At 64.3% G+C, this 112471-nt stretch carries 113 protein-coding genes, 1 tRNA gene and 2 pseudogenes (1 of these 116 cut by a window edge); 59 read left to right on the forward strand and 57 right to left on the reverse strand.

The genetic code is table 11. From position 1 onward, the window contains the following. Positions 1-115: 115 nt before the first annotated feature. The 4 genes and pseudogenes from ACP7DD_RS16260 to ACP7DD_RS16275 form a co-directional block, all read left to right on the forward strand. A pseudogene (locus ACP7DD_RS16260) lies at positions 116-397 on the forward strand (nitrite reductase (NAD(P)H)); the annotation flags it as partial. 9 nt (positions 398-406) lie between these two features. Next, entirely contained in the window at positions 407-754 is a 348-nt protein-coding gene (nirD, locus tag ACP7DD_RS16265; protein ID WP_426175846.1) for a nitrite reductase small subunit NirD, read from the forward strand. Continuing rightward, a complete protein-coding gene (locus ACP7DD_RS16270; protein ID WP_426175847.1) occupies positions 751-1974 on the forward strand; it encodes an NAD(P)/FAD-dependent oxidoreductase in 1224 nt (407 codons plus the stop codon). Before nirD ends, ACP7DD_RS16270 begins: the two co-directional genes overlap by 4 nt. Before the next feature lie 13 nt (positions 1975-1987). Next, the gene (locus ACP7DD_RS16275) at positions 1988-4693 is read left to right on the forward strand and encodes a molybdopterin-dependent oxidoreductase (RefSeq protein ID WP_426175848.1); all 2706 of its coding nucleotides are present in this window, start codon (positions 1988-1990) and stop codon (positions 4691-4693) included. A 171-nt stretch (positions 4694-4864) separates the two neighbouring features. Here the strand turns inward: ACP7DD_RS16275 and ACP7DD_RS16280 are convergent, their stop codons facing one another. Then, positions 4865-5908 carry a DUF5694 domain-containing protein gene (locus tag ACP7DD_RS16280; protein WP_426175849.1) on the reverse strand — a complete coding sequence of 348 codons (1044 nt, stop codon included), beginning with the start codon at positions 5906-5908 and terminating at the stop codon, positions 4865-4867. A gap of 176 nt (positions 5909-6084) precedes the next feature. On the opposite strand from ACP7DD_RS16280, the gene ACP7DD_RS16285 reads away from it, so the two are divergent. After that, on the forward strand, positions 6085-6978 hold the full coding sequence (locus ACP7DD_RS16285) for a PhzF family phenazine biosynthesis protein (RefSeq protein WP_426175850.1): 894 nt from the start codon (positions 6085-6087) through the stop codon (positions 6976-6978). Between the two features lie 16 nt (positions 6979-6994). Next, a pseudogene (locus ACP7DD_RS16290) lies at positions 6995-7075 on the forward strand (PEP-CTERM sorting domain-containing protein); the annotation flags it as partial. 191 nt (positions 7076-7266) lie between these two features. Here ACP7DD_RS16290 and fliE read toward each other — a convergent pair. Continuing rightward, the gene (gene fliE, locus ACP7DD_RS16295; RefSeq protein ID WP_426175851.1) at positions 7267-7614 is read right to left on the reverse strand and encodes a flagellar hook-basal body complex protein FliE; all 348 of its coding nucleotides are present in this window, start codon (positions 7612-7614) and stop codon (positions 7267-7269) included. A 233-nt stretch (positions 7615-7847) separates the two neighbouring features. Between fliE and fliF the strand changes: the two genes are divergently transcribed. From fliF to fliR, 13 genes are all read left to right on the forward strand, one after another. Next, positions 7848-9518, forward strand: coding sequence for a flagellar basal-body MS-ring/collar protein FliF (fliF, locus tag ACP7DD_RS16300; RefSeq protein ID WP_426175852.1), 1671 nt, complete (start codon positions 7848-7850; stop codon positions 9516-9518). Then, a complete protein-coding gene (fliG, locus tag ACP7DD_RS16305; RefSeq protein ID WP_426175853.1) occupies positions 9511-10506 on the forward strand; it encodes a flagellar motor switch protein FliG in 996 nt (331 codons plus the stop codon). Before fliF ends, fliG begins: the two co-directional genes overlap by 8 nt. 13 nt (positions 10507-10519) lie before the next feature. Continuing rightward, a complete protein-coding gene (locus tag ACP7DD_RS16310; protein ID WP_426175854.1) occupies positions 10520-11167 on the forward strand; it encodes a flagellar assembly protein FliH in 648 nt (215 codons plus the stop codon). Then, on the forward strand, positions 11152-12567 hold the full coding sequence (gene fliI / locus ACP7DD_RS16315) for a flagellar protein export ATPase FliI (protein ID WP_426175957.1): 1416 nt from the start codon (positions 11152-11154) through the stop codon (positions 12565-12567). Before ACP7DD_RS16310 ends, fliI begins: the two co-directional genes overlap by 16 nt. Before the next feature lie 35 nt (positions 12568-12602). Beyond that, positions 12603-13043 (forward strand): flagellar export protein FliJ, encoded by a 441-nt coding sequence (fliJ, locus tag ACP7DD_RS16320; protein ID WP_426175855.1) that lies wholly within the window; start codon positions 12603-12605, stop codon positions 13041-13043. Positions 13044-13074: 31 nt separating this feature from the next. Further along, a complete protein-coding gene (locus tag ACP7DD_RS16325) occupies positions 13075-14505 on the forward strand; it encodes a flagellar hook-length control protein FliK (protein ID WP_426175856.1) in 1431 nt (476 codons plus the stop codon). Between the two features lie 323 nt (positions 14506-14828). Continuing rightward, positions 14829-15314 (forward strand): flagellar basal body-associated protein FliL, encoded by a 486-nt coding sequence (gene fliL, locus ACP7DD_RS16330; protein ID WP_426175857.1) that lies wholly within the window; start codon positions 14829-14831, stop codon positions 15312-15314. 6 nt (positions 15315-15320) lie between these two features. After that, a complete protein-coding gene (gene fliM / locus ACP7DD_RS16335) occupies positions 15321-16301 on the forward strand; it encodes a flagellar motor switch protein FliM (protein ID WP_426175858.1) in 981 nt (326 codons plus the stop codon). A gap of 23 nt (positions 16302-16324) precedes the next feature. Further along, positions 16325-16741 carry a flagellar motor switch protein FliN gene (gene fliN, locus ACP7DD_RS16340; protein ID WP_426175859.1) on the forward strand — a complete coding sequence of 139 codons (417 nt, stop codon included), beginning with the start codon at positions 16325-16327 and terminating at the stop codon, positions 16739-16741. Further along, positions 16741-17304 carry a flagellar biosynthetic protein FliO gene (fliO, locus tag ACP7DD_RS16345; protein WP_426175860.1) on the forward strand — a complete coding sequence of 188 codons (564 nt, stop codon included), beginning with the start codon at positions 16741-16743 and terminating at the stop codon, positions 17302-17304. The genes fliN and fliO overlap by 1 nt, the downstream gene beginning before the upstream one ends. Further along, on the forward strand, positions 17294-18043 hold the full coding sequence (gene fliP / locus ACP7DD_RS16350; RefSeq protein ID WP_426175861.1) for a flagellar type III secretion system pore protein FliP: 750 nt from the start codon (positions 17294-17296) through the stop codon (positions 18041-18043). The genes fliO and fliP overlap by 11 nt, the downstream gene beginning before the upstream one ends. 8 nt (positions 18044-18051) lie before the next feature. Next, positions 18052-18321 carry a flagellar biosynthesis protein FliQ gene (gene fliQ, locus ACP7DD_RS16355; RefSeq protein ID WP_426175862.1) on the forward strand — a complete coding sequence of 90 codons (270 nt, stop codon included), beginning with the start codon at positions 18052-18054 and terminating at the stop codon, positions 18319-18321. Between the two features lie 22 nt (positions 18322-18343). After that, complete coding sequence (gene fliR / locus ACP7DD_RS16360; protein ID WP_426175863.1) at positions 18344-19162, forward strand: flagellar biosynthetic protein FliR; 819 nt, start codon at positions 18344-18346, stop codon at positions 19160-19162. 71 nt (positions 19163-19233) lie between these two features. On the opposite strand, the gene flgL is transcribed toward fliR, so the two are convergent. The 11 genes from flgL to flgB all read right to left on the reverse strand — a co-directional run bounded on the left by flgL (position 19234) and on the right by flgB (position 30218). After that, positions 19234-20514: a flagellar hook-associated protein FlgL gene (flgL, locus tag ACP7DD_RS16365; protein WP_426175864.1), complete on the reverse strand. Its 1281-nt coding sequence runs from the start codon at positions 20512-20514 to the stop codon at positions 19234-19236. 12 nt (positions 20515-20526) lie between these two features. Further along, a complete protein-coding gene (flgK, locus tag ACP7DD_RS16370) occupies positions 20527-22512 on the reverse strand; it encodes a flagellar hook-associated protein FlgK (protein WP_426175865.1) in 1986 nt (661 codons plus the stop codon). Positions 22513-22601: 89 nt separating this feature from the next. Next, positions 22602-23591 (reverse strand): flagellar assembly peptidoglycan hydrolase FlgJ, encoded by a 990-nt coding sequence (flgJ, locus tag ACP7DD_RS16375; RefSeq protein WP_426175866.1) that lies wholly within the window; start codon positions 23589-23591, stop codon positions 22602-22604. 9 nt (positions 23592-23600) lie between these two features. Next, a complete protein-coding gene (locus ACP7DD_RS16380) occupies positions 23601-24698 on the reverse strand; it encodes a flagellar basal body P-ring protein FlgI (protein WP_426175867.1) in 1098 nt (365 codons plus the stop codon). Between the two features lie 11 nt (positions 24699-24709). Continuing rightward, on the reverse strand, positions 24710-25354 hold the full coding sequence (locus ACP7DD_RS16385; protein WP_426175868.1) for a flagellar basal body L-ring protein FlgH: 645 nt from the start codon (positions 25352-25354) through the stop codon (positions 24710-24712). Then, positions 25351-26133, reverse strand: coding sequence for a flagellar basal-body rod protein FlgG (flgG, locus tag ACP7DD_RS16390; RefSeq protein ID WP_426175869.1), 783 nt, complete (start codon positions 26131-26133; stop codon positions 25351-25353). The genes ACP7DD_RS16385 and flgG overlap by 4 nt, the downstream gene beginning before the upstream one ends. A 65-nt stretch (positions 26134-26198) precedes the next feature. Beyond that, entirely contained in the window at positions 26199-26939 is a 741-nt protein-coding gene (locus ACP7DD_RS16395) for a flagellar basal body rod protein FlgF (protein ID WP_426175870.1), read from the reverse strand. Between the two features lie 133 nt (positions 26940-27072). Beyond that, entirely contained in the window at positions 27073-28623 is a 1551-nt protein-coding gene (locus ACP7DD_RS16400) for a flagellar hook protein FlgE (RefSeq protein WP_426175871.1), read from the reverse strand. 38 nt (positions 28624-28661) lie between these two features. Beyond that, positions 28662-29375, reverse strand: coding sequence for a flagellar hook assembly protein FlgD (locus ACP7DD_RS16405; protein ID WP_426175872.1), 714 nt, complete (start codon positions 29373-29375; stop codon positions 28662-28664). A gap of 16 nt (positions 29376-29391) precedes the next feature. Then, on the reverse strand, positions 29392-29793 hold the full coding sequence (gene flgC, locus ACP7DD_RS16410; RefSeq protein ID WP_426175873.1) for a flagellar basal body rod protein FlgC: 402 nt from the start codon (positions 29791-29793) through the stop codon (positions 29392-29394). A gap of 2 nt (positions 29794-29795) precedes the next feature. Next, positions 29796-30218: a flagellar basal body rod protein FlgB gene (gene flgB / locus ACP7DD_RS16415; protein ID WP_426175874.1), complete on the reverse strand. Its 423-nt coding sequence runs from the start codon at positions 30216-30218 to the stop codon at positions 29796-29798. A 182-nt stretch (positions 30219-30400) separates the two neighbouring features. Between flgB and flgA the strand changes: the two genes are divergently transcribed. The 4 genes from flgA to ACP7DD_RS16435 all read left to right on the forward strand — a co-directional run bounded on the left by flgA (position 30401) and on the right by ACP7DD_RS16435 (position 33274). Beyond that, positions 30401-31096 (forward strand): flagellar basal body P-ring formation chaperone FlgA, encoded by a 696-nt coding sequence (flgA, locus tag ACP7DD_RS16420; RefSeq protein ID WP_426175875.1) that lies wholly within the window; start codon positions 30401-30403, stop codon positions 31094-31096. Positions 31097-31203: 107 nt separating this feature from the next. Beyond that, on the forward strand, positions 31204-31506 hold the full coding sequence (gene flgM / locus ACP7DD_RS16425; RefSeq protein WP_426175876.1) for a flagellar biosynthesis anti-sigma factor FlgM: 303 nt from the start codon (positions 31204-31206) through the stop codon (positions 31504-31506). A 6-nt stretch (positions 31507-31512) separates the two neighbouring features. Then, positions 31513-31980: a flagella synthesis protein FlgN gene (locus tag ACP7DD_RS16430; protein ID WP_426175877.1), complete on the forward strand. Its 468-nt coding sequence runs from the start codon at positions 31513-31515 to the stop codon at positions 31978-31980. A 211-nt stretch (positions 31981-32191) separates the two neighbouring features. Continuing rightward, entirely contained in the window at positions 32192-33274 is a 1083-nt protein-coding gene (locus ACP7DD_RS16435; protein ID WP_426175878.1) for a M35 family metallo-endopeptidase, read from the forward strand. On the opposite strand, the gene ACP7DD_RS16440 is transcribed toward ACP7DD_RS16435, so the two are convergent. The 13 genes from ACP7DD_RS16440 to ACP7DD_RS16500 form a co-directional block, all read right to left on the reverse strand. Beyond that, positions 33275-33778: a hypothetical protein gene (locus ACP7DD_RS16440; protein ID WP_426175879.1), complete on the reverse strand. Its 504-nt coding sequence runs from the start codon at positions 33776-33778 to the stop codon at positions 33275-33277. It abuts the gene before it with no gap. Between the two features lie 155 nt (positions 33779-33933). After that, positions 33934-34686, reverse strand: a complete 753-nt coding sequence (gene motD / locus ACP7DD_RS16445) for a flagellar motor protein MotD (RefSeq protein WP_426175880.1) — start codon at positions 34684-34686, stop codon at positions 33934-33936. 9 nt (positions 34687-34695) lie between these two features. Further along, positions 34696-35442, reverse strand: a complete 747-nt coding sequence (locus ACP7DD_RS16450) for a flagellar motor protein (RefSeq protein ID WP_426175881.1) — start codon at positions 35440-35442, stop codon at positions 34696-34698. Next, a complete protein-coding gene (locus ACP7DD_RS16455; protein WP_426175882.1) occupies positions 35424-36152 on the reverse strand; it encodes an RNA polymerase sigma factor FliA in 729 nt (242 codons plus the stop codon). The genes ACP7DD_RS16450 and ACP7DD_RS16455 overlap by 19 nt, the downstream gene beginning before the upstream one ends. A gap of 15 nt (positions 36153-36167) precedes the next feature. Then, a complete protein-coding gene (locus ACP7DD_RS16460; protein WP_099791063.1) occupies positions 36168-37004 on the reverse strand; it encodes a MinD/ParA family ATP-binding protein in 837 nt (278 codons plus the stop codon). Further along, on the reverse strand, positions 36997-38298 hold the full coding sequence (flhF, locus tag ACP7DD_RS16465; protein ID WP_426175883.1) for a flagellar biosynthesis protein FlhF: 1302 nt from the start codon (positions 38296-38298) through the stop codon (positions 36997-36999). The genes ACP7DD_RS16460 and flhF overlap by 8 nt, the downstream gene beginning before the upstream one ends. 160 nt (positions 38299-38458) lie before the next feature. Beyond that, entirely contained in the window at positions 38459-38632 is a 174-nt protein-coding gene (locus ACP7DD_RS16470; protein ID WP_426175884.1) for an OmpA family protein, read from the reverse strand. A 43-nt stretch (positions 38633-38675) separates the two neighbouring features. Beyond that, positions 38676-38900 (reverse strand): hypothetical protein, encoded by a 225-nt coding sequence (locus tag ACP7DD_RS16475; RefSeq protein WP_426175885.1) that lies wholly within the window; start codon positions 38898-38900, stop codon positions 38676-38678. Positions 38901-38937: 37 nt separating this feature from the next. Next, positions 38938-39768 (reverse strand): DUF4384 domain-containing protein, encoded by an 831-nt coding sequence (locus ACP7DD_RS16480; protein ID WP_426175886.1) that lies wholly within the window; start codon positions 39766-39768, stop codon positions 38938-38940. A 221-nt stretch (positions 39769-39989) separates the two neighbouring features. After that, a complete protein-coding gene (gene flhA, locus ACP7DD_RS16485; protein ID WP_426175887.1) occupies positions 39990-42104 on the reverse strand; it encodes a flagellar biosynthesis protein FlhA in 2115 nt (704 codons plus the stop codon). Beyond that, entirely contained in the window at positions 42101-43279 is a 1179-nt protein-coding gene (gene flhB, locus ACP7DD_RS16490; protein ID WP_426175888.1) for a flagellar biosynthesis protein FlhB, read from the reverse strand. The genes flhA and flhB overlap by 4 nt, the downstream gene beginning before the upstream one ends. 134 nt (positions 43280-43413) lie before the next feature. Then, positions 43414-44412 (reverse strand): fumarylacetoacetate hydrolase family protein, encoded by a 999-nt coding sequence (locus ACP7DD_RS16495; RefSeq protein WP_426175889.1) that lies wholly within the window; start codon positions 44410-44412, stop codon positions 43414-43416. After that, positions 44409-45119, reverse strand: a complete 711-nt coding sequence (locus ACP7DD_RS16500) for a pseudouridine synthase (protein ID WP_426175890.1) — start codon at positions 45117-45119, stop codon at positions 44409-44411. Before ACP7DD_RS16500 ends, ACP7DD_RS16495 begins: the two co-directional genes overlap by 4 nt. 245 nt (positions 45120-45364) lie before the next feature. Between ACP7DD_RS16500 and ACP7DD_RS16505 the strand changes: the two genes are divergently transcribed. After that, positions 45365-45727, forward strand: a complete 363-nt coding sequence (locus tag ACP7DD_RS16505) for a hypothetical protein (RefSeq protein ID WP_426175891.1) — start codon at positions 45365-45367, stop codon at positions 45725-45727. 227 nt (positions 45728-45954) lie between these two features. Here the strand turns inward: ACP7DD_RS16505 and ACP7DD_RS16510 are convergent, their stop codons facing one another. From ACP7DD_RS16510 to ACP7DD_RS16525, 4 genes are read right to left on the reverse strand one after another with little or no spacing between them, the layout of a single operon-like run. Continuing rightward, positions 45955-46911 (reverse strand): S49 family peptidase, encoded by a 957-nt coding sequence (locus ACP7DD_RS16510; protein WP_426175958.1) that lies wholly within the window; start codon positions 46909-46911, stop codon positions 45955-45957. A gap of 60 nt (positions 46912-46971) precedes the next feature. Then, positions 46972-47361, reverse strand: a complete 390-nt coding sequence (locus tag ACP7DD_RS16515) for a Rieske (2Fe-2S) protein (RefSeq protein ID WP_426175892.1) — start codon at positions 47359-47361, stop codon at positions 46972-46974. Further along, positions 47358-48017, reverse strand: a complete 660-nt coding sequence (locus ACP7DD_RS16520; RefSeq protein ID WP_426175893.1) for an HAD-IA family hydrolase — start codon at positions 48015-48017, stop codon at positions 47358-47360. The genes ACP7DD_RS16515 and ACP7DD_RS16520 overlap by 4 nt, the downstream gene beginning before the upstream one ends. Positions 48018-48074: 57 nt before the next feature. Then, a complete protein-coding gene (locus ACP7DD_RS16525; protein WP_426175894.1) occupies positions 48075-49067 on the reverse strand; it encodes an RluA family pseudouridine synthase in 993 nt (330 codons plus the stop codon). A 678-nt stretch (positions 49068-49745) separates the two neighbouring features. Here ACP7DD_RS16525 and ACP7DD_RS16530 point away from each other — a divergent pair. The 4 genes from ACP7DD_RS16530 (at position 49746) to glp (ending at position 57212) form a co-directional block, all read left to right on the forward strand. Further along, a complete protein-coding gene (locus tag ACP7DD_RS16530) occupies positions 49746-52754 on the forward strand; it encodes an Rne/Rng family ribonuclease (protein ID WP_426175895.1) in 3009 nt (1002 codons plus the stop codon). 131 nt (positions 52755-52885) lie between these two features. Then, a complete protein-coding gene (gene chrA, locus ACP7DD_RS16535; protein ID WP_426175896.1) occupies positions 52886-54223 on the forward strand; it encodes a chromate efflux transporter in 1338 nt (445 codons plus the stop codon). Then, entirely contained in the window at positions 54216-55325 is a 1110-nt protein-coding gene (gene moaA, locus ACP7DD_RS16540) for a GTP 3',8-cyclase MoaA (RefSeq protein WP_426175897.1), read from the forward strand. The genes chrA and moaA overlap by 8 nt, the downstream gene beginning before the upstream one ends. Positions 55326-55331: 6 nt before the next feature. Next, the gene (gene glp / locus ACP7DD_RS16545; RefSeq protein WP_426175898.1) at positions 55332-57212 is read left to right on the forward strand and encodes a gephyrin-like molybdotransferase Glp; all 1881 of its coding nucleotides are present in this window, start codon (positions 55332-55334) and stop codon (positions 57210-57212) included. Between the two features lie 42 nt (positions 57213-57254). On the opposite strand, the gene ACP7DD_RS16550 is transcribed toward glp, so the two are convergent. From ACP7DD_RS16550 to ACP7DD_RS16575, 6 genes are all read right to left on the reverse strand, one after another. After that, positions 57255-59252 (reverse strand): acyl CoA:acetate/3-ketoacid CoA transferase, encoded by a 1998-nt coding sequence (locus ACP7DD_RS16550; RefSeq protein ID WP_426175899.1) that lies wholly within the window; start codon positions 59250-59252, stop codon positions 57255-57257. Positions 59253-59269: 17 nt separating this feature from the next. After that, a complete protein-coding gene (locus ACP7DD_RS16555; protein ID WP_426175900.1) occupies positions 59270-60592 on the reverse strand; it encodes a DNA recombination protein RmuC in 1323 nt (440 codons plus the stop codon). Then, on the reverse strand, positions 60592-60990 hold the full coding sequence (locus ACP7DD_RS16560) for a group II truncated hemoglobin (RefSeq protein ID WP_426175901.1): 399 nt from the start codon (positions 60988-60990) through the stop codon (positions 60592-60594). The genes ACP7DD_RS16555 and ACP7DD_RS16560 overlap by 1 nt, the downstream gene beginning before the upstream one ends. A 38-nt stretch (positions 60991-61028) precedes the next feature. Beyond that, on the reverse strand, positions 61029-63551 hold the full coding sequence (locus ACP7DD_RS16565; RefSeq protein WP_426175902.1) for an ABC transporter permease: 2523 nt from the start codon (positions 63549-63551) through the stop codon (positions 61029-61031). 6 nt (positions 63552-63557) lie between these two features. Next, positions 63558-64571: an adenosine deaminase gene (locus ACP7DD_RS16570; RefSeq protein ID WP_426175903.1), complete on the reverse strand. Its 1014-nt coding sequence runs from the start codon at positions 64569-64571 to the stop codon at positions 63558-63560. Positions 64572-64885: 314 nt separating this feature from the next. Continuing rightward, positions 64886-65140, reverse strand: coding sequence for a hypothetical protein (locus tag ACP7DD_RS16575; protein ID WP_426175904.1), 255 nt, complete (start codon positions 65138-65140; stop codon positions 64886-64888). 4 nt (positions 65141-65144) lie between these two features. Here ACP7DD_RS16575 and ACP7DD_RS16580 point away from each other — a divergent pair, with 4 nt between their 5' ends. The 14 genes from ACP7DD_RS16580 (at position 65145) to ACP7DD_RS16645 (ending at position 81873) form a co-directional block, all read left to right on the forward strand. Then, positions 65145-67067 (forward strand): PrkA family serine protein kinase, encoded by a 1923-nt coding sequence (locus tag ACP7DD_RS16580; protein WP_426175905.1) that lies wholly within the window; start codon positions 65145-65147, stop codon positions 67065-67067. A gap of 71 nt (positions 67068-67138) precedes the next feature. Continuing rightward, the gene (locus ACP7DD_RS16585) at positions 67139-68407 is read left to right on the forward strand and encodes a YeaH/YhbH family protein (protein ID WP_426175906.1); all 1269 of its coding nucleotides are present in this window, start codon (positions 67139-67141) and stop codon (positions 68405-68407) included. A gap of 26 nt (positions 68408-68433) precedes the next feature. Then, positions 68434-69960: a SpoVR family protein gene (locus ACP7DD_RS16590; RefSeq protein ID WP_426175907.1), complete on the forward strand. Its 1527-nt coding sequence runs from the start codon at positions 68434-68436 to the stop codon at positions 69958-69960. A 532-nt stretch (positions 69961-70492) separates the two neighbouring features. Next, positions 70493-71155, forward strand: coding sequence for an energy transducer TonB (locus ACP7DD_RS16595; RefSeq protein WP_426175908.1), 663 nt, complete (start codon positions 70493-70495; stop codon positions 71153-71155). 86 nt (positions 71156-71241) lie between these two features. Then, the gene (locus ACP7DD_RS16600) at positions 71242-72174 is read left to right on the forward strand and encodes a MotA/TolQ/ExbB proton channel family protein (RefSeq protein ID WP_426175909.1); all 933 of its coding nucleotides are present in this window, start codon (positions 71242-71244) and stop codon (positions 72172-72174) included. Between the two features lie 3 nt (positions 72175-72177). After that, positions 72178-72606, forward strand: a complete 429-nt coding sequence (locus ACP7DD_RS16605) for an ExbD/TolR family protein (RefSeq protein ID WP_426175910.1) — start codon at positions 72178-72180, stop codon at positions 72604-72606. 68 nt (positions 72607-72674) lie between these two features. Then, positions 72675-73109: an ExbD/TolR family protein gene (locus tag ACP7DD_RS16610; RefSeq protein WP_426175911.1), complete on the forward strand. Its 435-nt coding sequence runs from the start codon at positions 72675-72677 to the stop codon at positions 73107-73109. Between the two features lie 70 nt (positions 73110-73179). Continuing rightward, a complete protein-coding gene (locus tag ACP7DD_RS16615) occupies positions 73180-74400 on the forward strand; it encodes a tetratricopeptide repeat protein (RefSeq protein WP_426175912.1) in 1221 nt (406 codons plus the stop codon). Between the two features lie 151 nt (positions 74401-74551). Continuing rightward, entirely contained in the window at positions 74552-75523 is a 972-nt protein-coding gene (locus tag ACP7DD_RS16620; RefSeq protein ID WP_426175913.1) for a bifunctional riboflavin kinase/FAD synthetase, read from the forward strand. Positions 75524-75587: 64 nt separating this feature from the next. Then, entirely contained in the window at positions 75588-78470 is a 2883-nt protein-coding gene (ileS, locus tag ACP7DD_RS16625; protein WP_426175914.1) for an isoleucine--tRNA ligase, read from the forward strand. Positions 78471-78499: 29 nt separating this feature from the next. Continuing rightward, the gene (lspA, locus tag ACP7DD_RS16630; protein ID WP_426175915.1) at positions 78500-79018 is read left to right on the forward strand and encodes a signal peptidase II; all 519 of its coding nucleotides are present in this window, start codon (positions 78500-78502) and stop codon (positions 79016-79018) included. 49 nt (positions 79019-79067) lie between these two features. Beyond that, a complete protein-coding gene (gene coaBC, locus ACP7DD_RS16635) occupies positions 79068-80285 on the forward strand; it encodes a bifunctional phosphopantothenoylcysteine decarboxylase/phosphopantothenate--cysteine ligase CoaBC (RefSeq protein WP_426175959.1) in 1218 nt (405 codons plus the stop codon). Positions 80286-80310: 25 nt separating this feature from the next. After that, entirely contained in the window at positions 80311-80769 is a 459-nt protein-coding gene (gene dut / locus ACP7DD_RS16640) for a dUTP diphosphatase (protein WP_426175916.1), read from the forward strand. 15 nt (positions 80770-80784) lie between these two features. Continuing rightward, positions 80785-81873, forward strand: coding sequence for a M48 family metalloprotease (locus tag ACP7DD_RS16645; RefSeq protein ID WP_426175917.1), 1089 nt, complete (start codon positions 80785-80787; stop codon positions 81871-81873). A gap of 53 nt (positions 81874-81926) precedes the next feature. On the opposite strand, the gene ACP7DD_RS16650 is transcribed toward ACP7DD_RS16645, so the two are convergent. Continuing rightward, positions 81927-82064: a hypothetical protein gene (locus ACP7DD_RS16650; RefSeq protein ID WP_426175918.1), complete on the reverse strand. Its 138-nt coding sequence runs from the start codon at positions 82062-82064 to the stop codon at positions 81927-81929. 44 nt (positions 82065-82108) lie between these two features. On the opposite strand from ACP7DD_RS16650, the gene ACP7DD_RS16655 reads away from it, so the two are divergent. The 5 genes from ACP7DD_RS16655 to ACP7DD_RS16675 all read left to right on the forward strand — a co-directional run bounded on the left by ACP7DD_RS16655 (position 82109) and on the right by ACP7DD_RS16675 (position 86095). Continuing rightward, positions 82109-83119 carry an XdhC family protein gene (locus ACP7DD_RS16655; protein ID WP_426175919.1) on the forward strand — a complete coding sequence of 337 codons (1011 nt, stop codon included), beginning with the start codon at positions 82109-82111 and terminating at the stop codon, positions 83117-83119. A gap of 91 nt (positions 83120-83210) precedes the next feature. Continuing rightward, positions 83211-84098: a DMT family transporter gene (locus tag ACP7DD_RS16660; protein ID WP_426175920.1), complete on the forward strand. Its 888-nt coding sequence runs from the start codon at positions 83211-83213 to the stop codon at positions 84096-84098. 1 nt (position 84099) lies between these two features. Beyond that, positions 84100-84978, forward strand: a complete 879-nt coding sequence (locus tag ACP7DD_RS16665) for a DNA-3-methyladenine glycosylase family protein (RefSeq protein ID WP_426175921.1) — start codon at positions 84100-84102, stop codon at positions 84976-84978. A 92-nt stretch (positions 84979-85070) separates the two neighbouring features. Beyond that, positions 85071-85562: a hypothetical protein gene (locus ACP7DD_RS16670; RefSeq protein ID WP_426175922.1), complete on the forward strand. Its 492-nt coding sequence runs from the start codon at positions 85071-85073 to the stop codon at positions 85560-85562. Next, positions 85547-86095, forward strand: a complete 549-nt coding sequence (locus ACP7DD_RS16675; protein ID WP_426175923.1) for a hypothetical protein — start codon at positions 85547-85549, stop codon at positions 86093-86095. Before ACP7DD_RS16670 ends, ACP7DD_RS16675 begins: the two co-directional genes overlap by 16 nt. Here the strand turns inward: ACP7DD_RS16675 and ACP7DD_RS16680 are convergent, their stop codons facing one another. Next, positions 86096-86509, reverse strand: coding sequence for a T6SS immunity protein Tdi1 domain-containing protein (locus tag ACP7DD_RS16680; protein ID WP_426175924.1), 414 nt, complete (start codon positions 86507-86509; stop codon positions 86096-86098). Between the two features lie 194 nt (positions 86510-86703). Beyond that, a tRNA-Met gene (locus tag ACP7DD_RS16685) sits at positions 86704-86780 on the reverse strand. A gap of 166 nt (positions 86781-86946) precedes the next feature. Between ACP7DD_RS16685 and ACP7DD_RS16690 the strand changes: the two genes are divergently transcribed. From ACP7DD_RS16690 to ACP7DD_RS16710, 5 genes are all read left to right on the forward strand, one after another. Beyond that, a complete protein-coding gene (locus tag ACP7DD_RS16690) occupies positions 86947-87528 on the forward strand; it encodes an NUDIX hydrolase (protein WP_426175925.1) in 582 nt (193 codons plus the stop codon). A 2-nt stretch (positions 87529-87530) separates the two neighbouring features. Beyond that, complete coding sequence (aat, locus tag ACP7DD_RS16695) at positions 87531-88259, forward strand: leucyl/phenylalanyl-tRNA--protein transferase (RefSeq protein WP_426175926.1); 729 nt, start codon at positions 87531-87533, stop codon at positions 88257-88259. 101 nt (positions 88260-88360) lie between these two features. Then, entirely contained in the window at positions 88361-89092 is a 732-nt protein-coding gene (locus ACP7DD_RS16700) for an arginyltransferase (protein WP_426175927.1), read from the forward strand. 30 nt (positions 89093-89122) lie between these two features. Continuing rightward, a complete protein-coding gene (locus ACP7DD_RS16705; RefSeq protein ID WP_426175928.1) occupies positions 89123-90160 on the forward strand; it encodes a quinone-dependent dihydroorotate dehydrogenase in 1038 nt (345 codons plus the stop codon). A gap of 11 nt (positions 90161-90171) precedes the next feature. Continuing rightward, entirely contained in the window at positions 90172-91218 is a 1047-nt protein-coding gene (locus ACP7DD_RS16710) for an aldo/keto reductase (protein ID WP_426175929.1), read from the forward strand. A gap of 15 nt (positions 91219-91233) precedes the next feature. Here ACP7DD_RS16710 and ACP7DD_RS16715 read toward each other — a convergent pair whose 3' ends face one another. From ACP7DD_RS16715 to ACP7DD_RS16750, 8 genes are all read right to left on the reverse strand, one after another. Then, complete coding sequence (locus ACP7DD_RS16715; protein ID WP_426175930.1) at positions 91234-92169, reverse strand: CysB family HTH-type transcriptional regulator; 936 nt, start codon at positions 92167-92169, stop codon at positions 91234-91236. Then, positions 92166-93239, reverse strand: coding sequence for a sulfate/molybdate ABC transporter ATP-binding protein (locus tag ACP7DD_RS16720; protein WP_426175931.1), 1074 nt, complete (start codon positions 93237-93239; stop codon positions 92166-92168). Before ACP7DD_RS16720 ends, ACP7DD_RS16715 begins: the two co-directional genes overlap by 4 nt. Then, the gene (gene cysW / locus ACP7DD_RS16725; protein ID WP_426175932.1) at positions 93236-94165 is read right to left on the reverse strand and encodes a sulfate ABC transporter permease subunit CysW; all 930 of its coding nucleotides are present in this window, start codon (positions 94163-94165) and stop codon (positions 93236-93238) included. Before cysW ends, ACP7DD_RS16720 begins: the two co-directional genes overlap by 4 nt. Then, complete coding sequence (gene cysT, locus ACP7DD_RS16730; RefSeq protein WP_426175933.1) at positions 94162-95016, reverse strand: sulfate ABC transporter permease subunit CysT; 855 nt, start codon at positions 95014-95016, stop codon at positions 94162-94164. Before cysT ends, cysW begins: the two co-directional genes overlap by 4 nt. A 109-nt stretch (positions 95017-95125) precedes the next feature. After that, positions 95126-95899: a sulfite exporter TauE/SafE family protein gene (locus tag ACP7DD_RS16735; RefSeq protein WP_426175934.1), complete on the reverse strand. Its 774-nt coding sequence runs from the start codon at positions 95897-95899 to the stop codon at positions 95126-95128. 153 nt (positions 95900-96052) lie between these two features. Further along, positions 96053-96691, reverse strand: coding sequence for a peroxiredoxin (locus ACP7DD_RS16740; protein WP_426175935.1), 639 nt, complete (start codon positions 96689-96691; stop codon positions 96053-96055). Positions 96692-96733: 42 nt separating this feature from the next. After that, on the reverse strand, positions 96734-97297 hold the full coding sequence (locus ACP7DD_RS16745; protein ID WP_426175936.1) for an RBBP9/YdeN family alpha/beta hydrolase: 564 nt from the start codon (positions 97295-97297) through the stop codon (positions 96734-96736). An 87-nt stretch (positions 97298-97384) separates the two neighbouring features. Next, positions 97385-97792: a diacylglycerol kinase gene (locus ACP7DD_RS16750; RefSeq protein ID WP_426175937.1), complete on the reverse strand. Its 408-nt coding sequence runs from the start codon at positions 97790-97792 to the stop codon at positions 97385-97387. A gap of 117 nt (positions 97793-97909) precedes the next feature. On the opposite strand from ACP7DD_RS16750, the gene ACP7DD_RS16755 reads away from it, so the two are divergent. Continuing rightward, complete coding sequence (locus ACP7DD_RS16755; protein ID WP_426175938.1) at positions 97910-98683, forward strand: IclR family transcriptional regulator; 774 nt, start codon at positions 97910-97912, stop codon at positions 98681-98683. A gap of 3 nt (positions 98684-98686) precedes the next feature. On the opposite strand, the gene ACP7DD_RS16760 is transcribed toward ACP7DD_RS16755, so the two are convergent. The 3 genes from ACP7DD_RS16760 to ACP7DD_RS16770 form a co-directional block, all read right to left on the reverse strand. Then, on the reverse strand, positions 98687-99733 hold the full coding sequence (locus ACP7DD_RS16760) for a serine hydrolase (protein WP_426175939.1): 1047 nt from the start codon (positions 99731-99733) through the stop codon (positions 98687-98689). Between the two features lie 152 nt (positions 99734-99885). Beyond that, the gene (locus ACP7DD_RS16765) at positions 99886-100581 is read right to left on the reverse strand and encodes a nitroreductase (RefSeq protein WP_426175940.1); all 696 of its coding nucleotides are present in this window, start codon (positions 100579-100581) and stop codon (positions 99886-99888) included. A gap of 10 nt (positions 100582-100591) precedes the next feature. Then, positions 100592-101497, reverse strand: a complete 906-nt coding sequence (locus tag ACP7DD_RS16770) for a DMT family transporter (protein WP_426175941.1) — start codon at positions 101495-101497, stop codon at positions 100592-100594. Positions 101498-101846: 349 nt separating this feature from the next. Here ACP7DD_RS16770 and phaP point away from each other — a divergent pair, with 349 nt between their 5' ends. Continuing rightward, positions 101847-102404, forward strand: coding sequence for a TIGR01841 family phasin (phaP, locus tag ACP7DD_RS16775; RefSeq protein WP_426175960.1), 558 nt, complete (start codon positions 101847-101849; stop codon positions 102402-102404). Between the two features lie 177 nt (positions 102405-102581). On the opposite strand, the gene ACP7DD_RS16780 is transcribed toward phaP, so the two are convergent. The 6 genes from ACP7DD_RS16780 to ACP7DD_RS16805 form a co-directional block, all read right to left on the reverse strand. Then, positions 102582-103304, reverse strand: a complete 723-nt coding sequence (locus ACP7DD_RS16780) for an ABC transporter ATP-binding protein (RefSeq protein WP_426175942.1) — start codon at positions 103302-103304, stop codon at positions 102582-102584. Further along, a complete protein-coding gene (locus tag ACP7DD_RS16785; protein ID WP_426175943.1) occupies positions 103301-104074 on the reverse strand; it encodes an ABC transporter ATP-binding protein in 774 nt (257 codons plus the stop codon). Before ACP7DD_RS16785 ends, ACP7DD_RS16780 begins: the two co-directional genes overlap by 4 nt. Positions 104075-104097: 23 nt before the next feature. Then, complete coding sequence (locus tag ACP7DD_RS16790) at positions 104098-105306, reverse strand: ABC transporter permease subunit (RefSeq protein WP_426175944.1); 1209 nt, start codon at positions 105304-105306, stop codon at positions 104098-104100. Between the two features lie 17 nt (positions 105307-105323). Next, complete coding sequence (locus tag ACP7DD_RS16795) at positions 105324-106253, reverse strand: branched-chain amino acid ABC transporter permease (protein ID WP_426175945.1); 930 nt, start codon at positions 106251-106253, stop codon at positions 105324-105326. Positions 106254-106461: 208 nt separating this feature from the next. Beyond that, positions 106462-107409, reverse strand: coding sequence for a 4-hydroxy-3-methylbut-2-enyl diphosphate reductase (gene ispH, locus ACP7DD_RS16800; RefSeq protein ID WP_426175946.1), 948 nt, complete (start codon positions 107407-107409; stop codon positions 106462-106464). Positions 107410-107422: 13 nt separating this feature from the next. Next, positions 107423-107878 carry an FKBP-type peptidyl-prolyl cis-trans isomerase gene (locus tag ACP7DD_RS16805; RefSeq protein ID WP_426175947.1) on the reverse strand — a complete coding sequence of 152 codons (456 nt, stop codon included), beginning with the start codon at positions 107876-107878 and terminating at the stop codon, positions 107423-107425. A 146-nt stretch (positions 107879-108024) separates the two neighbouring features. Here ACP7DD_RS16805 and radC point away from each other — a divergent pair, with 146 nt between their 5' ends. The 3 genes from radC (at position 108025) to rpmG (ending at position 109258) form a co-directional block, all read left to right on the forward strand. Further along, a complete protein-coding gene (gene radC / locus ACP7DD_RS16810) occupies positions 108025-108699 on the forward strand; it encodes a RadC family protein (protein WP_426175948.1) in 675 nt (224 codons plus the stop codon). Between the two features lie 141 nt (positions 108700-108840). Continuing rightward, positions 108841-109077 (forward strand): 50S ribosomal protein L28, encoded by a 237-nt coding sequence (rpmB, locus tag ACP7DD_RS16815; RefSeq protein ID WP_099792380.1) that lies wholly within the window; start codon positions 108841-108843, stop codon positions 109075-109077. 10 nt (positions 109078-109087) lie between these two features. Then, complete coding sequence (rpmG, locus tag ACP7DD_RS16820) at positions 109088-109258, forward strand: 50S ribosomal protein L33 (RefSeq protein ID WP_197422130.1); 171 nt, start codon at positions 109088-109090, stop codon at positions 109256-109258. A 69-nt stretch (positions 109259-109327) separates the two neighbouring features. Here the strand turns inward: rpmG and ACP7DD_RS16825 are convergent, their stop codons facing one another. Then, the gene (locus tag ACP7DD_RS16825; protein ID WP_426175949.1) at positions 109328-111730 is read right to left on the reverse strand and encodes a penicillin acylase family protein; all 2403 of its coding nucleotides are present in this window, start codon (positions 111728-111730) and stop codon (positions 109328-109330) included. 48 nt (positions 111731-111778) lie between these two features. On the opposite strand from ACP7DD_RS16825, the gene ACP7DD_RS16830 reads away from it, so the two are divergent. Both ACP7DD_RS16830 and ACP7DD_RS16835 read left to right on the forward strand, forming a co-directional pair. After that, positions 111779-111904 (forward strand): hypothetical protein, encoded by a 126-nt coding sequence (locus ACP7DD_RS16830; protein ID WP_426175950.1) that lies wholly within the window; start codon positions 111779-111781, stop codon positions 111902-111904. A 20-nt stretch (positions 111905-111924) separates the two neighbouring features. Continuing rightward, positions 111925-112471, forward strand: the start of a protein-coding gene (locus tag ACP7DD_RS16835; protein WP_426175951.1) for a DUF418 domain-containing protein. It continues 1154 nt past the right edge of the window; only the first 547 of its 1701 coding nucleotides appear in the window; its start codon is at positions 111925-111927; the stop codon falls past the right edge of the window.

Raw genomic sequence — 112471 nt, forward strand, 5'->3', positions numbered from 1 at the left:
GGGGTAGAATTCATATCGGGCAAGGTGGTGTTCGTGTTGTAAATTGTGTTTCTCGATAACTCACATTTTATCAATCACTTACGGCATTCTTGCCCTTTTTTATGCAAAATTCAGGCTAGAAGGTGGCCTCGATTATTTGCGCGCCGTCGTCGTGAACGATTCGCTCGGTTTGGCTGTCGAACTTGAGGCGGACATGCAGCGCGTCGTCGACACCTACACCTGCGAATGGAAGGCTGCCATCGAAGACCCGGAAACGCGCAAGCGCTTCCGCCACTTCGTCAACAGCGAGCAGGCCGACCAGAACGTGGTGTTCATGTCCGAGCGCGGCCAGATTCGTCCGGCCACGATCGAAGAGCGCCAGCGCAAGACGATCCCGATCATCGCCCTCACCGCCTAGGAGAACCACATGAACCGCGACCTTCAAACAGATAACTGGACCGCCGTCTGCGCGCTCGACGACATCGTGCCCAACACCGGCGTGTGCGCGCTGTTCAACGGCGAGCAGGTAGCCGTGTTCCACGTCGACGACGGCGCCTCGCACGTCTACGCGATCGGCAATTACGACGCCAACTCCGGCGCCTCGGTGATCTCGCGCGGCCTGGTCGGCAACCTGGGCGAACGAATCGTCGTCGCCTCGCCCATCTACAAGCACCACTTCGACCTGCGCACCGGCGAATGCATCGAGGCGCCCGAGCATTCGGTCGGCAGCTTCCACGCCCGTATCGCCGAAGGAAAGGTCTGGGTCGGCGCATGAACGCGCCGCGGCAGTCGCTGGTCGTGATTGGCAACGGCATGGCCGGCATGCGCACGGTCGAAGAACTGCTCAAGCTCTCGCCCGAGCTGTACGACATCACCGTATTCGGCGCCGAGCCGCACGGTAATTACAACCGCATCCTGCTCTCGCCCGTGCTGGCCGGCGACAAGAACATCGACGACATCATGCTGCACACCCGCCAGTGGTATGCCGACAATGGCATTACGCTGCATGCGGGCGACCCGGTGGTCCACATAGACCGGCGCCGGCGCATGGTTCGCTCCAAATCCGGCCGCGAACTCTGGTACGACCGCCTGCTGTTGGCCACCGGTTCCACGCCCTTTATCGTCCCGGTGCCTGGCCACAAGCTGGCCGGCGTGATCGGTTTCAGGGACATCTGCGACGTCGACACGATGCTCGAAGCCGCGCGTAGCGGCGGCCGCGCGGTCGTCATCGGCGGCGGCCTGCTCGGCCTCGAAGCGGCCAATGGCCTGCTGCGCCGCGGCATGCACGTTACCGTCGTCCACGTCACCGACAGCCTGATGAACCAGCAGCTCGACAAGCCGGCGTCGCTGCTGCTGAAAAACGCGCTCGAACTCAAAGGGCTGCATTTCATGCTCGACGCGCACACCGCCGAAATCATCGGCGGCAAGCGCGTCAGCGCCGTGCGCTTCAAGGACGGCAGCGAGATCGCCGCCGACCTGGTCGTGATGGCGGCCGGCGTGCGCCCCAACATCGCGCTGGCGCAGAAAGCGGGCCTGCACTGCGAGCGCGCCATCGTCGTCGACGACACCCTGCAAACGTACGACCCGCGCATCTACGCGGTAGGCGAATGCGTGCAGCACCGCAGCAGCACGTTTGGACTGGTGGCGCCCATCTGGGACCAGGCCAAAGTCTGCGGCGCGCACCTGGCGCGCAGCGGCCATCGCCGCTACGTGCAGAGCGCCACGCCGACCAAGCTCAAAGTGACCGGCGTCGACCTCTATTCAGTGGGCGACTTCATCGGCGCCGAAGGCACCGAGGACCTCGTGCTGCGCGATCCACGGCGCGGCATCTACAAGCGGCTGGTCCTGAACGGCAACCGCATCGCCGGCGCGGTGCTGTACGGCGACGTGCAGGACGGCCCGTGGTATTTCGGCCTCATTCAGGACCGCACCGACATCTCCTCCATGCGCAACCGACTGCTGTTTGGCGAAGCGCTGTGCGCGCGAGCCGCCTGACGAGGAACCTATCGTGAATCTCTCCCCCATTCCGCTGGCAATCCGCACTGCCTGTCCGTATTGCGGCGTCGGCTGCGGCGTGTTGGCTACCCCGGTCGGCGACGGCGCCGTCATCATCGCCGGCGACGAGGCTCACCCGGCCAATCGCGGCCGCCTGTGCGTCAAGGGCTCGGCGCTGGGCGACACCCTTAGCCTCGACGGCCGCCTGCTGCACCCTGGCGTGCGCGAAGACGGCGTGCTGCGCCAGGTATCGTGGGACGCCGCGCTCGACAAGGTCGCCGGCGGCTTTCGCGACATCATCGCCGAACACGGCCCCGACGCGGTCGCGCTATACGTCTCCGGGCAGCTGCTGACCGAAGACTACTACGTCGCCAACAAGCTAATGAAAGGCTACATCGGCAGCGCCAACATCGACACCAATTCGCGCCTGTGCATGTCGTCCGCTGTGGCCGGCCACAAGCGCGCTTTCGGCGAAGACCTGGTGCCTGGCTGCTACGACGACTTCGAGCAGGCCGACATGGTGGTTCTGGTCGGTTCCAACACCGCCTGGTGCCACCCGATCCTGTTCCAGCGCATCTCCGCGATCAAGGAAGCGCGCCCCGATTTCAAGGTCGTCGTCATCGACCCGCGCCGTACCGCCACCTGCGAACTGGCCGACCTGCACCTGCCGGTCAAGCCCGGCACCGATGTATGGCTGTTCAATGGCCTGCTCAGCTACCTGGCCCGCAACGGCTCGGTCGACGCCGGCTTTGTCGCCGCCCACACGAGCGGCTTCAATGGCGCCCTCGAAGTGGCGGAACACGACTGCGCCGATCCATTGGCGGTGGCCAAGGCCTGCCGTGTCGAACCGGAAGCGCTGCTCGACTTCTACCGCTCGTTCGCCACCACCGCGAAAGTAGTCACCGCCTTCTCGCAAGGCGTCAACCAGTCGTCCGCCGGCACCGACAAGGTCAACGCCATCATCAACTGCCACCTGCTGACCGGCCGTATCGGCAAACCTGGCATGGGACCGTTTTCGCTGACTGGCCAGCCCAATGCGATGGGCGGACGTGAAGTCGGCGGCCTGTCGAACATGCTGGCGGCCCACATGGAGCTCGACAACCCGCTGCACCGCGAGACGGTGCAGGGCTTCTGGAAGTCGCCGCACATCGCCAGCAAGGCTGGCCTGAAAGCGGTCGACCTGTTCCGCGACATCGAGGCGGGCAAGGTCAAGGCCGTGTGGATCATCGCCACCAACCCGCTGGTCAGCCTGCCGGACGCCAACCAGGTGCAGCGCGCGCTGGAAAAATGCGAGCTGGTGGTGGTGAGCGACATCGTCGCCGGCACTGACACCAACGCCTTTGCCGACGTGCTGCTGCCGGCATTGGGCTGGGGCGAAAAAGACGGCACCGTGACCAATTCCGAACGCTGCATCTCGCGCCAGCGCCCGTTCCTGCCGGCGCCCGGCGAAGCGCGCGCCGACTGGAAGGCGCTGTGCCAGGTCGCGCAGCGCATGGGATTCGACGGTTTCGATTTCGACGGCCCGCGCCAGATTTTCGACGAGCACGCTCACCTGAGCGCATATCGCAATACGCCTGCCGACGCGCCACGCGCCTTCGCCATCGGCGGTTTGAAAGGCTTGAACCCGCGCCAGTACGACGACCTCAAACCGGTGCAGTGGCCGGTGGCACCAAATGGCGCCGGCACCGCGCGTCTGTTTGAAGACGGCCGCTTCGCCCATCGCGACGGCAAGGCGCGCTTCATCGCCACCGCCACCCGCGCGCCGGTGCACATGCCGGACACCGAGTTCCCGCTGGTGCTCAACACCGGGCGCGTGCGCGACCAGTGGCACACCATGACGCGCACCGGCAAGGCGGCGCGGCTGTCGGGCCACGTGGCCGAATCGTTCATCGACATGCATCCGCAAGACGCGCTCAAGTTCGGCGTACGCGAAGGCGAACTGGCGCGCGTGTCGAGCCAATGGGGCGCGATGGTCGCGCGCGTGCAGCACGGCGGCGGCATCGCCCGCGGCGGCGTTTTTATTCCGATCCACTGGAACGGCCAGACCGCGTCCGACGCGCGCGTTGGCACGGTCGTCAATCCCGCCGTCGACCCGATCTCGGGAGAGCCCGAATTCAAGCACACGCCGGTGACGATCGAACGGTTCGGCGTTTCGTGGCACGGTTTTATCCTGAGCCGCAGCGACCTGCCGCTCGATGGCGTGGCGCACTGGACACGCATCCAGGGCCAGCAATTCACGCGCTACGAGATGGCCGGGCGCGGCGCCATGGCCGACCATGGCGCCTGGGCGCGCGCGCTGCTCGGCGTGGCCGATGCGGACGCCGACTGGCTCGACTACGAGGACCGCAGCGGCGCCGTCTACCGCGCCGTTCACCTGGTCAACGAGCGCATCGAACAGTGCGTTTTCATTACGCCGCGGCCGGATCTTCCCTCGCGCGCCTGGCTGGCGAGCCTGTTCGCCAAGGACGAACTGTCGCGGCTGGATCGCGTGGGATTGTTAAGTGGGCAGGCAGCCGAAAAGGGAGTCGACGTCGGGCCGACGGTGTGCTCCTGCTTCGGCGTCGGCCGCAACACCATCTGCGACGCGATCCGCGCCAACGGCCTGACGTCGACGGCGGCAATCACCGCCTGCGTCAAAGCAGGCGGCAATTGCGGCTCGTGCGTCCCCGAGCTGAAGCAGCTGCTCACCGAAACGCTCGCCGCCGAGACTGCGGCATGACTCGGATGCCGTTTGCATAAAAACCGTTTTTCCCGCGCAGGCGGGAATCTCTAGCATCTCGGTTCATAGGTGGTATCGATTCCCGTCTGCGCGGGAACGACGTTTTGAAGTTATGTCTTAGCCTCCTGTTAGCGGCGATTCCGCGCGGGGTGTCAGACCTGACACCAGCTTTTAGCGCAACAGGGCCGCTACATCTGCCAGGCGCACATCGTGCATCTGATGCAGGTAGGCGTCGAAGTAAGCCTTGTGCGACGCGCCGACCACCACCAGCAAGCGGCTGCCCGGCCGCGCCGTCAGCACGTCGCGAATGTTCGCCACCATGCGCAGATTGCGCGTCTCCCAGTAGCCGACATAGCCGCGACCGAAGCGCTGCGGCGACGGCTCATTGAGCGCCGCGCCGAAATCGCTGTCGAACACCAGCCGGCCCACGCCAGGCCCGTTATGTGCGCGGTACATCGCCAGCACATCGTCGGGCGTGCCAAGCCGTTTGTTCAGCTCCTCATATGCGCGCATGCGCTTTTCCGTCGCCGGGTTGCCCCATGCTTTCATCAGTGCTTCGCCATACGCTTTTCGATCTGTCGCGATCGAGTCGGCGGTGTGATCGTCCATCGCATAGACGCGCTCGTGGCCCAGCCGTGCCGCCAGCCTTGCGGCGATCTGGTAGCTCTCGTCACGCTTGACTTCCAGCGCGCGCAGCAGCTCGACCAGCGTCGCATCGAGGCCGTCGCCGGCTTGCCGTTCGCTTTCCGGCAGCCGCAGCCACTGGACGACGGCCGACGCCCGTTCACCGCCGGCGAGGAACACGGCCGCCAGGCGTCTGCGCTGGGACGCGCTTGGTGCCGCCGGCCACGTGGCAAGCAGTTGCTCCGCTTGCGCCGCGGCCGCCGGGACATCGAGCCCGGTGGCGGCATGCGCCGGCGCCGGGTCCCAACAGTAGGAGCCGATCGAGTCCTTATAGCGATGCGGAAAACGGCGCAGGAAATCGCACTGCATCCCGGACAGCGCTTCGATCGCGATCGCCCGCGGCTGCCAACTCGCCAGCCGATCGTTCAGCAGCTGCAGGTTGGCGACGTCGAGGGAGGCCGGCAGTTGCGAAAGGTGCGGCGTGGCTAGCACCAGTACCTCATTCGGAGTCCCCGCCGCCGGGCCTTTCAGCGTGCTGGGATTGAAATCCGGCTGGTAACCCTGCGCGGCGGCCAAGCCGGAAAGCGCCATCGAGACAAGCAAGCAAGATAATCGCGGCACTCAGTTTCTCCCTCAAAGTTGACCATTGTTATTTGAATAGTTGCATGAGCGCCGAAAAAAGTCACTTCAAGATGGATGCATACGCCCGCTCGCTTGCGCTATATTGTTAATAGAAATCTATCCAACATTTACCCCAAGGCCAGTCGATGCACAATCTCCCGTTCAAACAAGTCGATGTGTTTACCGCCGTCCCTTTCAAGGGCAATCCGCTGGCCGTGGTGCTCAAGGCCGACGGACTCACCGGCGAGCAAATGCAGCAAATCGCCAACTGGACCAACTTGTCGGAGACCGCGTTTGTGCTGCCGGCCAGTTCTTCCGCTGCCGACTACCGGGTGCGCATCTTCACGCCCGCGTCCGAATTACCTTTCGCCGGTCACCCGACGATCGGCACGGCGCATGCGCTGCTCGAAGCTGGCTTCATCGAAGCGCGCGATGGCGCGCTGGTGCAGGAATGCGCGAAAGGGCTGATACCACTGCGCGTGGAATTCGATGCCGCGGGCGGCCGCTGGATTTCATTCGAACTCCCAACGCCGGAATTGACGGCGCTGACCGAAGCAGAAACGGGCGATCTGGAAGCGAACCTCGGCTGCACCGTATCGCGCGAGGCACCGCCGCAGCTGGTCGATGTCGGCGCCCGCTGGATCGTGGCGCAGCTGGCCGATGCGCAAGCGGTGCTGGCCTGCCGGCCCGATTTCGCGCGTCTGAAAATCCAGGACACCAAGGCGCGCGCGACCGGCGTGATCATTTTCGGCGCGCACGCGCCCGGCACGGCGGCGACGGTGGAAGTGCGCGCGTTCGCGCCAGCGAGCGAAATCGACGAGGATCCGGTGTGCGGCAGCGGCAACGGCTGCATGGCAGCTTTTATCCGCGCAACCGGCCAGACTGCGCGATTCGGCCAGCGCTTCGTCGCTTCTCAGGGGATGGTGGTTGGCCGCGCGGGATTGATTCGCATCGCCATCGACACCGACCGGATTGAAGTTGGCGGCATGTCCGTAAGCTGCATCGATGGCAATCTGCGGTCTCCTCAAGGTCTGGAATAGAGTTTAGCTCGTTCCCGAGCCAGGCACGTTCGCCTTGCTGGGCGCTGCATTTGCCAGCCTCGCATGGCAGCGGCGACGCCGCACCGCCGAGGCATGAGCGCCTGACGGCAATCCTTGAGAGGAAACGGGTTCGATGCCGTTTTAACACATTGCCAACAACTACAACGGGGTCAGACCTAGGTCTGACCCCGTTGGTACTTTCGGCACGTTCGCCTCGCTGGACGCTGCATTTGCCGGCCTCGCATGGCAGCGGCGACGCAAACTGGGTCTGCCCCCCGGTTTTGGAAGTTATACCTGCATATTCATCATCTCGTGGTAGGCCGACACCATCTTGTTGCGTACCTGGACTGTCGCCTGAAAGCCGATGCTGGCCTTCTGCATCGAGATCATCACGTCCGACAGGCTGACCGAGTCGTCACCCATGGCGAACTTGTTGCCCATTTCTTCGGACTTGATCTGCGCGCTGCTGACCTGCTCGAGCGACGACTTCAGCGCGTCGGAGAAGTTGACCTTCGCCGCTGGCGTCTCGCCGATGCCAACCGGGGCGACCGGCGCGCCGCTCGGCTTGGTCGCCGCCGCCTTGAGTTGGGCCATCATCGCTTCGATGCGCCCACTGTCGATTCCGCCTACATTCATTGCTGCCTCCTGTTATGCCGGCCCGCGCGCAGGTACAATGTGCGTACAAGCGGACTCAGGCTGTCACAATAGCACCGCGTGCACACGAGTTCCCGTGGAGCAAGGCCGCAAACCACGCTCTGTTTCAGCGATTGACGGCGGTGCTGGAGCACCATAATTGTGGTTAAGCCCCATTCCTTGTTCAAGGCGCGGGAACAATTCACACATTGGGCGTGTCGCTCTCGGAACTCAACATGGCAGCAGCAGCGGAAAACCTGGTCCTCGATCCACCCGGGCAACAGACGTTCCTCCAGACTTCGTTTGGACGCAACATCGTGCTCGGCGTCGGTGCGGCGGTCGTGCTGGCAGTCATGGCGGCGGTGTGGATGTGGAGCCAGCAGCCGGAATACCGTGTCCTGTTTGCCAACTTCACCGACCGCGACGGCGGCGCCATCACCGCCTCGCTCGACCAGATGGCGGTCAAGTACAAATTCTCCGAAGGCGGCGCCGCGATCCTGGTGCCGGCCAGCCAGGTCCACGACATCCGCCTCAAGCTCGCCGCGCAAGGCCTGCCGAAAGGCGGCAACGTCGGCTTCGAGCTGATGGAAAACCAGAAGCTGGGCGTGTCGCAATTCCTCGAACAGGTCAACTACCAGCGCTCGCTCGAAGGCGAACTGGCGCGCTCGATCCAGTCGCTGGCCGCCGTCAGCGCCGCGCGCGTTCACCTGGCGCTGCCGAAACCGACCGTGTTCGTGCGCGACCAGCAAAAGCCCACCGCCTCCGTGCTGCTCAACCTGCAAACCGGCCGCGTCATTGACGCCGCCCAGGTCAGCGCAATCGTCCACCTGGTCGCCTCCAGCGTGCCGGAACTGCCGCCGTCGAACGTCACCGTCGTTGACCAGGCCGGCAACCTGCTGTCGGACACCTCCAAGCCGGCCGGCGCCAAGAACCTCGACCCGAACCAGCTCAAATATGTCATGCAGATCCAGCAGGGCATCGTCAAGCAGGTCGAGTCGCTGATCGTGCCGCTGGTCGGCCAGGGCAACGTGCGCGCCGAGGCGACCGCCGACGTCGACTTCGCGCAAGTCGATACCGCCGCCGAAATCTACAAGCCGAATTCGCCGCCGGCAGCTTCCGCCATCCGCAGCCAGCAGTCGTCCGAAGCTGCCACGCCAGGCGCCTCCGCCGGCGGCGTGCCGGGCGCGCTGTCGAACCAGCCGCCGGGCGTGGCCACCGCACCGATCACCGCCGGCGCTGCCGCCCCCGGCGCGCCTGCACCAGGCGCTGGCCCCAGCCGCAAGGACAGCACCACCAACTACGAAGTCGATAAAACCGTGCGCTTCGAGCAGCGCCCGATGGGCGGCGTCAAGCGCCTGTCGGTCGGCGTGGTGGTGAACTACCGCCGCATCGTCGACGCCAAGACCGGCAAGGTCACCATCAAGGCGCTCACCACCGCCGAAGTGGCGCAGATCAATGACCTGGTCAAGGAAGCGATGGGCTTCTCGAAGGAGCGCGGCGACACCCTCAACGTCACCAACGCGCCATTCGACGGCGTCGACAAGCCGGTCGCGCCGGCCGAGGCGCTGGCCTGGTGGCGCGACCCGGAGATACAGGAGATGGGTCGCCAGGCGCTGAAGTATCTCGCCGCCGGCCTGCTGCTGCTGTTCCTGTATTTCCGCCTGCTGCGCCCGATGCTGCGCCCCGTGATGCGCAAGTTCGACCAGATTACCGACCTGCCGCCGGCGCCCGTCAAGCCGAGCGTGGACGAGGTCGAAAAAGAAGCCGAGCGCGCCGAGCACGATACGGTTGCAGGGCAGCAGGTCGCCGGCTACCGCGAAAATTTAAACATGGCGAAGAAGCTGGCCCACGACGATCCGCGGGTGGTGGCCAACGTCGTCAAGGCATGGGTAGGCGCAAATGAATGATAACGGCATCCAGAAGGCTGCCATCCTGATGCTCGCCATCGGCGAGACCGAAGCGGCCGAAGTGATGCGCTTCCTCGGCCCGCGCGAAGTGCTCAAACTCGGCGCGGCGATGGCGACGATGAAGAGCGTGCAGCACGAACAGGTGGTGACCGTGCTCGACGCGTTCCGCCAGCAGACCGAACTCAATTCGACCGTCGGCCTCGATTCGGACGAATACATCCGCCAGGTCTTGACGAAGGCGCTCGGCGACGACAAGGCGTCGGTGCTGCTGTCGCGTATCTTGGGCGGCAAGGATGCTTCCGGCATCGAGAGCCTGAAGTGGATGGACGCGTCGTCCGTGTCGGAGCTGATCCGCAACGAGCACCCGCAGATCATCGCCACCATCCTGGTCCACCTCGAGCGCGACCAGGCCTGCGAAATCCTCGGCAATTTCACCGACCGCCTGCGCAACGACGTGGTGCTGCGCATCGCCACGCTGGACGGCGTGCAGCCGGCCGCGCTGCGCGAACTGAACGACGTACTCACCAAGCTATTGTCGGGTAACGAGAACATCAAGAAGTCGTCGCTCGGCGGCGTGCGCGCAGCGGCCGAAATCCTGAACTTCATGAGCGGCGAGCAGGAAGGCTCGGTCATGGACAACATCAAGAACTACGACAACGACATGGCGCAGAAGATCATGGACGAGATGTTCGTGTTCGATAACATCATCGACATCGATGACCGCGGCATCCAGCTACTGCTGCGCGAAGTGCAGTCGGAGATGCTGATCATCGCGCTCAAAGGCGCCTCGCAGGACCTGCGCGAGAAGATCTTCCGCAACATGAGCCAGCGCGCCGGCGAGATGATGCGCGAGGACCTCGAATCGAAAGGCCCGGTGCGCCTGTCCGAAGTCGAAGCGCAGCAAAAGCAGATCCTGCAGATCGTGCGCCGCCTGGCCGACGAAGGCCAGATCGTATTAGGCGGAAAAGGTGAGGATTCGTTTGTCTGATACGCCGAAAGAGATGCAAACCGCTTACCAGCGCTGGGAAATGAACTCGTTCGGCGACGACCGTCCGAGCGTGGTGGCCAAGCGCCCTGCCGCCGCCGCGCCGGTCGAACCGCTCATGCTGCTGCCGTCCGAAGAGGAACTGGCCGCCATCCGCGAGCAGGCGCGCGCCGCCGGCCATGAAGAAGGCCAGGGCGCAGGCTACGCCGACGGCCTGGCGATCGGGCGCTCGGAAGCGGCGCGCGAACTCGAACACCTGCAGGCGATCGCGCTCGAATTCAGCGGCGCGCTGGCCGCCGCAGACGAGACCATCGCCGCCGATGTGCTGGACCTGGCGCTGCACCTGGCCAAGGGCATGCTGCGCAGCGCGCTGGAGATCAAGCCCGAGCTGGTGATCCCGGTGGTGCGCGAGGCGATCGAATACCTGCCGGTGGTGCAGCAACCGGCGGTGCTGATGCTCAATCCCGCCGACATGCCGATCGTGCGCGAAGCGATCGGCGAAGAACTCGACAAGGGCGGCTGGCGCGTGGTGCAGGACGCCAGCATCGCGCGCGGCGGCTGCAAGGTCGATACCGCCACCAACCAGATCGACGCCCAGCTGGCCACGCGCTGGGAACGCATGACGCACGCGCTGGGCAAAGACCTCGACTGGCTCGGCGCGTGAACGTGCCGCCGCCAGACCGCCACACCGCGCGCTGGAAGTCCTACCTGCGCGACTGCGATTCGCTGCTCGATTTTGTCGAACCGATGCAGGTGTCGGGCCGCGTCACCCGCGTCGCCGGCCTGGTGATGGAATGCGTCGGCCTGCGCCTGGCCGTCGGCAGCGCCTGCACCATCCCGATGGCCAACGGCATCCGCGTCGAGGCCGAAGTAGTCGGCTTCGACGGCGACCGCCTGTTCCTGATGCCGCAAAGCGATGTCGAGGGCATCGTGCCCGGCTCGCGCGTGTTCCCGATCGAGGCCTCGGTGCCGAAACCGGGCAGCGTGGCCCATCCGCGCCGCCGGCCGAGCGACCGCGCGCGCCACCTGCCGGTCGGCGACGCCCTGCTCGGGCGCGTCGTCGACGGCGCCGGCCGCCCGCTCGACGGCCTCGGTCCCCTCGGCGCCCAGCACATGGCGCCGATCAGCGCACGCCCGGTCAATCCGCTCGACCGCGCGCCCATTACCGAAACGCTCGACGTCGGCGTGCGGGCGATCAATTCGATGCTCACCGTCGGCCGCGGTCAGCGCCTAGGACTGTTCGCCGGCACCGGCGTCGGCAAGTCGGTGCTGCTCGGGATGATCGCGCGCTACACCACCGCCGACGTCATCGTCGTCGGCCTGATCGGCGAACGAGGCCGCGAGGTCAAGGAATTCATCGAACAGATCCTGGGGCCAGTCGGGCGCGCGCGATCGGCCGTAGTGGCGGCGCCCGCCGACAGCCCGCCGCTGATGCGCCTGCAGGGCGCCGCCTACGCCACCGCGATCGCCGAGCACTTTCGCGACGAGGGCAAGAACGTCCTGCTGATCATGGATTCGCTGACCCGCTACGCGATGGCGCAGCGCGAGATCGCGCTGGCGATCGGCGAGCCGCCGGCCACCAAAGGCTATCCGCCGTCGGTGTTTGCCAAGCTGCCGGTGCTGGTCGAACGGGCCGGCAATGGCCTGGAAGGCGGCGGCTCGATCACCGCCTTCTACACCGTACTGTCGGAAGGCGACGACCAGCAGGATCCGATCGCCGACGCTGCGCGCGGTATTCTGGACGGTCACATCGTGCTTGACCGCCACCTGGCCGAAGCGGGCCACTACCCGGCGATCGACATCGAGCAGTCGATCAGCCGCGCCATGCACGGCATTACGTCGACGCCGCACCAGCACGCGGCGCGGCGCCTCAAGCAGCTGTATTCGCGCTACCAGCGCTCGCGCGACCTGATCAGCGTGGGCGCGTACGCGCCCGGCAGCGACCCGGTGCTCGACCAGGCCATCGCGCTGCACGACAAGATCGAGGCCTTCCTGTGCCAGGAGATACCTGACAAGGTCGACATGCAGCAGAGCTTGACCCAACTTACCGCTCTGTTCGAGTGATGGCGGCGGCGCCAGGCCGACTATAATCTTTCATTATGGCAAGCCTCTCTGCACTCGACACCCTGATCGACCTGGCCCAGCGCGACTGCGATGCGGCGGCCAAGCGGCTCGGTGCGGCGCTGAAGGCGGCCGAGGAGTGCGAAGCGAAGCTGACGATGCTGCTTGGCTACCGCGACGATTATGCGATGCGGCTCGACGCGGCCCAGGTGGCCGGCATCACGCCGATGGCGTACCGCAATTTTGTCGCCTTCCTCGACAAGCTCGACAACGCCATCAATGGCCAGCGCGAAGTGACCAAGCATGCGCACCACAAGAGCGCGGTGGAGAAGACCCGCTGGCAGGCGAGCGAGCGCAAGCGGCTGTCGTACCGCACGCTGTCCGAACGCGCCGCCGCCGAAACGCTGCGCATCGAGAACAAGCGTGACCAGAAGCAGGTGGACGAATTCGCGGCTCGCAAGGCCTTTTACAAACGCTGACCCGATAGACAGCAAACGAAACCCAACGACCATGCACACTCCTACCCTGCCCCAGATTACCGCCGCCGCGCCACGCGCGAACGTCAATGCCAACGCCAATGCGTCCGGCGACGGCGCCCAATTTAGCCAGGCGCTGTCGCGCGAGATCGAGCAGCGCAAGCCGAGCCCGAACCCGGCCGCCGCGCCGGTCAAGCCGCAGGCCGCCGCCAAGCCGCAGCAGGCATCGCCGGCGCAGCAGGCATCGCCGGCGCAGCAGGCATCGCCGGCGCAGCAGGCCGAACGCCAGCCGGCCGCCGCGCCGGCCAAATCGGCTGACGGCAAAGGCGCCGCGGCAAGCGGCGACGCCGCCACCGACGAGGCCAGCAACGACGCCGCCGACGCGGCCGCGGTCAGTCCGGTGGCCGACATGCTCGCGCTGGTCGCCGCTTTCAACCAGCCGGCTGTGGTTGCCGCCGCACCGGTCACCGATCCGCTGGCGGCAGCTGCCGCTGTCGCCGCGTTGAAGAAGGCGCCCGAGCCGATCGAGTATTCGGCCCAGCCGGTCAAGCCGGGCCCCACTGCGGTGAGCGAAACGCTCGACGGCGCGACGCTGCCTGCCGCGCCGCCGGCCGCCGATGGCAAGACGCTGTCGTTCAAGGACGTCGCCGCGGCGGTCGACGGCGCCGCGCGCATGATGGATGCACCGGCGCCCGAGCCGCTCAAGGTCGACCTGGCGCCGCCGCGCAGCATAGTCGGCGCCGACGCGACGGCTGTCGCCGACAAGCCCCCCGCCGGTTTGACCACGCCGGCCGCGGTTGCCGCGCCGGCCAGCCCGGCCGACGGCGATGCCGCGCCGGTGATGACGAAAGCCGAACCGGCGCTGGCGCCGACGATGGTGAAAGTCGACGCAGCGGCGCCGCGTGCGCGCGAAGGCGCGGCCGACATCACCGCCATCAAGGAGCCGGCCGCAGTGGCGGCAGCGCCGGTCAGCGCGCCGGTGCAGCAGGCGTCGCTGGTGATGGCGCACGGCGTCCATGCCAACCCGGGCGAGCGCATCGCGGCGCGGGTCGGTACGCCCGGCTGGGATAACCAGGTCGCCCAGAAGATCGTCTGGATGGTGGCCGGCAAGGAGCAAAGCGCCACGCTGACCCTGAACCCGCCCGACATGGGACCGATGCAGGTGGTGCTGAGCGTGACGAACGACCAGGCGACCGTATCGTTTACCGCGGCGCAGCCGGAGGTGCGGCAGGCGCTGGAAAACGCGATGCCGAAGCTGCGCGAGATGATGAGCGAGAACGGCATTTCGCTGGGCAATGCGTCGGTCAACGAAGGCGCGCAGGATCAGCGCCAGGCGCAGCAGGGTGACAAGTCGCGCGGCCAGGGCGGCGGCAACCGCTTCGGCGGCGGTGGCGACGTCGCCGGCCCGGCCGAGGCGCCACGCGCTGCCCGCAGCGGCGCCGGCCTGGTCGATACGTTCGCATAAACGCCCGCGCTCAGCACCGTCACACTACGCACCGTCATCCTCGCGAATGCGCGGAGTCATTTCTGCCAGCGTCAGGAATGACGGTTTTTAGGTTAGCGCAATTATCCGGATATTCGTGCGCGATAAAGCCGCATTGGCTTATCGACATCCATTCCCGCGCGGTTCGTTTTTAGTTTCGCATCGATGTCCCCAGCAAGCCACGAGTTGGAAGTGGTTATTCCTTCTTTTCCACGCATCCGATCGCCCGGTTAATCCCGATAATGACATAATGACGGCGACGATCCACTTACAGCACCCGGAGTATCTTGAAAGCGAATGACAAAATGAAGGCTGATCCAAAAGCAGATCCAGCGTCGGCGCCGAATGGCTCGAAGAAGAAAATGCTTATCATGATTATCATCGCCGTTCTGGTCGTGGGTATCGGCGCCGGTGCGGCCTGGTACTTCATGCAAGACAAACCGGCGGGCGCCGCCCACAAGGTGGTCAAGGCCGAGCCGCCCGAATACGTGCCGATCGAATCGTTTACCGTCAACCTGCAGCCTGAAACGGGCGAACAGTTTTTGCAGATCGCATTCACGCTGCAAGTGCAGAACCAGAAAGAAGGCGAAGCGATCAAGGCCAACATGGCTAAAGTACGCAGCCGCGTGCTGCTGCTGCTGTCGGGCAAAAAAGCGTCCGAAATTTCGACCGTCGAAGGCAAGCAATTGCTGGCCAAGGAAATCGTCGCCGCGGTCAAGCAGCCGTTCGTCGACAAGGGCGAGCCGCAGCAAGTGAGCGACGTGCTGTTTACCGCCTTCATCATTCAGTAATGAACCATGGCCGATAATTTTCTCTCCCAGGAAGAAGTTGATGCCCTCCTCAAGGGCGTCAACGGCGATCAGGATGACGCTGCCGCGCCGGAAGAGAGTACTGGCGTTCGCACCTATAACCTGGCGACGCAGGAACGCATCGTGCGCGGCCGCATGCCGACGCTCGAGATCATCAACGAGCGTTTCGCGCGCTTGTTGCGCGTCGGCCTGTTCAACTTCCTGCGCCGCAGCGCCGAAGTGTCGGTCGGCTCGGTGCGGGTATCGAAGTACAGCGAATTCATCCGCAACCTGGTGGTGCCGACCAACCTGAACCTGGTCCACATGAAGCCGCTGCGCGGCACCGCCCTGATGGTGTTCGATCCGGGCCTGGTGTTCCTGCTGGTCGACAACCTGTTCGGTGGCGACGGCCGGTTCCACACCCGCGTCGAGGGCCGCGACTTTACCCAGACCGAGCAGCGCATCATCCTGCGCATCCTCGATATCGTGTTCGAGGCCTATACCAAGTCATGGGAGCCGGTCTTCCCGGTCGAGTTCGAATACATCCGTTCCGAAATGAACACCCAGTTCGCCAACATCGCGACGCCGAACGAAGTGGTGGTGTCGTCGACCTTCACCGTCGAGCTCGGCTCGGTGTCGGGCCAGATCCACTTCTGCATGCCGTATTCGATGATCGAGCCGATCCGCGATGCGCTCACGTCGAGCCTGCAGGGCGAGGCGCTGGAAGTGGACAAGCGCTGGATCCGCCTGATGACGCAGCAGATCCAGATCGCCGAAGTCGAGCTGATCGCCACGCTGGGAACCGGCCGCGCCTCGTTCGACGACATATTGAACATGAAAGTGGGCGACATCATTCCCCTCAACGTGCCGGAGACGATCCAGGCCACGGTCGACGGCGTGCCGGTGATGGACTGCACCTACGGCGTGCTCAACGGACAGTACGCGCTGAAGGTCGAGAAACTGCTGGCCAATTCCGATTCCACTAAATAGAAGCAGCACCACAGGAGAGCACGATGTCCGATAATCAAGACGACCAGAGCATGGATGACGACTGGGGCGCCGCCATTGCCGAGCAGGCCAAGGCGGAAGCCGAAGCGTTGCAGAACCAGGCCGCCAGCGCCGCCGTGTTCAAGGACTTCTCGAACAAGGGCACGAAGAGCGAAACGCCGAACGACATCGACTTCATCCTCGATATCCCGGTCCAGCTGACGGTCGAACTTGGCCGCACGAAGATCGCCATCAAGAACCTGCTGCAGCTGGCGCAAGGTTCCGTGGTCGAACTCGACGGCCTGGCCGGCGAGCCGATGGACGTGCTGGTCAACGGCTGCCTGATCGCCCAGGGCGAGGTGGTGGTCGTCAACGACAAGTTCGGTATCCGCCTGACCGACATCATCACGCCGTCCGAGCGGATCAGAAAACTGAATAAATAATGGTCCGCTTCCTTCTCGCCGTCGCCGTCGCAGCAACATTTGCGGCCGGCACGGCGCAGGCCGGCCAGGCCCAGGCGGTCCAACCGCCGCCGGCCGCCGTCCCCGCCCCTGCCGCCACCGCCACCCCGCCCGTCCCCGCCGAGCAAAGCATTGCCACCGGTCCCGGGCGCCCGGTCGTGGTGCAGCCGATGACGTCCGCGCCGGCTGCCGGCAGCCTGATCCAGACCATCCTGGCGCTGTGCGCCGTGCTCGGCCTGCTCGCGGTTCTGGCCTGGTTCATGAAGCGCTACGGCCCGAAGGCCGTCGCCGGGTCGGCCCACGTGCGCCTGGTCGGCGCCCTCAACCTTGGCGGGCGCGAGCGCATCATGGTGGTCGAAGTGGGCGACCAGTGGATCGTGGTGGGCGCCTCGCCCGGCCGCGTCAATGCGCTGGCGACCATGCCGCGCGAGGCCGACGCCGATGCCGGCACCGCCTCGAATGCAAGCTTGCACCCGCACCAGCCACCGGCTTCCAGTTTTGCCGAGTGGCTCAAACAGACGATCGACAAACGTAATGCGAAATAAGAAACTCCTGCTGGCGGCACTCGCCCTCCCCGCGCTCGCCGTGCCCGCCATCGCGTTCGCCGCGCCCGGCATTCCTGCGTTTACCAGCGTGCCCGCCGCCGGCGGAGGCACCGCCTATTCGCTGCCGGTGCAAACGCTGCTGTTGATGACGGCGCTGTCGTTCCTGCCGGCAGCGCTGTTAATGATGACCAGCTTTACCCGCATCATCATCGTGCTGTCGCTGCTGCGCCAGGCGCTCGGCACCCAGTCGGCGCCGCCGAACCAGGTGATGGTCGGGCTGGCGCTGTTCCTGACGCTGTTCGTCATGGGCCCGGTGTTCGACAAGATTTACACCGATGCCTATTTGCCGCTGCAGGAAAACAAGATCCAGATGGGCGAGGCGATGGACAAGGGCGTCGCGCCACTGAAGGCGTTCATGACCAAGCAGACTCGGCAGTCAGACCTGGCCTTGTTCGTCAAGATTTCGCGCTCGCCGGCGCTGCAGGGCCCGGAAGACATCCCGCTGCGGATCCTGATCCCGGCATTCGTCACCAGCGAACTGAAGACCGCGTTCCAGATCGGCTTCGCCATTTTCATCCCATTCCTGATCATCGACATGGTGGTCGCCTCGGTGCTGATGTCGATGGGTATGATGATGATGTCGCCCGCGGTCATTTCACTGCCGTTCAAGCTGATGCTGTTTGTGCTGGTCGACGGCTGGCAGCTTCTGCTCGGCTCGCTGTCTCAGAGTTTTTACTAGGGCAAGAGATGACTCCAGAAACCGTCATGACGATGGGCCGCAACGCGATGGAAGTGACGTTGATGGTGGCCGCGCCGATGCTGCTGGTGGCGCTGATCGTCGGCCTGATCGTCAGCATTTTCCAGGCCGCCACGCAGATCAACGAAGCGACGCTGTCGTTCATCCCGAAACTGGTCGGCATTTTTGTCGCATTGGTGATCGCCGGGCCATGGATGCTGGCCGTCATGCTCGACTACATGCGCCAGGTATTTACCAGCATCCCCGGCCTGATCGGCTAGGCGCGCGGCGCCTTCTTTTACCATGCTGACGCTTACCAGCGGCGAGATGAACACGTGGATCGCGGCCCTGATGTGGCCGCTCACGCGCATTCTCGGACTGATCGCCGCCTCGCCCCTGTTCGGCAACAGCAGCGTGCCCCAATCGATCAAGATTTCCCTCGGCGTGCTGCTGGCGGTGATCATCGCGCCGGCGATTCCGGCGTTGCCGGCGGTCGACCCGATGTCGATGGCGGGCTTCCTGATCCTGCTGCAAGAGTTGCTGATCGGGCTGGCGATGGGCTTTGTCATGCGCATCGTGTTCGCCGCCATCGAGATGGCCGGCGAAGTGTCGAGCCTGACGATGGGCCTCGGCTTTGCCACCTTCTTCGACCCGATGTCGAAGGGCCGCTCGTCGGCGGTGAGCCAGTTCCTGGCGCTGATCGCCACCATGGCTTTCGTGGCCGTCAACGCGCACCTGGTACTGCTGGAGGCGCTGGCGGAAAGTTTTATCAGCATGCCGGTGTCGGCCACGCCGATGGCGGCCGGCGCGCCGCTCGAGCTTGCGCGCTGGGGTGCGCGCATCTTCAGCGCCGGCCTGCAGCTGTCGTTGCCGATCGTCGCCGCGCTGCTGATCACCAACGTCGCGCTCGGCATCCTGACGCGCGCCGCGCCGCAGCTCAACATCTTCGGCATCGGCTTTCCGGTGTCGCTCGGCGTTGGGCTGCTGGTGATCAGCATGTCGCTGCCCTACCTGAGCACGCCGATCCTGAACCTGTTCAACCAGGGCATCGAAGCGGCGCGCAGCCTGCCGCGCGCCGGCGCCGCGCGCACGCCGCCGCAGCAACAGCCGCCGCCATCGTAGCGACGGTTTTGAAGCTGGCGGGAATCGATGCGGAAACGGCGGCGCGCATTGCGCGCGCCGCCCATGCGGCCTTAGCCGATGTAATTGAACAGCGACAAGCCCGAGATGGTCTTGAAGGTTTTCTGCGCCGCTTCGAGCGACGATTGCTGCTGCGAAAATTGCGTGATCGCCTTCAGCACGTCGAGCCCTTCCAGGTCCTGCAAGGTTGCCGCGTACTGGATGTCGGCGTCGTCGCCGGCCAAGTCGAGGGTGTCGAATTCCTTCATGCGCGAACCGACCGACGAGCGCACCGTCAGCACGTTGTCGAGCGCGGTGCTGAGGTTGCCGTTCGCTTCGGCCAGGCCAGCCGTCATCGCCTTCTTTTCGGTGTCGGTGCTGGCCGGCGCGCGCAGCGTCTCGATCATCTTGCTCAGCGTCTGGAACAGCGACTGCCGCTCGCTCGGCTTGACGCTGAACTTGTCGGTGTCGGCCGGCGCGCCGGTGACGTCGAACTTCATGCCGCCAACGACGATCGGCTGGCCGCTGGTGTACGGCATCGACGCCACCGCCGGCGCCGGCGGCACCGTCACGCCCATGGTCGCGTCGGTGATCACATAGCTGATCTGCTCAGCGATGGCCGGGCTGCCGGGTATGCCAGGTCCTGCAATGACTTCCGCCACGGCAGGCACGACCGTGAAATCGATGCTGTAGGTGTGGCCCGTCAGCTGACGCGCGTCGGCAACGGTGCCGGCCGAAATGACGGCGCCGCCGGTGTTGGTGGTGGCCGCGCCGGTGACGAAGTTGCCGTTGCCGGTTGGCAGATTGGTAAATACCGAGCTGCCCGAGTCGCCGATCGCCACCTTGCGCGACGAGGCGATCTGCAGCTGGGCCTGGCCCTGGTCGCCGAGGTAGTCGACGCCTTGCGCCGTCTTGACGAAAGGAACCGTGCTCGACTGGAAGCCGGAGAACACGTAGCCGCCATTGCCGTCGGAGCTATTGGCCAGCGACATCAGGTCTTCCAGCCGGCCTTGCAGTTCGTTGGCATAGGTGGCGCGGTCGCTGTTGTTGTTGATGCCGTTGGCGGCCGCCACCGCGATCACCTGGACGTCCTGGATCAGCTGTTGCACGCCGGTCAGCGCCACTTCTTCCTGCGACAGCGCGGAGCGGGCGTTCTGCCGGTTCGTGGCGTACTGGGCATTGATCGATTGCGATTGCGTCACTTCCAGCGCGCGGGCGGCGGCGATCGGGTCGTCCGCCGCGCTGAGCATGCGCTTGTTGCTCGACAACTGCTGCTGCGTGCGCGCCAGCTGGCTCTGCAGGCTGCTGAGCTGGTTGGTCGACGTCGTGTACATCATATTGGTGCTGATACGCATGGTCATCCTTGATTATCGTCCGAGCGACAGCAGCGTGTCGAACAGGGTGCTGGCAATCTGCATCACCTTGCCGGCGGCCTGGTATGCCTGTTGGTATTTCAGCAAATTGGCCGCTTCCTCGTCGAGGTTGACGCCCGACACGCTCTGCTGCACCGCGTTCGCGCGCGCCAGCATCGATTCGCTGGCCAGGCCGTTGACCTGCACTTCGCGCGCCTTGTTGCCGACCGAACTGACCAGCTGGGCGAAGCCGGCCTGGTAGGTCGCCGTATTCTTGTCGAGCAGCGGCTTGCTGGCCAGCTCGCCCATCAGCACCATGTTGCGGTTGTCGCCGACGCCGCCGCTGTTGCGCTTGACGGTGAACTGGTCGCCGTCGACCGGCAAGCCGCGCAGCGACATCGTCACGCCGCCGAACTCGTAGCTGGCGCCGGCGACGAACGGGATCACCGGCGCGGTGCCGGCGGTGTACGGCGTGGTGACGCCGGCAACGGTCACTTTGACGATCTGGCCGGCGGTAAAGCCGCTCAGCTCATTGGTGGCGGCCTCATACTTGATCGTGGCCGGCGCAAACGCCGGGTTCGGCGGCAGGAAGTTGGCGTTGACGCTGCCTTCGCTGACGACCGCGTTGCCCTTGTTGCCCGTCACCGGTCCGATGATCACCGGCGACGCCGCGGCGATGTCGCCGACCTGGCGCGGCACCACGGTGAACTGGGCGGCGCCGTTGATGGTCGGGCGCACCAGGAAGGCGTCGCCGGCGACTTGCTTGCCGCTGATGCTGAAATTGATGCCGTCGATCGACGCCGCCTGCGGACCGGGCTGGGTGTAGGCCGGCAAGGTTGTCAGCTTGCGGTCGGACAGCCGGGTGACGGTAAACCCGGCCGCCGTTTCGTTGTATTCGACCTTGTAGTCGCTGGTGGTCAGCAGGCTAGGGTCGCTTACCTGCGCCGTCACCTTGGTCGGATCGAGCGGATCGGCCGGCGCGCGGTTCATGTTGACGCTGACAACTGCCGGCGCCACCGTGAACAGGTCGCCGCCGAGGTTGCCGGCGCTGTCCTGGCCCATGCGGTGCTGGGCATTGAAGCTCATGGCCATGGCGATGGCGACGCGGCCGATCGCGTTTTGCGCCTGGTCGAGCGTCGTCGAACGGAAATCGAGCACGCCGCCCAGTTCGCCGCCGGTCAGCGACGACGCCGTCAGCGGCGTGACCGTCTTGCCGGTGACGTAGCCCACTTCGAGCCGTGCCGGGTCGCCCGCGGCCGGCACCACCGCCAGTTCGTACGTTTTGTTGCCCACGACGAGCGGCTGGCCGCCGCCGATCGACACCGTAACCGAGCCGTTGTCACCTGGCATCGCGGTCGCTTTGACCTGCTTGTTCAGGTCGAGCACGATCTGGTCGCGCTGGTCGAGCAAGTCGTTCGGCGCGTGGCCGGTCGACGTCGTCAGCGTGCTGATCTGCTCGTTGAGGCCGGCAATCTGGCTGGCATAAGAATTGATCAGCGTGATGTTGGACGTGATCTCGCTGTTGACGCCGGCGCGCAGTTCTTCGAGCTGGCCGTTGAGGCCCTGAAAGCGCGACGCCAGTCCTTCGGCGCTCGACAGGAAATTCTGGCGCGACGGCGTCGACGCCGCGCCCGCGCTCAGCGCCTGCACCGACTTGAAGAAATCCTGCAGCGCCGGCGACAGGCCCGAGCTGGTGTTCGACAAGATGTTGTCGACCTGGGTGATCTGGGCGTTATAGGACGCCAGCGCGCTGGTGGTGCTTTGTGCGTTGCGTACCTGGACGTTGAGAAACTCGTCCGAGTAGCGCTTGATGTCGGCCACCTGGGTGCCGCTGCCGACGAAGCCATAGCCGGAGTCCTGCGCCGCCGTGGTCGTTTGCACGGTCTGCTGGCGGCTGTAGCCGGGCACATGGGCGTTGGCGATGTTGTGGCCGGTCGTCGCCAGGCCTGCCTGCGCCGCAAACAACCCGGTCTTGCCGATATTGAGGAGATTTCCAGCCATAATCGATTCGATTCGTTTGTATTCGTTACCCTACTCTACGGCAGATTTGCGGAAAACTTGACTTGCCGGAAAGACAAGCCGGGTTTTGGCTAGCCGACCAGCGAGTGCGTGATGATGCGGCTGAGCTTGGCAGCGTACAACGGATCGGTGGCGTAGCCGGCCTTTTGCAGGCCGCGCGCGAAGCTGGTGGCGTCGCCGGCGCTGGCCATGACCTGCTCGTAGCGCGGGTTCTTGCTGATCAGCCCGGCGTAATCCTTGAAGCCGTCCGCGTACGTGTCGTAGGCGCGGAACTTCTCGACTCGCGTCTGCGGCACGCCGTCGACATACTCGGTCGTGACCGCGGTGGCAACCTTGCCTTTCCAGCCAGGGCCGGCCTTGATGCCGAACAGGTTGTGGCTGGCGCTGCCGTCGGCGTTCTTGATTTCGCGCTTGCCCCAGCCCGACTCGAGCGCCGCCTGGCCGAGCATGAACTTGGCCGGGATGCCGGTGCTGCGGCTCGCTTCTTCGGCGTGGGCGCCAAGCTTGTCCTGGAACGAGCGGATGTGCGGCGCCTGCGGCCGGCCCGACGCCGTCAGCGCCGCCGGTCCGGCCGCGGCTGATGCGTTGTTGGCGGCGCCGTGATTGAACCCGGCCGGCGCGACCGCCGGCAGGCGCGACGGCGCCAGTAGCGCGCCGGGCGTTTTGAGCAGCCCTTCTGCCGCCATCGGCGCCGGCATCGCGGCCGGCGTCGGCACGTTCTGGTCGCCGCCGATGGCCAGCGCCTGCGCGTTGGTCGCCTGCGCCGTCAACTGGCGGATCAGCACGTCGGCCAGGCCAACGCCGCGCTTGGCCATGTTCTGGCTCATCTGCTGGTCCAGCATCGACGTAAACATCTTTGTCTGCTGGTTGTCGAGCATGCCTTCCTGCGGCGTGGCGTCGCGCATGCTCTTCATCATCATGTTGATGAACATCGCCTCGAACTGGGTGGCGGCGCCCTTCAGCGCTTCGGGCGAGCCGGCCTTGGCCGACTGTTTCAGTTCGCCCAGGCCCTTGGTATCGAGCGCCAGTCTGGACGTCAGGTCGTTGGATGAAGGGATCATGGCGCCGCCCTAGATGATCTCGAGCTCGGCGCGCAGCGAACCGGCCGCCTTCAGCGCCTGCAGGATCGACAGCAGATCTTGCGGCGAAGCGCCGATCGCATTCATCGCCTTGACCACTTCGGCCAGCGAGGCGCCGCCCTTGACCATGACGACCTTGCCCGGATCCTTCTTCACTTCAATCTGGGTGTTCTGGGTGACCACGGTCTTGCCGCGGCTGCCAGGGGCCGGCTGGCTCACCTGCGGCTCGGGACTGATCGTCACCGACAGGTTGCCATGCGAAATGGCGCAGCTCTCGAGCGTCACCGCCTGGTTCATCACGACCGAACCGGTGCGCGCGTTCATGATGACCTTGGCGTTGGCGGTGGCCGGGCTCACTTCGAGCGACTCGAGGATGCCGAGAAAGGCGACGCGCTGGTCGGACGACGACGGCGAGCGCACGCGAATGACGCGCCCGTCCAGCGCGGTGGCGATGTCCGGGCCGAAATGGTTGTTGATCGCTTCGACGACCCGGCTGGCGGTCATGAAGTCGGTGCTGTTGAGTTCGAGGCGGACCTGGTTGTCGGCGCCGAGGCTGTTGGCAACGGCGCGCTCGACGGTGGCGCCGCCGGAAATCTTGCCCACCGCGAGGTGATTGACCTGCACCACGGCGCCGCCGGCGGCAGCGCCGACGCCGCCGACGAGCACGTTACCCTGGGCCATCGCGTAGACTTGCTGGTCGGCGCCGTGCAGCGGCGTCATCACCAGGGTGCCGCCGCGCAGGCTCTTGGCGTTGCCGATCGACGACACCGTGATGTCGATCGTCTGGCCCGGCTGGGCAAACGCCGGCAGCGACGCGGTGACCATCACGGCGGCGACGTTTTTGAGCTGCAACGTGGTGCCCGCTGGCAGGTTGACGCCTTTTTGCTGCAGCATCGCCATGATCGACTGCACCGTGAACGGCGTTTGCGTGGTCTGGTCGCCGGTGCCATCTAACCCGACGACGATGCCGTAGCCGGACAACTGGTTCTGGCGCACGCCGGCGATGCTGGCGAGGTCTTTCAGGCGTTCGGCGTGGGCGGCCGGCGCCGCCAGCAACGCGGCGCACAGCAAGGTGACGGAAAATCGCATTATCGTTCCCATCAGAAAGGCAGCAGCGACTGGAAGAAGCGCGACACCATCGCCGTCATTTCCGCGCGGTCGATCTGGCTGTTGGTGCGGTACTCGATGCGCGCGTCGGCCACCTGGGTCGACGCCACCGTGTTGCCCGATTGAATACTGTCCGGGCTGACCATGCCGGAGAATCGGATGAACTCGACGCCCTTGTTGAGCGCGATCTGCTTCTCGCCGGCGACGATCAGGTTGCCGTTCGACAGCACCTCCGTCACCGTCACGCCGATGACGCCGGAAAACGTGTTGGTGGCGCTCTGGTTGTCGCCGTCGGCGAACTTGTTGACGGCATTGGCCGCCACGTTGGCGCCGAACCGGCCCTGGGCGATGCCGGGCGTGCTGAAGCTGACCGAGCCGGACTTGCTGCCGGAACTGGCGCCGGCCTTCATCGCGTTGGTCCGCTCGGTGATGCTGATGGTAAGCATGTCGCCGATGTGGCGGGCGCGGCGGTCCTCGAACATCGGCTTGTACGCCGCCGCCTGGTAGATCGCGCCATTGCTGGCCAGCGCCGGCTCCGGCAGCATCGGGCGCACGCTGGTGGGACGCTGCACGATCGAGGTCGGGGTGGCCGAGCAGCCGGCCAGCGCCAGCAGCGCGAGAATGATGAGAGGTTTCATAACTGGGACAGCTTTTGCAGCATCTGGTCGGACGTGGTGATCGCCTTGCTGTTGATCTCGTAGGCGCGCTGGGTCTGGATCATGCTGACCATTTCCTCGACCACGTTGACGTTCGAGGTCTCGACATAGCCCTGCATCAGCACGCCGGCGCCGTTGGTGCCTGGCGTGTTGGTGTTGGCGGTACCGGAGGCGCCCGTCTCGACGTACAGGTTCTCGCCCTTCGACTCCAGCCCGGCCGGGTTGACGAACGTGGCCAGCTGCAAGCTGCCGACCTGCGTCGGCGTATTGGTCCCGGGAGTGGTCACCGACACCACGCCATCGCGACCGATCGTGATCGACTGCGCGTTGGGCGGAATGGTGATGGCCGGCTGCACCACGTAGCCCGACGAAGTCACCAGCTGGCCATTGGCGTCGGTCTGGAACGAGCCGTCGCGGGTGTATGCCGGGGTGCCATCGGGCAGCAGCACGGACAGGAAGCCGGCGCCGTTGATCATCACGTCGCGCGAATTGCCGGTGCTCTGGGGGTTGCCCTGGGTGAAGATGCGCTCGGTGGCGACGGCGCGCACGCCAGTGCCGATCTGCAGGCCCGACGGCAGGTTGGTCTGCTGCGACGACTGCGCGCCCGGCTGGCGTATGTTTTGGTACAACAAGTCCTCGAACACGGCGCGCGAACGCTTGAAGCCGTTGGTGCTGACGTTGGCCAGGTTATTGGTGATGACGTCCAGGTTGGTCTGCTGTGCTTCCAGGCCAGTCTTGGCGATAAATAGGGAACGGATCATTTGTGTCTCCAGTAACGTGGCAGACGAACACCGCCATGCACACGTTAATTATGCCTTGGAGAAACTCAACTCAAAGCGAGGATCTGGGTAGCTTTCGCCGCGTTATTCTCGGCGTTCTTCATCAGCGACATTTGGGTGTCGAACGAACGGGCCAGCGCGATCATGTTGACCATCATGTCGACCGGGCTGACGTTGCTGCCTTCGAGCGCGCCCCCGGCCACCACCACCTGCGGATCGGCCGGCGCGACGGCGCCGTCGCGCAGCCGGAACAGGCCGTCGTCGCCGCGCACCAGGTCGGCCTCTTTCGGGTTGACCAGCTTCAGGCGTCCCAGCACGGCCGCCGCGCCCGGCGTGGCGCCGGCCGCCACCGTTGAGACGGTGCCGTCGCCGCCGATCGACACCATCACTTCCGGCGGCACCGTGATCGGGCCGCCGTCGCCGGCGATGTTAAAGCCGCCGGCGCTTTGCAGCACGCCGTTCGCGTTGGTCTGCAAGGCGCCGTTGCGGGTGTACGCTTCGGTGCCGTCGGGCATCTGCACGGCCAGCCAGCCTTTGCCGCGCACCGCCACGTCGAGGTCGCGTCCGGTCATCTGGATCGCGCCGCTGTCGAAATTGGCGCCGGCGGTCGAGTTGACCACGAAGGCGCGCGTCGGCAAGCCTTCGGATTCGACCTGCACCGCGCGAAACGCATCGATCTGCGCGCGGAAACCGGTGGTGCTGACGTTGGCCAGGTTGTGCGCCGTCGTCGCCTGCTGCTCCAGGATGTGCTTGGCGCCGCTGGCGGCCGTGTAGATTAAACGATCCATCTGCTACCTCTTGTATAAGAACCGGTGTCAGGTCTGACATTCGGACACGCTCCCAACCGTAGCAAGGTCGCACGGCCGTGTTCGTGTTGAATGTCAGACCTGACACCAGCGTTTGACCTCGCCTGCGGCGCGCTTAGCGCAGGTTCACCAGCGTCTGCAGCACCGAGTCCTGGGTCTTGATGGTCTGCGCATTGGCCTGGTAGACGCGCTGCGCGGTGATCATGTTGACCAGCTCGGCCGTCAGGTCGACGTTCGAGTTCTCCACCGCCGACGACTGCAGCACGCCCAGGCTGCCCGAGGCCGGCGCGCCAACCAGCGGCACGCCCGAATTCGACGTCTCCGCCCAGGCGTTGTTGCCCAATGGCGACAGGCCGTTCGGGTTGGCGAAGTTGGCCAGCACGATCTGGCCGAGCGCCTGCGACTGGCCGTTGCTGTACTGGCCAAGGATGGTGCCGTCGGCGCTGGCGGCAAAGCGCTGCAGGTTGCCGGCGGTGTAGCCGTCCTGGGTCGATTTCTTTTCGCTCGTCGCCGAGCCGTACTGGCTGGTGCCGACGAAGCCGAGGCTGACCGCCAGCGTGTTGCTCGCGCCGGTCGGCGGGAAGATCGGCAACGTCACCGTCAGCGGCAGCGTCTGCGGCGGCGTCAGCGCCATCATCAGCGCGTTCGACAACGCGCCGTTGCCGTCGAAAAGGAGGCGGCCGACCGGCACCGGCGGCACCGATACCGCGTCGGCGATGTCGCCGTCGACCAGGTCCGGCGTGTTGCCGACCGTATTGCCCGAACTGGTGGCGGCAGCGCCGATGGCGCTCTGCTGCGCGGCGGTCGCGCCGGCGGCGGCAGCGGCTGCCACTACCAGCTTTTTCGCTTCGGTCGCGTAATCGGCCAGCGCGGTGGCGGTCGCCGTCGGATTTGGCGGCACCGCGGTCGAGGCGGTTGTCCAGGCAGCGCGCGCGTTGTTGACATCGGTAAATGATGCACCGGTGCCTTGGGCGGCGGCTGCCACTTTCAGGTTGGTGATTTCGGTGCCGTCGTTGGCGACATACACGTTCCAGTTGCCCGGGCCGGTCTTGACGTAGAACGTCGACATCACGTGCGAGTTGCCCAGCGTATCGTAGACATCGATCGGGGTCTGGTGGTTGTAGCTGCTGCGGTCCTTGGCGTTGAACGGCGTCGTCAGCGGCGTCGCGCTGCCCGAGTCGAGGTTCATGACGGTGTCGACGCGGGTGGTGGCCACCGGCTTCAGGTCGGCCGTGTTGATCTGCAGCGGCACGGGCGAGCCGGCCAGCAGGCCGCCGGTCGCGCTGGCGCCGTAGCCGGTCAGTTTCGCGCCCTGGGCGTTGACCATGTAGCCGTCTTTATCGAGCGAGAACTGGCCATTGCGCGAGTATTGCGTGGCGCCGGCGACGGTGGTGCGGAAGAAGCCGGCGCCGTTGATGGCGATGTCGAGCGGGTTGGCCGATGACTCGACGTTACCTTGGGTAAATTGCTGGGCGATCTGCGACACCTTGGTGCCGATGCCGGCCTGGTTGCCGCCGGCGCCGTTGAGCGAATTGGCGTAGACGTCGGCGAACTGCGCCTGCGAGCCCTTGAAGCCGACGGTGCTGGCGTTGGCGATGTTGTTGCCGATGACGTCGAGCGATTTTGCCGCGCCGTTCAAGCCGCTAAGTCCCTGTTGGAAAGACATGGTGTTCTCCTGGTAAAAGTTATTTTAAACGGCCGGGCTTACAGGATCTGCCTGATATCGGCCATCGACACGACGCCCCTGGTGGGCAGGTTCAGTTGGACGCCATCCTTGGCGCTGGTGGTAACGCTGGCGACGCTGTCGAACGACAGCGCCTTCGCATCTTTGAGGATGTCTTCGCCGCGGGTGGCGACGACACGGATCAGGTATTTGCCGTCCTTCAAGGTCACCGGCAAGCCGTCGGCGCCGACCCTGGTCGCATCGACCACGCCGTCCCACGCCAGCGGGACGGTGCCCGCTTTCTGGGCGCCGAGGTCGATCGTCTGCACATCCTTGCCGGTGCTCGGGTCGGTGATGATCAGCTTGACGCTGTCGGCGTCGCTGCCGACGTCGACACCCATGATGCCCTTGCCGGTTTGCAGTCGGACATAGTCGCCTTCGACCAGCACGCCGTGGCCGATCATATTGGCCGCCTGCAGCGATTCGGACGCCTGGTAGCTCGACTTGAGCGACTCGAGCGTCGTGTTCAATTTATTGACGCCGGTCACGGTCGACAGCTGCGCCAGCTGGCTGGTCAGCTGCGCGTTGTCGAGCGGATTCATCGGGTCCTGGTTCTTCAGCTGGGTGACGAGCAAGGTCAGGAACTTGTTGGTGTCGGCTTCGACGCTGCCTTCGGCGGCGGTGGCCTTCTTCGGGTTGACCGCGTTGAGCAGGTCTTGCGAGACAAACGGGGGAGGTGCAGTGACGGTTGCCATAAAAGCCTAGTGTGGGTTATTGACCGAGAGTCAACGTCTTGAGCAGCAACGTCTTGGCCGCATTCATCGTTTCGACGTTGGTCTGGTACGAGCGCGACGCCGACAGCATGTTGACCATCTCGTCGACCACGTTCACGTTCGGCATCGCCACGTAGCCCTTGTCGTCGGCCATCGGGTGTTTCGGGTCGTACACCTGCTTGAGCGGGCTCGGATCGTCGACCACCTGCGCCACCTTCACCGCGGTGCCGCCGGCTTCGAGCGGGACCGCCTCGAACACGACCTGCTTGGCGCGGTAGGCCTGGCCGCTGGCGCTGGTGGCGCTGTCGGCATTGGCCAGGTTCGAGGCGACGGTGTTGAGCCGCTGCGCCTGGGCGCTCATGGCCGAACCGGACACGTTAAAGATATTAAATAGCGACATGATTACTGGCCTCCCTGGATCGCCGCCATCATGCTGCGGATTTGGTGGTTGATCATGGTGATGCCCGCTTCGTAGCGCACCGCGTTGTCGGCGAACTGGTTGCGCTCGACATCCATGTCGACCGTGTTGCCGTCGACGGCGCCCTGCACCACGCCGCGGTATTTCAGCGCCGTGCCGTCGGGCAGCATGTCGCCGGTCTTGCCGGCGCCGCCGATGTGGCTCGCCGACATCGCCGCCATCACGCCCGCCGGCGCCGCGGTGCGCGCCATCACGCCCTGCAGCGCGCTGGCAAAGTCGATGTCGCGTGCCTTGTACTTAGGCGTGTCGGCGTTCGCGATGTTCGATGCGAGCACTTGCTGGCGCTGCGAGCGCAGGCTCAGCGCGGCTTCGTTGAAACGCAGGTAGTCGTCGAGTTTGCCAATCATGTCAGCTCCAGGTGGGTCAAAGCGCCAGGCTGGCGGCAATGATCTTGTTATGACAGGATCGATCATACGGCGGCGCACAAGGACTCAATCGAAGGAGGAAGATGGGCAAAGCGCGGCTATTCGATGTTTCACCTGGGAATCATGCGATCTACCATGGCATCACTCGAACAGGCAGTCCCTCCATGAAATCGACCTTCTTTACCGCTCTCCTCCTCGCTTCCTCGCTGGCCTTCGGGCAGCAGGCGGCCGGCCCGCGCCAGGACCTGGCGGCGCTGCGCGCCGTCGCCGAGCAGTTCCTGCAGGCGCAAAGCGCCGGCATGCCCGGCCAGGTGCAGGTCGAGGTCGGCGCCGTCGATCCGCGCATGAGCCTGGCCGCGTGCCCGGCGCCGCAGGCCTTCCAGCAGCCCGGCGCGCGGGCGTGGGGCAAAACAACGGTCGGCGTGCGCTGCGCGGCCCCGACTGCGTGGACGGTGTATATTCAAGCCAAGGTGGCCGTGCGGGGCGACTACGTCGCCGCCGCCGTGCCGCTGGCGCAGGGCCAGCCGATCACGCAGTCGCAACTGGTCGTCATCAGCGGCGACCTGGCGGCGCTGCCGGCCGGCGTGGTGACCGACATGGCGCAGGCGATCGGGCGCAGCACGACGATGTCGCTGCCGTCGGGCGCGCCGCTGCGGCTCGATGCGCTGCGCAGCAAACCGGCGGTGCAGAGCGGCCAGCAGGTGCGCGTGGTATCGAGCGGCGCCGGTTTCAAGGTGTCGACCGAGGCGCGCGCGATCGGCAATGCCGGCGAAGGCCAAGTGGTGCAGGTACGCACCGCGGCCGGCGCCATCCTCAGTGGCGTGGCGCAAGCGGGAGGCCTGGTCGAGGTGGTTTTTTGAACGTTCGTTTCGGAAAATCCATTGATATGCACTAAAGTTTGGGACGGCATCGCCGTTACTTACGCATATCCCGGAGTTTGATGCTCTGGTCAGAGAAGGAAGATGCTGTGAAAATTAACGATACATTAAAGACAAGCCCTGGACTGCCGGCGGCGACTACGCCGGCAGCCGGATCCAAAGGCGCCGAACGTGCCGCCGGCACCAGTGCGGCGCCGAGCGACAACGTGCGCCTGTCTTCGCAGGGCCAGGCCCTGGCTGCCGCGGCCGGCGCCAGCGCCGTGTTCGACACCAAGAAAGTCGAACGCATCAAGCTGGCAATTGCCGACGGCCAGTTCCAGGTCAATTCAGAAAAAGTGGCGGACGGCTTGCTGGAAACAGTGCGCGACCTGCTGCATTCCCGCAAACGATAAAACACCATGCACAGCCCGACGACCACCCTGTCCGACGAACAACACCTGATCGCTTCGCTGATCGAGTTGATGAAACAGGAACAACAGTTCCTGGTCAAGGCGGACACTGACGGGCTCGACCAGATCACCCCGCAAAAAGCCGAGTTGGTGCAGCAAGCCGCGCGGCTTTCGACCGCCCGCCACGAGGCGCTCGGGGCCGCCGGCGTTGCCGCCAGCGAAGCCGGCATGGAAGTCTGGCTGGCGAACAGCAGCGATGCCGCTGCCCGCGCCGCATGGATCGCCTTGCTCGACCTGGCGCGCGAAGCGAAAGAACTGAACCGCGTCAACGGCATGCTCGTCAACAAGCAGATGACCAACACCCAGATGGTGATCAACGCGATGCGCACGCCGGCCGGCGGCAGCGACGCCGGCGTCTACGGCCCCAGCGGCCAGGCCGGCGCCGGCGGACCGTCGCGCCGCTTCGTCGTCGGCTGACCGGGTCTGACCCGCCGTCGGGGTCAGACCCGGGTGTAAAGCCCGCACCATCCACACCGGGGTCCGACCCCGACACCGGGTCAGCCCCCAACCGACCCCACCCTGCTGCAACACCGTTGCGTTTTCACGCGTCCGCTCCAGATAAATTTTACTTCTCCGCAGCGATCCGTAATCATCAACTGATGAGTTTGTCACACCTACGGAGACCAGCATGAAATCCATCTTCAGGGCATCCATCGCGGCATTCACGCTGGTCGTTTGCGCCAGCGCGCAGGCGGCGTCGAACGGCATCGCGGTCAGCATCAGCACGGAAAAATCGTCGCTCGGCAAGTCCGACGACGTCGTCGTCACGGTCACGCTGACCAACACCGCGGCGAGCCCGCAGGCGGTGCTGAAGTGGCATACACCGTTCGGCGGCGAGATCGAAGAGCCGCTGTTCGATATCCGGCGCGACGGCGCCAAGGTGCCCTACCTCGGCGCGCGCTACAAGCGCCCCGCCCCCACCGCGGCCGATTATTACGTGCTCGCGCCCGGCGCGTCGCGCAGCGCCCGCGTCGAACTGTCGAGCCTGTACGAGATGAGCGTGACCGGCGACTACACGATCCGCTACGCCACCGAGTCGCTGACCCTGTTCGATCCGCATGTCAACGGCCGCGGCACCGTGGCGCAGCGATTCGGCGAACTGAAGTCACAGCCACTGACGTTGTTCATCGACGCCCGCTTGCCGCGCGGCGCCGCCGGCGAACCGGCGCCGGCGCCCGACGCGGCGCGCGGCAGCGGCGCCAGTTTGTCGTTTGCCAAATGCAGCGCCTCGCAGCAGAGCGCGCTGACGACGGCGGTGACGGCCGGGCGCGCGATGGCCGACGACGGCGAGCGCTACCTGATGGCGCGCAAGCTGCTCGGGCCGCGCTACACCAACTGGTTCGGCGCCAGCGACCCGGCGCGCCTGTCCACGGTGCGCGGCAACTACGCGGCCATCAAGGATGCGCTCGCCACGAGGCCGGTGACGGTCGATTGCAGCTGCAACAAACCGTATTTCGCCTACGTGTATCCGACCAAGCCGTATGTGATTCATGTGTGCCGCGCATTCTGGACCGCGCCGATGACCGGCATCGACTCGAAAGGCGGCACCCTGGTGCACGAGATGAGCCACTTTAACGTTGTCGCCGGCACCGACGACTGGGTGTATGGGCAGGAAGGCGCGGCCGGCCTGGCCATCGGCGACCCGGCCAGGGCCGTCAACAACGCCGACTCGCACGAGTATTTCGGCGAGAACACGCCGGCGCTGGAGTAATTACTGCTTGCCGACGTGGGCGAACATGACGGAATCGGGCTCGACAGGCGTAGTCTGGTCGAGCTTTTTCAGGTCGGCGACGTAGTGGCCGTTGTAGTTGAGCTGATAGGCGCGGCGGCCCGGCAAGAAGGCGTAGGCATCGGTGATGTCGATCAGGTTGTGATGGCGCGTGTGCGGCTTGACCGCCAGGAAGTCTTCCTTGCCGAGCGGGCCGCGCTTGACCATCGGGCCGATGTAGTTGACCGGGTCGCCGTTGGAACTGTCGCGCACCTCGAAGTAGTTGCCGAACAATTCCTTCTCGGAGGCGACCGAGCGCGGCACGTAGATGGTGTGCTCGCTCTGGTTGTCGATCGTCAGGCGCACCAGCACCTTGCCTTCGCGCGATTCGACCTTGACCATTTCGTGGACCATGTTCCTCACCCCGTCCTTCGCCGCCGCGCTGCCGGCCAACACCAACGCCGCGCCCAGCAGTACCGTGTTTGCCACCCTCGTTGCCAGACCCATTATTACTCCTTCGCTGAATATGGCGGGATTTTGCGCCGGCCTCTTTGCGCTGCCAAGCCCAGTTGCGCATGGTTACAATCGCGCCGCCGCAACGCTGGTGTCAGGTCTGACATTCGGACAAATGTCCGAATGTCAGACCTGACACCAGCACTTTACTAACGAGTGGGGATTTCGGTGGTGGTGTCAGGCAACGCCGACAGGATCGTCACGGCCACGCGCCGGTTGCGGGCGCGGCCGTCCGGATCGGTATTGGCGGCCACCGGAATGTTGGCGCCGTGGCCAATGACGGTCATGCGCGCTTCCGGCACGCCGGCCTCGGCAAACAGGCGCACCACGCTGCTTGCGCGCGAAGCCGACAGTTCCCAGTTCGACGGAAACAGCGGGCTGCGGATCGGCGCGTTGTCGGTGTGGCCTTCGACCTGCAGCGCATGCGGATCGTTCTTCAGCAATACCGCCAGCGCCAGCAGCGCTTCCTTCGAGCTGGCATTGAGCGTCGCGTCGCCCGAATCGAACAGCACGCTGGCATTGATTTCGACGCTGACGCCGCGGCTGTTCTGCGTCACCCGCACCTTGCCCTCCTTGACCAACGGCGCCAGGGTCGACGTCAGGTCGCGCGCCAGCAAGGTCAGCCGTTCTCGCTCGCGCCGCATCGCTTCGGCGCGCCGTCGGCCGGCCAGGTTCGGCAGCGAAATGGACGGCTGGATTTCGTCGACCATTTTCGGCGCCACCCGCTTGCCGCCGAAGGCGTCGCCGAGCGCGTCGGAAAACACCCGGTACTTGCCCTCGTTGACCACCGAGATGGCGTACATGACGACGAAAAACGCGAACAGCAAGGTGATGAAGTCGGCGTACGAAATGAGCCAGCGTTCGTGGCTTTCGGTTTCTTCGTCGAATTTCTTGCGCGCCATGACGTTCGGCTACGGGCGCGACATCAGGCTGGCCACGCGCTCGTCGATGACGCGCGAATGGTCGCCGCTGGCGATGTCGTAAAACACGTCGGTGAGGATCTCGTACTGGGTCACCGTTTCGGCGACGATGCTTTTGAGCTTGTTGGCCACCGGATAAAAGAACAGGTTGGCCAGGCCGACGCCGTACACGGTCGACACGAACGCGACGGCAATGCCGGCGCCCAGCTTGGACGGGTCGGTCAGGTTTTCCATCACGTGGATCAGGCCGAGCACGGCGCCGAGGATGCCGATGGTGGGCGAATAGCCGGCCGCAGCTTCCCAGATCTTGACCGCCTGGCGCTGGCCGAATTCATACGCCGTCACTTCCGTCTCGAGCAGCCCGCGCAGTTTTTCCGGATGGATGCCGTCGATCATCAGGCGCAGGCCTTTCTGGACGAACTTGTCGGTCGAGTCGAGCATGTGCTGCTCGAGCGACAGCAAACCGTCGCGCCGCGCGTGCAGGCTCCACAGCGCGATGTCGCGCGCCAGCTTGCCGCGCTGGCTCGGCGGCGGACGAAACACCCAGCGCAGCATGCGCATGCCGCGGGTAAATGTCGGCGCCTCGGTCTGCAGCAGCACCGCACCAAAGGTGCCGATGACGACGATGGCGAACGCGGCCGGCTGCACCAGCGAGGCGAGCTTGCCGCCGTCGAGGCCGTGCCCGATGAATAGCCCCGCCAGCGCGAGGGCTATGCCAATTACGCTGGCCCAGTCCACGCCTGCTCCCGTAATGCCGCACGCAACCGCGCCACCGCCTGCGTGTGCAGCTGCGACACGCGCGATTCAGACACACCCATGACGGCGCCGATTTCCTTCAGGTTCATTTCTTCCTCGTAGTACAGGCCCATCAGCATCTTTTCGCGCGGCGGCAAGTTGTCGATCGCATCGACCACCGCCTGGCGGAAGTCGCCGTCGAGCAGGCTGCGCAATGGATCGGCATCGTCGACCGCATAGCGATCGAGGAAGTTGTCGTTGCCTTCGTTATCGTGGAAATCTTCGTAGTACAACAGCTGATGGCCGCCGCCGTCGCCGAGCATGTCCTGGTATTCCGACAGCGACAGCTTGAGCAGCTTGGCCACTTCCGATTCGGTCGGCGGATGGCCGAGCTTTTGCTGCAGCGAACTCATCGCCGCTTCGATCTTGCGCATGTTTTGCCGCATCGAGCGCGGCAACCAGTCGCTGTTGCGCAGCTCGTCGAGCATGGCGCCGCGGATACGCAGCACCGCGTAGGTCTCGAACTGGGCGCCGTGCGTCTCTTCATAGCGGCCGATGGCATCTAACAGGCCGATCATGCCGGCCTGGATCAGGTCGTCCACTTCCACGCTCGGCGGCAGCTTGGCCTTCATGTGGTGGGCGAGACGCTTCACCAGCGGCATATGATCCGTCAGCAGCTGATTCTTGTCCGCTTTCCCTTTGACCGTGTACATGGTTAAACTTTGTTATCAAGAGCCAAAACGGGTGTTTCCCCCTGTCCGACCGAGCTGAGGCATTCCAGACAGGGCAAAACGCCCTGCCAGGCGGCGAAACGCAACCGAGGCGCCCGCCAGCGGAAACGCATCGACGACGGCGCGCCCGAGACGCGCGGCGCGTTGCAGATATTCGTCGGCCGGAACCGAACCCATCGAGATGAGCTGGACCGCGAGATACCGACTTGCCGCGGAACACATATTATCGTATACCACCTTTGCCTCGATTTCGGAAGCGCCCGTCACCAGGATGCCGAACGGGCGACGCCCCAGCTGCTGCGACAGCCGCTTGATCAGGCTGTAGGCGGCGGTGATCGAGGCGGCCGACGTCGACACCTGCACGACGATTTCCGAACTGTCCATGATCGGCACCGGAAAGCTGTCGTCGTCGGAAAATTCGCCGTCGACGATGACGATGCCGGTCTGCTTGACCAGCACGTCGAAGCTCTTGGCCAGGCGGCGCAGCTCGTCGGGGCCGGGACGCTGGGCGCCCTGGCCGCGTTTCAGGCTGGCCACGCCGAACCCTTGCGGCACCTGGTGGATCACTTCGTTGAGGCCACATTCCTGGCGCGCCACCTGCAGCAAGGACACGCCGCGGTCGACGCCGAGGCGCTGGGCGACGCCGTACTCATGCAGGCAGGCATCGACGATCAGCACGTCGTTGCCGGCACGCGCCAGCGATGCGCCGAGGTTGACCAGCATCGCGCCCTTGTCATCCTGGGCGGTGGCGGAAAGAAAGGTGACGATGCGCGGCTTGGGGCCGGCGAGCATCCGGCGCAAGCCTTCGGCCTGGTCAAAATCGAAATTAGCCAAGCGACACCCCGCGCAGGCTGCGATCGTTGGCGGCATTGCCGGCCTGGGCCATCAGCAGCGGCAGTTCGTTGTCGGCGTACTGGGTGGCGGCGTTCTCGCGCGTCAGGCGGAAGGCGCGGTCGACCAGCATGGCGCGGTCGGCCAGGTGCAGGTCTTCCGGCACGCGCTGGCCGTTCGAGATGTAAAACAGGCGCAGCTTCTGGCGGATCACGACGTCGAGCACGTTGCCGATCGAGGCCGCTTCATCCATCTTCGTCATGATGCAGCCGGCCAGGCCGCTGCCGTGATAGGCGCGCACCACTTCGTTGAGCGTTTCGTTGGTGCTCGTCGCGTTCAGGCACAGCAGGCGTTTGACGTCGGCGCCGGACTCGCTGAGCATGGCGACCTGTTCGGTGACCATCTGGTCGCGCTGCGACACGCCGACCGTGTCGATCAGCACCGTGTGCTTGTTGCGCAGCTCTTTCAGGGCGATGCGCAGGTCCGCTTCGTCCTTCACCGAGTGCACCATCACGCCGAGGATCTTGCCGTAGATGCGCAGTTGTTCGTGGCCGCCGATACGATAGGCGTCGGTGGTGATCAAGGCCAGCTTTTCCGGGCCGTGGCGCATCACGCAGCGCGCCGCCAGCTTGGCCGTGCTGGTGGTCTTGCCGACGCCGGTCGGGCCGACCAGGGCGAACACACCGCCCTTTTCGAGCACTTCGTCTTCGTCCGTCATGCTCGTCAGGTTACGGCACAGCACCGTCTTAATCCAGCGCATGCTCTCGGCCGCATCTTTGCCGGACGGCATCTTCTCGATCAGGTAGCGCGCCAGCGTGGCGGAAAAGCCGGCCGCCAGCATTTCGCGCAGCACGCCCGCTTTTTCCGGCTCGCGCTGCTGGGTGGTGCCCCAAGAGATGGCGGCAAGCTGGGTTTCCATCAGGCCGCGCATGGCGCGAATTTCGCTCATCATGCCCGACATTTCGGCGGCGGCGGTGTCTTTGGCGTGGGCGATGGCGGCCGACATCATCGAGCTCATCTGGGCCATGTCGACGCTGTCGGGCTGCGGCTGCGGCGCGCGGCGGTTGGCGTAGCCCTCGGGCGGCGCGCTGTGTTGCAGCGTGGGCTCAGGCTGGGCCATCTCGGTGCCGTGCGCCGGCGCCGAGATCGACGCGACGTCGTCGTTGGCCAGCGCGAGAATTTCGACGACGCCATCGACTGGGCGGTTCGACAGGATGACGGCATCGGGACCGAGGGCGTCACGCACTTTGCGCAAGGCTTCACGCGAGGTGGCGGCGGTAAATTTTTTGACATTCATCGATGAAGCTCCTGGGTACCTGCGCTGCTCACATGAGCGACTGCAGCTTCTCACAGTTACAAGTATCGACGATGCCGCACGGAAACCATCTGGCGAAAAGGTGGGTGAATGGGCCGCTATTCCCGCGCGCCGGGGCCGAGCGCGGCGACCATGGCGCGGATCATTCGGTCAGGGTGACGATCCGCACGCGCCGGTTTTCGGCGGCGGCCGGGTGTTCCTTGTTGAGCTGCTCGGTGTCGCCCTTGCCGAGCGCGACCAACCGGGCCGGGGCGACGCGCAGCTGGCCGACCAGGTGCTCGCGCACCGCCTGCGCGCGTTGCTGCGACAGCTGCATGTTGCGCTCGCCGGTGCCGCGCGCATCGGCATGCCCTTCGATGTTAAAACGGAACCGCTGGCCGGTTTCGCCGCCACTTTAGCCGGCCGTGCCGCGCCGGCGTCAGCGCGTCGAGAAATGCCTGCGCTGTCGCGTCGTTTTTCAGCACGTCATGCGTCTGCGCCGCCGACGGCGCACCCATCATCAGCAGCGCGCAGGCGATGCACGCCACGCCCAACTTTCCAGCAATGCCTGACATATGACCTCCAAGAAAGAACAGCATAAACAACGCGACAACTATCTGGCCGCGACCTCTTCGATGCGCATCAGCGTGGCGCCGTAGCCGGCATCGCATCCGGCCCCGCTCGCGCAGGTCGGCGTGCCGGCCAGCACCGGCGTGGCGGCCGGCACGCCGCCCAAACCCGGCGTGCCTGCGCGGAATCGAAGCGCGGCATGGTTTCCCCGCTGCTCAGCCCGGCGGCAGCGAAGTCGCGCGGCGCGCGCGAGACCATGACGAGCACGTGATTGACGCCCGGCGGGCCGGCGGCGCCAATCTGCCAGCTCTTGCGCGGCAAGTTCACCGTGGCGTCGGCGGCGATGCGGTCGTCGCGGTCGATCGCGTTCGGCAGCAGCAGTTGCATCTCCTCGCTGCCGGTGCCGACGAAGAACACGTACAGGTAGCCCGCTTCGCTCGATGTGATGCGGAACTGCATCAGGTCCTTGCCGATGACGATGCGTTCCTTCTGGGCCAGGGTGTTCACCGAGATCAGCGGGTCGCGGTGGCGGACGATGTCGTCGAGACCGGCAAGCGCGGTGAACGGCCCGCACGCGGCGGCAGCCGCTGGCAGCGGCGCCGGCGGCCGGCAACAGTGCCCCGGCGGCGGCGGCCCGGACAGCTCCGCGGCCGGCGCGCGCGGGCCCGATGGCCGCGACGGCGCCGGCGCCGCACGCGTCGGCGCCGTCGCTTCGCCGGCGGCCGGCCGCATGACGGTGGCGTCGTCCTCGTGCTCGAGTGCAAACAGGCGCGCGCGCAAGGCTGCCACATCCTGCGGGCGGTGTTCCGGCCGCACGGCCAGGCCGGCCTCGATCGCCGCGAGGAAGGCGGCCGAGTAGCGCCCGCGCGCGCTGGTCGACAGCGGCACCAGCTCGTCGCTCATCATGCGGCCAGCAGGCGGGGCGAAGTGTGCATGGACATTCCTTGTGAAGCGGCGCAGCCGAGGTAATGCAGTTTGGTAAATTTATGATACCTATATCGTTGACGGCTGGCGAACGATTATTGGTGATTCGTTGTATGTATGGCCTGCTGACTTGGGGTTTGAAACGCCGTTCATGCAGCACGGGTCTGGGCGGTTTTTTTGGCTCAGACCCTGCTGGAAAATTACCCCGGCGCACCCACCAGGCTGGTCACGCGGATCGTCTTCGTCTCCGGGATCTCGCTATGCGACAGCACCTTCAGCTGCGGCAGCGCGCGCCGCAGGAAGCGCGACAGCAGCGCCCGCAGCGGCCCCGGCACCAGCAGTACCGGCGTCAGCCCCATCTGCTCCTGTAGCGCCGCGGCCTGGCCGGCCTGCTGCGCGATCGTGTCGGCCAGCCCAGGCTCGATGCCGGAACCGTCGCCGCCCGCCCCCATCGCCTGCATCAGCAAGCGCTCGAGCCGGTTGTCGAGCGTCATCACCGACAGCTCGGTAGCGCCAGGGAACAGCTGCTGCACGATCGCCCGGCCCAGCGCGATGCGCACCAGCGCCGTCAGGTCGTTCGGATCCTGCGTGTGCATCGCATGCTCGGACAAGGTCTCGATCACCGAATGCATGTCGCGGATGTGCACCCCTTCGATCAGCAAGTTCTGCAGCACCTTCTGCAAGGTCGACAGCGACACCACCTTCGGCACCAGGTCTTCCACCAGCTTCGGCGACTCCTTGGCAATATGGTCGAGCAGCGCCTGCACTTCGGCGCGGCCGAGCAGCTCGGAAGCGTGCGTGGTGATCAGGTGGTTCAGGTGGGTCGCCACCACCGTGCCGGCGTCGACCACGGTGTAGCCCATGCCTTGCGCTTCGTCGCGCAGGCTGGCGTCGATCCAGGTGGCGGGCAGCCCGAACGCCGGGTCGGTTGTTTCCAGCCCCGGCAAGGTGCCGCTGGCCATGCCCGGATTGATCGCCAGGAATTGCCCGTTGAGCGCTTCGCCGCTGCCCACTTCGACACCCTTGAGGGTGATGCGGTAAGCCGATGGCTTGAGCTCGAGGTTGTCGCGGATGTGCACCGGCGGCGCCAGGAAGCCGACTTCCTGCGCGAACTTCTTGCGGATGCCCTTGATGCGCTTGAGCAGCTCGCCGCCTTGCGCCTTGTCCACCAGCGGAATCAGACGGTAGCCCACTTCCAGCCCCAGCGTGTCGACCGGCATGATGTCTTGCCAGCTGACCTCTTCCTGCTCGGCGGCGGCAGCCTGAGGCGCCGCGCCCGCACTGCCCGGTCCGCCGGCGGCCTCTTCCACTTCCGCTGGCTGCTTCAGGCGCTTGCTGGCCAGGTAAGCGATGCCGGCGAGCGAGCCGGCCAGCAGCAGGAACACCAGGTTCGGCATGCCCGGGATCAAGCCCATGCCGCCGATGATGCCGGCGGTAATGTACAGCACTTGCGGCTTGGCGAACAACTGGCCCACCAGCTGGGTGCCGATGTCCTGGTCGCTGGCCACGCGCGAGACGACGATACCGGCCGCGGTCGAAATGATCAGCGACGGGATCTGCGCCACCAGGCCGTCACCGATGGCCAGCAAGGTGTACGTCTTGGCGGCGGCGGCGAAACCCATGTCGTGCTGCAGCATGCCGACCAGCAGGCCGCCGACGATGTTGATGACGGTAACCATGATGCCGGCCACCGCGTCGCCGCGCACATATTTGCTGGCGCCGTCCATCGCGCCGTAGAACTCGGCTTCCTGGCCCACTTCGCTGCGGCGGCGGCGCGCCTCGTCTTCGCCGATCAGGCCGGCGTTGAGGTCGGCGTCGATCGCCATCTGCTTGCCCGGCATCGCGTCGAGCGCGAAACGGGCGCCCACCTCGGCGATACGGCCGGCACCCTTGGTGACGACGGTAAAGTTAATAATGGTCAAAATGATAAACACGACGATACCGACCGTGTAATTGCCGCCGATCAGGAAATGACCGAACGCTTCGATCACCTTGCCGGCCGCCGCGCCGCCGGTATGGCCTTCGGTCAGCACGATACGGGTCGAGGCAACGTTGAGCGACAGGCGCAGCATCGTCGACACCAGCAAGATGGTCGGGAAAGCCATGAAGTCGAGCGGCTTGACCGTGTACAGGCTGGTCAGCAGCACAATGACCGACAGCGCGATGTTAAAGCTGAAGAACACGTCGAGAATGAACGCCGGCAGCGGCAGCACCATCATCGCCAACAGCAAGATGATGATCATTGGCGCCGCCAGCGCGGAGCCGCCCTTGCCGCTCAGTCCGCTCAGCCAGGATGGGACAGTGATGCCGTTCATGGTGTTGCTCCGTTATTCGATGCAGGCTTTTTTTGCGATGCGGGGTTAAGCGGGTCCATTTCGGGCGGCACCGGCAGTTTGGTCGGACGGTCCGGATACTTGCCGCCGCCTTTGTTAAATGCGCGCAGCTGGAACACGTACGCCAGCACTTCGGCCACCGCCGAATACAGCGCCTCGGGAATCTCGTCGCCGATCTCGGTGTGCTTGTGCAGCGCACGGGCCAGCGCCGGCGCTTCCAGCAGCGCGACCTTGTTTTCCGTGGCCAGTTCGCGGATTTTCGCCGCCACTTCGTCGGCGCCCTTGGCAACGACCATCGGCGCGCCGCCGTGGCCGTCGGCATACTTGAGCGCGACGGCATAGTGGGTCGGGTTGGTGACGACCACGTCGGCGGTCGGCACCGCCGCCATCATGCGGCGCTGCGACATCTGGCGCTGCATCTGGCGAACCTTTGCCTTCATCTGCGGATTGCCGTCCGACTCCTTCGATTCCTGGATCACTTCCTGGCGCGTCATCTTCAGCTTGTTGGCGTAATGCCAGACCTGGTAGGGACCGTCGATCGCGGCGACAAAACCGAGGCCGCCGACGATGAACAGGAACGCCCAGGTCAGCAAGTTGATCAGGTGCGCGCTGCCGGCGCTGACCGATTCGACCGCCAGGCCCATGACGGCGTCCTTCTGGCTCATCACGACGAGGTAGGCGACGCTGCCGACGACGACCGTCTTGGCGACCGCCTTCAGCAATTCGACCAGCGCGTTGGTCGAGACCATGTTGCCCAGGCCCTTGATGGGGTTGAGCTTGCCGAAATTCGGCATCAACGATTTGGAGCTGAACAGCCAGCCGCCGACCAGCAGCGGCGAGGCCAGCGCGACGACCATGACGGCGACCGCCAGCGGCAGGCAGGCCATCATCACCGACACGATGTCGACACCGACGCGGCGGATCAGCACATCGGCATTGAAAATTTGTTCGCGGTCGAGCGCCAGGCCCGACACCATGATCGCGTTCAGGCTGCGCACGACGCCGTCGCCGGTCATCCACAGGCCGGCGCCGGCGGTCATCAATACTGTAAAAGTTGCAACTTCGCGCGATCGGGGCACGTCGCCTTCTTCACGGGCCTGCTCCAACCGCTTGCTTGACGCCGGTTCGGTCTTTTCTGCGTCGCTGTCTTCTGCCATGTCCACTCCGGTAACGCCCTGGCTGCATTGAAACGCGCGGCAACAGGAACGACAGCGGACATTATCGGCGGTATTGCTCTGGGGCTATCTTTGGAGCAGGCGTGCAAAGCCGTGCTTACAATCGGCTTATTCGGCTAGCGCAGCTTCGTCGCCTCGGCCTGCTTGACGCTCTGGGCAATGGCGCCGAACACTGATTTTCCGGCACCGTCGAGCATTTCGATCTTGATCGTATCGCCAAACAGCATGAACGGCGTCGACGCGACGCCATCCTCGATCATCTCCAGGCAGCGTTTTTCGGCGATGCAGGAATAGCCGCGGCCGGCGTCCTTGTTCGACACGGTGCCGGAGCCGACGATGGTGCCGGCGCGCGCATTGCGCGTCTTGCACAAGTGAGCGATCAATTGCGGAAAATTAAACACCATGTCGGCGCCGGCGTGCGGCTGGCCGACCAGCTTGCCGTTCCACGTCGAGCGCAGCGGCAGGTGAATCTTGCCCCCAAGCCAGGCGTCGCCCAGTTCGTCCGGCGTGACCGCCACCGGCGAAAAGCTGGTCGCCGGTTTTGACTGCACGAACCCGAAGCCCTTGGCCAGTTCTGCCGCAATGAGGTTGCGTAGCGACACATCGTTGGCCAGCATCAGCAGCCGAATCTGCTGGAGCGCCTGGTCCGGCGTCGAGCCCATCGGCACGTCGCCGGTGACGACGGCAACCTCGGCTTCGAAATCGATGCCCCACTCTTCCTGCGCGAGCACGATGTCGTCGTGCGGGCCGAGGAAGTCGTCGCTGCCGCCCTGGTACATCAGCGGATCTTCCCAGAACGACTCCGGCATCTCGGCCTTGCGCGCCTTGCGCACCAGTTCGACGTGGTTCACGTACGCCGAACCGTCGACCCACTGGAAGGCGCGCGGCAGCGGCGCCATGCACCTGGCCGGGTCGAAGTCGAAGCTGCGCTGGCCGCGCCCGCCGTTTAGCTGCGCGTACAGCTGGTTCAGTTGCGGCGCGATGAAGGCCCAGTCGTCGAGCGCCGCCTGCAGCGTCGGCGCGATGCCGTCGGCCAGGTGGGCGTGCTTCAGGTCGCGCGCGACAACCACCAGCTGGCCGTCGCGGGTGCCGTCGTTGAGGGTGGCGAGCTTCATGCCAGCCGGTCCAGCTGAGCCTGGTCGAGAAAGCACCACTCTGCTTCGGCCAGGCCGAGCGAGTCGAGCGTCAGGCTGCCGATGGCCGAGCGGTGCAGCGCCAGGCAATGGTTGTCGGCCGCGGCCAGCATGCGCTTGACCTGGTGGTACTTGCCTTGCTCGAGCACGATTTCGAGCTGGTGCTCACCGCGCCGGGTGCACGTCAATGCCTTCAGCGGCGCGGGCTCGTCGTGCAGCTTGACGCCGTCGAGCAATTTGTCCACCAGTTGCTGGGTGACCGGCTCTTGCGTGGTGGCCTGGTAAATCTTCGGCACATGGCGCTTCGGCGACGACTGTGCATGGATAAAGGGGCCATCGTCTGACATCAGCAGCATGCCGGTCGTGTCATGGTCGAGCCGGCCGACGGGCTGGACTTCGCGCCAGGTAAATTGTTCGGGAAGCAAGGTCAGCACGCCGGGGTGGTGGCTGGGCTTGCGTGAACACTCGAAATTGGCCGGCTTGTGCAGGGCAATATAGACGTGTTCGCGATAGGTCCATTCTTCGCCAAAGACCGTCAATACCGCGTCATTAGTGTCGAAGGTGGTTTTATAGTGGGTGTGCGGCGCGCCATTCACGCTCACTTCGCCATCTTCGATCAGGGCGCGGCAGTACTTGCGCGTGCCGAAACCTTGCGATTGCAGCATGCGGTCCAGGGATAATTTGCTCATGGGCGAGACTTTACCAGAACCGCGGCAGCGCCGACAGCACCGCCAATGCCGCCAATGCCGCCGGCATCGTACAGAAATTGCCACCCGGACATTTGACTCCTGGCGAACGACACCTTTGACAAAGATCAAGTGTTTCGGTTCCCCCGTTGGTACAGTGAAACCTCGTTAGGAATCGGCCTAACGGCTCCTACGAAATCCTTACCTCATCGGTAGGATAAACGAACCTTCAACAACAAGAGGACAACATGACCATCGACAACCACCGCGGCCCTAACGACCACGAGTTTCCAGGATCACAGGCCCAGGCCCATTGCCTGCTCGCCGTCGAAGAATGCGCTCGATACGAGGCCCAACTGGCAATTGCGCGGTGGATCAGTGACAGCGCCGGTGTGCCGGCCAAGGCCGAGGCGCCGGCGCCGGCCCTCGGCCGTGCGGTCTGGCTCGCCCACGCCCAGAAGAACTTCCAGCAGTGGCTTCGATGCGGTGGGTTCTCGCAATACGAGGTGGCGCCATCGGACATTTCCGAACTTTACGTCGGAACCTACTTCCCAGCCGGCAAGCCGCCCGCGATCCCGGGCCTGTTTCGCACCGACAGCTGCGTTGATTGAATCGACACGCACAATTGGAAACGGCGGCATTGCGCCGCCGTTTCCAAGTCCCGAGAAGGAGACTGTTCCGAGAAAATTTAATTCTCTCCATACCGCATGAACATGCGGTCAGTAGTCCGGTTCGAATATATGAAAACTACGTGAACTTTTATATCAGCCCCTTTGAATGAACTACGGCTTCAATATAGGACAAACCTGTCAACTTACAAGGAGAAAATTAACTATCCTCAGCGTACCGCCGGCGTTGCCCCGCGATACAGCGACTTGACCGCGCCGGCGCCGACCGAGGCACCAAATTTCTTCAGCACCCGTTCCGGCAAGCCTTCGTGCGCCGTGTAGTCGACGATGTCATCGACCTTGACGATTTCGCGCGCCACACTGTCGACGCTGCCGTAGCCATCGGCCAGCCCCATCTCGACGGCGCGGGCGCCGCTCCAGAACAGGCCGGAGAACATGTCCGGTGTTTCCTTCAGGCGCTTGCCGCGCCCTGCCCGCACCACGCCGATGAATTGCTGGTGAATTTCGTTCAACATTGCCTGGGCATGCGCCTTGTGCTTGTCCGACTGCGGGCTGAACGGATCCATGAACCCCTTGTTCTCGCCGGCCGTCAGCAGGCGCCGCTCGACGCCGGCCTTTTCCATCGTGCCGGTGAAGCCGAAGCCGTCCATCAGCACGCCGATCGAGCCGACGATGCTGGCCTTGTTGACGAAAATCTTGTCGGCGGCCGCCGCGATGTAATACCCGCCGGACGCGCAGATTTCATCGACCACCACGTACACCGGCTTGGCCGGGTAGCCTTTTCGCAGGCGCAGGATCTCATCGACGATCATGCCGGCCTGGACTGGACTGCCGCCCGGGCTGTTAATGCGCAGCACCACGGCGACCGAGCCGACGTCGCGGAATGCCTTGTTCAGTGACGGAATGACCGAGTTGGCCGAACCGCTGCCTTCGGCCTCGATGTTGCCGTCGATCTCGATCAGCGCCGTATGCTTGCCCAGCGCTTCGATATCCGAGCCGGTGCTGAAGTCGAAATAGGCCCACAAGGAGAAGAAGATCGCCCCCAATACGAGCAGTTTGAAGAAGATGCTCCAGCGGCGCGCCGTCCGCTGTTCCCTGACGGTGGCAAACAGGAGCTTTTCCAGCGTATCGCGTTCCCAGTTGGGGTGGTTGGCCGGGCCGGCCATCACGGCCTTGTCGGTCGGGGTGCTGCTGATGTTATCGGTCATAGATCGTGGTTATCGGATTTAGATGGAGACTGGTGGCGCCTTGACGAGCTCGTCTGGGTGCCAGTAAATCTTGTCGTGCTCTTCGTGCACGGCAATCGGGCGCAACCGGCCGCCTTTGCAGGGACCGCCTGCGCACTGTCCGGTTCGCGGGACGTAGATTGCCCCGTGGGTCGAGCACATCAGGTACAGGCCGCTCGACTCGAAGAATTCGCCCTTATTCCAGTCGAGCTCGATCGGCACGTGGGCGCAGCGGTTCAGGTAGCCGTACACCTTGCCGTCGTAGCGCACCACGAAGCCGGTGCCGTCGTCGCCGAACGCACTGACGGCAAAGCGCACACCGTGCCCGCCTTCGACCACGGCGTCGGCGTCGCACACCAGCAGTGCGGATGCGGCCGGCTCACTCATCATGCATTCTCGCCCAGCCATTGGTGCAGCTGTGCCACCGTCTGGGCCGAGTACAGCGGCTGGCAAGCTTGCAGCTGGTCGACCGGGTGCGCGCCGTACTCGACTGCCACGGCGCCGGTGCCGGCGTTGTTCGCCATCAGTAGGTCGTGCGTCGTGTCGCCGATCATCACGGTGCGCTTCAGGTCCTGGCCCAGTTCGCGCGTCAGCTCCTGCAGCATGGCCGGATGCGGCTTCGAGAACGTCTCGTCGGCGCAGCGGGTGGCGTCGAACAGCGACAGCAGGCCGACCGCATTGAGCGCCCGGTTCAGGCCGACGCGGCTCTTGCCGGTCGCCACCGCCAGGAAATAGCCTTCCTGTGATAATTCGCTCAACATGGCGCTAACGCCGTCGAACACCACCAGTTCAGGGTCCTTCATCAGGAAATGGTAGCGATAGCGCTCGACCATCTTCGGATACCAGATGGGATCGATATTCGGCATCACCGCCTGCATCGCCTCGTGCAGGCCGAGGCCGATGACGTGCGACGCCTCTTCATCGCGCGGGATTGGCAAACCGAGCTCTCGCGCGGCCGACTGGATACTCTTGACGATGGTCGATGTGCTGTCCATCAGCGTGCCGTCCCAATCAAATACGATCAGGTCAAATTGCTTTCGTGCCATGTGTTCCGGCTGGCTTGTGGCCGCCGGCTCCTTCCAGGGGTAAGTGTTGTCGCGAGATTATCGCACTGCAATATTCTGCGGTTTCCCCAAGCTTACCAAGAAACGGTCGCATTCTGCCGGTAACGGGGCATTTATCGTCACCTGCTTGCCGCTGTCGGGATGGATGAAGGTGATCTGATGGGCATGCAGGAACATGCGCTTGAGGGCGCCGCGCGTCTGGTCGGCCTTCAGCAGCACCCGGTTAAGCGCGAAATCGCCGTATTTATCGTCTCCCAGGATCGGAAAGCCCGACGAAGCGAGATGAACGCGGATCTGGTGGGTGCGCCCGGTTTTCAGTTCCGCTTCCAGCAGGGCGACATGCTCCCACTTGCGCAATAATGTGAACACGGTATGCGACTCCATGCCCCCGGCCTGCACGCAGACCCGCCGCTCGCCTTCGGCGGTGGTGTATTTATGCAGCGGCAGCTTGATGTGCTGGCGCGCGTTCTTCCAGTCGCCGCCCACCGCGGTCAGGTAGCGCTTGTCGGTCACGCCGTCGCGCATCTGTTCGTGCAGGTTGGTCAGCGCCGAGCGTTTTTTCGCCAGCATCAGCACGCCCGACGTTTCGCGGTCGAGCCGGTGCACCAGTTCGAGGAACTTGGCGTCCGGGCGCGACGCGCGCAACTGTTCGATGACGCCGTACGACACGCCCGAGCCGCCATGTACCGCGGTGCCGCACGGCTTGTCGATCACCAGCAAGTGGGCATCCTCGAACAGGATGGTAAATTCGGCGCCCGGAACGATTGCCGTTGATTTTTCGGCCACCCGTACCGGCGGGATCCGTACCACATCGCCATTTACCAGCCGGTACAGCTGATCGATGCGGCCTTTATTGACGCGCACTTCGCCGGAACGCAAAATACGGTATATGTGACTCTTGGGGACGCCCTTGCACACGCGCAGCAGGTAGTTGTCGATGCGCTGGCCGGCTTCTTCTTCGGTAATTGTTACGAACTGGGCTTGCAGCGGTGTCGGTGATGAAGGGGGAACACTCTCGGTTTGCATCTTCATTTGCTCTGTCTTCCCAGAAATTCTCTCTAAGTCCTTCATTTTGAATATATAATCGACAGGCGGCGGTCAAACCTCTGCTGGTGTAAGAATTAAAACGATATTTTACACAGGGGCGTGTCCATCGGCCTCGCCAAATTGCAAATTCGATGGAAAAACGTGTACGCACATCCCTGCGCGAATCAAGGTTGCACCGTTGTTGTAATCGGATTGCACGCAGGGCTGCAAGATTGGATAGTTTGGAATTGTAAGGATAAGTACCGGCAAGCTGTCTATTTTGCCAGCTCGCCGGTTGATGGCGTCGATAACGCTTGTCGTTTTCGCCCGACCCGATGTAAGCCTCATCCCGAAGGCTTGAGAATAATGGCGGATCCATTCGCCGGTGGTTCGAAGTCTTGGTATGTTCGCTGGCTACGGTTTGGCTCGTTGATCTGCTCACCGCCTGGCTGTCCCTGTGCCCCGGTTCGACCGGCAGCAAACAGGAAAGTTGCAGGTGATGCGTGCACTCGGCATGTCGATCGACCCCACCGCGCCCCGTTGCGGCCGCAACGCCAGTCGTTGCTGCGCCGTGCATGAAGGCATACCCACCCTCCAACTCTCCGTTCCCGCGTACATCCGATGTACATAAGCCGCGCTGACAAGGTGGCCTGGATCGGCCTTCGGGTCGTGGAGTCAATAAAAATGAAACGTATGTTGTTTAACGCTACGCAGCAGGAAGAGCTGCGCGTAGCCATTGTCGACGGTCAGAAGCTGATCGACATCGATATCGAGTCGGCCGGCCGCGAACAGCGCAAGTCGAACATCTATAAAGGTGTCATCACCCGCATTGAGCCCTCCCTCGAAGCTTGCTTCGTCAGCTATGGCGAAGACCGCCACGGCTTCCTCCCCTTCAAAGAAGTTGCGCGCACCTACTTCCGCGAAGGCGTCGACGTCCGTACCGCTTCGGTCAAGGAAGCGCTGCGCGAAGGCCAGGAAATCATGGTCCAGGTCGAAAAGGAAGAGCGCGGCAACAAGGGCGCGGCGCTGACCTCGTTCGTCTCGCTGGCCGGCCGCTACCTCGTGCTGATGCCGAACAATCCGCGCGGCGGCGGCGTATCGCGCCGTGTCGAAGGCGAAGAGCGCCAGGAACTGCGCGAAACGATGGACAAGCTGGACCTGCCGCAAGGCATGTCGGTGATTGCCCGCACCGCCGGCATCGGCCGCAACGTCGAAGAACTGCAGTGGGACCTGAACTACCTGATGCAACTGTGGCGCGCGATCGAAGGGGCCGGCAAGCAAGGCAACGGCGCTTTCCTGATCTACCAGGAATCGTCGCTCGTCATCCGCGCCATCCGCGACTACTTCCAGCCCGACATCGGCGAGATCCTGATCGACACCGACGACATCTACGAGCAGGCGCATCAGTTCATGAGCCACGTGATGCCCGACATGGTGCACCGCGTCAAGCGCTACAGCGACGACGTGCCGCTGTTCTCGCGTTTCCAGATCGAACACCAGATTGAGACCGCGTACTCGCGCACGGTGCCGTTGCCGTCCGGCGGCGCCATCGTCATCGACCACACCGAAGCGCTCGTGTCGGTCGACGTCAACTCGGCGCGCGCCACGCGCGGCTCCGACATCGAGACCACCGCGTTCAACACCAACTGCGAAGCGGCCGAAGAAGTGGCCCGCCAGTTGCGCCTGCGCGACCTCGGCGGCCTGATCGTCATCGACTTCATCGACATGGAAGTGGCGAAAAACCAGCGCGAGGTGGAAACGCGCCTGAAAGACGCGCTGCACCACGACCGCGCGCGTGTCCAGATGGGCAAGATTTCCCGTTTCGGCCTGATGGAACTGTCGCGCCAGCGCCTGCGTCCGTCACTGTCCGAAGGCAGCCACGTGACGTGCCCGCGCTGCTCCGGCACCGGCCACATCCGCGATACCGAATCGTCCGCACTGCAAGTGCTGCGCATCATCCAGGAAGAGGCGATGAAGGAAAATTCGGCCACCATCCACGTCCAGGTGCCGGTCGATGTTGCCGCGTTCCTGCTCAACGAAAAGCGTGGCGAAGTGCTCAAGATCGAGAACCGCCACCGCATCGGCGTGATCCTGATCCCGAACAAGCACCTCGACACGCCGCACTACAAGCTCGAGCGCATCAAGCACGACGATCCGCGCCTCGAAGACAGCCAGGCCAGCTACACCCTGGCCGAGCAGGCCGACACCGACATGGCTTACAGCAAGCGCCAGAAGGAAGAAGCCAAGCCGCGCCAGGAAGCCGTCGTCAAGACGATCACCCCGGCCCAGCCTGCGCCGATGGTCGACCGCAGCGAGCCGGTCAAGCCGGTCATCGTGGCGCCGGTGCCGGTCGCGCCGGTCGAGGAAAGCTTCCTCGACAAGATCATCAACTTCTTCATGGGCAAGAAGGCGACGCCAGTTGCCGCGCCGGCGCCAGTTGCCGCGCCAGCCAAGCCGGCTGCTGCTGCCGACCGTGGCGGCGACCGTAATGGTCGTGGCCCGCGCGGCCGCAGCCGTGGCGGCAAGCAAGGTGGCCGCGAAGAGCGCGAACCTGGCGCCAAGGCCGGCGTTGCCGACGAGACCGTGAAAGCAGCCGACGCCGAAACCCGCGCCGCCCGCCCGCCGCGTCCGCCACGTCCACCGCGTGAAGCGCGCGAGCCGCGCGAGCAGGCCGAAGCGCAAGTGCCGGCAGTGCCGCGCGCCGAACGTGGCGAGCGTCCTGAACGTGCCGAGCGCACCCCGCGCCCTGCCCGCGAGCGCGCCGACTACCGCGCTGTCGTTGCCGAATCGAAGGCCGACGATGTTGTCGTCACCGAAGCAGTGATGGCGTCGTCGATTTCGGTCACCACGCTCGGCCCGGACGGCGAGCACAACGTTACCGAGCAAGTGGTCAAGACCATCACGACCATCGGCCCGAACGGCGAAGAGATCGAAGTCGAAGCCGGCGACGAGCCGCGCCGCCGTCGCCGCCGCGGTGGCCGCAACCGTAACCGCCGCGAGCGCGAGCTCGGTGAAGGTGGCGAGAACGAAGCAGGCGACAACGAAGGCGAAGCAGCGCCGTCGACGACGGTGGCGTTCACCCCGGTAGCTGACCAGGAAGCTGGCGCGGCTGAGCCGGTACCGGCGTCGGAATACGTCATGGTCGAGCCTGTCGAAGCAGCCCCGGCGCCAGCGCCGGTCGCAGTGCAGCCGGAGCCGGTCGTCGCTGAAGCACCAGTCGTCGCCGAAGCGCCAGCTGCGCCTGCAGTGATGCCGGAAACCATGTTCACGCCGGATACCCCGGTGGAAGCACCAGTTGCCGCTGAGCCAGTCGCAGCCGTTGTCGACGTCGAGCGCGTCGTCGCCGAGCCGGTGGCTGTTCAGACAGCGCCGGAAGCTGTTGAAGAGCCAGTCGCGGTCGTCGAAGAGGCGCCAGCGCCGGTTGCCGTTTCAGCGCCGGTCGAAGTAGCAGCGGCGGTGCCGGTACCCGTGCAAGCGATGGCGCCAGCGCCAGTGCAAGCACCGGTTGCCGACCTGAAAGAGTTGCTCGGTTCCGCCGGTTTGACCTTGGCTGCCACCGATCCTGAGAAGCTGCGTGCAGCGCAGGAAGCGGCCGCCAGCGCGGCGCCGCCGGTACGTGTTCCGCGTGAACGCAAGCCGCTGCCACCGCAAGTGGACGAGCCGCTGATCCAGATCGACACCAGCCGCCAGTAATAGGCCGGTAGTCGATAAGAAGGGAAGCCGCGTGCTTCCCTTTTTTTACGTCCGGGCTATTCGATCCAATGGGATCCCCGCGAAAGCGAAGATCCCATTCCGCAGCACCGCACAGTCGTTACAATACCGGCATGATCCCACCCCACGATATCCGCCCCGCCCCCGTCACCTTGCGCGAAGCCTTCTGGTATTGGCTCAAGCTTGGCTTCATCAGTTTTGGCGGCCCGGCCGGCCAGATCGCCCTGATGCATTCCGAACTGGTCGAACGGCGCCGCTGGATTTCCGAGCAGCGCTTCCTGCACGCCCTCAATTACTGCATGCTGCTGCCCGGCCCCGAAGCGACCCAGCTTGCCGTCTACATCGGCTGGCTGATGCACAAAACGCGCGGCGGCATCATTGCCGGCGCGCTGTTCGTGCTGCCCTCATTGCTGATCCTCATCGTGCTGTCCTGGATTTACATGGCATATGGAAACCTGCCGGCGGTGGCCGGCGTCCTGTATGGCATCAAGCCGGCGGTGGTTGCCATCGTGCTCGCCGCTGCCTGGCGCATCGGCAGCCGCACATTGAAAAACCAGGTGCTGATGGCGGTCGCCGTCGCCGCCTTCCTCGCCATCGCCGTCTTCAGCGCGCCGTTCCCGCTGATCGTGCTGGGCGCCGCCGCGATCGGCGTGGCCGGCGGCAGGTGGTGGCCGGCCTGGTTCCAGGTCGGCGGCCAGCGCGCGCATAACGCCAAGGCCTCGTACGGCGTCGCGCTGATCGACGACGACACGCCGACGCCGGCGCACGCCGCCTTCGCCTGGCCGCGCCTGGCGCAGGTCGCGCTGATTGGCCTGGGCATCGGCGTTTGCGCCTGGCTGCTGCTGGCCGCGCGCTACGGCGTCGCCGGCACGCTTGCCCAGATGGGCTGGTTTTTCACCAAGGCGGCCCTGATGACCTTCGGCGGCGCGTACGCCGTGCTGCCCTACGTCTACCAGGGCGGCGTCGAGCACTACCACTGGCTCACCGCCGCCCAGATGATCGACGGCCTGGCGCTGGGCGAAACCACGCCCGGCCCTCTGATCATGATCGTCGCCTTCGTCGGCTTCGTCGGCGCCTGGAGCGGCGCCCTGTTCGGCGACTCCGCCCTGCTCGCGGCCGGCGTCGCCGGCGCCTCGGTCGCCGCGCTGTTTACGTTCCTGCCGTCGTTCATCTTCATCCTGGCCGGCGGCCCGCTGGTCGAATCGACCCGCGGCGACGTCCGCATGACGGCGCCGCTGACCGCCATCTCGGCGGCGGTGGTCGGCGTCATCGTCAGCCTCGCCGTGTTCTTCGGCCAGCATGTGTTTTTCGCCGCCGGCCGCCTCGATCCGGTAGCCGTCGCCATCAGCGCCGTCGCCTGCATCGCCCTGTTTCGCTACCAGGTCGGCGCCATCAAATTGATCTTCGCCTGTGCGCTCGCGGGCCTCGTGCTATCGTATTGGCATGGCTGAAAAAATCATCATGCTCGGCGACGAGCGCCGGCCCCAGATGGCCGTCCCCGCCGTCCTCGAAGCGCCCACCGGCCGCGTGGACGACGCCCTCGCGCGGCCATTGCACGACCTGCGCATCTCGGTCACCGACCGCTGCAATTTTCGCTGTGTCTACTGCATGCCGAAGGAAGTGTTCGACAAGGACTACGCCTACCTGCCGCAAACTGCCCTGCTGTCGTTCGAGGAAATCACCCGCGTCGCCACCATCTTCGTCGCCCATGGCGTCGAAAAGATCCGCCTGACCGGCGGCGAACCGCTGCTGCGCAAGAACCTCGAACGCCTGGTCGGCATGCTCGCCGCCATCCGCACGCCGAGCGGGCGCACGCTCGACCTCACGCTCACCACCAACGGCGCGCTGCTGGCCAAAAAAGCGCAGTCGCTCAAGGACGCTGGCCTGAACCGCGTCACCGTCTCGCTCGATTCGCTCGACGACGCCACCTTCAAGCGCATGAACGACGTCGACTTCGCGGTCGCCGACGTGTTGCACGGCATCGACGTCGCCCACCAGGTTGGCCTCGGCCCCATCAAGATCAACATGGTCGTCAAGGGCGGCATGAACGACCAGGAAATCGTGCCGATGGCGCGCCACTTCAAGGACACGCCGTACATCTTGCGCTTCATCGAATACATGGACGTTGGCGCCTCCAACGGCTGGAACATGAGCGAAGTGATTCCTTCGACCGAAGTGGTGCGCCGCATTTCTGCGCAGATGCCGCTGGCGCCGGTCGGCGCCAACTACGCCGGCGAGACTGCCGCGCGCTGGCGCTATGTCGATGGCGGCGGCGAAGTGGGCATGATTTCCAGCGTCACCCAGTCGTTCTGCAAGGACTGCACCCGCGCGCGCCTGTCGACCGAGGGGCAACTCTACACCTGCCTGTTCGCCACCCGCGGCCACGACCTGCGCGGCCTGCTGCGCGGCGGCCGCAGCGATGCCGAGGTTTCCGCCGCCGTCGCCCAGTTGTGGCGTGCGCGCACCGACCGCTATTCCGACACCCGCACCATCAACACCAGCGGCATCGAGCGCGGCCCAAGGCGGGTCGAAATGTCCTACATCGGCGGATAATCAAGCATGCAGAAAAATGAACAGATCAGCGCACTGATCCTGGCGGGCGGGCGCGGCTCGCGCATGGGCCACGTCGACAAGGGCCTGCAGCCGTTCCACGGCGCCACCATGGTCGCTCACGTGCTCGAGCGGCTGGCGCCGCAGGTGGGTGCAATCGCCATCAACGCCAACCAGAACCTGGGCAGGTATGAAGCATTCGGCGTGCCGGTGTGGCCTGATGAAACGACCGGCTTTGCCGGACCGCTGGCCGGACTCGAAGCGGGCATGCGCCACTGCGCCACGCCGTACATGGTCACCGCGCCGTGCGACTCGCCGTTCTTGCCGCGCGACCTGGCCGCGCGCCTGTTCCACGCGCTGCAGTCGCAACGCGCCGACGTCGCCCTGGCGGTGACGCAGGAAGGCGGCATGCGAAAGCAGCCGCACCCGGTTTTCTGCCTGGTCAAGACGCGCCTGCTGCCGGTGCTCTCAAGCTACCTGGCCGAGGGCGGGCGCAAGATGGACGGCTGGTACGCCGACCTGAAAGTGGCCGAAGTGCTGTTCGACGACAGCGACGCCTTCCGCAACATCAACACGCTCGACGAACTGCACAGCCTTGATACGTCGCGCGCGCCGAAGCGACTGCTCGATGTCACCAGCTGCCTGTCCGGCTACGACCCTGACGCGCTGCCGGTGCGCGACGCCCAGCGCATCATCCGCGAATTCGTCTCCCCCATCGCCTCGATCGAAAAGGTCGCCCTGCGCGCCGCGCTCGACCGCGTGCTGGCCGCGGACATCACCTCGCCGATCAGCGTGCCGGCGCACGACAACTCGGCGATGGACGGCTTTGCGCTGCGCGGCGCCGACCTGCGCGCCGAGGGCACGACCACGCTGAAGGTCATCGACACCGTCTACGCCGGCCGTCCGTCCGGCGCGACGCCGGCCCCTGGCGAGTGCGTGCGCATCATGACGGGCGGCGTCATGCCGGCCGGCTGCGACAGCGTCGTCCCGCAGGAGTTCGTGGCCCGTATCGGCGAGGCCGACATCACGATCGACGCCGGCGTCATTCGGGTCGGCGACAATCGCCGCTTCGCCGGCGAGGACCTGATGGCCGGCAACCCCGCGCTCAGGAAAGGCAAGATCATCCGCCCGGCCGACCTCGGCCTGCTCGCGTCGCTGGGCATCGCCGAAGTGCCGGTGCAGCGGCGCCTGCGCGTCGCGTTCTTCTCGACCGGTGACGAACTGCGTTCGATCGGCGAGCCGCTCGACGCCGGCTGCGTCTACGACAGCAACCGCTACACCTTGTACGGCATGCTTGCCCGGCTTGGCTGCGACATCATCGACATGGGCGTCGTCAAGGACGACCCGCAGGCGCTGGAAGAGGCGCTGCGCAACGCCTGCGAAAACACCGACGCCATCGTCACCTCCGGCGGTGTCTCGGTCGGCGCGGCCGACTACACGCGCGACATCATGGCCAGACTTGGCGACGTCACGTTCTGGAAGATCGGCATGCGCCCGGGGCGCCCGCTCGCCTTCGGCAAGATCAACTCGAACGGCCACAGCGCCTTCCTGTTTGGCCTGCCCGGCAATCCGGTGGCGGTGATGGTGTCGTTCTACTTTTTCGCCCGCGCCGCGCTGCTGACCATGATGGGCGCCGACGCGCCGCTGCCGCTGCTGAAAGTAAAATCGACCGGCGCCATCCGCAAGAAGCCAGGCCGCACCGAATACCAGCGCGGCATCCTGGCCCACGATGCCAACGGCGAGCAGCAGGTCAGCATCACCGGCTCGCAGGGCTCCGGCATTTTGCGCTCGATGTCGGAAGCGAACTGCATGGTGGTGCTGCACGACGAGCAAGGCAACGTCGCCGCCGGCGACCTGGTCGACGTCCTGCTCTTCGAAGGCCTGGTGTAACCGTACCCGCAACCTCAGCCCGCGAACTAAAAACCGGGTCGGCTATTCGTCGTCCGCCAGTTTCGACAACGCTTCGGCCGGACTCGCATACAGCGCCGGCTCTTTGTTACTGCGCGTGAAAGCGGCGCCCACATACGCGCGCATGAAGGTGCTGTGCGTGTAGCGCGTCACGCGGCTGTAAAAGCGCTCCGTCAGCGCGTTGACCATCTCCACATACGCATCGAGCAGGTCCGGCGCGATCGTGAAGTTGTCGTAGTTGACGATGGCGGGAACCTTGCGCCCGACCGGCGCCAGGCGCGCCGCCACCAGAACGCTGACGGCGTCGATGTCGGCCATCGACGATACTTCGAATCCTTCGAAATTGACGAAGAACAGGCGCTTTTGCGCATCGTACGTGAGGCGCTGTTCGAGCGGCTGCGCCAGCATCGGCGTGCGCCAGCCCATCGCCGCGGGGGCAAAGATGCGCGCGTCCATCAGCTTCAGGTCTGCACTGATCGCCGGCACAAAACCCATGTGGGCCAGGATGTCGCGCTGCAGGTCGACGCCGGGCGCGATCTCGATCAGCTCCAGGCCGCTGTCGACCAGCTTGAACACGCAGCGCTCGGTCACGTACAGCGCCGTCTGACCGCGCTCGAGCGCGTACTTGCCCGAGTAGGTGCGGTGCTCGACCTCGTCGATGAACTTGCGCGACGCGCCCTCTTCGACGATCTGCAGCTTGCCGCCACGGATGGCGATCTTCAGCCCGCCGGCCGTGAAGGTACCGACGAACACCACCTTCTTGGCATTCTGGCTGATGTTGATAAAGCCGCCGGCGCCGGCCAGCCTGCTGCCGAATTTGCTGACGTTCAGGTTGCCGCAGCGGTCCGCCTGCGCCAGGCCAAGGCAGGCGACATCGAGCCCGCCGCCATCGTAGAAGTCGAACTGGTACGGCTGGTCGATGATCGCGTCGGCATTCGTGGCGGCGCCAAAATTGAGGCCGCCGGCGGGAATGCCGCCGATGACGCCCGGCTCCGCCGTCAGCGTGATCAGGTCGAGCAGCTTCTCTTCGGCCGCCACGCTGGCCACGCCTTCCGGCATGCCGATGCCGAGGTTGACGACGTCGTTCGGCCGCAGCTCCATCAGCGCGCGCCGCGCGATCACCTTGCGCTCGCACAGCGGCATCGGCGCGATCGACGACAGCGGCACCCGCAGTTCGCTGGCAAACGCCGCGCTGTACGGCTCGGCGAAGGTCTGCATGTGGTATTCGGGCTTTTCGGCCACCACCACGCAGTCGACCAGGATGCCGGGGATCTTGACCTCGCGCGGATTGAGGCTGCCGTTTTCGGCGATCCGCTCGACCTGCACGATGACGATGCCGCCCGAATTGTGCGCCGCCATCGCGATGGCAAGCGCTTCGAGCGTCAGCGCTTCCTTCTCCATCGTCACGTTGCCGTTGGCGTCGGCGGTGGTGCCGCGGATGATGCCGACCTGGATCGGCAGCGCCTTGTAGAACAGGCACTCCTTGCCGCCCACCGTCATCACTTCGACCAGGTCCTCGTGGGTGCTGGCGTTGATCTTGCCGCCACCGAAACGCGGATCGACGAAGGTGCCCAGGCCCACGTGCGTCAGCAGTCCCGGCTTGCCGGCCGCGGTATCGCGAAACAGCTGGCTGATGACGCCTTGCGGCAGGTTGTACGCCTCGATCTGGTTCGTCATCGCCAGCGTCTGGAGCTTGGGCACCAGGCTCCAGTGCCCGCCAATGACGCGCTTGACCAGCCCCGCGTGCGCCAGGTGGTTCAGGCCGCGGTCACGGCCGTCGCCCTGCCCGGCCGCATACACCAAGGTCAGGTCGCGCGGATGGCGCTGCCCGCCTTCGCCCGCCAGGAACGTCTGTTCCAGCGCCACCGCGATGTTCTCGGCAAAGCCGATGCCGACGAAGCCGCCGGTGGCAACCGTATCCCCATCGTGGATCAGGCTTACCGCATCGAGAGCGCTGACGATCTTGGTGCGGTTCGCCGAACCGATGGCGTGCGCCGGCAGCGCCGGGGTACGTGGTGGCATGGTGTCTCCGATGACGGTTATCCGCCGGGGCTGTCCAACTCCGCATGGTCGATGTCGGGTCCCAGCATCAGTTGCGCCTCTTCGCTCGGCAACGCTTCCACCGATTTTAACTTGCGCGCCATCTGGCGGCTACGCACTTCGGCGCTTTCGATGTTCTTGGCGGCCCGCTCCAGGGTCAGGCGGGTCTGGCTGAGCACATCGCCGAACTTGCCGAACTCGGTCTTGACCGCGCCCAGCACCTGCCACACCTCGGACGAACGCTTCTCCAGCGCCAGCGTGCGAAAGCCCATCTGCAGGCTGCTGAGGATGGCCGCCAGGGTCGACGGCCCGGCGATGCTGACGCGCAGCGTACGCTGCAGGTCGTCGGCCAGGCCGGGACGCCGCATCACCTCCGCATACAGCCCTTCAGTCGGCAGGAACAGGATGGCGAAATCGGTCGTCAGCGGCGGCGACAGGTATTTTTCGCAGATGGTTTTGGCTTCGCCGCGCACCGCGCGCTCGAGGTCGCGGCCGAACTGCTGCACGCCGTCGGCATCGGCGCGGTCGGCAGCTTCGACCAGGCGCTCGTACTGCTCCTTCGGGAACTTGGCGTCGATCGGCAGCCACACCGGCGCGCCGCCATCGACGCTGCCGGGCAGCTTGATGGCAAATTCCACCCGCGCGCCGGTGCCGGGAATGGTTTCGACGTTCTTTGCATACTGGTCTGCGGTGAGCACCTGCTCGAGCAGCATCTCGAGCTGCACTTCGCCCCAGGTGCCGCGCGTCTTCACATTCGTCAGCACCCGTTTCAGGTCGCCCACGCCGATGGCCAGCTGCTGCATTTCGCCCAGGCCCTGGTGGACCTTCTCGAGCCTTTCCGACACCACCCGGAACGATTCGGTCAGCCGCGTCTCGAGCGTGGCGTGCAGCTTTTCGTCGACGGTCTTGCGCATCTCTTCCAGGCGCGCCGCGTTGTCAAGTTGCAGGTCCTTGATCTTCGCCTCCAGCGTCTCGCGCACTTCCAGCATGCGCTGCGCGTTCGACTCGGTCAGCGCGGAAATGCTTCGGCTAAGTGTGTCGGCCAGGCGCTTGAGCGTGACTGCCTGTTCTTCGCGCCCGCTGGCGCCCTGCGTGTGGATCTGCTGGCGCATGCCGTCAAGCTGCTGCACGCTGCCGGCGTGATTGTGGGCCATGCTGACGGCCAGCTCCTGCCGTGTCGCCTGAAGGCCGGCCTGCAGCGCGCGTTCGAGCCGCTCGAACTGGGCGTCGTGGTTGCCGCGTCCGCGCATCAACAGCACCAGCAGCAGCACGATGGCCACTGCCGCCAGCAGCGCGAGGATGATGAATTCTGTCTGCGTCATCAGTCGGCCTTGTTCCGCATCCAGTCGGCGGTCTGGTAGAACGACTCCATCAGCCGCAGGCGCAGCGCCTCGTCGATGCCGACGTCTTCCATCGCCCACGCCATCGCGCGCAGCCACTGATCGCGCTCGCTGCTGCCGATCGCAAACGGCAGGTGGCGCGCGCGCAGCCGCGGGTGGCCGTGGCGTTCGACGAACAGGTCGGGGCCGCCCATCCAGCCGGACAGGAACATGAACAGCTTGTCGCGCGAGCCGTCCATCGGCGTCGGGTGCAGCGCGCGGATGCCGGCGAACTCGGGCTCGAGCTCCATCAGGTCGTAGAAGCGGTCGACCAGCTCGCGCAGACGCTGTTGGCCGCCGATGGTGTCATACAAAGTGGGGGATTGGGTCATGCCCGCCATGATAACGCACGGCCGGCTCGTCATGCCCCACTAGCGCATCAGCCCTGGCGCAGCGTCTGCAGCGGCGGCTGTTTGAGCACATTGCGCAGTCCCAGCCAGCCGCCGGCAATCGCGCACGCCACGCCGACCGCAACGCCGGCCATCCACACCACCGGGCTGAAGGTCCACTCGAACTTGAACTGGTACGTCGCCAGCGCCCAGCCCAGCGCCGCGGCGCCGCTCGCCGCCAGCAGACCGGACAAGCCGCCCACCAGCGAGAACTCGATCCACTGCGCCTGCGACAGCTGCCGGCGCGTCGCGCCCAATGCGCGCAGCAGGCCCGATTCGCGCGTGCGCTCGTCCTGCGATCCCATCAGCGCGGCATACAGCACCAGCACGCCCGAGGCCAGCGTAAACAGGAACAGGAATTCGACCGCCGTCACCACCTGGTCGAGCACCTCCTGCAGCTGCGAGATGATGCCGCTGACATCGATCACGGTCAGGTTCGGAAATTCGCGCGTCAGCGCGTTGGTCAGGCCAGTGCCGGACGGCGGCAGGTGAAATGCCGTCATCAGCGTCTGCGGCGTTTCCTTCATCGCCTGCGGATTGATGATGACGAAGAAGTTGGCGCGCATCGAACCCCATTCGAGCTTGCGCAGGCTCGTCACCCGCGCATTCACGATCTGGCCGGCGATATCGAAACGCATGGTGTCGCCAAGCTTGATGCGCAGCGTCTTGGCGATGCCCTGCTCGACCGACGCTTCGGCCATGCCGGGTTTATCCTCGTACCACTTGCCGGCGATGATCTGGTTCGATGTCTGCATCTGCTTCATGCTCGACAGGTTGAATTCGCGGTCGGCCAGCCGGCGCGCGTCGTCCGCCTGATACGTCGTGGCGGTGATCGGCTGGTCGTTGACCGCCGTCAGGCGCCCGCGGATCATGGGGTACAGCACCGCGTCCTTGACGCCAGCGGCCACCAGCTTCTGTTCGACCTGCTCGCGCTGGTCCGGCATGATGTTGATGATGAATCGGTTCGGCGCATCGGCCGGCGTGGCGCTGCGCCAGGCGCCCATCAGGTCGCCGCGTACCACTGTCAGCAGTAGCAGCGCCATCAGGCCAAGCGCCAGCGACACCACCTGCACGATGGTCGCTCCCGGCCGGCGCTGCAGCGCGCTGACGGCAAAGCGCCAGCTCTGGTGGTCGAACGCGCCGCGCAGCCGGCGCAGCGACAGCAGGCCAAGCCAGCCGGCCAGCGCGAACAGGCCGAAGCCGGCAAGGAACCCGACCGCCGTCAGCAGCGCCAGCCTGGTGTCGCCGGCCTGCCACAGCAACAGCGCGACAAACGCGGCAACGCCGAAGCCGTAGGTGGCCAGCGCCATCGCCTGCGGCGCCGCCTGCTCGCGGCGGATCACGCGGTTGTGCGGCACATTGCGCAGCTGGAGCACCGGCGGCAGCGCGAAGCCGACCAGCAGCAGCATGCCGGTGGCGATGCCCTGCAGCGCCGGCAGCAGCGACACCGGCGGCAGGTCGGTGCTGATGAATCTTCCAATCAGCTCGAGCAGTACGTAGTGGGCGCCGAAGCCGACCAGCACGCCGAGCACGCTGCCGGCCAGGCCGACCAGCACGAACTCGATCAGGTACAGCGCGCTCACTTCATTCTGCGACAGGCCCAGGCAGCGCAGCATGGCGCAGGCGTCCAGGTGGCGCAGCATGAAGCGGCGCGCCGCCATCGCCACGGCCACCGCCGCCAGCATCGCCGACAGCAGGCCGACCAGCGACAGGAAGCGGTCGGCCCGGTCCAGCGTGGCGCGCATTTCGGGACGGCCGTTTTCCAGCGATTCGATCCGCACGCCCTTGGCGCCCGCTTCGGCGATGCGCGCCTTGAGCCACTGCTCGTACTGCGCCACCGGCGCAAAATCGTTCGACGACGGCGACGCCACCTGCATCCGGTAGGTCACGCGCGAACCGTTGTCGACCAGGCCGGTGGCGGCCAGGTCTGCCATGGACAGCATGACGCGCGGCGCGAAATTGGCGAACGACGGACCGCGGTCCGGTTCGGCGGCGATGATCTGGACGATGGTGAAGCTCTTGTCGCCGACCTTGATGGCGCCGCCGACCGACGTCTTCAAGGCCGTCAGCACGTTGGCGTCGACCCACACGGTGCCGGGCGCCGGCGTGGCGTCGGTCTTGACGCCCTTGACGTCGCCCGCGTCGCGCGTCACTTTCACCTGCCCGCGCAGCGGATAGCCCTGGCTGACCGCCTTGATCGACGCCAGCTGCGCCAGCGACTGCTCGCCCTCGCCTGCCTGCGCCATGCTGGGGAAGGTGACGGTGTCAGCCAGCACCAGGCCGCGCCGCTGCGCCTCGGCGCGCCATTCCGCGCGCACCGGCTGGTCGCCATTGACCAGCAGGTCGGCGCCGAGCAACTGGTGCGCGTCGCGATTCAGGCTTGAGCGCATGCGGTCGATGAAAAAGCCCACCGCCGACAGCGAGGCGACGGCGATGATCAGCGCCACCAGCAGGAAGCGCAGTTCTCCGGCGCGCCAGTCGCGCGCGGTCATCCGGAACGATTGAGTCAGCATGACTTCTTACACCTTATCATTGGCAAAACAGGCATCGAGTTCGTCGATGAAGGCGCGCTTGGCTTCCGGCTCGAGGAACGAGGCGGTGAAGCTGTTGCGCGCCAGCTGGTGCGCGTGCGCCGCGGTCAGCGGCAGCGCGTCGAACGCGGCAAGGAAATTGGCATTCATGTAGCCGCCGAAGTAGGCCGGGTCGTCCGAGTTGACCGTCGCGGCCAGCCCCGCATCGAGCAGCGCCAGCAAATTGTGCTCGCCCATGTCGCCGAACACGCGCAGCTTGATGTTCGACAGCGGGCACACCGTCAGCGCGATCTGCTCGCGCGCCAGGCGCGCCGTCAGCAGCGGATCCTCGAGGCAGCGCACGCCGTGGTCGATTCGCTCGACATTGAGCAGGTCGAGCGCGGTCTCGATGTAGGCCGGCGGGCCCTCCTCGCCGGCGTGGGCAACCAGGTGCAGGCCGAGCTGGCGGCAGCGCTCGAACACGCGGGTAAATTTCTCCGGCGGGTGGCCCACTTCCGACGAGTCGAGGCCGACGCCGATGATCTTGTCGCGATACGGCAGCGCCTCTTCCAGCGTGGCGAGGGCGTCGTCCTCGCTCAGGTGGCGCAGGAAGCACATGATCAGGGTGGCGCTGATCGGGCCGTCCTGGCAGGCGCGCCAGATGCCGTCGACCACGGTCTGGAACGGCACCCCGCGCGCCATGTGCGTCTGCGGGTCGAAAAAGATCTCGGCATGGCGCACGTTGTCCTGCGCCGCGCGGCGCAGGTAGGCCATCGTCATGTCATAGAAATCCCGCTCCTTGAGCAAGACGCTGGCGCCGGCGTAATAAATATCGAGAAAAGACTGCAAATTATCGAATGCATAAGCTTTGCGCAGACTGTCGACTGATTCATGAGCCAGTTTGACCCCGTTTCTTTGAGCCAACTCAAAGATTAGCTCAGGTTCGAGTGACCCTTCGATGTGTATGTGCAATTCTGCCTTAGGCATTCGCTGCAAAAGAATTCGCAACTGATCATTGGGCATTTTGCTCTCCAGGAATTTGATTCGTTACGCGTTGGCAGACAGTGTAGCGCAAGGAGCCGGAAGGGTTCGCCGAGGGTCAGATTCATTGCGGAAAGTTTGTCACATATAGCCGTTTTTCGCGCGCCACTGTTCGGCCAGCTGACGCAAGATCGATGTAAGAATTTTCGACCCGATGCTGTTCAGTTAACTGTCGCGATCAGGCTTGCCAGGAGGCCAATAAACTTGCCCGGATGAGGCTGCAATAAGACACAAAAAGCACCGCTCAACTCGATCTTTCATCATACATATCAATGGCTTACGGGAGTTTCAATCGTTCACACGACATTGCTTTGACTTCCGCTTGCATTAAGCACATAATAAATTTCATAGGCGTAAGAAGACGTTGCCACGACGCGAAAATCACCGGAAAAATCCGGGTAAAAATTAAGATATCGACAGTCGTTTTTTGTTTCAGATGTTTGGATCAGGAAACGCTCCTGGCGATTAAAAAGAGGAGAACGCCAGACCAGGGCCGGGACAGCAATTCTGCCGGCGACAGTGACAATGCTTACATGCACATTAAAGGACATTCAAATGACCATTTTTGACAACTACGCAGCTCGTTATGAGCGTACCCGGGAAGAGGAATTTTCCCTTTCTGAGTATTTGGCACTGTGCAAGAAAGATCACCTGACGTACGCCACGGCGCCGGAGCGTATGCTGGCGGCGATCGGCGAGCCGACGCTTGTCGACACCCGCAACGACACGCGGCTGTCGCGCATTTTCGCCAACAAGGTCATCAAGTTGTATCCCGCGTTCAAGGATTTCTACGGCACCGAGGAAGTCATCGAGCAGGTGGTGTCGTACTTCCGCCATGCCGCCCAGGGGCTGGAAGAGCGCAAGCAGATTCTCTACCTGCTCGGGCCGGTCGGCGGCGGCAAGTCGTCGATCGCCGAAAAACTCAAGTCGCTGATGGAGCAGGTGCCGTTCTATTGCCTGAAGGGCTCGCCCGTCAACGAATCGCCGCTCGGCCTGTTCAACGAAGACGAAGACGGCGTCATCCTCGAAGAGGACTACGGCATCCCGCGCCGCTACCTGCGCACCATTCCGAGCCCCTGGGCGGTGAAGCGCCTGCACGAATTTAACGGCGACATCAACAAGTTCCGCGTCGTCAAGCGCTATCCGTCCATGCTCAAGCAGATCGCCATCTCCAAGACCGAGCCCGGCGACGAGAATAACCAGGACATCTCCTCGCTGGTCGGCAAGGTCGACATCCGCAAGCTGGAAGACTATGCGCAGGACGATCCGGACGCCTACAGCTACTCGGGCGGCCTGTGCCTCGGCAATCAGGGCCTGATGGAATTTGTCGAGATGTTCAAGGCGCCGATCAAGGTGCTGCACCCGCTGCTGACGGCCACCCAGGAAGGCAACTACAAGGGCACCGAAGGCTTCGGCGCGATTCCGTTCGACGGCATCGTGCTGGCCCACTCCAACGAGTCGGAGTGGAAAACCTTCCGCAACAACCGCAACAACGAGGCTTTCCTCGACCGTATCTATATAGTCAAGGTGCCGTATTGCCTGCGCGTGACGGACGAGATCAAGATCTACGACAAGCTGATCCGCAACTCGTCGCTCGAGCAGGCCCCGTGCGCGCCGGGCACGATGAAGATGATGGCGCAGTTCGCGATCCTGTCGCGCCTGAAGGACCCGGAAAACTCTAGCATCTTCAGCAAGATGCTGGTGTACGACGGCGAGAACCTGAAGGACACCGATCCGAAGGCCAAGTCGATGCACGAATACGTCGACTATGCCGGCGTCGACGAAGGCATGAATGGCTTGTCGACCCGTTTCGCCTTCAAGATCCTGTCGAAGGTCTTTAACTTCGACAACACGGAAGTGGCGGCCAACCCGGTGCACCTGCTATATGTACTCGAGCAGCAGATCGAGCGCGAGCAGTTCGCGCCCGAAACCGAGCAGCGCTACATGTCGTATATCAAGGAACACCTGGCGCAGCGCTACGTCGACTTCATCGGCAAGGAAATCCAGACCGCCTACCTGGAAAGCTATTCGGAATACGGCCAGAACATTTTCGACCGCTACGTCACGTTCGCCGACTTCTGGATCCAGGACCAGGAGTTCCGCGATCCGGACACCGGCGAATCGTTCGACCGCGACTCGCTCAACAGCGAACTGGAAAAGATCGAGAAGCCGGCCGGCATCTCCAACCCGAAAGATTTCCGCAACGAGATCGTCAACTTCGGATTGCGCGCGCGCGCCACCAACGGCGGCAAGAACCCGGCCTGGACGAGCTACGAGAAATTCCGTACCGTCATCGAGAAGAAGATGTTCTCGAACACCGAGGAACTGCTCCCGGTCATCTCGTTCAACGCCAAGGCGTCGGCCGAGGACGCCAACAAGCACGCCGACTTTGTCGCGCGCATGGTGGAAAAAGGCTACACCGCGAAACAAGTTCGCCTACTGTGTGAGTGGTATCTGCGTGTGCGGAAGTCTTCTTAGCGGCGGCGTATTAAGATAGAGGGGCCGGCACTTTCGGCCGGCCCGCCGCGATTCTGAGCAGGAGACACGTTTTGACTTATCTCATCGACCGACGCTTGCAGGGCAAGAACAAGTCAGCGATCAACCGAGAGCGTTTCCTGCGGCGTTACAAAAGCCAGATCAAGGACGCTGTCGGCCGTGCGATCAAGGGTCGCTCGATTACTGACATCGAAAATGGCGAGAAGGTATCGATTCCCGTCAAGGATGTCAACGAGCCGAATTTCGGCCACGCCCACGGTGGCGTCTGGGAAACCGTCAACCCGGGCAACAAGGAGTACCAGAAGGGCGACCAGTTCAACCGCCCCCGCGGCGGCGGCGGTTCCGGCCGCGGCAAGGCAGGCAATAGCGACCAGACCAACGAGGATGACTTCATCTTCGAGCTGTCGCGCGAAGAATTCATGAACTACTTCTTCGAAGACCTGGAACTGCCGAACATGGTCAAGACGCAGCTGACCCAGACGACCGAGTTCAAGAACCAGCGCGCCGGCTACAACATGTCCGGTACGCCATCGAACATCCACGTGCTGCGCTCGCTGCGCGGCGCGCTCGGCCGGCGCATCGCCGTCGGCGGCTCGTCGCGCAAGCAGCTCACCGTCGCCGAACACGAACTGGTCAAGCTGCTCGAGGAAGGCGTGGCGCTGGACGACCCGCGCGTGGTCGAACTGAAACGCCTGGTGCACCATTTGCACACCAAGCTGATCGCCATCCCGTTCATCGATCCGTTCGACCTGCGCTACAGCAACCGCATCAAGGTGCCGAAGCCATCGACCCAGGCGGTGATGTTTTGCATCATGGACGTGTCCGGCTCGATGGACGAAAGCCGCAAGGACACCGCCAAGCGCTTTTTCATCTTGCTGTACCTGTTCCTCAAGCGCGCCTACGACAAGATCGAGGTCGTCTTCATCCGTCACCACACGGCCGCCGCCGAGGTCGACGAAAACGAATTTTTCCATTCGCGCGAGTCGGGCGGCACGGTCGTGTCGTCGGCACTGCACCTGCTGCAGAAAATTATCGGCGAGCGCTACGGCAGCGGCGAGTGGAACAGCTACGTCGCGCAGGCGTCCGACGGCGACAACTGGGACAACGACTCGGTGCTGTGCAAGCAGCTCCTCATCAACACGATCATGCCGGCCGTGCAGTACTACACCTATGTCGAAATTACCGACGGCCCGCAGCAGAATCTGTGGGAGCAATACGCCGAAGTGGGCGACCACCATCCCAACTTCGCGATGCAGAAAATCGTCACGCCGGCCGACATCTATCCGGTGTTCCGCGAGCTTTTCAAAAAGCAGCCGAAATGAGTTGATTCGAGCACAGTGAGCACACCATGCCAAGAGATCCGAAAAACCCGCGCGCCCTGCCCGAACAGTCGGAGTGGACCTTCGACCTGATCGAGCAGGCACACGAAGAAATCCGCCGCGTCGCCAAGAATTTTGGCCTCGACACCTACCCGAACCAGCTCGAGATCATCACTGCCGAGCAAATGATGGATGCCTACACCTCGGTGGGCATGCCGGTCTCGTATAACCACTGGTCGTTCGGCAAGCATTTCCTGTCGACTGAAAAGAGCTACAAGCGCGGCCAGATGGGCCTGGCCTACGAGATCGTCATCAACTCGAATCCCTGCATCGCCTATCTGATGGAAGAGAACAGCCTGACAATGCAGGCGCTGGTGATCGCGCATGCGGCGTACGGCCACAACTCTTTCTTCAAGGGCAACTACCTGTTCCGCACCTGGACCGATGCCGACGCGATCGTCGATTACATGGTGTTCGCCAAGAACTACATCGCCGAGTGCGAGCAGCGCCACGGCATCGACGCCGTCGAAATGATCCTCGACTCGTGCCACGCGCTGCAAAACTATGGTGTCGACCGCTACAAGCGGCCGGCCAAGCTGTCGCTGGCGCAAGAGACCGCGCGCCAGAAGGAGCGCGAGGATTACGCCCAGTCTCAGGTCAATGCGCTGTGGCGCACGGTGCCGCGCAAGGACGAGCAGGAAGCGGACGCGCCGGTGCCGCGCTTCCCGCCCGAGCCCGAGGAAAACCTGCTGTACTTCATCGAGAAGTACGCACCCTTGCTGGAGCCGTGGCAGCGCGAGATGGTGCGCATCACGCGCAAGATCTCGCAGTATTTCTATCCGCAGCGCCAGACCCAGGTCATGAACGAGGGGTGGGCGACGTTCTGGCACTACACCATCTTGCAGGAGCTGTACAAGGAAGGCATCGTTGGCGACGGCTTCATGATGGAGTTTTTGCAAAGCCATACCAACGTGGTGTTCCAGCCGTCGGCCACCAGCCAGTATTACAGCGGCATCAATCCGTATGCGCTGGGGTTCGCGATGATGACCGACATCCGCCGCATCTGCGAAGACCCGACGCCGGAAGACCGCGAATGGTTCCCCGGCATTGCCGGCAGCGACTGGCGCAAGACGCTCGACTTTGCCATGCGCAATTTCAAGGACGAGAGCTTCATCGCGCAGTACCTGTCGCCCAAGCTGATCCGCGATTTCCACTTCTTCGCCGTGCTCGACGACGACCGCAAGGAGAAGCTGACCATTTCGGCAATTCACGACGAACGGGGCTACCGCTACGTGCGCCAGCAGCTGGCCGAACAGTACAACCTGGGCAACCGTGAACCGAACATCCAGGTCTGGCAAGTAAATACACGCGACGACCGTGCGCTGACCTTGCGCCACACGCAGTTCCAGCGCCGCCCGCTGAACCAGCAGGCACAGGAAGTGCTCAAGCATGTCGCCCGCCTGTGGGGCTTCGACGTGCGTCTAGAGACGGTTGACCCCCAGGGCAACATCGTCAGCAGCCTCGAATGCCGGCGCGAAAAACGCTCGCGCAACTGACCTCCCCCCCCCACCGGCGCCTGTACTATATATACAGCCAACTATATATAGTGCCGGCGCGGTCATAGCAAGTCTGCGACCTCCCATCACCTCCCGCTATACCCGACGCACCGCCACGGCGCGCCAGGACCATTTTCAACAGTACGCCACCGGTTGGCAAAACTGTCTATAGTTAGCATAATCGCCATGACCCCGCCATACGCAATTCGCCGTATTGGATGCCCGGCGGTCGATTGTTCTGGGGCATGGCCCTTCAAATGCGGGATGTTCCGCGTGCGTCAAAGTGACCCCGCAGGCAGTGGTTATTCTATCTATCAATTTTACCAACAGTGCAGCGTTTTTTTGGTGCGAAACAGAGCAGGCCAGCGCCATTTTTAGGTGCAAATTTGGCGTAGTTTGACCAATTAAAAAACTCTGTGCTAAAAAGAATTCGTAGGTATAATTCGCCGATGTCCCGGATGCGACCGTAGTATCTGTCGTGTTTTGTGGGTTTAAGTAGCAACAAAAAGAGTTGGTATTGGAGAAAGCAGGCATGAATTTTTCGCATGATAAGCAGCCCGGGAAGAATTTCACTGGGATCGCCATTGTTCTCGTCTTGCACTTGATCGTCGCCTATGGGATCGTCACCGGTCTCGGCAAGCGTATGGTCACGAAAATGGCTGAAGCAGTGGAGACCAAGATTATCGAGGAGCAGGCACCTCCTCCCCCGAAGGAAATTCCACCACCGCCTCCTCCGCCGGAAATGAAGGCTCCACCGCCACCGTTCATTCCGCCAGTCGAGGTCAATGTGCAGCAGCCTCCCCCGGTGCAAAGCGCGATTGCTGTGTCGTCCACGGCGAAGCCAGTATCGAATGAACTGGCCAAGCCTGCGCCTCCGGCTCCGCCTGCACCTGCAGCGGCCACCAATCCAAACCCTGTGCGCATTGCAGCAGTGGCCGATTTCAACACTTGCGCTAAACCAGAGTGGCCGAAAGCCTCCTTGCGCAATGAAGAGACCGGTACCGTCACGCTGCAGTTCCTGGTGGGCGAAGACGGCCGCGTTGCTGACTCGAAGATTCTGAAGTCGAGCGGCTTCCGTGACCTGGATAAAGCAGCCGTTGCTGGTATCAGCAAGTGCCGCTTCAAGCCTGGCTCGGTCGACGGCAAACCAGAAAAAGCGTGGATGCAAATGCAATATGTCTGGACGCTGGAATAACTCGGGGCAGCATCAACGTCCCAACTTGTGATTTTTCGTTGTCAATATGTTCAGCGAACTGATTATTTTATATATTTGGAGGAAGCATGTTTAAGAATACCCGTTTGTCCGCTGTCCTGGCGGCTGTCCTGTTCTCGGTAACCGCAGCAGCTGCGCTGGTGTCGGCACCAGCTTTCGCTGACGCGCCAAAAGCCGCGGATACCGCCGCCGCACCAGCGGCCACCGCGCCAGCAGCAGACCCTGCCGCAGCTCCAGCTGCCGCCGCCGCGCCAGCCGATGCCGCAGCGCCAGCACCAGTGGCTGCCGGCGGCAAGGAAGAAGTTGAAAACCCATTCGGCCCAATGGCAGTGTGGAACGGTGGTTTCGTGCCACGTGCAACCATCATCATCCTGTCGCTGATGTCGATGGGTTCGTGGTACATCATCATCACCAAGCTGATCGACCAGGCCAAGATCATGAAGCAGTCGAAAGAGACTTCGGCTAAATTCTGGAAGGCATCGTCGATCGCAGCTGGTTCGGCCGCTCTGAAAGAAGGCAGCCCATTCCGCTTCATCGCTGAAACCGGCACCAAGGCTACCCAGCATCACGACGGCGCCCTGCTTGAGCAGATCGACCTGTCGACCTGGGTGACGATGTCGATCCAGCGCGCTGTTGAAAAAGTTCAGTCGCGTCTGCAAGATGGCCTGTCGTTCCTGGCAACCGTCGGTTCGACCTCGCCGTTTATCGGTCTGTTCGGTACGGTTTGGGGTATCTACGGCGCGCTGACCAACATCGGCATGACCGGTAACGCATCGATCGACAAGGTTGCAGGTCCAGTCGGCGAAGCACTGATCATGACCGCGTTTGGTCTGTTCGTTGCAGTTCCAGCAGTTCTCGGTTACAACTGGCTCGTGCGTCGTAACAAGAGCGCAATGGAAGACGTCCGCTCGTTTAGCGCCGACGTCCACTCGGTCCTGATTTCCGGCGCGATGTCGACCAGCGAAGCTGGCCGCCTGGCCGGTGCCAAAAAGATTGGATAAATTATGTCGATGAGTGTCGGCTCCGATGACGGAGATGAAGATGCAGTCATGTCAGAAATCAACACGACGCCGCTCGTCGACATCATGTTGGTTCTGCTGATCATCTTCCTGATTACCAGCCCGGTTGTATTGAAGTTGCAGAAGATTTCTCTGCCAAACGAGGTCAACCAGGTTGTCAAGACCAAGCCGGAAGACGTCAATATCGTGGTCAACAAGGACGGCGATATGTACTGGAACCAGAAGCGGCTCGCGAACACGGACGAACTGTTCGAGTTTTTGAAAAAAGAGTCGGTCAAGCTGCCTCAGCCGGAAGTACACGTTCGTGGCGATCAGGGAACGCGCTACGAGTTCATCGGCAAAGTGGTTTACACGGCACAACGTGCTGGGGTCCAGAAGGTCGGTTTCATTACCGAACCGCCTGACAAGGGCTAACACCCTCCCCGCCGGTGCCGGCAGCTGGGCGCGAGCGGGGGACACCCAACATTTGAAAAGGACACACCATGAGTATGAGCATCGGCTCAGGCTCCGGCAGCAAGAATGCTGATCCGGAACCAATGATGGAAATGAACATGACACCCTTGATCGACGTGATGTTGGTCTTGATTATCATGTTGATTATTACGATTCCGAAGCAGAACCATTCGGTCAATCTGAATATGCCGGTCGGTAATCCTCCGCCGCCAACGAAGGACCCGGTCGTCATCACGATCGACGTCGACTTCGATGGCACGATCTTGTGGGACAACGTCGCGGTGCCTGATCGCGCGACCCTGGAGCAGAAGATGTCCAGCGTCTCGGCCCAGGCAGACCAGCCAGAGGTGCACCTGCGCCCTAACAAGCTGGTTGAGTACAAGCACGTTGCCGGCGTCATGGCAACGGCGCAGCGTCTCGGGGTAACCAAGATCGGCATGGTTGGTAACGAACAGTTCCAGTAATCGTTTTAGTTTGACGAACACGGCAGGTATCCCCTGCCGTTTCTCTATTTGAATGAAAGAATTCCAGACAATGTCCAAAATCCGTCTCGCACACCTCGGTCTCGTCATGGCCGCTCTCGGCTTCACCGCAGCAACCCCGGTTCTCGGCTTGTCCACCGCGTACGCGGCCGAAACCATGCGTCCGGAAATAGGCATCCCGCTACAGGCAGCGCAAGCGCTGATGAAGCAAGGTAAGAACCGCGAAGCGCTGGCCAAGTTGAACGAAGCCGAACGCGCCAACGGCAAGACCGCCAATGAAGACTACCTGATCGAGCGCGTGCGCGCCGCCGCCGCCTCGGCCGCGGGCGACAACGATGCCGCCGCCAAGTCGTTCGAGGCGCTGATCGCCTCCGGCAAGCTGTCGGCCGGCGAGCGCGAGAAATTCACCGAAGGCCTGGTCGGCATCCACATGCGTGCGCGCGATTTTGGCAAGGCCAACGCCACCATCAACCGGCTGCTGAAAGACAAGAACGATCCGAAGCTGCGCGCCTACCTGGTGCAGAATTACTACAGCATGGGCAACTACGCCCAGGCCGAATCGGAACTGAAGCAAATGGGCACGCTGAACGAAGATCAGCTCGGCCTGCTGGCGAACATCTACCTGAAAAAGGGCGACAAGGTCGGCTACGTCAACACGATCGAGAAGCTGGCCGCGTCCTATCCGAAGGCATCGTACTGGACCGACCTGCTCAATCGCGTCACCGGCACCCCGACCTTCTCGAACCGCCTGACGGTCGACGTCTACCGCCTCAAGCTGGCCAACAACCTGCTGAAAAAGCCAAGCGAACTGGTCGAAATGGCGCAGTTGCTGATCCAGGCCAAGGCCCCGGCCGAGGCGATCAAGGTCATCGACAAGGGCTACAAGGCCGGCATCCTCGGCGTCGGCGCCGAAGCGGAGCGCCACCAGCGCCTGAAGGCACTGGCCGAGAAGACCCTGGCTGACAACAACAAGAACCAGGCGGTCGACGAAGCGGCGCTGGTCAAGGCCAAGGACAACGAAGGCCTGTTGGCAATGGGCTACGGCCTGGTGCAAGCCGGTCAGGCCGACAAGGGCCTGGCAATGATGACGGCAGCCATCAAGGCCGGCGGCCTGCGCAATCCGGAAGACGCCAAGCTGCGCCTGGGCGAGGCATACGCTACCGCCGGCAAGAAACAGCAAGCGATCACCACCCTCAAGACGGTCGGCGGCAAGGACGGTACTGCCGAGCTGGCACGCTACTGGATCATGGCCATCAACCATCCGATGGCCTGATCGCCCTCGCGGCTGTCCCCTTGAAAAGCGCTGCCCGCCCCCGCGGGTGGCGCTTTTTTGCTTTGTTGCCATCGAACATGCCCCGGCCACAGTGTGCAAGCCGCAACTTGACCGTATAATCGCTATTTCGCACGCTTTACGATACCCAACCATGAAGGTATTCCGGGGAATCCCCAACGACAGGGCGCGCGCGCCCTGCGCCCTCACGATCGGCAACTTTGACGGTGTCCACCTCGGCCACCAGGCATTGTTGGCGCGCGTGCGCGCCGCCGCCTCCGCGCTCGAGCTCGAAGCGGCGGTAATGACGTTCGAGCCCCACCCGCGCGAATTTTTCGCCGCCCGCGCCGGCGACCTGTCGCGCGCGCCGAGCCGCATCGCCAACCTGCGCGACAAGCTCGAGTCGCTCGCCGACGCCGGCATCGACCGCGTCATCGTCGAACACTTCAACGCCCACTTCGCTGCCATGGCGCCGGAAGAATTCACCAGCCGCGTGCTCGTCGAGGGCCTGCACGTCAAGTGGCTGATGGTCGGCGACGACTTCTGCTACGGCGCCCGGCGCGCCGGCACCGTCGCCATGCTGATCGAAGAAGGCAAGCGCCTCGGCTTTCACGTCGAGACGCTGCAAACGGTGATGCATGGCGAGCAGCGCATCTCGTCGTCGGCGGTGCGCGCGGCGCTGGCAGCGGGCGACTTCGACCAGGCGCGCGCCCTGCTCGGCCACACCTACGCCATCTCCGGCCACGTCATCCATGGCCAGAAGCTTGGCCGCACGCTCGGTTTTCCGACCCTGAACCTGCGCGTGGCGCACCGCCCGGCGCTGTCGGGCATCTTCGTCGTGCGCGTGCACGGCCTCGGGCCGCAGCCGCTGCCGGCGGTGGCCAGCATCGGCGTGCGTCCGACCGTCGACGACAGCGGCCGCGTGCTGCTCGAGGTGCACCTGTTCGACTTCGCCGCGTCCTGCTACGGCAAACTGGTGCGCGTCGAGTTCCTCGAGAAAATCCGCGACGAAGAAAAATACGACGACCTCGCGACCCTCACCGCGGCCATCGAGCACGACGCCAGCCACGCACGCGGCTACTTTGCCCAGCGCCCAAGCGCCCTGACCGCCACCGATCGAATTTGAAGCGGATCTTGCCCCGCCCTCGCCGGCGCCGACATCCAGCCCAACATCACCCTTGAAGAAGAACATGTCCGATACCAGCAAACCAGCAGCGCCGAAACAATCCAGGAAAGCCGACAGCAAGTACCCGGTCAACATGACCGATACGCCGTTCCCGATGCGCGGCGACCTCGCCAAGCGCGAGCCGGGCTGGGTCCAGCAATGGCAGGACAAGAAAGTCTACGAGCGCGTGCGCCGCGCCGCCGCCGGCCGCCCGAAATTCATCCTGCACGACGGCCCGCCGTACGCCAACGGCGATATCCACCTCGGCCACGCGGTCAACAAGATCTTGAAGGACATGGTCGTCAAGGCGCGCACTTTGGCCGGCTTCGACGCGCCGTACGTGCCGGGCTGGGACTGCCACGGCATGCCGATCGAGATCCAGATCGAAAAACTGTACGGTAAAAACCTGCCGACGGCCGAAGTCCTGGCCAAGGCGCGCGCGTATGCGCTCGAGCAGGTTGACCGCCAGCGCGCCGGCTTCATCCGCCTGGGCGTGCTGGGCGAATGGGACAATCCTTACCTGACGATGGCGTTCGAGAACGAAGCGAACGAACTGCGCGCGCTCGGCACGCTGCTGGAAAAAGGCTATGTGTACCGCGGCCTCAAACCGGTCAACTGGTGCTTCGATTGCGGCTCGGCGCTGGCCGAAGCGGAAGTCGAATACCAGGACAAGCGCGACCCGGCAATCGACGTCGGCTTCGCCTTTGCCGAGCATGACAAGCTGGCCGCCGCCTTCGGCCTGGCCGCGCTGCCGCCAAGCGACGGCTTCATCGTCATCTGGACCACCACGCCGTGGACCATCCCGTCGAACCAGGCGCTCAACGTCAACGGCGAGATCACCTACGCGCTGGTGCAAACCGAACGCGCCGGCAAGCCATTGCTGCTGATCCTGGCCGCTGATCTGGTCGAATCGTGCCTGCAGCGCTACAAGCTCGGTGGCACGGTGATCGCCACCGCGCCCGGCGCCGCGCTGGAGGGCATCAGCTTCAGGCACCCGCTGCACGCCCAGGACGCGTTCTACGACCGCCTGTCGCCCATGTACCTGGCCGACTACGTCACCACCGACAGCGGCACCGGCGTGGTCCACTCGGCGCCGGCCTACGGCCTCGACGACTTCATTTCGTGCAAGGCGCACGGCATGCAGGACGACCAGATCCTGACCCCGGTAATGGGCGACGGCCGCTTCGCGTCGACGTTGCCGCTGTTCGGCGGCCTGACCATCTGGGAAGCGTCCAAGCCGATCTGCGCCGCGCTGACCGAGGCGGGCGCGCTGTTCGAGTTGAAGATGTTCGACCACAGCTACATGCACTGCTGGCGCCACAAGACGCCGATCGTCTACCGCGCCACCTCGCAGTGGTTCGCCGGCATGGACACCACGCCGAAGGACGGCGGCCCGACCCTGCGCGAAACGGCGCTGAAAGCGATCGGCGAGACCGCCTTCTTCCCCGACTGGGGCCAGGCGCGCCTGCACGGCATGATCGCGAACCGGCCCGACTGGACGCTGTCGCGCCAGCGCCAGTGGGGCGTTCCGATGGCCTTCTTCCTGCACAAGGAAACCGGCCAGCTGCACCCGCGCACGCCCGAACTGATCGAGCAGGTCGCCAAGCTGTTCGAACAGCGCGGCATCGACGCCTGGCTGACGATCGAGCCGAAAGACCTGCTCGGCGACGACGCCGACATGTACGTCAAGAACCGCGACACGCTCGACGTCTGGTTCGACTCCGGCGCCACCCACCAGACCGTGCTGCGCGGCTCGCACAGGGAGCAGCTGGCCTTCCCCGCCGACCTGTACCTGGAAGGCTCGGACCAGCACCGCGGCTGGTTCCACTCGTCGCTGCTGACGTCGGCCATGCTCAACGGGCGCGCGCCGTACAAGGCGCTGCTCACGCACGGCTTCACGGTCGATGCCGAAGGCAAGAAGATGTCGAAGTCGCTCGGTAACACGCTGGCGCCGCAGAAGATCTCCGACACCTTGGGGGCCGACATCCTGCGCCTGTGGGTCGCCTCGACCGACTACACGGGCGAACTGGCGATCTCGGAAGAGATCCTCAAGCGCGTCACCGAATCGTACCGCCGTATCCGCAATACGCTGCGCTTCCTGCTGGCCAACACGTCCGACTTCGATCCGACGGCACACGCCGTGCCGGGCGCACAACTGCTGGAAATCGACCGCTACGCGATCGCCAGCATGGCCGCGCTGCAGAGAGAAATCCTGGCCCATTACGAGCGCTTCGAATTCCAGCCGGTGATCGCCCGCCTGCAGAACTACTGCTCGGAAGACCTGGGCGGCTTCTACCTCGACATCCTGAAGGACCGCCTGTACACCACCGCGGTCGGCTCGCATGCGCGCCGCTCGGCCCAGACCGCGCTGTGGCACATCGCGCAAAGCCTGCTGCGCGTAATGGCGCCGACGCTGTCGTTCACCGCCGAGGAAGCGTGGGCTGTGTTCGCCGGCGCCGACGCGTACGCCGCCAGCGACGAAACCATCTTCACCCAGACCTACTGGGAGCTGCCGGTGATGCTTGACGCCGATGCGTTGCTGGAGAAGTACACCGCCTTGCGCGAAGTGCGCGCCGACGTCACCAAGCAGCTCGAAGAGCTGCGTGCATCGGGCGCGATCGGTTCGTCGCTGCAGGCCGAGCTGACCATCAAGGCCGCGCCGGCGAAGTACAAGCTGCTCGCCAGCCTGGACGACGACCTGCGCTTCGTCTTCATCACCTCGCAGGCGAAAGTCGTTGCGGCCGCGGAAGCGGACCAAGCGATCGAAGTGACCGCGTCGCTGGCGCCGAAGTGCGAGCGCTGCTGGCACTACCGCCCCGACGTCGGCAGCCACGCCGAGCACGCGGGCCTGTGCAGCCGCTGCGTGAGCAACCTGTTTGGCGGCGGCGAACGACGCGCTTTCGCTTAAGCTGGCCCACACTATCCTGACTGAGAACCATGGCAACTAAAAAAACAACAACCTTCTCCACCCGTCCGAAGAACGGCGCCAGCCTGATGCCGTGGCTCGGCATCGCCGCCATCGTCGTGCTGTGCGACCAGCTGTCGAAGATCGCCATCTCCAAGCTGTTCGTGTTCGGCGAAGAGAAGGTGATCACGTCGTTCTTCAACCTGGTGCTGGCGTATAACCGCGGCGCCGCCTTCAGCTTCCTGTCCAACGAGAGCGGCTGGCAGCGCTACTTCTTCACCGCCATCGGCGTGGTCGCGGTGGCGTTCATCATCCACCAGCTGCGCCGCCACGGCACCCAGCGCCTGTACTGCTGGGCGCTGTCGCTGATCATGGGCGGCGCCATCGGCAACGTCATCGACCGCCTGCTGTACGGCCATGTCATCGATTTCCTCGATTTCCATTTCCGCGGCGTTGGCCACTTCCCGGCGTTTAACATCGCCGACAGTGCGATCTGTCTCGGCGCCGCGCTGTTCATCTACGACGAACTGCGCCGCGTTAACAAGAACTAGCAAGAACTAGCAAGAACTAGCAAGAACTGACCAGGGAGCTTGCATGACGATGGATTTGAAGGGCAAGAAGATCGTCCTCGGCCTGTCCGGCGGGGTGGCCTGCTACAAGGCGGCCGACCTGTGCCGCCAGCTGATCAAGGAAGGCGCGGTCGTCCAGGTCGTGATGACGGAAGCTGCCACCCATTTCATCGGCAGCGTGACAATGCAGGCGCTGTCGGGCAACCCGGTGCACACCGACCAGTGGGATGCGCGCATCGCCAACAACATGGCGCACATCGACCTCACGCGCGGCGCCGACGCCATCCTGATCGCACCCTGCTCGGCGGACTTCATCCGCAAGCTGGCGCACGGCGCCAGCGACGACCTGCTGTCGACCTTGTGCCTGGCGCGCCCGCGCGACGTGCCGCTGCATATCGCGCCGGCCATGAATGTCGAGATGTGGGACAACCCGGCCACGCGCCGCAACGTCGCCCAGCTGCGCGCCGACGGCCTGTGCATCTTCGGTCCGGCCGCCGGCGACCAGGCGTGCGGCGAGACCGGCTTTGGCCGCATGCTCGAACCGGACGAACTGCTCGAAGAACTGGTCGCCTCGTTCCAGCCGAAGGTGCTGGCCGGGCGCCGCGTCCTGATCACCGCCGGCCCGACGTTCGAAGCGATCGATCCGGTGCGCGGCATTACCAACCTGTCGTCCGGTAAGATGGGTTACGCTGTGGCGCGCGCGGCGCGCGAAGCCGGCGCCGACGTGGTGCTGGTGTCCGGCCCGACCACGCTGCCCACGCCGCACGGCGTGCGCCGCGAGAACGTGCAAAGCGCGCAGCAGATGCATGACGCCGTGATGGCCGCCGTCGGTGGCCAGCACGTCTTCATCGGCGTCGCCGCGGTGGCCGACTGGCGCGTCACCAACGCCAGCGAACAGAAAATGAAAAAGCACGACGGCGGCGCGCCGCAGCTCGAATTCGCGCAGAACGCCGACATCCTGGCGTCGGTCGCCGCCACCACATCTATTTCCGGATGGCCATACTGCGTCGGCTTCGCCGCCGAATCGGAGAACCTGCTTGAATTTGGCGCAATCAAGCGCGAGAAAAAGGGGATTCCTCTGTTGGTCGGCAATATCGGCCCCCAGACTTTCGGTCAGGATGACAACACAGTAATCCTGTTCGACGAAAGCGGCCACACCGTGCTGCCGCGCGCCGACAAGCTCACGCTGGCGCGCCAGCTCATTTCCGAGATCGCCAAGCGGATCGACCAGCGCTCCCTGCTGACGTAACAGACAAACGTAACCACAAGGCTCCATGAAGACCATCGACATCAAGATTCTCGACCCGCGCATGAAGGAGCAGCTGCCTTCCTACGCCACCCCTGGCAGCGCCGGCCTTGACCTGCGCGCCTGCATCGACGAGGCCATCACGATCGAGGCCGGCGCCACGGTGCTGATTCCGACCGGCCTGGCGATCCACGTCGCCGATCCCGGCTACTGCGCGATGATCCTGCCGCGCAGCGGCATGGGCCACAAGAACGGCATCGTGCTCGGCAATCTGGTAGGCTTGATCGACTCCGACTATCAGGGCCAGTTGATGGTCTCGACCTGGAACCGCGGGCAGCAGGCCTTTACGCTGAACCCGTTGGAACGGCTGGCGCAGCTCATTATCGTGCCGGTCATGCAGGTTGCATTCAACGTCGTCGACGAATTCGACTCGGGCACAGAAAGCCAACGCGGTGCTGGCGGTTTCGGTAGCACCGGCAAACAATAATAAGTGAGGAAATCTATGAAGCGCATCGTTGGACTTCGCACCGCCCTGCCGGCCCTGGCGCTGGCCTTGCTGGTCTCGGGCTGCACCACTCCTCCACGCATGCTGCAAGGCCCGGTTCCGCCGGCGCCGCAGGTGCAGCCGGAAGAAGTCGTGCCGCGGCTGACGCCGCGCATGGCCGCCGCCGCCGAAGCGCTGACCCGCATGGCCGCCCTGCAGGACCGCCTGTACCGCGTCGCCGCGCCGCTGTTGATCAACAACGCGGAACTGTGCAAGGACAAGGCGCGCAGCCTGCTCGGCTTCACCGCCAAGAACCGCCACTCGTACCCGGGCGAATACAACGAGGCGGCGCACGTCGCCTTCGGCATGGACGAACACTTGCAGGTCACGGGCGTGCTGGCCGGTAGCGGCGCCGCGCAAGCGGGCCTGCGCCGCGGCGACCGCCTGATGACCGCCGGCGCCAAGCCGCTGCCAAGCGGCGCGAATGCGTCCACCCTGGCCGGCGGCGTCTTCGGTCCGCTGCTGGCGGCCAATCCGAGCCTGCCGATGGGCGTCGAACGCGATGGCAGGGACAAGAACCTGACGATCCCGGTCACCCGCGCCTGCGGCTTCGGCATCGAACTGGGAAATGCCGACAACATCAACTCGTATGCCGACGGCAGCCGCGTGATGGTCACGCGCGGCATGATCGGCTTCGCGCAAAACGACGACGAACTGGCCTACTTGCTGGCCAAGGGCATGGCGCACAACATGCTCGGCCACGCGGCGGCGCAGCGCAATACCGGCACCATCAACAGCATCGTCGACAACCTCGCCGCGGTGAAGCCCGATACGTCGATGCTGATCGGCAGCGGCGGCATCAAGGCGATGCCGTCGGACCTCGATGTCGCCGCCGACCGCCTGGCGGTGTACCTGCTGGCGCGCGCCGGCTACAACATCGACGGCATCGCGCCGTTCTGGAAGCGCCTCGCCGCGACCCATCCGGGCACGGTGCTTAACGGGTATGTGGCCAACCATCCGAGTACCGCGGCGCGTGTCGCGGCCATCGAGAAGGCGGTTGCCGAGGTGAAGGCGAAGCCAGGTTCGCGCAAGTCGGTGATGCCGTAAACCCGGGCACCAAGTTAAGGCGGGTCTGACCTATGGTCAGACACCAGCATGCGTCAGAAGTTCGGAAAATCGGGGAAGAACGTCCCCATCAACCACGTCAGCAGTCCGCAAAACACCACCGCCGCCACCAGCACCGCCAGCAAACGGCCGAACTTCGGCGAGCCGTCGTCTTTTTTTGTATCATGGTCCATGTTATTCACCGTGCGTGTCTTCGGGCGCCCAGTATATTCGATCCATGGACAGCATAGACCTTGAAGTATTAAAGACCGCCGCAGGCTGGATCGCGGACGGCCGCCGCTGCCAGCTCGTTACCGTCGTCAAGACGTGGGGATCGAGCCCGCGGCCGATCGGCGCCACCCTCGCCATCTGCGAGGACGGCCAGGTGGTCGGCTCGGTGTCGGGCGGCTGCATCGAGGACGACCTGATCGAGCAGGTGCGCCAGCACGGCATCACCCGCACCGTTCCCGAAATTCTCAGCTACGGCATCAGCGCCGACGAAGCGCACCGCTTCGGCCTGCCGTGCGGCGGCACCATCGAACTGGCGATCGAGCCGCTGTCGCCCGCCAGCGGCATCGACGAGCTGCTGGCGCGGCTGGAACGGCACGAGCTGGTGGCGCGCCGGCTCGACCTGGCCGGCGGCGCCGTCACACTGGCGCACGCCGACGCCGGCGCCACCCAGCAAGTGGCCGACGGCGCGCTGTGCACCGTGCACGGCCCGCGCTGGCGCCTGTTCATCATCGGCGCCGGCCAGCTGTCGCGTTTCGTCGCGCAAGTGGCCAGCGCGATGGATTACCACGTCACCGTGTGCGACCCGCGCGAAGAATACAGCGCCGGCTGGCAGCTGCCCGGCGTCGAGCTGGTGCACACGATGCCTGACGACCTGGTGATCGACGCGAAGCTGGACCGGCGCAGCGCGGTGCTGGCGCTGACCCACGACCCCAAGCTCGACGACCTGGCGCTGATGGAAGCGCTCAAGTCGGACGCCTTCTATGTCGGCGCGATCGGTTCGCGCCTGAACAACGCCAAGCGGCGCGAGCGCCTCAAGCTGTTCGACCTGAACGACGCCGAGCTGGCGCGCCTGCATGGGCCGGTGGGCCTGTACATCGGCAGCAAGACGCCGGCCGAGATCGCGATATCGATCCTGGCCGAGATGACGGCGGTGAAGAACGGCGTGCCGGCCAGCCTGCAAGTGAACCATGCGGCGGCGCAGACGCCGGCAGGCACCGAGGCGTGCGCGCGCGACTAAGCAGCTTGATACAAGCTATTCGATCGCAAGAAACAGGTTTCGCCAGCGCGCGCCTGCTCCACACTACCCCGTTTTCACTGACCGGATTTTTATGAACACAGCAAACTTCCTGCGCCTGGTGCTGCTCGCGGCGATCTGGGGAAGCTCCTTTCTTTTCATGCGCATCTGCGCGCCGGTGCTGGGGCCGGCGGTGCTGATCGAATACCGCGTCGCCTTTGCCGCGCTGTTTCTCGCCATCGTCGGCCTGTTCCTCAAGAAGCGGCTGGACCTGCGCGCCAACTGGAAGCACTACCTGATGCTCGGGTTATTCAATTCGGCGCTGCCGTTCTTGCTGTTTGCGTTCGCCGCGCGCACCCTGACCGCATCGGTGCTGTCGGTGCTGAACGCCACCGCGCCGATGTGGGGCGCGTTGATCGGCGCGGCCTGGTCGCGCCAGCGAATCAGCGGGCGCGTCGCCGCCGGCCTGGTGCTCGGCACCGGCGGCGTCGCGCTGCTGGTCGGCTTCGACCACGCCACGTCCGGCCCCGGCGCGGCGCGGGCGGTGGCGGCGGCGCTGGCCGCGGCGCTCAGCTACAGCCTGGCCAGCGCGTATGCGCGCACCGCCAGGAGCGTCGAGCCGTTCGCCAATGCACACGGCAGCATGTGGGCCGCCGCGCTGCTGGTGCTGCCCTTGGTGCCGTTGTTCCCGGCGCCGGCCGCGCCGACGATGGCCATCATGGCCGCCGCGCTGGCGCTCGGGGTGGTCTGCAGCGGCATCGCCTACATCCTTTACTTCAAGCTGATCGACGATGTCGGCCCGACCTCGGCGCTCACGGTCACTTTTCTCAACCCCTTGTTCGGCATCCTGTGGGGCGTGCTGTTCCTCGGCGAGGCGGTCGGCTGGTACACCGCTGTCGGCGCCGCCATCGTCATTGCCGGCACGGCGCTGGTGACCGGTTTGGTGCCGCGCTTCGGCGCGCCGCCGGCGCGGGCGAGCTGAGATGCAGGTGACGATCGCGCTGCCGCCCGGCTACCAGGCAGCCGACGTGCTGGCCTTCCACAGCCGCGATGCCGAAGGCGTGGCCGAGCAGGTGTCGCACGGCCGCATCCGCAAGGGCGTGCTGCTTGACGGCGTGGCGGTGCTGCTCGACGTGACGCTTGGCGAACCGCTGGCGCGCTGCGACGTGCACGCCGACGGCGCGCTCAGCGACGCGGCGCGCGCGATGATCGACGACGCCCTGCTCAATATTCTCGGCCTGCGCATCGACCCGGCGCCGTTCCTGGCACTGGCCGCCGACGATGCGCTGCTTGGCGCTGTCGCGCGGCGCAGTCCCGGCCTGCGGATCGTGCAGTCGGCAAGCATCTTTGAAGCGCTGACCTGGGCCATCATCGGCCAGCAGATCAACCTGCCGTTCGCGATCGCGCTGCGCCGCACCTTGATCGTGCAGGCCGGCCGGCAGCACAGCAGCGGCTTGTGGTGCTATCCGGAAGCGCGGCACGTCGCCGCGCTCGATTGCGCCGACCTGACGGGCCGCAAATTTTCGCGCTCGAAGGCCGAAACGCTGCTGCGCGTGGCGCGCCTGCTCGACGCCGGCGAGCTGAGCCTGGCGCGCGATGACGACATCGCCACGGCCAGCGCGGCGCTGCTGGCGGTCAAGGGCATCGGCCCGTGGACCGTCAACTACGCGCTGTTGCGTGGCTACGGCTATGCGGACTGCTCCTTGCATGGCGACGTCGCCATCCGCGCCGCATTCCAGAAGCTGCTGGGCGAACACGCCAAGCCCGACATTGCCCGCACCGAAGCGTTGCTCGAGCGCTATCGGCCGCACCGCACGATGGCCGCTGCCCACCTGTGGGCCAGTCTCAGCCATGCCGACTGACTAGCCACGGTTTGCGTTAGCGCAAAGGCGCTGCGCCCGGCGGACCAACCCTCATCGCTTCAAGCGCTCCAACTGCTGTAGGAGCCATCCCGATGAAGCGCATATCCTGCCTGACCGTTGTCCTCGCTGCTGCCGGCGGCGCGCCTGCCCAGACCTCGGATGCCGATCGACGCGGCGCCTACCTGTCAGCCCAACACGGCAACGGCAGAATTGACGGCGACAACCTGCGCGGCGACCGCGCGATGTCCTCGCGCGCCAGCGAATTGCGGCTCGGGCGCGAACTCGATCCGGCGCTGCCGGGGCTCGATTGGGCCCGCCGCGACGCGACCGCGCGCATCGAGTTCGTCTACAACAATGAAGGCCATCCCGACAACCACGATCGCGACAGGTTTGCGCTGCAGGCCACCGTCACGCGCGTGCTTGGCGCCGGCTTCACAGGCGAACTGTCGGCCGGGCCGTATTCGACCTACAACACCACGGACGTCAATGGCGTCGAGGTCAACGAAGCGGCCGCGGCATCCTCAGCAGCTTGGCGCTACGCTATCGCCTCGATCGCTGGGCGCCGGGGTTGCACCTGCGGCTAGCGTACAACCACGTGTGGATGCACAAGGCGCACCGTTCGCACGCCGTCATGATCGGAGTCGGCCGCCACTTTGCCAGCGTGCCGCCATACACCGAAGGCACGCTGCCGCAAGGGCGCCCGTGGCTCGGCGCTTCCCTCGGCAGCTCAAAAACGACACAGACGGGGCGGCGGGCGGTTGCCAGCGCCACACTGGAGGCGACGCAGTACGGCGGCAAATGGGCGTTGTCGGCCAAGGCGGTGCTCGAAGGCGACGACGACGTGCTGGTCGACCGCCGCGGCGTTGCCGTGCAGGGCTGGTTCGTGCAGCCGGTCATCCGTAGCTGGCAGGTCGCGGTGGGATTCGGCCGGTACGCGGCGCGCAACCGGCGCGGCCGCTACCGCAGCGGCGTGCATGGCTTGCTGACCATGCAAGCCGAACGGAAACTCGACCAGCGCACCAAGGCGTTTTTCGCCCTAAGCCGCGTCAACAGTTACCAGCAGGCCAACGACCGCGACGTGTTCCACGTCGGCGTGATGCGCGCCTTCGGCGGCTGATCAGTCCATGCCGGCCATGCCGCAGAACTGCTGCGCGCCCTCGCCGCTGAAACGGATCAGGTCCAGCAGCGGCGCGGTGGCCAGGTTGTCCTCGCCGTATTCGCCGCCGAGCACGCCCGGCACCGTCATGCAGTACTTGCGCCCGGACGCCAGCGGCCCGAGCTTTTCGCGCGCCAGGGTCACCAGTTCGGTCATGTACCAGCCGTGGAGAAATTGCTGGTTGTAGGACAGCTTGTCGAACTCGTCCTGGTCGCCGGCCACCGGTTCACAACGTAGTTCCTGCGGACAAAGGCGCCAGTATTTACCGTCTTCATCCCGGATGATCAGGTTGCCAAAGTCGTTTTCCCCCAGCACTTCGACAGCCGTCAGCCCGACCCAGCCCCACGATTCATTAATTTCGTCAACAGTACTCATCGTTTCGCGCTCCTGTCGTGTGGCCGCCCCCAAAAGGGAACAGCCATTGGTTCGACCGCGGCGGCAGGCCGATGTCCGGGCTGCCTGCGGCGAAGTTGATGCACATCGAGGAGTGCCAAGGTTGCATCAAAGCAAACGCGCAAATGCAGAAAAGCCGCTAGTTCCTTTCGAAACTAGCGGCTTGACCTACATTCTGGTTGCGGGGACAGGATTTGAACCTGTGACCTTCGGGTTATGAGCCCGACGAGCTGCCAGACTGCTCCACCCCGCAGGAGAGATTATACGGACTATCGGCCGGTTAGGCAATATCAATCTATAGCCAATGTGCGATAGCAGCACGCCTTGTGTGCTCGATGGCGATTTTGCCCGATTCCCGGTTGCGGCGAAGCGGGCCCAATCGGTGTAAAGTAAGCGAAACAACATCCTGGCGGCTACCTATGAAATTTTGTTCCGACTGCGCCCATCCCGTCGCCTTGGCAATTCCCGAGGGCGACAACCGGCCGCGCTACGTTTGCGCGCAATGCGATGCAATTCATTACCAAAATCCAAAACTGGTGATCGGTTCCCTGCCGGTGTGGGAAAGCGATGGTCAATTGCAAGTGCTGCTGTGCAAGCGGGCGATCGAACCTCGCTACGGCTACTGGACATTGCCGGCCGGCTTCATGGAAAACAACGAGACGACGGCCGAGGCGGCAATCCGCGAGACGGAAGAAGAAGCCGGCGCCAACATCGAGCTCGGCGCCTTGTTTACGCTGCTCAACGTGGCGCACGTCCATCAGGTGCATTTGTTTTACCTGGCGCGGCTGCGCGAGCTCGACTTTGCCGCCGGCATTGAAAGCCTGGACGTGCGCCTGTTCAGCGAACGCGACATTCCGTGGGACGACCTTGCCTTCCCGACCATTCGCAAGACGCTGGAACTGTTCTTTGCCGATCGCGTCAAAATCCGTGAAGGCGGCAGTTACGGATTCCACAGTATCGACATCGTGCGTCCGATGCGTGCCGCCAGCGACCCTGGCTAACCATGATCCCCTGGCTCGAAACGAATACGCCGTTTCCCGACGTCTCGCACGCGCTGACGATCGACGCGCCTGGCCTGCTCGCGGCCGGCGCCGACCTGTCGCCGCAGCGGCTGCTGATCGCCTACCAGCACGGCATCTTTCCCTGGTTCTCCGAGGGCCAGCCGATCCTGTGGTGGAGCACCGATCCGCGCATGGTGCTGCGCACCGACCAATTCCGCGTCAGCGACAGCCTGAAAAAGACGCTGCGCCGGGTCGAGCGCAGCGTGCAGGAGGGCGGGCGCTGGCAGGTGCGGTTCGACAGCGCGTTCGAAGGCGTCATGCGCGCCTGCGCCGCGCCGCGCCGCGACGGCCCCGGCACCTGGATTTCGACAGACATTATCGACGGCTACACTGGCCTGCACGCAATGGGCTACGGGCATTCGTCGGAACTGTGGCTCGACGGCGAACTGGTGGGCGGCGCCTATGGCGTCTGCATCGGCCGCATGTTTTACGGTGAATCGATGTTCGCGCGCGTCACCGACGGCTCCAAGATCGCGCTCGCTTACCTGGTCGCCTTCCTGCGCAGCCACGGGGTGGCGATGATCGACTGCCAGCAGCAGACCGGCCACCTGGCGTCGCTCGGCGCGGCGCCGATTTCCCGCGCCGAGTTTCTTGAACATCTGCGCGCCGCCATCCGCGAACCGGGCATTTCGAACTGGCAGCCGGTGCCGGCCTTGACAGCGGCCCGGTGAGGATGCGAATCTTTCGTTAAAATAGATTAGCATACAGACCTAGAACCACAGACGCAGAACCAGACACCGTAGCGCAACCACGTCACATCGAGAGCATCCGCATGACGCACCTGAACGACCTGCCATTCTCAACGCTGCAGTTCTACACAACGGCGCCCTACCCGTGCAGCTACCTCGACGCGCGCCTGGCGCGCTCGCAGGTTGCCACCCCGTCCCACCTGATCAACGCCGACGTCTACTCCGAGCTGGTCAAGAACGGCTTTCGCCGCAGCGGCATCTTCACCTACCGGCCGTATTGCGACGGCTGCCAGGCCTGCATCCCGGTGCGGGTGCGCACCGACGAGTTCAAGCCGAGCCGCGGCCAGCGGCGCGCAGCGGCGCGCCATGCGTCGCTGGCGGCGATCGTCGCCAACCTGGGCTTCTCCGACGAGCACTACGCGCTGTATTTGCGCTACCAGAGCACGCGCCACGTCGGCGGCGGCATGGACCAGGACAGCCGCGACCAGTACGCCCAGTTCCTGCTGCAAAGCCGCGTCAACACGCGCCTGGTCGAGTTTCGCGAGCCCGATGGCGTGCTGCGCATGGTGTCGATCATCGACGTGCTGTCGGACGGCCTGTCGTCGGTCTACACGTTTTTCGACCCCGACGTCGCGGGCGCCTCGTTCGGCACCTACAACGTGCTGTGGCAGATCGCCCAGGCCCACGAACTGGGGCTGCCGTACGTGTATCTCGGCTACTGGATCGAGCAAAGTCCGAAGATGGCGTACAAGACCAACTTCCGCCCGCTCGAGGCGCGCATCAAAGGGGCCTGGGGGCTGCTCGACAAGAGGTAAAATGAGCGGTCCGCACAACCCCCGCCCCCCATGTCCGATAAACTGCTGTACGCCCTCACCCGTCCCCTGCTGTTCGCGCTCGATCCGGAAGCTGCCCATAACCTGACGCTGCCGGCGCTGCGCCGCGCCGCCGCGCTCGGCCTGACGCGCGCGTTCGCCAAGCCGGCGCCCGATCCGCGCACGGTGATGGGCATTACCTTCCCCAACCCGGTCGGTCTCGCCGCGGGACTCGACAAGGACGGCGCCTACATCGACGGCCTGGCGGCGCTGGGCTTCGGTTCGATCGAAGTGGGTACCGTCACGCCGCGCGGCCAGGCCGGCAATCCGAAGCCGCGCATGTTCCGCCTGCCGCAAGCGAAGGCCATTATCAACCGCATGGGCTTTAACAACGGCGGCGTCGACGCCTTTGTCGCCAATGTGCAGGCGTCGAAGTTTTACCAGAACAAGGACGGTGTGCTGGGACTGAACATCGGCAAAAACGCCGACACGCCGATCGAGCGCGCCGCCGACGACTACCTGCACTGCCTGCAGAAAGTCTACCCGTACGCCAGCTACGTGACGGTCAATATCTCCTCGCCCAACACGAAGAACCTGCGCCAGCTGCAAGGGGCCTCCGAACTCGACGCGCTGCTGGCGCAGCTGAAGGAGGCGCAGTCGCGCCTGGCCGACCAGCACAAGCGCTACGTGCCGATCACGCTCAAGATCGCGCCCGACATCGACTCCGAGCAGGTCAAGAACATCGCCGGCGCGCTGCTGCGGCACCGGATCGACGGCGTCATCGCCACCAACACGACGCTGTCGCGCAGCGCCGTCGAGGGCATGGAGCACGGCCTCGAGGCCGGTGGCCTGTCGGGCAAGCCCGTGTTCGAACTGTCGAACATCGTGATCCGCGCGCTGCACTACGAACTGGGCGACGAGCTGCCGATCATCGGCGTCGGCGGCATCATGTCGGGCGCCGACGCCAAGGCCAAGATCGATGCCGGCGCCGCGCTGGTGCAGCTCTACAGCGGCCTGATTTACACCGGGCCGGCGCTGGTGCGCGAGTGCGCCAACGCCATCAGACAATGAGGATTGGCGCGATGAAAACCACACTGCTTGGAACGAGCCCGCTGCGGGTATCGAAGGTATGCCTGGGCACGATGACGTTCGGCGAACAGAACACCGAAGCCCACGCCCACAGCCAGCTCGATTACGTGCTCGAGCGCGGCATCAACTTCATCGACACCGCTGAAATGTATCCGGTGATGCCACGCGCCGAAACGCAGGGCGCCACCGAGCGCTTCATCGGCTCATGGCTGAAGAAAACCGGCCGGCGCGGCGACGTCGTGCTGGCCACCAAGGTCGCCGGCCCGAACCCGGGGCTGCACTGGGTACGCGGCGGCGCCAACAACCTCGACGCGGCCAACATCCGCGCCGCGGTCGAGGCGAGCCTGCAGCGCCTGCAGACCGACCACATCGACCTGTACCAGCTGCACTGGCCGAGCCGCAACGTGCCGATCTTCGGCGCTACCGCGTTCGAGCCGCACAAGGAGCGCAGCTGCGTGGCGATCGAAGACACGCTGGCGGCGCTGGGCAGCCTGATCGACGCCGGCAAGATCGGCCACATCGGCGTCTCGAACGAGAGCTCGTGGGGCGTGTGCGAGTTCACGAAGCAGTCCGAGATCAAAGGGCTGCCGCGCATCGCCACCATCCAGAACCTGTACAACCTGACGGCACGCGGTTTCGAAACGAGCCTGTTAGATGAGACCTGCTTTCGCGAAGAGGTCGGCCTGCTCGCTTACAGCCCGCTGGCGTTCGGCCAGTTAAGCGCGAAGTACCTCGACAACCCGAAGGCGAGCGGCCGGCTGACGATTTTCCCGCCGACGTGGAGTCCGCGCTACCTGCGTCCGTCCGTGCTGGCGGCGGTGAAGGAGTATGCGCAACTGGCGCGAGAGAACGGCATGACGCCGGCGCAGATGGCGCTGGCCTGGTGCTATACGCGCCCGTTCGTCGCCTCGACGATCATCGGCGCGACCAACCTGGCGCAGCTGAAGGAAAACATCGACGCCGCCGAGACGACACTGCCCGAGCACGTGATCGCCTCGATCAATGGCATCCACGCGCGGATCCCGAATGCGGGGCAGTAAGCGCACGCGCGAACGCTAGCTGTGCGGCGCCTCGGCGTTCATCGCGCGGTCGATTTCGGCGCGCGTGAGCGCCGGCGCAAACTGCTCGATGAAGTGATACGCGTACGAGCGCAGGTAGGCGCCGCGCCGCACCGCCAGGCGCGTGACGTTCTGCGCGAACAGGTGCGACGCCTCGACCGCGCGCAGTCCCTTGTCGCGCCCGTGGTCGAACGCCATCGACGCCACCAGCCCGACTCCAAGGCCCAGCGACACATACTGCTTGATGACGTCCGAGTCCATTGCGGTGAGCACGATGTCGGTCTTGACGCCGGCCTTGGCGAAGGCGGCGTCGATGTGGCCGCGGCCGGTGAAGCCGACGTCGTAGGTGATCAGCGGGTACGCGGCCAGTTCCTCCAGCCGGATCGGCGAATGCGCCAGCAGCGGATGCCCGTCCGGCACCACGATCAGGTGGCTCCAGCTGTAGCAAGGGAACGAGACCAGGTCGGGAAACTGCGACAGGCCTTCGGTGGCGATGCCGAAATCGGCCTTGCCCGACAAGACCCACTCGGCGATGTGATCGGGCGCGCTTTGCTGCAGCGCGATGCGCACCTCGGGAAAATCGGCGCGGAACGACTGCACCACTTTCGGCAGCGCATAGCGCGCCTGCGTGTGGGTCGCGGCAATCGACAGCGTGCCGCTCTTCTGGCCCGCGTATTCGAGGCTGGCCTGCTGCAGGTTTTCCGCTTCCACCAGCAGGCGATCGACGATCTTGAGGATGCCCTTGCCAGGATCGGTCAACCCGGTCAGGCGCTTGCCGTTGCGCTCGAAGATCACGACCCCGAGTTCATCTTCGAGTTCGCGGATCTGGCGGCTTACACCTGGCTGCGACGTGAACAGCGCGTTGGCCACTTCGGTCAGGTTGAAATTGCGCCGCGCTGCCTCGCGGATCGAGCGCAGCTGCTGGAAATTCATATCGCCGCTCCCTGGTCGACGAACACCTGCATGCGGCGCGGCCGCACGACCAGCGTCTCGCCGTCCTTGAGCTGCAGCTGGCGATAGCGTTCGTTCGGAATGACCGCCTCGATGATTTCGGCGTTGTCGGTGCGTTCGAGGTCGAGCTGGGCGAGCGGGCCGATGGCGTGAGCGCGGCGCAGCTTGACGACGATGCCTTCGGCGCCGGGCGAATAACGGTCGACTTCAAGGTCGTGCGGGCGCACGTACGCGATGCCTTTGCCGTCCTGGACTTCGGCGTGGTCGGGTACGTCAAAGGTGGTGCCGCCGCTGGCCAGCACGCCTTCGTGCACGCGGCCGTGGAACAGATTGACGTTGCCGAGGAAGCCGTAGACAAATGGCGACGCCGGGTGGTTGTAGACCGCGTCGGGCGTGCCGAGCTGCTCGACGCGGCCTTTGTTCATCAGCACCACCTGGTCGGCCACTTCGAGCGCCTCTTCCTGGTCGTGGGTGACGAAGATGCTGGTGACGTGCAGGTCGTCGTGCATGCGGCGCAGCCAGCGCCGCAGCTCCTTGCGCACCTTGGCGTCGAGCGCGCCGAACGGCTCGTCGAGCAGCAGCACGCGCGGCTCGACCGCGAGCGCGCGCGCCAGGGCGATGCGCTGGCGCTGCCCGCCAGAAAGCTGCGGCGGATAGCGGTCGGCCAGCCAGTCGAGCTGCACCAGTTCAAGCAGCGACCTGACCTTGTCGCGGATCGCCTGCTCCGACGGGCGGTCCTTGCGCGCCTTGACGCGCAGGCCAAAAGCGACGTTCTCGAACACGGTCATGTGCTTGAACAGCGCGTAATGCTGGAACACGAAGCCGACCTGGCGCTCGCGCACGTGGCGCGCGGAGGCGTCTTCGCCATCCAGCAGGACCTGGCCGGAGTCGGGATGCTCGAGGCCGGCGATGATGCGCAGCAGCGTGGTCTTGCCGCAGCCCGAAGGCCCCAGCAGCGCGGTCAGTTCGCCCGCGGGGAACTGCAGCGAGACGTTATCGAGCGCGGTGAACTGGCCGAACTGCTTGCGGATATTGTTAACTTCGATCGTCATGCTGTTTGCTCCAGGATGCGCACGTCGGATTCGACGTTCTGTGACTCGTGCAGGCGCCATTCGATGAACGACTTGATCGCCAGCGTTACCAGCGCCAGCAAGGCGAGCAGCGAGGCGATCGCGAAGGCGGCCGCGAAGTTGTATTCGTTGTAGAGAATCTCGACCTGCAGCGGCATGGTATTGGTCTCGCCGCGGATGTGGCCCGACACCACCGACACCGCGCCGAATTCGCCCATGGCGCGCGCATTACACAAGATGACGCCGTACAGCAGGCCCCATTTGATGTTCGGCAGCGTCACGCGGCGGAACGTGTTCCATCCCGAGGCGCCCAGCACCAGCGCGGCCTCTTCTTCTTCGGTGCCCTGCGCCTGCATCAGCGGGATCAGTTCGCGCGCGACGAACGGGAACGTGATGAAGATGGTGGCGAGCACGATGCCAGGCACGGCGAACAGGATCTTGATGTCGTGCTCCTGCAGCCACGGGCCGATCCAGCCCTGGGCGCCGAACATCAGCACGTAGATCAGGCCCGAGATCACCGGCGACACCGAGAACGGCAGGTCGATCAGCGTCAGCAAAATGCTCTTGCCGCGGAACTCGAACTTGGCGATGGCCCAGGAAGCGGCCACGCCGAACACGAGGTTCAGCGGCACCGCGATCACCGCGGCGATCAAGGTGAGCTTGATGGCGGAGACGGCATCGGGATCGGTGATCGCGGCCAGGTAGGCCTGCCAGCCCTTCTTGAAAGCTTCGGCAAACACCGCCGCCAGCGGCACGAACAAAAACAGCGCGAGGAACGAAAGCGCGACGGTGATCAGCGAGATGCGGATCCATGCCGGCTCGAATACATTCGAGGCGGTAGGCAGTTCGCCGCGGCGCGGCGGTGCGACGGCAGGGGTATCCACGATTTTTTCTACCAGCGCGCTCATTTTTTACCCGCCCTCGTGCGGGTCCATGCCTGCAGCAGGTTAATCGTCAACAGCATCGCGAACGACGCCAGCAGCATCACCACCGCAATCGCGGTGGCGCCGGCGTAGTCGTACTGTTCCAGCTTGGTGATGATGAACAGCGGCGTGATCTCGGACACCATCGGCATGTTCCCGGCGATGAAAATGACCGAGCCGTATTCGCCAGTGGCGCGCGCAAAGGCGAGCGCGAAGCCGGTCAACAAGGCCGGCATGATGGTCGGGAAGACGACGCGCGCGAAGATCTGCAGCGAGCTCGCGCCCAGGCTGACGGCGGCTTCTTCGAGTTCGCGCTCGGCTTCCTCGAGCACCGGCTGCACCGTGCGCACGACGAACGGCAGGCCGATGAAGGTCAGCGCCACCACCACGCCGAGCGGCGTGAAGGCGACCTTGATGCCGAATTCGGCGAGGTATTTTCCGATCCAGCCATTGGTCGAATACAGCGCCGTCAGCGTAATGCCGGCGACGGCGGTCGGCAGCGCGAACGGCAGGTCGACCAGCGCGTCGACGAAGCGCTTGCCGGGAAATTTATAGCGCACCAGCACCCAGGCGACGATGCCGCCGAAGATGACGTTGATGAAAGCGGCGATCAGCGACGCACCGAAACTGAGCTTGTACGACGCGACTACCCGGTCGGACGTGACGGCGCTCCAGAAGGCTTCCCACGTCATCGTGAAGGTCTTCAGAAACACCGCCGACAACGGGATCAGGACGATCAGGCCGAGGTAGAAAATGGTGAAGCCGAGCGACAGGCCAAAGCCGGGCATGACCCGGAATGGCGCGCCCTGCGGCTTGGGGATGGAGACAGCTGACATTCGGTCCTCTTATCACGAATTCTTCTATTAGGATGCGATAATCGCACCAGAAACTCATAACGCAAACGAAGCATTTTTCATTTGCATAGACGAATTAGCTATTTAAGAACTAGTAAATCAGTTTGGCGGCCACGCCGGTCAGGGTAGCGGCCAGCAGGCCGCGCAGGAAACGCTCGGGCACGGCACGCGCCGCGTACGATCCGATCATGATGCCGGGTACCGACCCGACCAGCAAGGCGCCGAGCAGGTTCCAGTCGATCGAGCCGAGCCACCAGTGGCCAAACGCGGCGATCGCGGTCAGCGGAACCGCGTAGGCAATGTCGGTGCCGGCCACTTCCGCCGCGCTCATGTGTGGATACAGCATCACCAGCAGGGTGGCGCCGATGGCGCCGGCGCCGATCGACGACACTGTCACCAGCAGGCCGAGCACGGCGCCGGCGACCACGGTCGCGATGAACAGAGGGCGGCCTTGCAGCTGGCGGCTCGGTTTGGCATTGATCCACGCCAGCATGCGTGTCTTGAACAGCAGCGCGGTCACCGTCAGCAGGACCGAGCCGGCGATCGAATAGCGGATCACCTGGCCGATTTCCTTGTCGAGGGCGCCGAACTGCTTGAGCGCGAGCGTGGCCACTACCGCGGCGGGCAAGGCGCCGACGCAAAGCGCGCGCACGATGTCCCAGCGGATGGTACCGCGCAGGCGGTGGGTGAAGGTGCCGGCGGTTTTGGTGATCGAGGCGAACGCCAGGTCGGTGCCGACGGCAACCGATGGCGGCACGCCGAACAGCAGGGTCAGCAGCGGCGTCATCAAGGAGCCGCCGCCGACTCCGGTCATGCCGACGAGCAGTCCTACGGCGAATCCGGAAATGATATAAGTCAGAAGCATATGGTCCCTCAAGTTAGCTGCAAGGTTAAGCTAACTGAGCGATATGCCAAACAACGGTTATCTTATTTGCTTATGCGTTCAACGTCGGCGCGCCGACCGGCGCCGGCTACCAGAAAAAACGCGCCCGGAGGCGCGTTCCTTGAGTTGCTCAACTTACTTGTTCGGCTGCGGCGTCATCCGCAAATATGGCCGCTCCGCAGTGAACCCCTTCGGATACTTCTGCTTGATCACGTCGGGATCTTGCACCGTCAGCGGGATAATCACGTCATCGCCGTCGCGCCAGTTGCCCGGCGTGGCGACCGTGTGCTTGTCAGTCAGCTGCAGCGCGTCGATCACGCGCAGCACTTCGTCGAAATTGCGCCCGGTACTCATCGGATAGGTGATCGTCAGCCGCACTTTTTTCTGCGGGTCGATGACGAACAGCGAGCGCACCGTCGCCGTCACCGACTGGTTCGGGTGAATCATGTCGTACAGCACCGATACCGTCTTGTCCTCGTCGGCGATGATCGGAAAGCCGACCACGGTCTTCTGGGTCTCTTCGATGTCGCGGATCCAGTTCTTGTGGGCTTCGGCCGGGTCGACCGACAACGCGATCGCCTTGACGTTGCGCTTGTCGAATTCGGGCTTGAGCTTGGCGGTCAGGCCGAGCTCGGTCGTGCACACCGGAGTGAAGTCGGCCGGATGGGAAAACAATACCACCCATGAGTCGCCTGCCCACTCGTGGAACTTGATTTTGCCGATCGAGGAATCCTGCTCGAAATCAGGGGCGATGTCGCCCAAGCGTAATGTCATGGTGGTCTCCAGAGGTGTTGAAAGGGTCAGGCGAGCCAAGGCTCATGCCGGCAAGGCCGGATCCTCATTGTGCGCCCGATCATATAATAAGTGCAACTTGTCCCAACCCAGCGGCCAGTCGCCGAGGCCCGATTCGGCATTGATGTGGCCAAGCGCGCCGGCGGCGACCAGCTCGCTGCCCCAGCGCTGCGCCCAGAGGCCGGCATGGTCGGCGCGCATCCATGGGTCGTTGACGCTGCTGATGAGCAAACTCGGGCAAGGCAATGGCGCAGCCGGCAACAGGTCGGCAACGCCGAACCTGGCGGGATCGGCCGGCGCCACCAGCAAGGCGCCGGCGACCTGGTGCGGATTGGCGGCGATCGACGCCACCGCCGCCAGGCAGCCGAAGCTGTGCGCGACCAGCAAGGCCGGGCGCGGATCAAGGGCGCGCACCTCGTCGAGCCTGGCCGCCCAGGCCGGCAAGTCGGGAATGCTCCAGTCATCCTGGACGACGCGCCAGCACTCGGGGTGGCGCCGTTGCCACCTGCTTTGCCAGTGGCCGGGGCCGCTGTCATGCAGGCCGGGCACCAAGATAACCTGGAAATCGGGAAAAAGTTCGCGCACCATATTGCCTCCTGATCAGCAGGATACGATGCGGACGCGGCAAACCGAACGAATCGTTTGGCGATTGCTTATTCGCCAGGCGAATAAGCGCTAGTAGAAGCGGTTGAACAGCACCACGGCCCAGGCCGCGGCAGCAATGCCGATCGCCAGCGCAACCGCCGCGCTGCCGAGGTCCTTGGCATTTTTCGACAGCGGATGGGCCTCGAGCGAGATGCGGTCGACCACCGCCTCGATGGCCGAATTGATCAGTTCGACGACCAGCACGAACACCAGCACGGCGACCAGCATCAGCTTCTCGAAAGCGGAGATCTTCATGCTGAGCGCGGTGACGGTGCCGATCACCACGACCAGCATTTCCTGGCGAAACGCGGCTTCGTTCTGCCAGGCTGCCCTAAAGCCGTCCATCGAATAAGAGAAGGCTGAAACGATGCGCTTGACGCCGTTCTTGCTTTTGAAATCGCTGACTGGCTGGACCATGGGAAGTTTGGTAAATGGCATGTGATGCGCCATTATGCGCCGCCCCGGCCGCTACGGGAATAAGGCGCCCGGCGTTTGCCAATCCTTTTCACATTATGGTATAAAGAGGCATATATACTGCACCGCACCAACTACATGATGAAAATTGAATCAGTCGAAACGCCGAAAACCTCGATTCAAGTGATCGAACGCATGGTCGCGCTGCTCGACGCGCTGGCGACTTACAGCGATCCGGTCAGCCTGAAGGAGTTGTCCAGAGTGACGGGCCTGCATCCCTCGACCGCGCACCGCATCCTTAACGACATGGTCATCACCCGTTTCGTCGACCGGGTCGAGCCGGGCACGTACCGGCTCGGCATGCGCCTGCTGGAACTGGGCAATGTGGTCAAGAGCCGGCTGTCGGTGCGCGAGGCAGCGCTCGACTACATGCGTGCGCTGCACAAGAAAACCCAGCAGACCATCAACTTGTCGGTGCGCCAGGGCGACGAGATCGTCTATATCGACCGCGCATTTTCCGAGCGTTCCGGCATGCAGGTGGTGCGCGCGATCGGCGGACGCGGGCCGCTGCACCTGACATCGACCGGCAAGCTGTTCCTGTCGGTCGACGACCCGAAGGCGATCCGCTCGTACGCGACGCGCACCGGTCTTGCCGGGCACAACAAGAACTCGATCACCGACCTGGGCAAGCTCGAGCGCGAGTTGAGCCTGGTGCGCTCGCGCGGCTATGCGCGCGACAACGAAGAGCTGGAGCTGGGGGTGCGCTGCATGGCGGCCGGCATCCACGACGATACCGGCAAACTCATCGCGGGACTGTCGATTTCGGCGCCGGCCGACCGGCTGCAGGAAGAATGGCTGGAAGACCTGACGCAGACCGCCGGCCAGATTTCGGCCACGCTCGGCTACACGCCGTAACGCTTAGCCGACCGCTGGCGGCCTGAGCGCCTCGAGCCAGCGGCGCATGCGCCCGGCATCGGCGGTGCGCGACTGCTTGCCCTTGGAGTCGAGGAACACCATGATCACAGCGCGGCCCTGGATCATCGCCTGCATCACCAGGCAGCGCCCTGCTTCGTTGATGAAGCCGGTCTTTTGCAGGCCGATTTCCCAATCAGGACTGGCCACCAGGTAGTTGGTGTTCGAGTAGTGCATCATGCGGCCGCTGGCGTCGACGACGGATTTCGGATCGGTGGAATACTCGCGCAGCAGCGGTTCCTGGTGCGCCACGACGGCAAGCTTGGCAAGGTCGCGCGCGCTGGCGATGTTGCGGCTCGACAGGCCACTCGAGTCCACATAGCGCGTATCGTTCATGCCGAGCAGGCGCGCCTTGGCGTTCATCGCCGCGACGAAGGCGGAGATGCCGCCCGGATAGTTGCGGCCCAGCGCGGCGGCGGCGCGATTTTCCGAACTCATCAACGCGATGTGCAGCAGGTTGCCGCGTGTCATGCGGGCGCCGACGCGCAGGCGCGAACCGGTGTGCTTCTCGCGGTCGACGTCGTCCTCTGTGATGGTGAGCATTTCGTTCATGTCCTGCTGCGCCTGCACCACGACCAGGCCTGTCATCAGCTTGGTGATCGAGGCGATCGGCAGCGCGACGTTGGCGTTCTTTTCGAACAGCACTTCCGAATTGCTCTGGTCGAGCACGAAGGCGACGCTGGAAGCGAGCGCCAGCGGATCACGCGTGAGGTTCAGGCCGGCGGCGTCGCCAGCGGTGCGGATGGGAATGAAGTTGGCGCTGCGCACAGGCCGGTAGATGACCGAGCGCTTGCCGCGCACCACGGTGATGCGCTTGGCAATGCGTGGCCGCTCGGTGGCCACCGCGCTCGCCTGCACCTTGCGCCGGGCCGGTTTCTTGACGATTTGTTTTTTGACGGACGTTGCCTGCGGGCGCCCTTCCGTGCTCGCGGCCGAGGCCGGCGTGAGGATAAATAGCAATGAAACAATGGCGCCCAACGCAAGCTTAAACATCTGTAAATCCTTTGAGGCGAACTGAAGAACACTCGTTGCAGTGTAGCAAAACACTCGGCAATGGCAAGCGAATTTAACCTTTAAAGAAATACTTATGCAACTGCGCAACGGTCGCTCAATATGCGTTCGTTGTCAGTCAATAGTGTACGACTTTATTCGAGAAACCGTACGAATTCGGTGACCGAAGCGCGCTCCGTGATCAAGGAATTTTCGATTTTTTCGAGGTCGGCGTAGCCGAGCGCCATGCCGCATACCACTGTTTCGCTGGCCGGCAACGACAGCTGTTCGGCGATGATGCGATGGAACTGGGTAAACGCCGCTTGTGGACAAGTATCGAGCCCGCGCCCGCGCGCGGCCACCATTATGTTCTGCAGGAACATGCCATAGTCCAACCAGGAACCTTGCTCGAGCACGCGGTCGATCGTGAAGATCAGGCCGACCGGGGCGTCGAAGAAACGGTAGTTGCGCCCGTGCTGGGCAGCCATGCCGGCCTTGTCTTCGCGCGTCAGCCCGAGCAGCGCGTACAGATCCCAGCCGACCTTGCGGCGGCGTTCGATGAACGGCGACACCCACTGCCGCGGGTAATAGTTGTACTCCTCGGTGTGGGCGGCGGCTGCGTCCTTGTCGCCGTACACCGCCAAGATCGCCGCCGACAGGCGCTCCTTGGCGTCGCCGGTCAGTACCGTTACTTTCCACGGCTGGATATTGGTGCCCGACGGCGCGCGTGCGCTGACCTCGAGGATCGCCTCGATGTCTTCGCGCTCGACCGGGGTCGGCAGGAAGGCGCGGATCGAGCGGCGCGAGACGATGGCGCTGTCGACTGCTTGCTGTTGCTGGTTCGAGATCATCAGGAGTTCCTTATTTTTTCACCACAAATATAACGCCGATAACGGCAACCACCATGCCGAGTATACCGAGCAGGCTGAACGCCTCGCCGAATGCAATCCACGCCATCACGGCAGTCGTCGGCGGCGTCAGGTACAGCAGGCTGGTCACCTGGGTGGCGTCGCTGCGGCGCAACAGCTTAAACAGCAGGAAGATGGCGCCGATCGACAGCGCCAGCACCGACCACAGCAAGGCGCCGATGAAGCTTGGCGTCCACGCCACCGTCGTCAAGCCCAGGTCGAAGTCCTCGAACAGCACGGCCGCCGGCAAGAGCACCAGCATGGTCGCCGTAAACTGGATGACGCTGCCGGTGCGCAAATCGAAGCGCGGGCAAAAGCGCTTCTGGTACATGGTGCCGACGGTGATGGAGAACAGCGCCGCCACGCAAAACCCGATCGACAGCGCCGACAGGCCGACCAGGTTGATCTTGGCCGCCACCACCAGCGCTACCCCGCCCAGTCCGAACGCCAGACCCAGCCATTGACGGGGGCGCACCGTCTCGCCAATCAGCGGCGCGGCCGCGGCGGTGAGGATCGGCTGCATGCCGACGATCAGCGCCGACAGCCCGGCCGGCATGCCAAGCTTGATGGCGCACCAGACGCCGGCCAGGTAGCCCGCTTGCAGCAGCAGGCCGGCCACCGCGATGTGGCCGATGCCGGCCGCATGCGGCCACGGCGCCCGCCAGATCAGCACGCACGGCACCAGCAGGACCAGCACGCCGGCGCAGCGCAATATCAGGAAAGTTAAAGGCGGGGCATACGGCAGGCCGAACTTGGCGACGATGAAGCCGGTGCTCCAGAGCAATACGAAGAAGATGGGTACCGGGGAGAGCCAGGCTGGCGTGAAGCGCGCTGCAACATCGGAGGGATTGTTTGACATCAATCAGGAACGCAAAGGGACAATAAAGCCGATGCGCCGAATCAGCAGGCAGGAAGCGCGAAGCGATAAGTCTATCATGGGAGCGCCGAAGATGTTTCCTTACCCCAATCCCTATGAAGAATGGTAGGTTTGATTCCCGCTGCATATTGTTTCGGTGATAAGCCAACTGGATTTAATTTTAATTTGTGCAGCGCACCAAAAGTGCTTGACCTTCCATAAAAACTCAGTAAAATAGGCTTTGTTGCGCTGCACAATATATGTCTGGCGACAGATGTACAGAATTCACCTGCTTCACCGGTATCAAGCAACATTCGTTTTTAACGCTATTCAACAATCATTGGAGAATTATATGTTTGCAATCCCTGAGCAGTTTTCGAACGCCACCAAAGCCAATTTCGAGCAGCAGTTCGCCGTCTTCTCGTCGCTGACTGCCAAGGCCTTCGAAGGCATGGAAAAACTCGTTGAGTTGAACATCACCGCCGCCAAGGCATCGCTGGAAGAGTCGTCGGCTGCGACGCGCCAACTGCTCGCTGCCAAGGATCCACAAGAATTCTTCTCGCTGGCCGCTGCACAAACCCAGCCTACGGCCGAAAAAGCAATGTCGTACAGCAAGCAAGTCGCTGCGATCGTTGCCGGCACCCAGGCCGAGTTCACCAGCGCCGCCGAAACGCAGATTGCCGAAACCAACCGCAAGGTCATCAGCCTGGTCGACGAAGTGAGCAAGAATGCACCTGCCGGTTCGGAGAATGTTGTTGCCGCCTTCAAAGCATCGCTGGGCAATGCAAACGCCGGCTACGAGCAGCTGACCAAGACCGGCAAGCAAGCCGCTGAAGCCATCGAAACCAACGTGACCGCCGCCGTGAACCAGTTCACCCAGGCTGCCCAGAAGGTCGCTGGCAAGAAGTAATCAACACCGCCAGCCTGGCCGGAATACAAAAAGCCTCGATTCGTCGAGGCTTTTTTTGGTCCGGATAGCTACAGGCGAAAAGCTGGCGAAAAGCTGGCGAAAAGCTGGCGAAAAGCTGGTGTCAGGTCTGACATTCGGACATTTGTCCGAATGTCAGACCTGACACCAGCTTTTGGGCTATTCGCCGAGGTAGGCCGCTTGCACGCGCGGGTCGTGCAGCATGTCGGCAGCGTTGCCGGTCATGATGATGGCGCCGGAATCCATCACGTAGCCGCGGTGCGCCGCTTCCAGCGCCAGCCTGGCGTTCTGCTCGACCAGCAGGATCGTGATGCCCTGCTTCGAGACGTCGCGGATGACTTCGAAAATCTTCTCGACCATGATCGGCGCCAGGCCCATCGACGGCTCGTCGAGCAGCAGCAGGTTCGGATGGCTCATCAGCGCGCGCGCCATCGCCAGCATCTGCTGCTCGCCGCCCGACAAGGTGCCGGCCATCTGCGCGGCACGCTCCTTCAGGCGCGGAAACACGCTGAACCATTTCTCGATGTCGGCGTCGACCCCGGCCTTGTCGTCGCGCGTGTAGGCGCCCATCAACAGGTTTTCCTGGATCGTCATGCGGGTGAACACGCCCCGCCCTTCCGGCACCATCGCCAGCTTTTTCTCGACCATCTGGTAGGAATGGACGCCCTTGAGCGGCTGCCCCATGTAACTGATCACGCCTTCGACGCTGCACTCCGGCAAGGTGCCGGTGATTGCCTTCAGCGTCGTCGTCTTGCCGGCGCCGTTGGCGCCGATCAAGGTAACCAGCTCGCCCTTGTTCACCTCCAGGTCGATGCCCTTGACCGCCTTGATGCCGCCGTACGCGACTTTCAGTCCCGCTATCTTAAGGATGTTGTCGCTCATTTATGCGCGCCTCCGAGGTAGGCGTCGATGACAGCCTGATTCTTTTGTATGTCGGCCGGTAAGCCCTCGGCGATCGGTTTGCCGTACTCGAGCACGGTGATGCGGTCGCACAGGCCCATCATCAGCTTGACGTCGTGCTCGATCAGCAGCACGGTCTTGCCTTCGTTCTTTATCTTGACCAGCAGCTCGCGCAGCGCCAGTTTCTCGGTCGCGTTCATGCCGGCGGCCGGTTCGTCCAGCGCCAGCAGTTGCGGGTCGGTCGCCAGCGCGCGGGCAATTTCGAGCCGGCGCTGGTCGCCGTACGACAGGAACTTGGCGGTGCGGCTGGCGAACTGGCCGATGCCGACAAAGTCGAGCAGCTCCTGGGCGCGCGCCCGGATCGACGCTTCTTCGAGGCGCGCCGCCTTGTGGCGGAACACCGCGCCGAACACGCCTTGGTGCGAGCGCACGTGGCGCCCGACCATGACATTTTCGAGCGCCGTCATCTCGCCAAACAGGCGGATGTTCTGGAACGTGCGGGCGATGCCGGCCTTGGCCACTTCGTGCGGCGCCGACGGCGAATACGGTTTGCCGGCCAGCTCGAAGGTGCCGGTGTCGGGCTGGTACAGCCCGGTGATGACGTTGAAAAACGTCGTCTTGCCGGCGCCGTTCGGTCCGATCAGGCCATAGATCTGGCCCTTCATGATCTTGATGCCGACCTCGGTCAGCGCCTGCAGGCCGCCGAAGCGCTTGTTGACGCCGGCGATGTTAAGAATGATCTGTTCGCTCATGATTGCTTGTCCTCGCGCGGCCATCAGGCCGGAAACACTTCGGCCTTGTTGGTCTCGGCCGCGTCGGGCCGGTCTTCGTGTTTCGGCGACGGCCACAGGCCGGCCGGACGGTTCAGCATGATCAGCACCAGCGCCAGGCCATACAGCAGTTGACGCAGCACTTCCGACTCGATCACGACTTTGCCGAAGATGGCCATTTGGGCCGGCTCGACGACGTGGCGCAACACTTCCGGCAAGGCCGCGAGCAGCACGCCGCCCATGATGACGCCCGGGATGTGGCCAATGCCGCCGAGCACCACCATCGCCAGCACCGCGATCGATTCGGTCAGCGAGAACGATTCCGGCGACACGAAGCCCTGGAACGAGGCGAACATCGCGCCGGCGACGCCGCCGAACGAGGCGCCCATCGAGAACGCCAGCAGTTTGACGTTGCGCGTGTTGATGCCCATCGCCTTGGCGGCGATTTCGTCTTCGCGGATCGCCACCCAGGCGCGGCCCAGGCGCGAATGCTGCAGTCGCGAGGTGACGAACACGATGGCGATGCACAGGAACAGGAACAGGAAATAGTAGGCGTTCACGGACGGCATCGAAAAGTCGCCGATGATGACGTTGGCGCGCGAGCCGGGCTCGCCGGCCAGGTTGACGGCGAAGATGCGGATCGGGTCGATCGAGTTGATGCCTTGCGGCCCGTTGGTGAAGTTGATCGGGTCGTTCAGGTTGTTCATGAAGATGCGGATGATCTCGCCGAAGCCGAGCGTGACGATGGCCAGGTAGTCGCCGCGCAGCTTCAGCGTCGGCGCGCCGAGCAAGGCGCCAAAGAAGCCCGCTACCAGCGCGGCCAGCGGCACGATGATCCACACCGACAGGTGGATGCCGTTCTGCACGATGTCCGGCCCCATGATCGACACCAGCGCGTTGCCCACCGTCGGGTTGTAGTTGACGATCGATTCGAGCAGCATGGCGAACTGCGGCGACGCCAGCAGGCCAGTCAGGTAGGCGCCGACGGCGAAGAAGGCGATGTAGCCGAGGTCGAGCAGACCGGCGAAGCCGACCACGATGTTCAGGCCGAGCGCCAGCATGATGTACAGCAGCGCGATGTCGATGATGCGGACCCACGAGTTGCCGTATTGGGCGGCAACGAACGGGAAGATCATCAGGCCGATCAGCAGGATCGCCATGCTGGCGTAGGCCTGGCGCGGCTTGTTGGTGACGTCGAAATTGAGGAGAGCCATGATGTTCCTTTAGCGGGTCAGGCGCGGTCGGCGACGCGTTCGCCCATGATGCCGGACGGCCGGATCGTGAGCACGATGATGAGGACCACGAAGGCGAAGATGTCCTGGTAGTGGCTGCCAAGGAAGCCGCCGGTCAGGTCGCCGATGTAGCCGGCGCCGAGGCTCTCGATGATGCCGAGCAAAATGCCGCCGATCATCGCGCCGTAGATGTTGCCGATGCCGCCCAGCACCGCGGCGCAGAACGCCTTCAGGCCTGGCAAGGTGCCCATCGCGAACGCGATCGACGCATAGTTGGCGCCCCACATCACGCCGGCGACCGCGGCCAGCGCGGCGCCGATGGCGAAGGTGGCGACGATCACCATGTTCGCGTCCACGCCCATCAGGCCGGCCACGCGCGGGTTTTCGGCGACGGCGCGCATGGCGCGGCCCATCTTGGTTTTCTCGACCAGGAACACCAGGCCGAGCATCGCCAGCGCGGCGAGCACCAGCAGCAGCAGCTGGGTCTGCGAAATGACGGCGCCGCCGATCATGATCGGGTCGGACGACAGCAGTTGCGGGAACGGCAGCGGGCTGCGCCCCCAGATCATCATGGCAAACGTCTGCAGCAGGATCGACACGCCGATCGCGGTGATCAAGGGCGCCAGGCGCGGCGCATTGCGCAGCCGGCGGTAGGCGACCCGTTCGATGATGATGTTGACCAGCATGCAGGCGGGGATGGCGCAGGCGATGGCGATGAACAGGTCGATGTAGCCCGGCAGGCCGGGCGCGAACACTTCGAGCAGTTTGAGCACCGTCAGGCCGACCATGGCGCCGATCATCAGCACGTCGCCGTGGGCGAAGTTGATCAGGTTCAGCACGCCGTACACCATCGTATAGCCCAGCGCGATCAGGGCGTACATGCTGCCCAGCACCAGACCGTTGATAATCTGTTGGATAAAGGTATCCATGTTTTCGGTTGTCTCTTTCTCTTCGTTCTAACAAAAACGGCACCCGGAGGATCTCCCCGCAGTGCCGCTCTGGCCTTACGCCGCGTACTTACAGCGATCACGCACGCTCCGCGCAATCCGAGCGTCGCCATGATAGCGATGTTTTCCGAAAACTAATATCGGAAAATAACAACCGGCCACATTTAGTTTTTCCTGCGGTCAACTTGCCTCAGGCGACGACGGGCTTGATGCCGTCCAGCCCTTTCGGCATCGGGAACGTCACATGCTCCTCGACACCCTCGAGCGCCCGCACGCTGCGCGCGCCCAGTTCCTTCAGGCGGTCGATGACGGCCTGGACCAGAACTTCGGGGGCCGAGGCGCCGGCGGTGACGCCGATGCGCAGCTTGCCGACCAGCCACTGGGGGTCGATCTGCGAGGCGTCGTCGATCATGTAGGCCGGCGTGCCCATCTTGTCGGCCACTTCGCGCAGCCGGTTCGAGTTCGAGCTGTTCGGGCTGCCCACGACGATCACCAGTTCGACCTGCGGCGCCATGAACTTGACCGCTTCCTGGCGGTTGGTGGTGGCGTAGCAGATATCGCCCTTCTTCGGCTCGATGATGGCGGGGAACTTGCGCTTGAGGGCGGCGATGACGGCGGCGGTGTCGTCCACCGACAGCGTGGTTTGCGACACGTAGGCCACCTTGTCGGGATTGGCGACCTGCAAGGTGTCGACGTCGGCGACCGTTTCGACCAGGTGCATGCCGGCGTCGGCCTGCCCCATGGTGCCTTCGACTTCAGGATGGCCGTCGTGGCCGATCATGACGATTTCGCAGCCCAGCGCGCGCATCTTCGACACCTCGACGTGCACCTTGGTCACCAGCGGACAGGTGGCGTCGAAGATGGTCAGGCCGCGGGCGGTCGCTTCGGCGCGCACCGCTTTTGATACGCCGTGCGCCGAAAACACCAGCGTGTTGCCGGCCGGGACGTCGTCGAGATCCTCGATGAAGATCGCGCCCTTGTTGCGCAGGTCGGCGACGACGTAGGCGTTGTGGACGATTTCGTGGCGCACATAGATTGGCGCGCCAAACTGCAGCAGCGCGCGCTCGACGATTTCGATGGCGCGGTCGACGCCGGCGCAAAAACCACGCGGCTGGGCTAGAAGAATTTCGCTGTCCATGGGAATCCCGTCCTTACAACACTGAAATGAGCTTCACTTCAAACAGCAGCGGCTTGCCGGCCAGCGGATGGTTGAAGTCGAAGAGGCACGACGTGGGGCCGAGTTCGCGCAGCACGCCGGCGAAGCGGCCCCCGCCCGGCGCGGCGAAGTCGACCAGGTCGCCGACCTGGTAGTCGGCGCCCGGCGCCGAGTTTTCGTCGAGCGTGGCGCGCGAGACCGACTGGATCATGTCGGCATTGCGCTCGCCGAATCCTTCGGCCGCGGCCAGGTGGAACGTCTGGTGGCTGCCTTCGGCCATGCCGAGCAGGCGCTGCTCGAGAAAGGGCGCGAGCTGGTTCTGCCCCAGCATCAAGGTGGCGGGGTTCCCGGCGAAGGTAGTGACGATATCAGTACCGTCAGCCGTGGCGAGCCGATAATGCAGGGTGAGGTAGGCCGAGTCGGTGACGACGGCCGGAGACGCTTGGGTCATGGTGATGGTTCTGGCTTGCAAAGCGATATTGTAAGCCACCGGCAGCAAAACCGGGCCGTTGCGCGATTTGGCGGCTGTTCGGCCAACGTCAAAACCGGGGTCTGACCCCATGGGGTCAGACCCCGGACGCGAAGGACGCTAACTATATGGGGATCAACAACTGGCCGGAACAGGACCGCCCGCGCGAACGGCTGATCGCCGGCGGCCCGCGCGCGCTGTCCAGCGCCGAACTGCTGGCCGTGTTCCTGCGCGTCGGCGTCAGGGGCATCAACGCCGTCAAGCTCGCCGAAAACATGATCGAGCACTTCGGCTCGCTCAATGCGCTGTTCGGCGCCAGCCTGGCCGAGTTCTCGCAAATTAACGGACTGGGGCCAGCGAAGTATGCCCAGCTTCAGGCGGTGATGGAACTGGCGCGGCGCGCCATCGGCGAACAGCTGCAGTGCGGCCAGACGCTCGGCTCGCCCGAGGCCGTCAAGCTGTACCTGCGCATGACGCTGAGCCAGCGTGCCCACGAATCGTTCGTCGTGTTGTTCCTGGACGTCAAAAACCGCCTGATCGTCAGCGAGGAAATGTTTCGCGGCACCCTCACCCACACCAGCGTCTACCCGTGCGAAGTGGTCAAGGCGGCGCTGCGCCACAATGCCGCCGGCGTCATGCTGGCGCACAACCACCCGTCCGGCACGCCAGAGCCGAGCGAGTCGGACCTGGTGCTCACGCGCGCGCTGGTACAGGCGCTGGCCCTGGTCGATGTGCGCATTCTTGACCACTTTGTTGTAGCCGGCCCACACGTGCATTCCTTCGCGGAACACGGCCAGCTGTAGGGTTTGCGCCGCCAACGGAAATTGTTAAATTTAATTTCAATTATATGACACAATTGTTTTCCGCAAGTGATTGATTCCGCGATGCTTTTCACGCTATACTCTCGTTTTTCCCGATTGCGGAAGTTTACTAAGGAGTGCGCTATGGCACGTGTTTGCCAAGTAACTGGCAAGGGTCCGATGGTTGGCAACAACGTCTCCCACGCTAACAACAAAACGAAACGTCGTTTTCTGCCTAACCTGCAGAACCGTCGTATTTTCGTGGAATCGGAAAACCGCTGGGTCTCCCTGCGCTTGTCCAACGCCGGTCTGCGCGTCATTGACAAAGTCGGCATCGATGCCGTCTTGGTCGACATGCGCGCCCGTGGCGTAAAAGTTTAATTAGGGAGCTATCATGGCAAAAACTGGCCGCGACAAAATCAAGCTGGAATCGACTGCAGGCACGGGTCACTTCTACACCACCGACAAAAACAAGCGCACGATGCCTGCAAAAATGGAGATCATGAAGTTCGATCCCAAGGCACGTAAGCACGTCATGTACAAAGAAACAAAGATCAAGTAATCCGCGATCCCACTTTCAGTACCAAAAGAGCCGCCCACTTCACCGTGCGCGGCTCTTTTGCGATGTGGCTCACCTGGCCGGCTGCAGCACGATGGTGCTCTCGGTGGCCGCCTCGATCAGCTTGCGCGAGTACAGCAGCGGGAAATATTCGCCCTTGCCCCACGCCGCGGCCAGGTCGCGGTAGTGCGGGCTGTCCGGGTCGCCCGACTGGCCCGGTGTGTTGACCGCGCGCGAGTTGTCCCAGTTGCCGACGTCGACCACCACGCGGAACGACGGGCCGTTGAGCTTGAGGAAGTCGGTCGGCCGGTAGCCGGACTGGTTGACCGTGTGCGCCCCGCCCTGCGCCGGGAACGGCCCGACGTTGAGCTTGCCGCGCAGCGACTCGTCGCCGAGGATGCTGATCGGATGGGCAAAATAGCTGTAATGCAGCTTGCCCCAGTGCCACGCTTTCGGATCGGGCCCGCCGGCCAGCTCCAGCTCGGCAAACGCGGCGGCCAGACTGGTCAGCAAGACCTGGTCGCGCCGCGCCTTGGCGTTGCGGCCGAATGTGGCTGCGGGCCGCTCCAGCGCGGCCATCATGCCGGTGGCGTCGGCATTGCCGACCGCGGCGGCCGACTTGGCATCGAGCACGGCGGCAAGATAGGCCTTGTTCAGGTGGCGCGACCACCACACTTCGAACAGCGCCGCCTGCGGCGACTCGCGCGTTTCAACTGCGTCCCAGCCGCGCAACAGGCTCAGCGCCGCGCGCGTTTTCGGCTCGGCCGAGCGCAGCGGCGCCAGCAGCGCCACCATGCGGCGCGCCGGCACCGACAGCACGTCATTTTGCAGGCGCATCGAATCCTCGATCGACACCTTGCCCTTGCGGCCCAGCACTTCGCTGATGCGTACCTGGCGCGCATTGTTGGGCCACTCGAAGCCGAGCTTGTGCTTGGCATAGGGGAAGCCGTGCGGCAGGTTCATTTCGTTGGCCGACGCAAACCAGCCCTTCTTCGGATTCAGGCTGAACGGCAGTTTGTCGCCCGGCAGAAAGCCATCCCACTCGTAGCGGCCGTCGCCCGGCACCGGCAGCAGCCCGTCCCAGTTGGGACGGATCGGCGTCAGGCCGCCCGGCACCCAGCCGATGTTGCCGGCGGTATCGGCGTAGACCTGGTTCTCGGTCGGCGCGCCCCAGTGCAGCATGGCTTTCTTGAACTGGTCGAAGTTCTTCGCCAACATGTAATCAATGCTGCCGAAGTAAGGCGCCATGCCCGCTTCGAGCCAGCCGGAACGCACCGCAAAGGCGCGCTGCCTGGCCGCTTCGGTGAAGATCAGCGGACCGTGACGTGTGAACAACATGTCGGCGGTAACCGGCGCGGCGCCCTTGACGGCGATGGTTTCCTTCAGCACCTTGACGTTCTCCCACTGCCCGCGGTACTTGTACTGCATGCGATTGGCCGGATTGAGCTCGTACACGTACAGGTCTTCCTGGTCGATGCTGAAAATGGTCAGGCCAAAGGCGATCGTGCCGTTGTGGCCGATCGACACGCCCGGCAGCGCCGGCTCCCCCGCGCCGATGACGTTCATGCCGGGCGCGTTCAGGTGGGCGATGTAGCGCAGCGATGGCGCCGAGTAGGCGCGGTGCGGGTCGTTGGCCATGATCGGCCGGCCGGTCGCCGATTTCGACGGCGCCACCACCCAGTTGTTGCTCCCTTCCATGCGCTGCAGGTCGAGGTCGGCGCCGGCCACCTGCTCCGGCAAGTCGAGCGCGGCCACCTTCTGGTCCTTGCCGAACCAGACATTTTCGGTGGCCAGCTTGAACGTATCGAGCAGGCCGGCCGGCAGGCACGGGTCGAGTCCGCCCGGCAGTTGCGTTTTCCATGCCGGCTGCAAGGTGCTGCGCACCTGGTCCGCTTCCAGGCTGGCGTTGCAGGCGACGGCGGCGCGCGCCACTTCCAAGGTCAGGTTGCGCGTCAGGCCATGGCTGCGGATGCGCACCACATCCTCGGCCTTCCACCTCGCAGGCGCGTAGCCAAGCCGGCGAAATTCGAACGGCAGCGCGGCCGGTGTGCGGACGACGTAATCGACATAGGCGTTGATGCCGGCGACGAAACGTTCGGTGATGCGCTGGGCGCCCTGGCCGTACGACTGCCACTCCTTTTGCATGTCGCCGCGGTACAGGAACAGCCGGCTCGCCTTGTCCTGCTCGAGGTAGGCCGGCCCCAGCACCGAGGCCAGTTCGCCCAGGCCGCGGCGGCGCCACAAGTCGATCTGGAACAGGCGGTCGCGCGCAGCATTGAAGCCCTGCGCGAAGAACGCGTCGTCCTGGCTTTGCGCATAGATGTGCGGCACGCCCCAGCGGTCGACCAGGATCTCGGCCCCCTGCTCGAGCCCGGCAACCTTGATGACCTGGCTCGGCGCGGTGGCGGTGGCGGCGCCGGCGCCGGCGGCAAGGCATAAAACGACGGAAGGCAACAGGCGGCGCGGACGCTTCATCAATATTCTCGATCAGTTCTGAGGAACGGAAAGTATAGAGGAGATTGAATGTTTGGCTGGCAACATCGATACCGGGATTCCTACGCCGGTGTTACATTTCCGGCCCTTCGTCACATTGCGGGGGCTTTTTATATGGCGCCGATCTATGATGGCAAGACATTAACCCTGGACTGACGGGAATAAAAAAGACAACCATGCACACCCTTACAGACTCGCCTCAGGCGGTGGAACTGGCGCCCGTGCCCACCGATCAGCGCATCGAAGCACTCGACGTGGTGCGCGGCTTCGCGCTGATCGGCATCTGCCTGATGAATGTGGAGTTTTTCAACCGCGCAACCGGCACCGTCGGCCAGGGCATGCCGGCCGGGCTGACCGGGATCGACTGGCTGGCGTCGTTGTTTGTCGCCTACTTTGTCACCGGAAAATTCTGGACTATTTTCTCGATGCTGTTCGGCATGGGCTTCGCGGTCATGCTGACGCGCGCCGAAAGCGCCGGCCGCGGCTTCTTCAAGCCGTATCTGCGGCGCATCGCCGCGCTGGCGATCTTCGGCCTGCTGCACTACATCTTCCTGTTCGCCGGCGACATCCTGTTCAGCTACGCGGTGGCCGCGGTATTCCTGCTGGTCGTGCTGTACGGCAAGGCGATATGGATTGTCGCCGCCATCGGCGCGCTGATCGGCCTGGCATTGCTTCCCGGCTTCGGGCCCGCTGCCGGCGGCGCGGCCGGCTCGCTGGCGCTGT

The sequence above is a fragment of the Massilia sp. TWR1-2-2 genome (assembly GCF_049897565.1).
GTDB lineage: Bacteria > Pseudomonadota > Gammaproteobacteria > Burkholderiales > Burkholderiaceae_D > JAFCUW01.

Coding starts and splice junctions, on each gene's coding strand:
- fliO (WP_426175860.1), top strand. CDS start 16,741: ATGGTCCGCTTCCTTCTCGCCGTCGCCGTCGCAGCAACATTTGCGGCC.
- ispH (WP_426175946.1), bottom strand. CDS start 107,409: ATGGACAGCGAAATTCTTCTAGCCCAGCCGCGTGGTTTTTGCGCCGGC.
- ileS (WP_426175914.1), top strand. CDS start 75,588: ATGTCCGATACCAGCAAACCAGCAGCGCCGAAACAATCCAGGAAAGCC.
- fliJ (WP_426175855.1), top strand. CDS start 12,603: ATGGCAAGCCTCTCTGCACTCGACACCCTGATCGACCTGGCCCAGCGC.
- ACP7DD_RS16795 (WP_426175945.1), bottom strand. CDS start 106,253: ATGGATACCTTTATCCAACAGATTATCAACGGTCTGGTGCTGGGCAGC.
- fliM (WP_426175858.1), top strand. CDS start 15,321: ATGGCCGATAATTTTCTCTCCCAGGAAGAAGTTGATGCCCTCCTCAAG.
- moaA (WP_426175897.1), top strand. CDS start 54,216: ATGGCTGAAAAAATCATCATGCTCGGCGACGAGCGCCGGCCCCAGATG.
- ACP7DD_RS16745 (WP_426175936.1), bottom strand. CDS start 97,297: ATGGTGCGCGAACTTTTTCCCGATTTCCAGGTTATCTTGGTGCCCGGC.
- ACP7DD_RS16720 (WP_426175931.1), bottom strand. CDS start 93,239: ATGACGATCGAAGTTAACAATATCCGCAAGCAGTTCGGCCAGTTCACC.
- fliQ (WP_426175862.1), top strand. CDS start 18,052: ATGACTCCAGAAACCGTCATGACGATGGGCCGCAACGCGATGGAAGTG.
- fliG (WP_426175853.1), top strand. CDS start 9,511: ATGAATGATAACGGCATCCAGAAGGCTGCCATCCTGATGCTCGCCATC.
- ACP7DD_RS16650 (WP_426175918.1), bottom strand. CDS start 82,064: ATGGACCATGATACAAAAAAAGACGACGGCTCGCCGAAGTTCGGCCGT.
- flgA (WP_426175875.1), top strand. CDS start 30,401: ATGAAATCGACCTTCTTTACCGCTCTCCTCCTCGCTTCCTCGCTGGCC.
- flgJ (WP_426175866.1), bottom strand. CDS start 23,591: ATGATCCCTTCATCCAACGACCTGACGTCCAGACTGGCGCTCGATACC.
- ACP7DD_RS16750 (WP_426175937.1), bottom strand. CDS start 97,792: ATGCCATTTACCAAACTTCCCATGGTCCAGCCAGTCAGCGATTTCAAA.
- nirD (WP_426175846.1), top strand. CDS start 407: ATGAACCGCGACCTTCAAACAGATAACTGGACCGCCGTCTGCGCGCTC.
- fliP (WP_426175861.1), top strand. CDS start 17,294: ATGCGAAATAAGAAACTCCTGCTGGCGGCACTCGCCCTCCCCGCGCTC.
- ACP7DD_RS16395 (WP_426175870.1), bottom strand. CDS start 26,939: ATGGATCGTTTAATCTACACGGCCGCCAGCGGCGCCAAGCACATCCTG.
- fliR (WP_426175863.1), top strand. CDS start 18,344: ATGCTGACGCTTACCAGCGGCGAGATGAACACGTGGATCGCGGCCCTG.
- ACP7DD_RS16555 (WP_426175900.1), bottom strand. CDS start 60,592: ATGACGCAGACAGAATTCATCATCCTCGCGCTGCTGGCGGCAGTGGCC.
- ACP7DD_RS16570 (WP_426175903.1), bottom strand. CDS start 64,571: ATGCCCAATGATCAGTTGCGAATTCTTTTGCAGCGAATGCCTAAGGCA.
- ACP7DD_RS16620 (WP_426175913.1), top strand. CDS start 74,552: ATGAAGGTATTCCGGGGAATCCCCAACGACAGGGCGCGCGCGCCCTGC.
- ACP7DD_RS16755 (WP_426175938.1), top strand. CDS start 97,910: ATGAAAATTGAATCAGTCGAAACGCCGAAAACCTCGATTCAAGTGATC.
- ACP7DD_RS16600 (WP_426175909.1), top strand. CDS start 71,242: ATGTTTAAGAATACCCGTTTGTCCGCTGTCCTGGCGGCTGTCCTGTTC.
- ACP7DD_RS16430 (WP_426175877.1), top strand. CDS start 31,513: ATGCACAGCCCGACGACCACCCTGTCCGACGAACAACACCTGATCGCT.
- chrA (WP_426175896.1), top strand. CDS start 52,886: ATGATCCCACCCCACGATATCCGCCCCGCCCCCGTCACCTTGCGCGAA.
- ACP7DD_RS16605 (WP_426175910.1), top strand. CDS start 72,178: ATGTCGATGAGTGTCGGCTCCGATGACGGAGATGAAGATGCAGTCATG.
- ACP7DD_RS16385 (WP_426175868.1), bottom strand. CDS start 25,354: ATGAAACCTCTCATCATTCTCGCGCTGCTGGCGCTGGCCGGCTGCTCG.
- ACP7DD_RS16740 (WP_426175935.1), bottom strand. CDS start 96,691: ATGACATTACGCTTGGGCGACATCGCCCCTGATTTCGAGCAGGATTCC.
- rpmB (WP_099792380.1), top strand. CDS start 108,841: ATGGCACGTGTTTGCCAAGTAACTGGCAAGGGTCCGATGGTTGGCAAC.
- dut (WP_426175916.1), top strand. CDS start 80,311: ATGAAGACCATCGACATCAAGATTCTCGACCCGCGCATGAAGGAGCAG.
- ACP7DD_RS16780 (WP_426175942.1), bottom strand. CDS start 103,304: ATGAGCGACAACATCCTTAAGATAGCGGGACTGAAAGTCGCGTACGGC.
- ACP7DD_RS16785 (WP_426175943.1), bottom strand. CDS start 104,074: ATGAGCGAACAGATCATTCTTAACATCGCCGGCGTCAACAAGCGCTTC.
- ACP7DD_RS16525 (WP_426175894.1), bottom strand. CDS start 49,067: ATGAAGATGCAAACCGAGAGTGTTCCCCCTTCATCACCGACACCGCTG.
- ACP7DD_RS16790 (WP_426175944.1), bottom strand. CDS start 105,306: ATGGCTCTCCTCAATTTCGACGTCACCAACAAGCCGCGCCAGGCCTAC.
- ACP7DD_RS16310 (WP_426175854.1), top strand. CDS start 10,520: ATGCAAACCGCTTACCAGCGCTGGGAAATGAACTCGTTCGGCGACGAC.
- lspA (WP_426175915.1), top strand. CDS start 78,500: ATGGCAACTAAAAAAACAACAACCTTCTCCACCCGTCCGAAGAACGGC.
- ACP7DD_RS16700 (WP_426175927.1), top strand. CDS start 88,361: ATGACGCACCTGAACGACCTGCCATTCTCAACGCTGCAGTTCTACACA.
- ACP7DD_RS16670 (WP_426175922.1), top strand. CDS start 85,071: ATGAAGCGCATATCCTGCCTGACCGTTGTCCTCGCTGCTGCCGGCGGC.
- flgB (WP_426175874.1), bottom strand. CDS start 30,218: ATGATTGGCAAACTCGACGACTACCTGCGTTTCAACGAAGCCGCGCTG.
- ACP7DD_RS16575 (WP_426175904.1), bottom strand. CDS start 65,140: ATGTCCTTTAATGTGCATGTAAGCATTGTCACTGTCGCCGGCAGAATT.
- ACP7DD_RS16660 (WP_426175920.1), top strand. CDS start 83,211: ATGAACACAGCAAACTTCCTGCGCCTGGTGCTGCTCGCGGCGATCTGG.
- flgC (WP_426175873.1), bottom strand. CDS start 29,793: ATGTCGCTATTTAATATCTTTAACGTGTCCGGTTCGGCCATGAGCGCC.
- ACP7DD_RS16710 (WP_426175929.1), top strand. CDS start 90,172: ATGAAAACCACACTGCTTGGAACGAGCCCGCTGCGGGTATCGAAGGTA.
- flgK (WP_426175865.1), bottom strand. CDS start 22,512: ATGGCTGGAAATCTCCTCAATATCGGCAAGACCGGGTTGTTTGCGGCG.
- ACP7DD_RS16830 (WP_426175950.1), top strand. CDS start 111,779: ATGTTTGGCTGGCAACATCGATACCGGGATTCCTACGCCGGTGTTACA.
- flgL (WP_426175864.1), bottom strand. CDS start 20,514: ATGCGTATCAGCACCAATATGATGTACACGACGTCGACCAACCAGCTC.
- ACP7DD_RS16480 (WP_426175886.1), bottom strand. CDS start 39,768: ATGAGCGACGAGCTGGTGCCGCTGTCGACCAGCGCGCGCGGGCGCTAC.
- ACP7DD_RS16560 (WP_426175901.1), bottom strand. CDS start 60,990: ATGGCGGGCATGACCCAATCCCCCACTTTGTATGACACCATCGGCGGC.
- ACP7DD_RS16470 (WP_426175884.1), bottom strand. CDS start 38,632: ATGCAGCTGTCGCAGCAACGCGCGCAGGCGGTGCGCGAGCACCTGGTC.
- ACP7DD_RS16645 (WP_426175917.1), top strand. CDS start 80,785: ATGAAGCGCATCGTTGGACTTCGCACCGCCCTGCCGGCCCTGGCGCTG.
- ACP7DD_RS16495 (WP_426175889.1), bottom strand. CDS start 44,412: ATGAAGCTCGCCACCCTCAACGACGGCACCCGCGACGGCCAGCTGGTG.
- fliL (WP_426175857.1), top strand. CDS start 14,829: ATGAAGGCTGATCCAAAAGCAGATCCAGCGTCGGCGCCGAATGGCTCG.
- cysT (WP_426175933.1), bottom strand. CDS start 95,016: ATGTCAGCTGTCTCCATCCCCAAGCCGCAGGGCGCGCCATTCCGGGTC.
- motD (WP_426175880.1), bottom strand. CDS start 34,686: ATGGCGCGCAAGAAATTCGACGAAGAAACCGAAAGCCACGAACGCTGG.
- ACP7DD_RS16760 (WP_426175939.1), bottom strand. CDS start 99,733: ATGTTTAAGCTTGCGTTGGGCGCCATTGTTTCATTGCTATTTATCCTC.
- ACP7DD_RS16270 (WP_426175847.1), top strand. CDS start 751: ATGAACGCGCCGCGGCAGTCGCTGGTCGTGATTGGCAACGGCATGGCC.
- ACP7DD_RS16565 (WP_426175902.1), bottom strand. CDS start 63,551: ATGCTGACTCAATCGTTCCGGATGACCGCGCGCGACTGGCGCGCCGGA.
- fliE (WP_426175851.1), bottom strand. CDS start 7,614: ATGAATGTAGGCGGAATCGACAGTGGGCGCATCGAAGCGATGATGGCC.
- coaBC (WP_426175959.1), top strand. CDS start 79,068: ATGGATTTGAAGGGCAAGAAGATCGTCCTCGGCCTGTCCGGCGGGGTG.
- ACP7DD_RS16615 (WP_426175912.1), top strand. CDS start 73,180: ATGTCCAAAATCCGTCTCGCACACCTCGGTCTCGTCATGGCCGCTCTC.
- fliN (WP_426175859.1), top strand. CDS start 16,325: ATGTCCGATAATCAAGACGACCAGAGCATGGATGACGACTGGGGCGCC.
- cysW (WP_426175932.1), bottom strand. CDS start 94,165: ATGAGCGCGCTGGTAGAAAAAATCGTGGATACCCCTGCCGTCGCACCG.
- flgG (WP_426175869.1), bottom strand. CDS start 26,133: ATGATCCGTTCCCTATTTATCGCCAAGACTGGCCTGGAAGCACAGCAG.
- radC (WP_426175948.1), top strand. CDS start 108,025: ATGGGGATCAACAACTGGCCGGAACAGGACCGCCCGCGCGAACGGCTG.
- ACP7DD_RS16580 (WP_426175905.1), top strand. CDS start 65,145: ATGACCATTTTTGACAACTACGCAGCTCGTTATGAGCGTACCCGGGAA.
- glp (WP_426175898.1), top strand. CDS start 55,332: ATGCAGAAAAATGAACAGATCAGCGCACTGATCCTGGCGGGCGGGCGC.
- ACP7DD_RS16435 (WP_426175878.1), top strand. CDS start 32,192: ATGAAATCCATCTTCAGGGCATCCATCGCGGCATTCACGCTGGTCGTT.
- fliF (WP_426175852.1), top strand. CDS start 7,848: ATGGCAGCAGCAGCGGAAAACCTGGTCCTCGATCCACCCGGGCAACAG.
- ACP7DD_RS16380 (WP_426175867.1), bottom strand. CDS start 24,698: ATGCGATTTTCCGTCACCTTGCTGTGCGCCGCGTTGCTGGCGGCGCCG.
- ACP7DD_RS16405 (WP_426175872.1), bottom strand. CDS start 29,375: ATGGCAACCGTCACTGCACCTCCCCCGTTTGTCTCGCAAGACCTGCTC.
- ACP7DD_RS16550 (WP_426175899.1), bottom strand. CDS start 59,252: ATGCCACCACGTACCCCGGCGCTGCCGGCGCACGCCATCGGTTCGGCG.
- ACP7DD_RS16690 (WP_426175925.1), top strand. CDS start 86,947: ATGAAATTTTGTTCCGACTGCGCCCATCCCGTCGCCTTGGCAATTCCC.
- ACP7DD_RS16510 (WP_426175958.1), bottom strand. CDS start 46,911: ATGGCCGGCCCGGCCAACCACCCCAACTGGGAACGCGATACGCTGGAA.
- flhB (WP_426175888.1), bottom strand. CDS start 43,279: ATGGCAGAAGACAGCGACGCAGAAAAGACCGAACCGGCGTCAAGCAAG.
- ACP7DD_RS16765 (WP_426175940.1), bottom strand. CDS start 100,581: ATGATCTCGAACCAGCAACAGCAAGCAGTCGACAGCGCCATCGTCTCG.
- phaP (WP_426175960.1), top strand. CDS start 101,847: ATGTTTGCAATCCCTGAGCAGTTTTCGAACGCCACCAAAGCCAATTTC.
- flhF (WP_426175883.1), bottom strand. CDS start 38,298: ATGAATGTCAAAAAATTTACCGCCGCCACCTCGCGTGAAGCCTTGCGC.
- ACP7DD_RS16280 (WP_426175849.1), bottom strand. CDS start 5,908: ATGGCGCTTTCCGGCTTGGCCGCCGCGCAGGGTTACCAGCCGGATTTC.
- ACP7DD_RS16665 (WP_426175921.1), top strand. CDS start 84,100: ATGCAGGTGACGATCGCGCTGCCGCCCGGCTACCAGGCAGCCGACGTG.
- flhA (WP_426175887.1), bottom strand. CDS start 42,104: ATGAACGGCATCACTGTCCCATCCTGGCTGAGCGGACTGAGCGGCAAG.
- ACP7DD_RS16735 (WP_426175934.1), bottom strand. CDS start 95,899: ATGCTTCTGACTTATATCATTTCCGGATTCGCCGTAGGACTGCTCGTC.
- ACP7DD_RS16655 (WP_426175919.1), top strand. CDS start 82,109: ATGGACAGCATAGACCTTGAAGTATTAAAGACCGCCGCAGGCTGGATC.
- ACP7DD_RS16825 (WP_426175949.1), bottom strand. CDS start 111,730: ATGAAGCGTCCGCGCCGCCTGTTGCCTTCCGTCGTTTTATGCCTTGCC.
- ACP7DD_RS16440 (WP_426175879.1), bottom strand. CDS start 33,778: ATGGGTCTGGCAACGAGGGTGGCAAACACGGTACTGCTGGGCGCGGCG.
- ACP7DD_RS16530 (WP_426175895.1), top strand. CDS start 49,746: ATGAAACGTATGTTGTTTAACGCTACGCAGCAGGAAGAGCTGCGCGTA.
- ACP7DD_RS16325 (WP_426175856.1), top strand. CDS start 13,075: ATGCACACTCCTACCCTGCCCCAGATTACCGCCGCCGCGCCACGCGCG.
- ACP7DD_RS16680 (WP_426175924.1), bottom strand. CDS start 86,509: ATGAGTACTGTTGACGAAATTAATGAATCGTGGGGCTGGGTCGGGCTG.
- ACP7DD_RS16520 (WP_426175893.1), bottom strand. CDS start 48,017: ATGGCACGAAAGCAATTTGACCTGATCGTATTTGATTGGGACGGCACG.
- ACP7DD_RS16285 (WP_426175850.1), top strand. CDS start 6,085: ATGCACAATCTCCCGTTCAAACAAGTCGATGTGTTTACCGCCGTCCCT.
- ACP7DD_RS16705 (WP_426175928.1), top strand. CDS start 89,123: ATGTCCGATAAACTGCTGTACGCCCTCACCCGTCCCCTGCTGTTCGCG.
- ACP7DD_RS16595 (WP_426175908.1), top strand. CDS start 70,493: ATGAATTTTTCGCATGATAAGCAGCCCGGGAAGAATTTCACTGGGATC.
- ACP7DD_RS16610 (WP_426175911.1), top strand. CDS start 72,675: ATGAGTATGAGCATCGGCTCAGGCTCCGGCAGCAAGAATGCTGATCCG.
- ACP7DD_RS16455 (WP_426175882.1), bottom strand. CDS start 36,152: ATGTACACGGTCAAAGGGAAAGCGGACAAGAATCAGCTGCTGACGGAT.
- ACP7DD_RS16590 (WP_426175907.1), top strand. CDS start 68,434: ATGCCAAGAGATCCGAAAAACCCGCGCGCCCTGCCCGAACAGTCGGAG.
- ACP7DD_RS16715 (WP_426175930.1), bottom strand. CDS start 92,169: ATGAATTTCCAGCAGCTGCGCTCGATCCGCGAGGCAGCGCGGCGCAAT.
- ACP7DD_RS16805 (WP_426175947.1), bottom strand. CDS start 107,878: ATGACCCAAGCGTCTCCGGCCGTCGTCACCGACTCGGCCTACCTCACC.
- ACP7DD_RS16770 (WP_426175941.1), bottom strand. CDS start 101,497: ATGTCAAACAATCCCTCCGATGTTGCAGCGCGCTTCACGCCAGCCTGG.
- ACP7DD_RS16515 (WP_426175892.1), bottom strand. CDS start 47,361: ATGATGAGTGAGCCGGCCGCATCCGCACTGCTGGTGTGCGACGCCGAC.
- aat (WP_426175926.1), top strand. CDS start 87,531: ATGATCCCCTGGCTCGAAACGAATACGCCGTTTCCCGACGTCTCGCAC.
- ACP7DD_RS16505 (WP_426175891.1), top strand. CDS start 45,365: ATGACCATCGACAACCACCGCGGCCCTAACGACCACGAGTTTCCAGGA.
- ACP7DD_RS16500 (WP_426175890.1), bottom strand. CDS start 45,119: ATGAGCAAATTATCCCTGGACCGCATGCTGCAATCGCAAGGTTTCGGC.
- ACP7DD_RS16400 (WP_426175871.1), bottom strand. CDS start 28,623: ATGTCTTTCCAACAGGGACTTAGCGGCTTGAACGGCGCGGCAAAATCG.